At 64.3% G+C, this 110,192-nt stretch carries 112 protein-coding genes, 1 tRNA gene and 1 other RNA gene (2 of these 114 running past the window's edge); 50 read left to right on the top strand and 64 right to left on the bottom strand.

Translation table 11 applies throughout. The features are described from left to right. Positions 1–412, top strand: partial view of a DUF1134 domain-containing protein gene (locus KLP42_RS05970; protein ID WP_215565259.1) — the 3' portion only. The gene continues 179 nt to the left of window position 1, outside the view; only the last 412 of its 591 coding nucleotides appear in the window; its start codon lies beyond the left edge, outside the window; the stop codon is at positions 410–412. Positions 413–542: 130 nt separating this feature from the next. Further along, the gene (locus tag KLP42_RS05965; protein ID WP_215565258.1) at positions 543–1,787 is read left to right on the top strand and encodes a coiled-coil domain-containing protein; all 1,245 of its coding nucleotides are present in this window, start codon (positions 543–545) and stop codon (positions 1,785–1,787) included. Positions 1,788–1,903: 116 nt separating this feature from the next. On the opposite strand, the gene KLP42_RS05960 is transcribed toward KLP42_RS05965, so the two are convergent. Together KLP42_RS05960 and KLP42_RS05955 are read right to left on the bottom strand one after the other, a co-directional pair. After that, entirely contained in the window at positions 1,904–2,737 is an 834-nt protein-coding gene (locus KLP42_RS05960; RefSeq protein ID WP_215565257.1) for a TrmH family RNA methyltransferase, read from the bottom strand. Position 2,738: 1 nt separating this feature from the next. Beyond that, on the bottom strand, positions 2,739–3,128 hold the full coding sequence (locus KLP42_RS05955; protein ID WP_215565256.1) for a hypothetical protein: 390 nt from the start codon (positions 3,126–3,128) through the stop codon (positions 2,739–2,741). Positions 3,129–3,170: 42 nt separating this feature from the next. Here KLP42_RS05955 and KLP42_RS05950 point away from each other — a divergent pair, with 42 nt between their 5' ends. The 3 genes from KLP42_RS05950 (at position 3,171) to rpoH (ending at position 6,382) form a co-directional block, all read left to right on the top strand. Further along, on the top strand, positions 3,171–4,196 hold the full coding sequence (locus KLP42_RS05950; protein WP_215565255.1) for an RluA family pseudouridine synthase: 1,026 nt from the start codon (positions 3,171–3,173) through the stop codon (positions 4,194–4,196). Positions 4,197–4,493: 297 nt separating this feature from the next. Beyond that, the gene (locus KLP42_RS05945) at positions 4,494–5,279 is read left to right on the top strand and encodes a class I SAM-dependent methyltransferase (RefSeq protein ID WP_215565254.1); all 786 of its coding nucleotides are present in this window, start codon (positions 4,494–4,496) and stop codon (positions 5,277–5,279) included. A gap of 200 nt (positions 5,280–5,479) precedes the next feature. Next, positions 5,480–6,382: an RNA polymerase sigma factor RpoH gene (gene rpoH / locus KLP42_RS05940; RefSeq protein ID WP_215565253.1), complete on the top strand. Its 903-nt coding sequence runs from the start codon at positions 5,480–5,482 to the stop codon at positions 6,380–6,382. An 80-nt stretch (positions 6,383–6,462) separates the two neighbouring features. Here the strand turns inward: rpoH and KLP42_RS05935 are convergent, their stop codons facing one another. The 4 genes from KLP42_RS05935 to KLP42_RS05920 all read right to left on the bottom strand — a co-directional run bounded on the left by KLP42_RS05935 (position 6,463) and on the right by KLP42_RS05920 (position 12,452). Next, a complete protein-coding gene (locus tag KLP42_RS05935) occupies positions 6,463–7,257 on the bottom strand; it encodes a hypothetical protein (protein WP_215565252.1) in 795 nt (264 codons plus the stop codon). Next, entirely contained in the window at positions 7,254–8,189 is a 936-nt protein-coding gene (locus KLP42_RS27100) for an ABC transporter ATP-binding protein (RefSeq protein ID WP_353844819.1), read from the bottom strand. Before KLP42_RS27100 ends, KLP42_RS05935 begins: the two co-directional genes overlap by 4 nt. 186 nt (positions 8,190–8,375) lie before the next feature. After that, on the bottom strand, positions 8,376–11,093 hold the full coding sequence (locus KLP42_RS05925) for a hypothetical protein (RefSeq protein WP_215565251.1): 2,718 nt from the start codon (positions 11,091–11,093) through the stop codon (positions 8,376–8,378). Between the two features lie 60 nt (positions 11,094–11,153). Next, complete coding sequence (locus KLP42_RS05920; protein ID WP_215565250.1) at positions 11,154–12,452, bottom strand: adenylosuccinate synthase; 1,299 nt, start codon at positions 12,450–12,452, stop codon at positions 11,154–11,156. Positions 12,453–12,634: 182 nt separating this feature from the next. Between KLP42_RS05920 and KLP42_RS05915 the strand changes: the two genes are divergently transcribed. Beyond that, a complete protein-coding gene (locus KLP42_RS05915) occupies positions 12,635–13,534 on the top strand; it encodes a DMT family transporter (RefSeq protein ID WP_502941271.1) in 900 nt (299 codons plus the stop codon). A 27-nt stretch (positions 13,535–13,561) separates the two neighbouring features. Here KLP42_RS05915 and KLP42_RS05910 read toward each other — a convergent pair whose 3' ends face one another. Continuing rightward, positions 13,562–14,002 carry a transglutaminase-like cysteine peptidase gene (locus KLP42_RS05910; RefSeq protein WP_215565248.1) on the bottom strand — a complete coding sequence of 147 codons (441 nt, stop codon included), beginning with the start codon at positions 14,000–14,002 and terminating at the stop codon, positions 13,562–13,564. A gap of 239 nt (positions 14,003–14,241) precedes the next feature. Between KLP42_RS05910 and KLP42_RS05905 the strand changes: the two genes are divergently transcribed. Further along, positions 14,242–15,114, top strand: coding sequence for a creatininase family protein (locus KLP42_RS05905; protein ID WP_502941270.1), 873 nt, complete (start codon positions 14,242–14,244; stop codon positions 15,112–15,114). A 40-nt stretch (positions 15,115–15,154) separates the two neighbouring features. Here KLP42_RS05905 and KLP42_RS05900 read toward each other — a convergent pair whose 3' ends face one another. Continuing rightward, the gene (locus KLP42_RS05900) at positions 15,155–16,120 is read right to left on the bottom strand and encodes a LysR family transcriptional regulator (RefSeq protein ID WP_215565246.1); all 966 of its coding nucleotides are present in this window, start codon (positions 16,118–16,120) and stop codon (positions 15,155–15,157) included. A gap of 181 nt (positions 16,121–16,301) precedes the next feature. Here KLP42_RS05900 and KLP42_RS05895 point away from each other — a divergent pair, with 181 nt between their 5' ends. The 8 genes from KLP42_RS05895 (at position 16,302) to KLP42_RS05860 (ending at position 25,224) form a co-directional block, all read left to right on the top strand. Then, on the top strand, positions 16,302–17,318 hold the full coding sequence (locus KLP42_RS05895) for an ABC transporter substrate-binding protein (RefSeq protein ID WP_215565245.1): 1,017 nt from the start codon (positions 16,302–16,304) through the stop codon (positions 17,316–17,318). A gap of 278 nt (positions 17,319–17,596) precedes the next feature. After that, on the top strand, positions 17,597–18,418 hold the full coding sequence (locus tag KLP42_RS05890) for an ABC transporter ATP-binding protein (protein WP_215565244.1): 822 nt from the start codon (positions 17,597–17,599) through the stop codon (positions 18,416–18,418). Continuing rightward, on the top strand, positions 18,418–19,248 hold the full coding sequence (locus tag KLP42_RS05885) for an ABC transporter permease (RefSeq protein ID WP_215565243.1): 831 nt from the start codon (positions 18,418–18,420) through the stop codon (positions 19,246–19,248). Before KLP42_RS05890 ends, KLP42_RS05885 begins: the two co-directional genes overlap by 1 nt. Continuing rightward, positions 19,248–20,555 carry a cytosine deaminase gene (locus KLP42_RS05880; RefSeq protein WP_215565242.1) on the top strand — a complete coding sequence of 436 codons (1,308 nt, stop codon included), beginning with the start codon at positions 19,248–19,250 and terminating at the stop codon, positions 20,553–20,555. Before KLP42_RS05885 ends, KLP42_RS05880 begins: the two co-directional genes overlap by 1 nt. A gap of 4 nt (positions 20,556–20,559) precedes the next feature. After that, positions 20,560–21,975, top strand: coding sequence for an FAD-binding oxidoreductase (locus KLP42_RS05875; protein ID WP_215565241.1), 1,416 nt, complete (start codon positions 20,560–20,562; stop codon positions 21,973–21,975). A gap of 393 nt (positions 21,976–22,368) precedes the next feature. Further along, positions 22,369–22,950, top strand: a complete 582-nt coding sequence (locus KLP42_RS05870; RefSeq protein WP_215565240.1) for an NAD(P)H-dependent oxidoreductase — start codon at positions 22,369–22,371, stop codon at positions 22,948–22,950. A gap of 69 nt (positions 22,951–23,019) precedes the next feature. Then, complete coding sequence (locus KLP42_RS05865) at positions 23,020–23,589, top strand: transglycosylase SLT domain-containing protein (RefSeq protein WP_215565239.1); 570 nt, start codon at positions 23,020–23,022, stop codon at positions 23,587–23,589. Positions 23,590–23,694: 105 nt separating this feature from the next. Next, entirely contained in the window at positions 23,695–25,224 is a 1,530-nt protein-coding gene (locus tag KLP42_RS05860) for a pyruvate kinase (RefSeq protein ID WP_215565238.1), read from the top strand. A gap of 169 nt (positions 25,225–25,393) precedes the next feature. Here KLP42_RS05860 and KLP42_RS05855 read toward each other — a convergent pair whose 3' ends face one another. The 5 genes from KLP42_RS05855 to galE form a co-directional block, all read right to left on the bottom strand. Continuing rightward, entirely contained in the window at positions 25,394–25,795 is a 402-nt protein-coding gene (locus KLP42_RS05855) for a RidA family protein (RefSeq protein WP_215565237.1), read from the bottom strand. 367 nt (positions 25,796–26,162) lie between these two features. Further along, positions 26,163–26,771, bottom strand: a complete 609-nt coding sequence (locus KLP42_RS05850; protein WP_215565236.1) for an alpha/beta hydrolase — start codon at positions 26,769–26,771, stop codon at positions 26,163–26,165. 9 nt (positions 26,772–26,780) lie between these two features. After that, complete coding sequence (locus KLP42_RS05845) at positions 26,781–27,713, bottom strand: VOC family protein (RefSeq protein WP_215565235.1); 933 nt, start codon at positions 27,711–27,713, stop codon at positions 26,781–26,783. A 136-nt stretch (positions 27,714–27,849) separates the two neighbouring features. Continuing rightward, a complete protein-coding gene (gene ung / locus KLP42_RS05840; protein WP_215565234.1) occupies positions 27,850–28,554 on the bottom strand; it encodes a uracil-DNA glycosylase in 705 nt (234 codons plus the stop codon). A gap of 17 nt (positions 28,555–28,571) precedes the next feature. Next, positions 28,572–29,561: a UDP-glucose 4-epimerase GalE gene (gene galE / locus KLP42_RS05835; RefSeq protein ID WP_215565233.1), complete on the bottom strand. Its 990-nt coding sequence runs from the start codon at positions 29,559–29,561 to the stop codon at positions 28,572–28,574. Between the two features lie 153 nt (positions 29,562–29,714). On the opposite strand from galE, the gene KLP42_RS05830 reads away from it, so the two are divergent. After that, positions 29,715–30,074, top strand: coding sequence for a YbaN family protein (locus tag KLP42_RS05830; protein ID WP_215565232.1), 360 nt, complete (start codon positions 29,715–29,717; stop codon positions 30,072–30,074). Between the two features lie 6 nt (positions 30,075–30,080). Here KLP42_RS05830 and KLP42_RS05825 read toward each other — a convergent pair whose 3' ends face one another. The 3 genes from KLP42_RS05825 to KLP42_RS05815 are packed head-to-tail and all read right to left on the bottom strand — an operon-like array spanning position 30,081 to position 32,845. Next, entirely contained in the window at positions 30,081–30,872 is a 792-nt protein-coding gene (locus KLP42_RS05825; protein ID WP_215565231.1) for a heme ABC transporter ATP-binding protein, read from the bottom strand. Beyond that, positions 30,869–31,960, bottom strand: a complete 1,092-nt coding sequence (locus KLP42_RS05820) for a FecCD family ABC transporter permease (protein ID WP_215565230.1) — start codon at positions 31,958–31,960, stop codon at positions 30,869–30,871. The genes KLP42_RS05825 and KLP42_RS05820 overlap by 4 nt, the downstream gene beginning before the upstream one ends. Positions 31,961–31,963: 3 nt before the next feature. Next, positions 31,964–32,845 carry a heme/hemin ABC transporter substrate-binding protein gene (locus tag KLP42_RS05815; RefSeq protein WP_215565229.1) on the bottom strand — a complete coding sequence of 294 codons (882 nt, stop codon included), beginning with the start codon at positions 32,843–32,845 and terminating at the stop codon, positions 31,964–31,966. Positions 32,846–33,001: 156 nt separating this feature from the next. Between KLP42_RS05815 and hmuQ the strand changes: the two genes are divergently transcribed. Next, entirely contained in the window at positions 33,002–33,346 is a 345-nt protein-coding gene (gene hmuQ / locus KLP42_RS05810) for a heme-degrading protein HmuQ (protein WP_215565228.1), read from the top strand. Beyond that, entirely contained in the window at positions 33,343–33,876 is a 534-nt protein-coding gene (hutX, locus tag KLP42_RS05805; protein WP_502941269.1) for a heme utilization cystosolic carrier protein HutX, read from the top strand. Before hmuQ ends, hutX begins: the two co-directional genes overlap by 4 nt. Before the next feature lie 66 nt (positions 33,877–33,942). Here the strand turns inward: hutX and KLP42_RS05800 are convergent, their stop codons facing one another. Together KLP42_RS05800 and KLP42_RS05795 are read right to left on the bottom strand one after the other, a co-directional pair. Next, on the bottom strand, positions 33,943–34,254 hold the full coding sequence (locus KLP42_RS05800) for a hypothetical protein (protein WP_215565227.1): 312 nt from the start codon (positions 34,252–34,254) through the stop codon (positions 33,943–33,945). A 195-nt stretch (positions 34,255–34,449) separates the two neighbouring features. Next, a complete protein-coding gene (locus KLP42_RS05795) occupies positions 34,450–34,638 on the bottom strand; it encodes a DUF3008 family protein (protein ID WP_215565226.1) in 189 nt (62 codons plus the stop codon). 155 nt (positions 34,639–34,793) lie between these two features. On the opposite strand from KLP42_RS05795, the gene KLP42_RS05790 reads away from it, so the two are divergent. The 5 genes from KLP42_RS05790 to KLP42_RS05770 all read left to right on the top strand — a co-directional run bounded on the left by KLP42_RS05790 (position 34,794) and on the right by KLP42_RS05770 (position 39,966). Next, positions 34,794–35,066 (top strand): hypothetical protein, encoded by a 273-nt coding sequence (locus KLP42_RS05790; protein ID WP_215565225.1) that lies wholly within the window; start codon positions 34,794–34,796, stop codon positions 35,064–35,066. A 107-nt stretch (positions 35,067–35,173) separates the two neighbouring features. After that, entirely contained in the window at positions 35,174–37,846 is a 2,673-nt protein-coding gene (treY, locus tag KLP42_RS05785; protein ID WP_215565224.1) for a malto-oligosyltrehalose synthase, read from the top strand. Positions 37,847–37,994: 148 nt separating this feature from the next. Then, positions 37,995–38,333, top strand: a complete 339-nt coding sequence (locus KLP42_RS05780; RefSeq protein WP_215565223.1) for a hypothetical protein — start codon at positions 37,995–37,997, stop codon at positions 38,331–38,333. Continuing rightward, a complete protein-coding gene (locus KLP42_RS05775) occupies positions 38,330–39,685 on the top strand; it encodes an NAD(P)/FAD-dependent oxidoreductase (protein WP_215565222.1) in 1,356 nt (451 codons plus the stop codon). The genes KLP42_RS05780 and KLP42_RS05775 overlap by 4 nt, the downstream gene beginning before the upstream one ends. Then, entirely contained in the window at positions 39,682–39,966 is a 285-nt protein-coding gene (locus KLP42_RS05770) for a hypothetical protein (protein WP_215565221.1), read from the top strand. Before KLP42_RS05775 ends, KLP42_RS05770 begins: the two co-directional genes overlap by 4 nt. A 278-nt stretch (positions 39,967–40,244) precedes the next feature. On the opposite strand, the gene KLP42_RS05765 is transcribed toward KLP42_RS05770, so the two are convergent. Together KLP42_RS05765 and KLP42_RS05760 are read right to left on the bottom strand one after the other, a co-directional pair. After that, positions 40,245–41,057, bottom strand: coding sequence for an SDR family oxidoreductase (locus KLP42_RS05765; protein WP_215565442.1), 813 nt, complete (start codon positions 41,055–41,057; stop codon positions 40,245–40,247). A 161-nt stretch (positions 41,058–41,218) separates the two neighbouring features. Next, positions 41,219–42,118: an alpha/beta hydrolase gene (locus KLP42_RS05760; protein WP_215565220.1), complete on the bottom strand. Its 900-nt coding sequence runs from the start codon at positions 42,116–42,118 to the stop codon at positions 41,219–41,221. A gap of 217 nt (positions 42,119–42,335) precedes the next feature. On the opposite strand from KLP42_RS05760, the gene KLP42_RS05755 reads away from it, so the two are divergent. The 5 genes from KLP42_RS05755 to KLP42_RS05735 all read left to right on the top strand — a co-directional run bounded on the left by KLP42_RS05755 (position 42,336) and on the right by KLP42_RS05735 (position 46,923). Continuing rightward, positions 42,336–43,262, top strand: coding sequence for a siderophore ABC transporter substrate-binding protein (locus KLP42_RS05755; RefSeq protein WP_502941268.1), 927 nt, complete (start codon positions 42,336–42,338; stop codon positions 43,260–43,262). A gap of 95 nt (positions 43,263–43,357) precedes the next feature. After that, positions 43,358–44,326: an ABC transporter permease gene (locus tag KLP42_RS05750; RefSeq protein WP_215565219.1), complete on the top strand. Its 969-nt coding sequence runs from the start codon at positions 43,358–43,360 to the stop codon at positions 44,324–44,326. Next, entirely contained in the window at positions 44,316–45,287 is a 972-nt protein-coding gene (locus KLP42_RS05745; protein WP_502941267.1) for an iron chelate uptake ABC transporter family permease subunit, read from the top strand. Before KLP42_RS05750 ends, KLP42_RS05745 begins: the two co-directional genes overlap by 11 nt. After that, complete coding sequence (locus KLP42_RS05740; protein ID WP_215565218.1) at positions 45,284–46,042, top strand: iron ABC transporter ATP-binding protein; 759 nt, start codon at positions 45,284–45,286, stop codon at positions 46,040–46,042. Before KLP42_RS05745 ends, KLP42_RS05740 begins: the two co-directional genes overlap by 4 nt. A 17-nt stretch (positions 46,043–46,059) precedes the next feature. After that, on the top strand, positions 46,060–46,923 hold the full coding sequence (locus KLP42_RS05735; RefSeq protein WP_215565217.1) for a glycerophosphodiester phosphodiesterase: 864 nt from the start codon (positions 46,060–46,062) through the stop codon (positions 46,921–46,923). Here KLP42_RS05735 and KLP42_RS05730 read toward each other — a convergent pair. Further along, positions 46,907–47,260 carry a DMT family protein gene (locus KLP42_RS05730; RefSeq protein ID WP_215565216.1) on the bottom strand — a complete coding sequence of 118 codons (354 nt, stop codon included), beginning with the start codon at positions 47,258–47,260 and terminating at the stop codon, positions 46,907–46,909. The two genes, KLP42_RS05735 and KLP42_RS05730, sit on opposite strands and share 17 nt — an antisense overlap. A 314-nt stretch (positions 47,261–47,574) precedes the next feature. On the opposite strand from KLP42_RS05730, the gene KLP42_RS05725 reads away from it, so the two are divergent. After that, complete coding sequence (locus KLP42_RS05725; protein ID WP_286675436.1) at positions 47,575–49,383, top strand: methyl-accepting chemotaxis protein; 1,809 nt, start codon at positions 47,575–47,577, stop codon at positions 49,381–49,383. Between the two features lie 158 nt (positions 49,384–49,541). On the opposite strand, the gene KLP42_RS05720 is transcribed toward KLP42_RS05725, so the two are convergent. The 3 genes from KLP42_RS05720 to KLP42_RS05710 form a co-directional block, all read right to left on the bottom strand. Continuing rightward, positions 49,542–50,372 carry a universal stress protein gene (locus KLP42_RS05720; protein ID WP_215565214.1) on the bottom strand — a complete coding sequence of 277 codons (831 nt, stop codon included), beginning with the start codon at positions 50,370–50,372 and terminating at the stop codon, positions 49,542–49,544. Between the two features lie 125 nt (positions 50,373–50,497). Then, the gene (locus tag KLP42_RS05715) at positions 50,498–51,478 is read right to left on the bottom strand and encodes a 1-phosphofructokinase family hexose kinase (RefSeq protein ID WP_252192773.1); all 981 of its coding nucleotides are present in this window, start codon (positions 51,476–51,478) and stop codon (positions 50,498–50,500) included. 224 nt (positions 51,479–51,702) lie between these two features. Continuing rightward, positions 51,703–51,894 (bottom strand): hypothetical protein, encoded by a 192-nt coding sequence (locus KLP42_RS05710; RefSeq protein ID WP_215565213.1) that lies wholly within the window; start codon positions 51,892–51,894, stop codon positions 51,703–51,705. A gap of 390 nt (positions 51,895–52,284) precedes the next feature. On the opposite strand from KLP42_RS05710, the gene KLP42_RS05705 reads away from it, so the two are divergent. Continuing rightward, complete coding sequence (locus KLP42_RS05705) at positions 52,285–52,506, top strand: helix-turn-helix domain-containing protein (protein ID WP_215565212.1); 222 nt, start codon at positions 52,285–52,287, stop codon at positions 52,504–52,506. 117 nt (positions 52,507–52,623) lie between these two features. Here KLP42_RS05705 and KLP42_RS05700 read toward each other — a convergent pair. The 3 genes from KLP42_RS05700 to KLP42_RS05690 form a co-directional block, all read right to left on the bottom strand. Next, positions 52,624–52,700: transfer RNA gene (locus tag KLP42_RS05700), tRNA-Met, on the bottom strand. A gap of 156 nt (positions 52,701–52,856) precedes the next feature. Further along, positions 52,857–54,053: a tRNA 2-thiouridine(34) synthase MnmA gene (gene mnmA / locus KLP42_RS05695; RefSeq protein WP_215565211.1), complete on the bottom strand. Its 1,197-nt coding sequence runs from the start codon at positions 54,051–54,053 to the stop codon at positions 52,857–52,859. Positions 54,054–54,206: 153 nt separating this feature from the next. Next, positions 54,207–55,334, bottom strand: a complete 1,128-nt coding sequence (locus KLP42_RS05690) for a mechanosensitive ion channel family protein (RefSeq protein ID WP_215565210.1) — start codon at positions 55,332–55,334, stop codon at positions 54,207–54,209. A gap of 122 nt (positions 55,335–55,456) precedes the next feature. Between KLP42_RS05690 and KLP42_RS05685 the strand changes: the two genes are divergently transcribed. Then, positions 55,457–55,879 (top strand): DUF1810 domain-containing protein, encoded by a 423-nt coding sequence (locus KLP42_RS05685; protein WP_215565209.1) that lies wholly within the window; start codon positions 55,457–55,459, stop codon positions 55,877–55,879. Positions 55,880–55,910: 31 nt separating this feature from the next. Here KLP42_RS05685 and KLP42_RS05680 read toward each other — a convergent pair whose 3' ends face one another. From KLP42_RS05680 to KLP42_RS05665, 4 genes are all read right to left on the bottom strand, one after another. Then, entirely contained in the window at positions 55,911–56,138 is a 228-nt protein-coding gene (locus KLP42_RS05680) for a hypothetical protein (protein WP_215565208.1), read from the bottom strand. 348 nt (positions 56,139–56,486) lie between these two features. Continuing rightward, positions 56,487–57,503, bottom strand: coding sequence for a Tim44 domain-containing protein (locus KLP42_RS05675; protein ID WP_215565207.1), 1,017 nt, complete (start codon positions 57,501–57,503; stop codon positions 56,487–56,489). 199 nt (positions 57,504–57,702) lie between these two features. Beyond that, on the bottom strand, positions 57,703–59,298 hold the full coding sequence (serA, locus tag KLP42_RS05670; protein WP_215565206.1) for a phosphoglycerate dehydrogenase: 1,596 nt from the start codon (positions 59,296–59,298) through the stop codon (positions 57,703–57,705). A 98-nt stretch (positions 59,299–59,396) separates the two neighbouring features. Then, positions 59,397–60,575, bottom strand: a complete 1,179-nt coding sequence (locus KLP42_RS05665) for a phosphoserine transaminase (RefSeq protein WP_215565205.1) — start codon at positions 60,573–60,575, stop codon at positions 59,397–59,399. 306 nt (positions 60,576–60,881) lie between these two features. Between KLP42_RS05665 and KLP42_RS05660 the strand changes: the two genes are divergently transcribed. Further along, a complete protein-coding gene (locus KLP42_RS05660) occupies positions 60,882–61,472 on the top strand; it encodes a DoxX family protein (RefSeq protein WP_215565204.1) in 591 nt (196 codons plus the stop codon). Between the two features lie 81 nt (positions 61,473–61,553). Here KLP42_RS05660 and KLP42_RS05655 read toward each other — a convergent pair whose 3' ends face one another. The 17 genes from KLP42_RS05655 to ruvC form a co-directional block, all read right to left on the bottom strand. Then, positions 61,554–62,411 carry an outer membrane protein gene (locus KLP42_RS05655; protein WP_215565203.1) on the bottom strand — a complete coding sequence of 286 codons (858 nt, stop codon included), beginning with the start codon at positions 62,409–62,411 and terminating at the stop codon, positions 61,554–61,556. A 232-nt stretch (positions 62,412–62,643) separates the two neighbouring features. Continuing rightward, positions 62,644–63,996: a phosphoglucosamine mutase gene (glmM, locus tag KLP42_RS05650; RefSeq protein ID WP_215565202.1), complete on the bottom strand. Its 1,353-nt coding sequence runs from the start codon at positions 63,994–63,996 to the stop codon at positions 62,644–62,646. A gap of 244 nt (positions 63,997–64,240) precedes the next feature. Continuing rightward, positions 64,241–66,178, bottom strand: a complete 1,938-nt coding sequence (gene ftsH, locus KLP42_RS05645; protein WP_215565201.1) for an ATP-dependent zinc metalloprotease FtsH — start codon at positions 66,176–66,178, stop codon at positions 64,241–64,243. Between the two features lie 103 nt (positions 66,179–66,281). After that, a complete protein-coding gene (tilS, locus tag KLP42_RS05640) occupies positions 66,282–67,640 on the bottom strand; it encodes a tRNA lysidine(34) synthetase TilS (protein ID WP_353844827.1) in 1,359 nt (452 codons plus the stop codon). 2 nt (positions 67,641–67,642) lie between these two features. After that, positions 67,643–68,629 carry a tol-pal system protein YbgF gene (ybgF, locus tag KLP42_RS05635; protein ID WP_215565199.1) on the bottom strand — a complete coding sequence of 329 codons (987 nt, stop codon included), beginning with the start codon at positions 68,627–68,629 and terminating at the stop codon, positions 67,643–67,645. A 179-nt stretch (positions 68,630–68,808) separates the two neighbouring features. Continuing rightward, entirely contained in the window at positions 68,809–69,348 is a 540-nt protein-coding gene (gene pal / locus KLP42_RS05630; RefSeq protein ID WP_215565198.1) for a peptidoglycan-associated lipoprotein Pal, read from the bottom strand. 166 nt (positions 69,349–69,514) lie between these two features. Beyond that, positions 69,515–70,822, bottom strand: coding sequence for a Tol-Pal system beta propeller repeat protein TolB (gene tolB / locus KLP42_RS05625; RefSeq protein WP_215565197.1), 1,308 nt, complete (start codon positions 70,820–70,822; stop codon positions 69,515–69,517). Positions 70,823–70,836: 14 nt separating this feature from the next. Continuing rightward, a complete protein-coding gene (gene tolA / locus KLP42_RS05620) occupies positions 70,837–71,964 on the bottom strand; it encodes a cell envelope integrity protein TolA (RefSeq protein ID WP_215565196.1) in 1,128 nt (375 codons plus the stop codon). 10 nt (positions 71,965–71,974) lie between these two features. Continuing rightward, entirely contained in the window at positions 71,975–72,436 is a 462-nt protein-coding gene (gene tolR, locus KLP42_RS05615; RefSeq protein ID WP_215565195.1) for a protein TolR, read from the bottom strand. Positions 72,437–72,461: 25 nt separating this feature from the next. After that, positions 72,462–73,181 carry a protein TolQ gene (gene tolQ / locus KLP42_RS05610; protein WP_215565194.1) on the bottom strand — a complete coding sequence of 240 codons (720 nt, stop codon included), beginning with the start codon at positions 73,179–73,181 and terminating at the stop codon, positions 72,462–72,464. Positions 73,182–73,410: 229 nt separating this feature from the next. Further along, on the bottom strand, positions 73,411–73,854 hold the full coding sequence (ybgC, locus tag KLP42_RS05605) for a tol-pal system-associated acyl-CoA thioesterase (protein WP_215565193.1): 444 nt from the start codon (positions 73,852–73,854) through the stop codon (positions 73,411–73,413). 46 nt (positions 73,855–73,900) lie between these two features. Continuing rightward, entirely contained in the window at positions 73,901–74,413 is a 513-nt protein-coding gene (locus KLP42_RS05600; RefSeq protein ID WP_215565192.1) for an NUDIX hydrolase, read from the bottom strand. Further along, entirely contained in the window at positions 74,406–75,446 is a 1,041-nt protein-coding gene (gene ruvB, locus KLP42_RS05595; RefSeq protein ID WP_215565191.1) for a Holliday junction branch migration DNA helicase RuvB, read from the bottom strand. Before ruvB ends, KLP42_RS05600 begins: the two co-directional genes overlap by 8 nt. Continuing rightward, entirely contained in the window at positions 75,443–75,841 is a 399-nt protein-coding gene (locus KLP42_RS05590) for a type II toxin-antitoxin system VapC family toxin (protein ID WP_215565190.1), read from the bottom strand. Before KLP42_RS05590 ends, ruvB begins: the two co-directional genes overlap by 4 nt. Further along, on the bottom strand, positions 75,838–76,098 hold the full coding sequence (locus KLP42_RS05585; RefSeq protein ID WP_215565189.1) for an AbrB/MazE/SpoVT family DNA-binding domain-containing protein: 261 nt from the start codon (positions 76,096–76,098) through the stop codon (positions 75,838–75,840). The genes KLP42_RS05590 and KLP42_RS05585 overlap by 4 nt, the downstream gene beginning before the upstream one ends. Positions 76,099–76,153: 55 nt before the next feature. After that, entirely contained in the window at positions 76,154–76,771 is a 618-nt protein-coding gene (ruvA, locus tag KLP42_RS05580; protein WP_215565188.1) for a Holliday junction branch migration protein RuvA, read from the bottom strand. Between the two features lie 191 nt (positions 76,772–76,962). Continuing rightward, a complete protein-coding gene (gene ruvC, locus KLP42_RS05575) occupies positions 76,963–77,475 on the bottom strand; it encodes a crossover junction endodeoxyribonuclease RuvC (RefSeq protein WP_215565187.1) in 513 nt (170 codons plus the stop codon). 192 nt (positions 77,476–77,667) lie between these two features. Between ruvC and KLP42_RS05570 the strand changes: the two genes are divergently transcribed. Beyond that, positions 77,668–78,966, top strand: coding sequence for a hypothetical protein (locus tag KLP42_RS05570; RefSeq protein WP_215565186.1), 1,299 nt, complete (start codon positions 77,668–77,670; stop codon positions 78,964–78,966). A gap of 115 nt (positions 78,967–79,081) precedes the next feature. Beyond that, positions 79,082–80,092, top strand: a complete 1,011-nt coding sequence (locus tag KLP42_RS05565; protein ID WP_215565185.1) for an LLM class flavin-dependent oxidoreductase — start codon at positions 79,082–79,084, stop codon at positions 80,090–80,092. A gap of 47 nt (positions 80,093–80,139) precedes the next feature. Here the strand turns inward: KLP42_RS05565 and KLP42_RS05560 are convergent, their stop codons facing one another. The 3 genes from KLP42_RS05560 to KLP42_RS05550 form a co-directional block, all read right to left on the bottom strand. Beyond that, on the bottom strand, positions 80,140–80,778 hold the full coding sequence (locus KLP42_RS05560) for a hypothetical protein (protein ID WP_215565184.1): 639 nt from the start codon (positions 80,776–80,778) through the stop codon (positions 80,140–80,142). Positions 80,779–80,912: 134 nt separating this feature from the next. After that, a complete protein-coding gene (locus tag KLP42_RS05555; protein ID WP_215565183.1) occupies positions 80,913–81,656 on the bottom strand; it encodes a sulfite exporter TauE/SafE family protein in 744 nt (247 codons plus the stop codon). A 151-nt stretch (positions 81,657–81,807) separates the two neighbouring features. After that, positions 81,808–82,554 (bottom strand): YebC/PmpR family DNA-binding transcriptional regulator, encoded by a 747-nt coding sequence (locus KLP42_RS05550; RefSeq protein WP_215565182.1) that lies wholly within the window; start codon positions 82,552–82,554, stop codon positions 81,808–81,810. 161 nt (positions 82,555–82,715) lie between these two features. On the opposite strand from KLP42_RS05550, the gene KLP42_RS05545 reads away from it, so the two are divergent. Continuing rightward, on the top strand, positions 82,716–83,219 hold the full coding sequence (locus KLP42_RS05545; RefSeq protein ID WP_215565181.1) for a pyridoxamine 5'-phosphate oxidase family protein: 504 nt from the start codon (positions 82,716–82,718) through the stop codon (positions 83,217–83,219). A gap of 61 nt (positions 83,220–83,280) precedes the next feature. Here KLP42_RS05545 and KLP42_RS05540 read toward each other — a convergent pair whose 3' ends face one another. Next, the gene (locus KLP42_RS05540) at positions 83,281–84,129 is read right to left on the bottom strand and encodes an MBL fold metallo-hydrolase (RefSeq protein WP_215565180.1); all 849 of its coding nucleotides are present in this window, start codon (positions 84,127–84,129) and stop codon (positions 83,281–83,283) included. A 245-nt stretch (positions 84,130–84,374) separates the two neighbouring features. After that, positions 84,375–85,631, bottom strand: a complete 1,257-nt coding sequence (locus tag KLP42_RS05535; protein WP_215565179.1) for an MFS transporter — start codon at positions 85,629–85,631, stop codon at positions 84,375–84,377. A gap of 249 nt (positions 85,632–85,880) precedes the next feature. Here KLP42_RS05535 and KLP42_RS05530 point away from each other — a divergent pair, with 249 nt between their 5' ends. After that, complete coding sequence (locus KLP42_RS05530; protein WP_215565178.1) at positions 85,881–86,042, top strand: hypothetical protein; 162 nt, start codon at positions 85,881–85,883, stop codon at positions 86,040–86,042. Positions 86,043–86,115: 73 nt separating this feature from the next. Beyond that, entirely contained in the window at positions 86,116–86,409 is a 294-nt protein-coding gene (locus KLP42_RS05525) for a hypothetical protein (protein ID WP_215565177.1), read from the top strand. 46 nt (positions 86,410–86,455) lie between these two features. Here the strand turns inward: KLP42_RS05525 and KLP42_RS05520 are convergent, their stop codons facing one another. From KLP42_RS05520 to KLP42_RS05505, 4 genes are all read right to left on the bottom strand, one after another. Continuing rightward, on the bottom strand, positions 86,456–87,376 hold the full coding sequence (locus KLP42_RS05520; RefSeq protein WP_215565176.1) for a PhzF family phenazine biosynthesis protein: 921 nt from the start codon (positions 87,374–87,376) through the stop codon (positions 86,456–86,458). A 183-nt stretch (positions 87,377–87,559) separates the two neighbouring features. After that, positions 87,560–88,459, bottom strand: coding sequence for a fructose bisphosphate aldolase (locus KLP42_RS05515; RefSeq protein ID WP_215565175.1), 900 nt, complete (start codon positions 88,457–88,459; stop codon positions 87,560–87,562). Positions 88,460–88,679: 220 nt separating this feature from the next. Next, complete coding sequence (locus KLP42_RS05510) at positions 88,680–89,882, bottom strand: phosphoglycerate kinase (protein WP_215565174.1); 1,203 nt, start codon at positions 89,880–89,882, stop codon at positions 88,680–88,682. 73 nt (positions 89,883–89,955) lie between these two features. Next, entirely contained in the window at positions 89,956–91,854 is a 1,899-nt protein-coding gene (locus KLP42_RS05505; RefSeq protein ID WP_215565173.1) for a potassium/proton antiporter, read from the bottom strand. A 218-nt stretch (positions 91,855–92,072) separates the two neighbouring features. Here KLP42_RS05505 and KLP42_RS05500 point away from each other — a divergent pair, with 218 nt between their 5' ends. Beyond that, a complete protein-coding gene (locus KLP42_RS05500) occupies positions 92,073–92,240 on the top strand; it encodes a hypothetical protein (protein WP_215565172.1) in 168 nt (55 codons plus the stop codon). Here the strand turns inward: KLP42_RS05500 and gap are convergent. Together gap and tkt are read right to left on the bottom strand one after the other, a co-directional pair. Further along, positions 92,233–93,243: a type I glyceraldehyde-3-phosphate dehydrogenase gene (gap, locus tag KLP42_RS05495; protein ID WP_215565171.1), complete on the bottom strand. Its 1,011-nt coding sequence runs from the start codon at positions 93,241–93,243 to the stop codon at positions 92,233–92,235. The genes KLP42_RS05500 and gap overlap by 8 nt on opposite strands. A gap of 71 nt (positions 93,244–93,314) precedes the next feature. Continuing rightward, positions 93,315–95,294 carry a transketolase gene (gene tkt, locus KLP42_RS05490; RefSeq protein ID WP_215565170.1) on the bottom strand — a complete coding sequence of 660 codons (1,980 nt, stop codon included), beginning with the start codon at positions 95,292–95,294 and terminating at the stop codon, positions 93,315–93,317. Between the two features lie 354 nt (positions 95,295–95,648). Between tkt and KLP42_RS05485 the strand changes: the two genes are divergently transcribed. The 11 genes from KLP42_RS05485 to rcdA all read left to right on the top strand — a co-directional run bounded on the left by KLP42_RS05485 (position 95,649) and on the right by rcdA (position 103,644). Further along, positions 95,649–95,921 carry a DUF4164 domain-containing protein gene (locus KLP42_RS05485; RefSeq protein ID WP_215565438.1) on the top strand — a complete coding sequence of 91 codons (273 nt, stop codon included), beginning with the start codon at positions 95,649–95,651 and terminating at the stop codon, positions 95,919–95,921. 24 nt (positions 95,922–95,945) lie between these two features. After that, entirely contained in the window at positions 95,946–96,323 is a 378-nt protein-coding gene (locus KLP42_RS05480; protein ID WP_215565169.1) for a cell division protein ZapA, read from the top strand. Positions 96,324–96,368: 45 nt separating this feature from the next. After that, positions 96,369–96,527, top strand: a non-coding RNA gene (gene ssrS, locus KLP42_RS05475) — 6S RNA. 123 nt (positions 96,528–96,650) lie between these two features. Next, positions 96,651–98,150, top strand: coding sequence for a sensor histidine kinase (locus KLP42_RS05470; protein ID WP_215565168.1), 1,500 nt, complete (start codon positions 96,651–96,653; stop codon positions 98,148–98,150). Beyond that, positions 98,147–98,584: a response regulator gene (locus KLP42_RS05465; RefSeq protein ID WP_215565167.1), complete on the top strand. Its 438-nt coding sequence runs from the start codon at positions 98,147–98,149 to the stop codon at positions 98,582–98,584. Before KLP42_RS05470 ends, KLP42_RS05465 begins: the two co-directional genes overlap by 4 nt. A 15-nt stretch (positions 98,585–98,599) precedes the next feature. Then, positions 98,600–99,643, top strand: a complete 1,044-nt coding sequence (locus KLP42_RS05460; protein ID WP_215565166.1) for a sensor histidine kinase — start codon at positions 98,600–98,602, stop codon at positions 99,641–99,643. Positions 99,644–99,842: 199 nt separating this feature from the next. Beyond that, on the top strand, positions 99,843–101,129 hold the full coding sequence (locus tag KLP42_RS05455) for a hemolysin family protein (RefSeq protein WP_252192772.1): 1,287 nt from the start codon (positions 99,843–99,845) through the stop codon (positions 101,127–101,129). Continuing rightward, complete coding sequence (locus KLP42_RS05450; protein WP_215565164.1) at positions 101,126–101,716, top strand: 5-formyltetrahydrofolate cyclo-ligase; 591 nt, start codon at positions 101,126–101,128, stop codon at positions 101,714–101,716. Before KLP42_RS05455 ends, KLP42_RS05450 begins: the two co-directional genes overlap by 4 nt. Positions 101,717–101,726: 10 nt before the next feature. After that, the gene (locus KLP42_RS05445; RefSeq protein WP_215565163.1) at positions 101,727–102,551 is read left to right on the top strand and encodes a TIGR00282 family metallophosphoesterase; all 825 of its coding nucleotides are present in this window, start codon (positions 101,727–101,729) and stop codon (positions 102,549–102,551) included. A 35-nt stretch (positions 102,552–102,586) separates the two neighbouring features. Beyond that, positions 102,587–102,778: a DUF1192 domain-containing protein gene (locus KLP42_RS05440; protein ID WP_215565162.1), complete on the top strand. Its 192-nt coding sequence runs from the start codon at positions 102,587–102,589 to the stop codon at positions 102,776–102,778. A gap of 353 nt (positions 102,779–103,131) precedes the next feature. Continuing rightward, the gene (gene rcdA / locus KLP42_RS05435) at positions 103,132–103,644 is read left to right on the top strand and encodes a protease adaptor protein RcdA (protein ID WP_215565161.1); all 513 of its coding nucleotides are present in this window, start codon (positions 103,132–103,134) and stop codon (positions 103,642–103,644) included. 228 nt (positions 103,645–103,872) lie between these two features. On the opposite strand, the gene KLP42_RS05430 is transcribed toward rcdA, so the two are convergent. From KLP42_RS05430 to rpmE, 4 genes are all read right to left on the bottom strand, one after another. After that, on the bottom strand, positions 103,873–105,471 hold the full coding sequence (locus KLP42_RS05430; RefSeq protein WP_215565160.1) for an SIR2 family protein: 1,599 nt from the start codon (positions 105,469–105,471) through the stop codon (positions 103,873–103,875). 310 nt (positions 105,472–105,781) lie between these two features. After that, a complete protein-coding gene (locus KLP42_RS05425) occupies positions 105,782–106,012 on the bottom strand; it encodes a hypothetical protein (protein ID WP_215565159.1) in 231 nt (76 codons plus the stop codon). Between the two features lie 145 nt (positions 106,013–106,157). Next, the gene (locus KLP42_RS05420) at positions 106,158–107,084 is read right to left on the bottom strand and encodes a D-alanyl-D-alanine carboxypeptidase family protein (protein ID WP_215565158.1); all 927 of its coding nucleotides are present in this window, start codon (positions 107,082–107,084) and stop codon (positions 106,158–106,160) included. 140 nt (positions 107,085–107,224) lie between these two features. Further along, positions 107,225–107,446, bottom strand: a complete 222-nt coding sequence (rpmE, locus tag KLP42_RS05415) for a 50S ribosomal protein L31 (protein ID WP_143126153.1) — start codon at positions 107,444–107,446, stop codon at positions 107,225–107,227. Positions 107,447–107,629: 183 nt separating this feature from the next. Between rpmE and KLP42_RS05410 the strand changes: the two genes are divergently transcribed. Next, the gene (locus KLP42_RS05410) at positions 107,630–109,429 is read left to right on the top strand and encodes an ABC transporter transmembrane domain-containing protein (RefSeq protein ID WP_215565157.1); all 1,800 of its coding nucleotides are present in this window, start codon (positions 107,630–107,632) and stop codon (positions 109,427–109,429) included. 9 nt (positions 109,430–109,438) lie between these two features. On the opposite strand, the gene KLP42_RS05405 is transcribed toward KLP42_RS05410, so the two are convergent. After that, on the bottom strand, positions 109,439–110,192 hold the end of the coding sequence (locus tag KLP42_RS05405; protein WP_215565156.1) for an FAD-binding dehydrogenase. Its footprint extends 887 nt past the window's final position; 754 of the gene's 1,641 nt are visible here — the last part of the coding sequence; its start codon lies beyond the right edge, outside the window; the stop codon is at positions 109,439–109,441.

The raw sequence follows: 110,192 nt of genomic DNA, 5'->3' as shown, positions 1-110,192 counted from the left end.
CAAGGTGGTGGAGAACGCCTTCCAGAAATACGGCCTGCCGAACGGCTACATTCTCGGTCAGGAAGGCTCCGGCGCGTTCATCGCCGGCCTGACCTATGGCGAGGGCCAGCTCTACACCAAGAATGCGGGCCAGCATCCGGCCTTCTGGCAGGGGCCTTCGCTCGGCATCGATTACGGCGGCCAGGGCACCCGCGCCATGATGCTGGTCTACAACCTGCCCTCCATCGATACGCTCTACCAGCGCTACGGCGGCGTCAGCGGCTCGGCCTTCGTGGTGGCCGGCGTCGGCATGACGGCGCTGCGCAACGACAATGTGCTGATCGTGCCCATCCGCACGGGCGTCGGCGCCCGTCTGGGCGTCAATGTCGGCTATCTGAAATTCACCCGGGCGCCCACCTGGAACCCTTTCTGAGACCGGTGCCCAGGCCCGCCGGCACGCGACCTTTGAGACACAGGTGACGCAGATTTCGCGCCACCGGTTGCCCTGCGGCCCGCGTTCCTCTAGCTCTATCTAATATTCTGCATTCCGGGATGCATCGCTCGTGATCCAATTCGCGCTTCTTTACGGCCTGGGCTTTCTGAGCGCGACCTTGCTGGTCATGGTGCTGGCCTCGCCGGTGCATCGGCGCATCGTGCGCTACACCGAGGACCGCCTGAAGGCGACGATGCCGATCAGCCCGGCGGAGGTGCGCGCCCAACGCGACATGGCGCGCGCCGTCTATGCGGCGGAGAATGCGCGCACCCGCCAGGAACTTGTCGAAGAGCGCGAAAAGAGCCTCGCCCTGCAGCTGGCCTTCGACAGGCTGAGCCAGGAGGCCGCCGATCTGAATGCCGGCCAGCACGAGCGGATGATGCAGATCGAGGAGATGAGCATCGAGGCCGCCGACCTGCGCTCGCGGCTGCGCCGGGAGGAGGCCTTCATTCAGCAATTGAAGGAGGCGTTGCGCCGGGTGGAAAGCAATGCCGCCGCCAAGGAGGCCGAGATCGAGACCCTGCGCGCCCGCGTGCAGAAACTGACGCTGGATCTCGACCACCTGAACATCAATCTCTCCACCAGCGAGACGGCCTCGGACCACCTCAAGCAACGCATGGCCACGCTGACTGGCGAACGCGACAGCCTGCGCACCGACCTGAAGCTGATGACGACGCGGGCCAAGCAGGCCGAGCAGCGCCTGGCACAGCAGGAGGCACGCGTGGCGCGGCTGGAGGAAAAGCTGAGCCGCGAGGCGGCGGAAAAGGCCGACACGCAGGAGGCGCTCGATCGCCGACTGCAGGAAATCGAGCGGCTGCGCGGCCGCGGCAGCGGCCTGGATGTGGAATGGCACGAGCCGATCACCGGCAGCTATCCCCTGCCCCGCAAGAAAACCATGCAGGCCGAGCGCAGGGCGCTCTCGGCCCGGCGGCGTGAACCCGGCAACGACCGGATGCCGCCTGTCGACACACCGATACCCGCAGACCCCGTTGAGGAGGCCCCGGCCATGGCGGACATGAAAGAGCAGGCCGAGGCGCTTCGCCTGAGAAGCGCGACGCTTGGCGAGGAACTGGCCGATGCCGCAACCGGCGAGCGGGACGAGACCCTGCGCCGCGAACTGGCGGAGATGGCGGCCGACATGGTGGCCCTGACGGCCGCGGCGGAAGGCCCCGCCTCGCCGATCCTTGCCATTCTGGAGCGCGAACCCGCCACCGGCACTGAGCCGCCCGCCGACGCACAGGCGGACAGGGCAAGCCTTGCCGCCCGCGCCCGCAAGTCGATGACGGCACTCAACGCGGCCGGCACCGAAGCCTGATCGAAAAGGCAGGGGATGATCGCCCTTGAACGGGTCGGGCAAGCCGCCAGCCCCTCCTCCGGCAACGACAGGCCGGCTGCAGTTCGAAAGGCCGCATGCCAGCGTGCGGCAAGGTCTCAGACGAGGCCCTGCAGCCTCGCGATCTCGTAGAGCGCGACGCCGGTGGCGGTGGCGGCATTGAGGCTGTCCAGCCCCGGCCGCTGCGGAATACGGGCGCTGCCGAAGCGTTCGAGCACCGCCGCCGGCAACCCCTCGCCTTCGGTGCCGGTGACGAGCGCCATGCGCGCAGACGCTTCGATGGCGCGGATATCGGTCTTGCCGCGCGGCGACAGGCCCCAGACCGAAAAGCCGCGCGCCTGCAAGATCTCCAGCAGCGCAGGCGGCGTTCCGCCCCGAGCATAGGGCACGCTCAGCACCGAACCGACCGATACGCGCAATGCCTTGCGATAGAGCGGATCGCAACAGCTGTCGTCCAGCAGCACCGCACCTGCCCCGAAGGCCGCGGCATTGCGGAAGATCGAGCCGATATTGTCGTGGTTGGAAATGCCGCAGGCCACCACCACCAATGCGGGCTGCGCCAAGCTGTCGAGCAGGCTTTCGACGGCGGGCGGCTTTTCGCGACGGCCGAGCGCCAGCACGCCGCGATGCAGGTGGAACCCCGCAATCGCATCCAGCACCGGGCCGGAGGCGACATAGACCGGCACGTCGGGCGGAAAGGCAGCCAGAATATCCGCAACGCCCTCCAGCCGGTTTTCGAGAAGCAGGATTCTGTCGGCCCGGATCGCCTCTCCCTTCGCATGGGCGGCGGCCAGCATGCGCAGCACCACCGTCCCCTCGGCAATGAAGGCGCCCTCGCGGCCGATCAGGTCCCGCTCGCGAATGTTGCAGAAGGGCGCGATGCGGGGATCCTCGGCGCTGTCGATGCGGATCGGCGCGGGGCGGCGGCTCATGTCAGCGTTCGGCAACCGTGAGATCGGCAATGACGCGGCCGACGGAAAGATCGAAGATCATCACCTTCCTCACGCCGTTGATGCTGCCATAGAACAGGATCTGGCTGCCGGACTGCGAGACCGACTGCACGGCAAAGCCCGGCGGCAGGTGCACGGTTGCCGAAAGCGGCTGGTCGGCCGGCACGGAAAAACCTGCCGATGCCGTTACCGCGGCCGGGACGGGCGCCGGCTGGCTGCGCACCTTGTAGACAACCGCGATCAACACGGCCATAAGGCTGATGAACATGATGCCGCCGGACACCAGTTGCAGGCGCACCATCTTGCGCCGGACGTTTTCCAGCACCGGATCGAGCGGCTCGTCTTCCTGTTGCTCGGGGTCGAGATGGGCCATCGGGCAGGCGTCCTTCGGTTTGACAGTCATCGGAATGAAGAAATGAACGAACCCTTTAACGAAGGCGCGACGCCAAGGAAAGTGCTCTGCGCCGGCGAGGATGCCGAAGGACGGCTGGATGCGTGGATCACCGCCGAGATGGGCGGCGATTTTTCCCGCAGCCGCATGAAGGCGCTGATCGAACAGGGCGCGGTGACGCTGAACGGCACCCCCTGCACCGAACCGAAGAAGAAGATCGCCGCGGGCGATGTGGTGGAACTCGTCCTGCCGGAACCGGAAGATCCGGAACCCAAGGGCGAGAACATCCCGATCGAGGTGCTCTACGAGGATGACGACCTGATCGTGGTGGTCAAGCCCGCCGGCCTGGTGGTGCATCCCGCCGCCGGCAACTGGACCGGCACGCTGGTCAATGCGCTGATCCATCATTGCGGCGACAGCCTGTCCGGCATCGGCGGCGTCAAGCGGCCGGGCATCGTGCACAGGCTCGACAAGGAAACCAGCGGCGTGATGGTGGTGGCCAAGAACGACGTGGCGCACCGGCATCTGGCCGCGCAGTTTGCCGACCACGGCCGCACCGGCGAGCTGGAACGCGCCTACATGGCCCTCGTCTGGGGCCGCCCGCGCCAGCTTCGCGGCACGATCGATGCACCGCTTGGCCGTTCCAGTACCGACCGTACCAAGCGCACCGTCAAGCGCGAGGAAGCCGGTGACGCACGCGAGGCGGTGACTCATTACGAAGTGGTCGAGCGTTTCCACGAGACGCCGGACGCGAACTGCCTCGCCTCGCTGGTGGAATGCCGGCTGGAAACCGGGCGCACGCACCAGATCCGCGTGCACATGGCCCATATCGGCCATCCTCTGCTCGGCGATCCCGATTACGGGGCAGCCTTCAAGACCAAGGCCAACCTTCTGCCGGACGACGCCCGCAAGGTTGTGAACCGCTTCCGCCGGCAGGCGCTGCACGCCTATCTTCTAGCCTTCGAACACCCCCGCAGCGGCGAGGTTATGGAATTCGAGGCGCCGGTTCCAGACGACATGGAAGAGCTGCTCGCGGCGCTGCGCGCCTGACCCCAGCCCGCGGCGCGCCCAAACATCAGAAAACGATCATGCACGGCGTGGACACATCCGCGCCGCACAGCCCTACAGTCACGCGCATTACGCCACCTTGGGTCGCATATTTCAGCAATCCCGGCAGTAATATACCCGGTCCGGCTGCGCCCCAATTTCGCTCCAATGCTCTTCCCTCCTTTTCCTCGGCCGGCAAGGCCTTGAAACCCAACATCGTTCAAACCTTGCCGGGACGTGGGGCGGACGATCCGTGTCTTTGTCGCGGCGCCCGAGGAACAACCAGAGAGGGAAGTGACGATGAACGGTGAGAGCCGTAAATTCATCTTCGACGCGCTGCAGGCGGTCGAGGGCTATATCGATCCGCCGGATGCCCTGGTCTTTTCCACCCTTCTCCATAAGCAGCAGCAGGATGGTGCGATCGGCGGCCTGGCGGAGATAGGGATCTATTACGGCCGCTCCTATTTCCTGCTGCGCCACCTCGCCGGGCCCGAGAGCAAGGTTCTGGCGATCGATCTCTTCGATCTGGAAGGAGACGAGCACGGCGCACCTGGCCAATATCGCCGCTTCCTCGAAAATGGCGCGCGCCTCGGTCTGCCGGTCGACCACCAGCTGGTGATCCGTGGCGACAGCACGGCGCTTCGCCCCTGCGACATTACCAGCCGCGTCGGCCCCGTTCGCTTCTTCAGCATCGATGGTGGTCACCATCTGCACCATGTCGCTGCCGACAGCGCGCTTGCCATGGCCTGTCTTGCCGATCACGGCGTCATCGTCTTCGACGACACCTTCAATCCCGCCTGGCCGGAGGTGACGGTGGGGGTCGCGGATTTCCTGCGCACGCATCAGGACCGTTTCGCCGCCTTCTGCATGACCAAGTACAAGACCTATGTCTGCCGCCGCACCTTTCATGCCACCTATGCCGAAACGATCCGCCAGGCGCCCGGCCTCTCTGCCTTCGAGCGGACGGACACCACCTTTCTCGGCTCTCCTGTCGTGCGGCTGCACGACCCGATCCGCAGGCGCATGCTCTACGAGCTGATGCGCCGCTCCGGCATGCGGGGACTTTCCGAGCGGGCCTACCGCTGACATGATCCAGATGCCGCCCTGCACGTAATGCCATAACGAGGACGTGAGTGCGGGCGCGCGCTTGAATCGCCCTTCTGCCGCACTTATCTGTTAGCTGGACAGGTGCGGGGTCGAGGGAAGACCCGCGCCAGCTGGCTCGCCTCCGGGACCGCCGAGAAGTCGCCCATGGGAGCCGCACGAAGATCAGAAGGGGGTGCTTTATGGCCCGCAATACTCTGCCATCGATTACTGCCGGCGAAGCCGGCCTCAACCGCTATCTGGACGAAATCCGCAAGTTTCCGATGCTGGAGCCGCAGCAGGAATACATGCTTGCCAAGCGCTATGCCGAGCATGGGGATCGCGATGCGGCCCATCAGCTGGTCACGAGCCATCTGCGCCTGGTGGCCAAGATCGCCATGGGTTATCGCGGCTATGGCCTGCCGATCGGCGAAGTCGTCTCCGAAGGCAATGTCGGCCTGATGCAGGCGGTGAAGAAGTTCGATCCGGAACGCGGCTTCCGCCTCGCCACCTATGCCATGTGGTGGATCAAGGCCTCGATCCAGGAATATATCCTGCGCTCGTGGTCGCTGGTGAAGATGGGCACGACCGCAAACCAGAAGCGGCTTTTCTTCAACCTGCGCCGCCTCAAGGGCCGGATCCAGGCCATCGACGAGGGCGATCTGAAGCCGGATCAGGTGAAGGAGATCGCCACCAAGCTGAACGTGTCGGAGGAAGAGGTGGTCTCGATGAACCGCCGCCTCTCCGGCGATGCCTCGCTGAATGCGCCGATCCGGGCGACGGAAGGCGAATCCGGCCAGTGGCAGGACTGGCTGGTGGACGAGCATGAAAGCCAGGAAGACGTGCTGATCGAGCAGGACGAGCTGGAAACCCGCCGCCGCCTGCTGGAAAAGGCGCTCGGCGTGCTGAACGACCGCGAACGCCGTATCTTCGAGGCCCGCCGCCTTGCCGAGGATCCGGTGACGCTGGAGGAACTTTCGGCCGAATTCGACATCAGCCGCGAGCGTGTGCGCCAGATCGAGGTGCGTGCCTTCGAGAAGGTGCAGGAGGCCGTGCAGAAGGAAGCTCTCGCACAGGCCAAGGCGCTGCGCGTCGTCGACGCCTGACCCCGCCATCACCGCCGATCGCACACCGAGCCGCCCCTGCACCGGGCGGCTTTTTTTTGTGGTTCGACCGGCCGGGACGGCTATTCGCTGGAGAGCTGCTGGCGGGCAAAGACGGCAAGCGCGAGCGCAGCGAGCCCGGCGAACCAGCCGGAGAGAATCGCAAGGCCGGCCAGACCCGCATGCGCGGGCCCGACAGAAAACAGCCAGTCGCGCAGCGCCTGCGCGCCATAGGCCGGCAGCGCAATGCCGTCGCTGTCGGCGCCGAGATAGACCTGTATCAGCGTGCTGCCAATGGCAAGCAGGAAGACCGGAAGGACCGCCCCCATCAGCGAGCGGGTAAGGATTACCAGCAGGAAGGCGAGCGCCACCAGAACGCCAAGCTCCAGAAGCGCGATGGCGAAGGCGGTGACGAGGAGCGGCAGCGAGGAAACCCGCAGCACGAGGCCGGCAGCTCCGGTACCGTTGAGGACCGCCATCATGCCGTTCAACAGCATATCGCCGAAGACGGCGACAATCAGCCCGGCCGCCAGCGCCGTCAGGCAGAGGCCGAACTTGGCGAGAAGAAGCCGGCTGCGGCCGTGCCGCGGCACCAGCAGGCGCCAGGTGGCGAAACGATATTCCGAATACAGCACGGAGGCCGCACCAAACCCGTAGAGCAGATGCCCCATCGAATTGCCGGACAGGCCGAGACCATGGGCGGCGGAAAGAAGAACATCGACGGGCGCATCGTCATGACGGCCGGTGCGCACGAAGACCAGCCCCTCCATCAGAAGCTTGAACAGCAGGGAGAGAATCGGCACGGACAGGAAGCCCCAGAACAGCAGCGCCGGCTGGCGCAGCAGTTTCAGCCATTCGCCGCAAAGAAGGGCTCTCATGGTGCGGCCTCCCGCGTCTGCGACAGGAAGACGGTTTCAAGATCCGGCTTCACCCATTTGGCTTCATGGATACGGATGCCGGCAATGGCGAGCGTCTGGATCAGGTCCGGCACCTCGGCCGGCTCCAGCCGCACGAAGAGGCCGCCCTCGCCCGCCTCGCCGCGCCCCTTCAGCGCCGCCAGAACACGATCCGGCTCGTCCACCTTCAGCCAGAAGCGGCCCTGCCGGTCGAGGAGTTCCGCCACCGCCCCTTCCGCCGCCAGCCGTCCGTGGCGCAGGATGGCAACCCGGTCGCAGACCCGCTCCACCTCATCCAGCAGATGGCTGGAGAGAAGCACGGTGATGCCCTCGCGCCTGGCCAGATCGGAGAGAAGCGCCCGCATTTCCAGAATGCCGTCCGGATCGAGCCCGTTGGTCGGCTCGTCGAGGATCACCGCCTCCGGCTGCCCGACAAGCGCCGCGCCGATGCCGAGCCGCTGCTTCATGCCGAGCGAAAAGCCGGAGACCTTCTTGTCCGCCGCCCGGGCGAGATCGACGCGTGCCAGAACAGGATCAACCAGGCCGGGCGTGCCGGCCTGCCAGGCAAACATCTCCAGATGTTCGCGGGCGGTCAGAAAGGGATAGAAGGAGGGCGATTCGATCAGCATGCCGATCCGGCGGCGGTTGCGCGGCCCTGCCGGCTCCCCGAACAGGGAAACCTCGCCGCGATCCGGACGCACGAGGCCGGCGATGATGCGCAGCAGCGTGCTCTTGCCCGCCCCGTTCGGCCCGAGCAGGCCATAGACGCAGCCCCGCGGAATGGAAAGGGTCAGGCCATCGAGCGCCCGCACCGCCGCAGCACCCCAGCCATAGGTCTTGCCGACCGCGGAGAGGCCGATGGCCGCCTCCTGCGCCGGTGCCTGCCGCGCCGTTTCGCTTTCTGCCAGGACCACGCCTTGCCCTCCCCACGGTTCACGCCGCAGTGATCGGGATCAAGCAAGGCTTTTGTGTGGTCACCGGGCAGGGCCCGATCGCCTGCGGCAGGCCGCCGCCGTCCTTGCCGGCAAACATGAAAAAGCCGCCGGAACGGTTGCCGGCGGCCGTTTCGAAGTCACAGCGGACTGGATTTCCGCTGCCTGTCACTGCCCCTGCGGCGGTGAAAGCGCAGCCCATTCCTTGATCGCCTCATCGAAGGCCTTGATGCCTTCCGGCCCCTTCTGCAGCGTCAGCAGCGCCCGGCGCCCGGTGCCGTAGATGATCGGCACGTCCATCCAGTTGCGGGACTTCAGCAGTTCCATGTTGCGGGCACGTGCGTCCGGGAAATCATTGAGCGCGATCATGTGGAAATCCGGCGTGATCTTGGCCGGCACGGCGACCAGCGGATCGCCGCGATCCTGCTCGCTCTGCTTCATCGAAATGCGCTGCACGCTTTCGATGGAGCCGCCCTCGAAATTGGGCGGCAGCGAGAAGACGAATTCCACCAGATGGCTGGCAGGAAGCGAGGCATCCGTGTTGCGCTTGAAGGTGATGAGCGCGGTCATGCCACGCTCCGGCACGGTGATGCGTCCCTGCACAACGGGCTGCGGCTTGCCGTCATCGCCCGCCTCGCTCTGCAGCGACCAGGTGACGGTACCGGCAATCGAGGTCAGCGAGGACTGGCCGATCTTCTCCTCATAGAGGAAAATCTTTTCGCCGGAGGCCGCTGCCGGTGCGGCAGGCTGCGCGGCGGCGCCGGCCGAAGGTGCCGGTGCCGGCGCCGGCGGCGCCGCGGCCGTGGTGGCGGCATCGCCGGCGGCAGGCGCCGTCGCCTCGGCAATCGACTGGCCGGGAGCCCCGACGGAGGGACCGCCCGGCCCCTCATCCACTTCCGTACCATTGGCCAGCAGGCGCTGGGTAAACTTGGTGGGGCCTGCATTGTCCGGTGCCGGGCTTCCGGCGGCAGGTGCCTGCGCCGCGCCATTGGTCGCGGCGGGCGCGGCCGGAGCCGCCGTCCCTTCGCCGGCAGCCGGCGCCTTGGCGGTTTCGACCGGCGGCTGCAGCGCATCGCCCGCCACATTGTCGATCACTTCGTCAAGCGCCGCACGGTTCTTCCAGACGGCAAAGCCGCCGCCAGCCAGCAGTGCAAGGCCGACAACGGCAAGCAGGATCTTGCCATAGCTGCGCTTCGGCTTCGCCTGCACGCGGTAGGGACGGGCCGGCATGGTCATGCGGGCCAGTTCTTCCTCGTCCGGCGGTGTATCGGCGCCGCGGCCGGCCTTGGCCGCGCCGTTCCGATCGTAACCGATCAACTGTTCCAGGTCGTTCCACGGATCGCCCGCCGCAGCGGCACCGGCAGCCTGGGCCGGCTGGCTCTCGGTCTTTGCCGGCTTGGCGACCGGCTGCAGATAGGTGGCCAGCGGATCATGCTCTTCGGCGGACGGTGCGGCCGTCTCCGCATCCCGGTAATCGGGAAGGTCGGAAACTGCCGGCATCTCGGCCTTCGCCTCAACCCGCGCCGGTTCGTCGAAATGGGCATCGAACAGGTCGGCAGCCTCGCGGTCATCGAAACGTGCCTGATGCGCGTCCTGTTCGGTGGATGCGGCGGTGTCCGGCGCTTGTGCCTGCGGCCAGCGGTCATCGCCGGTCGTCCAGCCCTGCGCCTGCGGCCATGCCGCCTCGTGCGCGGAGGGGTACGAATCGGCAGCGGCGCGCTCATCGTCAGCGGCAGCGACCGGCTGGGCATCCCAGGACGCGCCGGAACCGGCCTGATCGCCCCGCAGATCGTCGTGACGCTCCGGCGCCTGCTCCACCTCGAACGGATCGGCGGCAATGCTCGGGGCGGTGGAGGGCGCATCGGGCCAGACGGGCGTTGCCAGCGAGCGCGGACGCGCCGGTGCATCATAAGCCGGATAAGGAGGCTCCGGGCGTTCGGGAACCGTCAGCGCCGGATCAAAGGCCGCGTCATCGCGATCCTGCTGCCGATGGGCAGGCTCGTCATCGGCAAAGGGATCGCCGGACACGGTCGCCGGCGGCTGGCCGAACGGCGTATCGCGGCCATCCGGACCGGCAAAATGCGCTGCCGCGCCAAACGGAGCGGTCAGATGATCATCGGGCTGATGCTGCCCGGCGGACACTGCGGGGCCGGCATCGTGCCAATCATGGTCGACAGAATCGTAAGCCGGCTCAACAACCGGACGATCGCGGTCTTCCACCCGTTCCGAAGCGGTCGGATCGGGCTCGGCCCAGACCGGCGCGTCGTGGCGCACTTCGTCCTGATAGGCCGATGCCGGGAACGAGGATGCGGCCGGCGCCTCATCGGCAGGCTCCGGATAGGCAGGCTCGCCGTGAGCCGGGTCGACATCGGTCGATTCGGCATAGGCAGGCTCGGCATAGACCGGCTCTGCATAGGCGGGGTCAGCATAGACCGGCTCCGCAGGAGCCGGTTCGACAGACCGCGACATGTGCTCTTCCGGCTCCACGAAGGACGGTGCAACCTCCTCCTCGGCATGGGCAGGCTGCGTGACGGGCTGATCGGCTTCCGGCTCGGGCTCGACATAGGCCGGCTCCGGCGCGGCATAAGGCTGCGCCGGAACAACGGGGGCCATGGCAGGCTGCGGCACGAATGCTGCGGCTGCAACGGGTGCAGGCTCCTCCAGCGGCGGCAGGGCCTCGGCATGGTCGGCCTCGACCTCCCGGATTGCCGCCTCCAGCTTTTCCATCTGGCGGCGCAGCATGTCATCCGTCGGGCGCGGCTTCATGTTCTCCAGCTGCCGCTGCACGGCGCCGCGAGCCTTTTCGTAAACCCGGATGCGCATCTCGGGAGTATTGTTCGCCAGCCCGTCCACGGCCCGGCGAATAACCGCTACAAAATCAGCCATTGATACTTTCTCTTGATCACCGGCTCGACCGCCGAGTGAAAAGGTAGATAGCGCTGAACCTTAGTCTTCAAACGGGTCGGTCACAAGTATGGTGTCGTCCCGCTCGGGGCTGGTGGAAAGCAGCGCAACCGGCGCACCGATCAGCTCTTCCACCTGACGCACATACTTGATCGCCTGCGCCGGCAGATCCGCCCACTTGCGGGCGCCGACGGTCGATTCCTTCCAGCCTTCCAGCGTGATGTAGATCGGCTCGACGCGGGCCTGCGCCGCCTGGGCCGCCGGGAGATAATCGATCTCCTGGCCATCCAGCTTGTAGCCGACGCAGATCTTCAGCTCGTCGAGACCATCCAGCACGTCGAGCTTTGTCAGCGCGATGCCGGTGATGCCGTTGGTGGCGACCGACTGGCGCACCAGCGCCGCATCGAACCAGCCGCACCGGCGCTTGCGGCCCGTCACCGTGCCGAATTCATGGCCCTTTTCGCCGAGGAACTGGCCGATCTCGTCGGTCAGCTCGGTCGGGAACGGGCCTTCGCCGACACGCGTCGTATAGGCCTTGGTGATGCCGAGAATATAGCCCAGCGCGCCCGGCCCCATGCCGGAACCAGCCGCAGCCTGGCCGGCAACGGTATTGGACGAGGTGACGAAGGGATAGGTGCCGTGGTCGATGTCGAGCAGCGAGCCCTGCGCCCCTTCGAACAGGATGCGCGCACCCTTGCGGCGCTCCTTGTCCAGCATGTTCCACACCGAATCCATGAAGGGCAGCACGCGCTCGGCGATGGAGGTGAGTTCCTCCATGATCGTCTTGTGCTCCACTTCGGCCGCACCGAAGCCGCGGCGCAGGGCGTTGTGGTGGGTGAGGATGCGCTCGACCTTGCCTTCCAGCGCATCGAGATCGGCAAGATCCATGACGCGGATGGCGCGGCGGCCGACCTTGTCCTCATAGGCCGGGCCGATGCCGCGACGGGTGGTGCCGATCTTGGTGCCGCTGTTGGTGGCGGCGTCTTCACGCATGCCGTCCAGCTCGCGGTGCAGCGACAGAATCAGCGTGGCATTTTCGGCAATGCGCAGGTTGGCCGGCGTCACCTCGACACCCTGATCCTTCAGGCGGCCGATTTCGGCGATCAGCGCATGCGGATCGACGACCACGCCATTGCCGATCACGGCCATCTTGCCGGGGCGCACGACGCCCGACGGCAGAAGCGAGAGCTTGTAGCTCACGCCATCGATGACCAGGGTGTGGCCGGCATTGTGGCCGCCCTGGAAACGCACCACGATATCGGCGCGCTCGGAGAGCCAGTCGACAATCTTGCCCTTGCCCTCGTCACCCCATTGCGAACCGACTACCACGACATTCGTCATATCTTAGCTTTCCTGCTCCGTCGCGAGGCCTCTGGCACCCGCCCAAACCGGCGCATCTATACTGTGTCATTTGCGGGAATGCGACCCGTTTGTGACCTTTTCGGCCATTTTTGCGTGACAGGCCCGCACATCAGCGTTTATTGCGGCAACAAAACGACCGGAGGCCAACGGACTTCCGCGTCATGTCCGGGAGGGACGCCTTGCACGTCAAAGCCTATTTCTACCTGATCGTCGCCACGCTCTGCTGGGGTGGAAACGCCGTGGTGGGCAAGCTTGCCGTCGGCCACGTGAGCCCGATGATGCTGACGCTGTGGCGCTGGATCTTCGCCTGCGCCATCATCTTCGCCATTTCCCTGCCGCAGCTGAAGCGCGACTGGCCGGTGGCCAAGACGCACCTGCCGGTGCTGATCTTCCTCGGCGCGGTGGGCTACACCACCTTCAACGTGCTGCTCTACAGCGCCGTGCACTACACCACCGCAATCAACGTGACGATCGAGCAGGCCGGCATTCCCTTCCTGATTTTCCTTGCCAATTTCATCCTGTTTCGCATTCGCGTCTCGCTAGCGCAGGTTCTTGGCTTTTCTCTGACACTGATCGGCGTGGCGCTGACGGCCTCGCATGGCGACCTTGGGACGCTTCTCGCGCTATCGGTGAATTTCGGCGACGGGCTGATGCTGATCGCGGTCGCCGCCTATGCCGCCTATACGATCGCGCTGCGCTGGCGCCCGCCGGTGGACTGGCGCACGCTGATGGCGATCCCGGCGCTCGCCGCAATGATCTGCACCCTGCCGCTGGTGGGCTGGGAATACAGTCGCGGCACGATGATGTGGCCGGATGCGCCGGGCTGGATCGCCGTTCTCTACACGGCCATCTTCGCCTCGCTGGTGGCGCAGATCTTCTACGTGCAGGGCATCATCCACATTGGCGCGAATCGGGCCGGACTGTTCATCAACCTCGTGCCGGTCTTCGGCACGCTGCTCTCGGTGCTGATCATCGGGGAAGACCTGCGTCTTTTCCACATCGTCGCACTGGTGCTGGCGCTCGGCGGCATCGCGATTGCCGAACGCTGGAAGCCGACCTGACAGGCGGGGCGCCCGTTCGGCGCCTGCTCACATATGCGGCGCCCGATTGTCCAGCACCAGGGTTCCGCCTTCGGTCTCGAGAATAAGAACCCGCTCAAACAGGCCTTCGGTGTCCGTCAGATAGCCGATCCGCATGCTGTCGCGGGCGGCGCCGCGCCGCAGCATCTCGTCCTGCTTGATGCGGGCACAGTCGCTGCAGCGGCCGCTATCGTCCCCGCTGCCGGAAAAACCGTCGAAATAGGTGTCCAGCGCGCCAAAACTTTCGTTGACAGCGATATTGAGCGCCTGGACCGCCTGATAATCCGTCTCGTAGGGCTTCTGTTCGGGCATCACGGAGGCGATGGCCGTCTGCGGCATGACGGCGTGGAAGGCCGAGCGGGCAAGGCCTCCGGGGCCGGCGGCCTCGGCCGTGCCCGTGGCGGAAACGGCCAGCACCAGGATCGCGGCAGTCAGGAGAGAGGTCTTCATCGTCTTCGCCCTGTCGTCTCGAACGGCGTTTTCGCCGTTTCGTTTCGGTTCAACGGCCCGTTGGTGCAAGCCGCCCGGAGCCTCTGCTCCAGTCATGACTGAGCTATAACCCCCTTCTTTTTGAAGCGGATTTAAGCGGATGGCGGCAATTTTAGCGAAACACGATTTTTTCCCGTTTCGAGAAAGACACACGCAAAACCGGGAAAGTGCGCGCAAAAAGGCAGCAAGCCGCGCGGAATTTGCTGCTTTTCGTCATCATTGCGATTGGCTTATCGAGGAGTGATCGCAGAAGGAGAACCACCATGGTTGAGGCACCGCGCAAGCCGTTTTACTGGAACGAACTCAACACGCATGATTTCGCCGCGCTGTCGCCCGACCGCACGATCGCGGTTCTGCCGATCGCCTCAACCGAGCAGCACGGACCCCATCTGCCGATCGCCACCGACGTTGCCATCGCCAACGGCATGCTCACGGAACTGCAGCGGCAATTGCCGGACGATCTCGACATCCTGGTGCTGCCCACCCAGGAGATCGGCAAGGCGAACGAACACATCTATGGCCCCGGCACGCTTTCGCTCGGCGCCGACATCCTGATCCCGGCCTGGACGGCGATTGGCAGCAAGGTGGCGGAAGCGGGCCTTCGCAAGATGGTGATCGTCAATTCGCACGGCGGCAATCTCGACATCATGAACATCGTGGCGCGCGAGATCCGCGTGCGGTTCGGCATGGCCGTGGTCGCCACCCAATGGGCGCGCTTCGGGCACCCGGAGGGCATGATCAGCGCGCATGAGCAGGCCTTCGGCATCCATGGCGGCGAGGTGGAAACCTCGCTGATGCTGCATTTCCGCCCCGAGCTGGTGCGGATGGACAAGGCCGAGGATTTCCGCTCGCGGGCAGAGGAGATGAAGGCGCAATCCCGATTCCTGCAGCCGCTGCCGCCGCATGCGCTCGCCTGGATCGCCCACGATCTCAACCCGCATGGGGTGGTGGGCAATGCCAGCGCCGGCACCTCCGAAAAGGGCGAGGCCATCTGCCGCCATCAGGTGGCCGGCTTCATCGAACTGCTGCGCGATCTGGAACGCTATCCGCTCTCCAACCTCTACAGCCGCTGAAGCCGGCCATGGCCCGACGACATGCGGCAGCCATCGGTCACTATTCGCGGCCGATGGCTGCCGTGCCCGTCTGGCGAGGCACATGCCCTTTCGCCTCCAGTTCCGCCACCAGCTGGCCGAGTTCGGTCAGCAGGAATTCGACGAACAGGCTGGCCGCCGCGTCGAGCGTGGCGCGCGCCCGGGTAAAGATCTTCATCGGCTGGTGGCGGCGATAGGGTTCCGACAGAGGCCGGAAGACGAGTTCGCCGCGACGGCATTCCCCCAGCACGTCGAGCGGATTGAGAAAGGTGAGGCCCGTGCCGCGCTTGACCAGATGGCGCAGCGTTTCCGGCGCGCCGGTTTCCACCACCGGCTCCACCGGCACCGGCAGCGGCGCCAGAATGAGGTTGATCATGGTGCGCAGGCTCATGCCGGGCTGGGCGAGCACCAGCGGCTCCTGCACCACCTTGGCAAGATCGACAGGCCCGCCTTCCGCTGCCAGCCGGTGATCGGGCGGCAGCACGACGCCGATCGGAATGTCGAAGCTCGCCAGCGTCCTGAGGCCGGGAGTTGCCGGGATGTTGAAGCCGATGCCGATCTCCACCTCGCCCGACAGCACCGGATTGGCCGTGGTGGTGGCGCCATCGATGGCGAGCTGGATGCGGATGCGCGGATGCCGCTCCACGAAACGCGCCACGATTTCCGGCATCGGCCCGGCGGCAAGACCGACCGTGGACACCATCGAGACGCGGCCGGCCTGCGGCATCTTCAGCCCCCGGACCCGGGTTTCCAGCTTGTCATAGGCCTTCAGCACCTCGCGGATATGCTCGATGCACAGTTCACCCGCCGCAGTCAGGCGCAGGCCGCGTGGCATGCGCTCGAAGATCGGCACGCCGAGCTCCTCCTCGAGCGCGAGAATCTGGCGGTTGATCGCGGAGGAGGCCACGTTCAGCCGCGCCGCCGCCTTGCGGATGGAGCCGCAGCGGGCAATTTCGTCGATATACTGAAGCTTGCGGGAATGGAGCATCGGAAGACCATTGCTTAAATTTTGTTCATGGCGCACACTTTATGCAAGTTTGCGGCCAGCGCTGCCTGAAAGGCATCAATCCGTGCGAATTTTGATGCTTTTCAAAGCGCAAAAGCAATGGCTGAAATGGAAAAAAGGCATGGCGCGGGAAAGCGCCACACCACAACAAGGGAACGGTCGGATGGAACAGCTGCGAAAGACACACGCATATCTGGCAGGCCTGGCGCTTGCCATCGGCCTTGCCGCCGCCGGTTCGGCAGAGGCGCTCGATGAGGTTTCCTACGGCACCAACTGGCTGGCCCAGGCGGAGCATGGCGGCTTCTACCAGGCCGTGGCCGACGGCACCTATGAGAAATACGGGCTGAAGGTTACGATCGTTCAGGGCGGCCCGAACGCCGCCAACCGGTCGCTGCTGATCGCCGGCAAGGTGGATTTCTACATGGGCGGCCCGCTGGGCGACATGGATGCCGTCAAGCAAGGCATTCCGATCCTGTCCGTCGCCTCTATCTTCCAGAAGGACCCGCAGGTTCTGCTGGCGCATCCGGATGTCGGCGTCGACAGCTTCGGCGATCTCGCCAAGCTCGACACCATCTTCATGGGCAAGGAAGGCTACGTCACCTACTTCGAATGGATGAAGAAGAACTTCAAGGGCTTCAAGGAAGAGCAATACAAGCCCTATACCTTCAACCCGGCCCCCTTCATCGCCGACAAGAAGTCCGCGCAGCAGGGCTACCTCACCTCCGAGCCCTACGAGATCGAGAAGCAGGCCGGCTGGGCGCCGAAGGTCTTCCTGCTGGCCGATGCCGGCTACAGCCCCTACTCCACCATGATCACCACTACGCAGAAGATGGTGGATAGCAAGCCGGATGTCGTCCAGCGCTTCGTCGATGCCTCGATCGAGGGCTGGTACAACTATCTCTACGGCGACAATGCCAAGGCCAACGCGCTGATCAAGAAGGACAATCCGGAGATGACGGATGGCCAGATCGCCTATTCCATCGCCAAGATGAAGGAATACGGCATCGTGGAGTCCGGCGATGCGCTGGCAAAGGGCATCGGCTGCATCACCGACGCGCGCTACAAGCAGTTCTTCGAGGAAATGGTGTCCATCGGCGTGGAGCCGAAGGATCTCGACTACAAGAAGGCCTACACCACCCAGTTCGTCTGCAAGGGCGTGGGCATGGCGCTGAAGAAATAGGGATGAAGTCCCCTCCCCACAAGGGGGAGGGGTTTCACTGCCACGCTCTCGCTTCGAGCGGAGATTGACGGTGCGACAGGCCAGAGGCGGTGTTCTGCTGAAGCCCCGGGGGAGTACCCCATATCCTTCAGGGACCTCATGTCTTCCAACTTCGCTTCAGCGTGCCAATGATGTCCCCTCCCCCCGTCCTACGGGGAGAGGCTTAGGGTGAGGGGCAAACCGCGGCGTGGCCGTAACTGCCGCACCGGCCCCTGTGACTGAAAACCGTAAGGCCTTTGATGAACACGACAGACACTCCACCCTCCCCATCCCCCAGGCGCCCGCTGGTGGTGATGTCCAACGTGTCGAAAAGCTTTTCCAGCGGCACGCTGGCACTGTCCGACATGTCGCTGACCGTCGAGGGCGGCGAATTCGTCAGCCTGCTCGGCCCCTCCGGCTGCGGCAAGTCCACGGCGCTGAGGATCATCGCGGGCCTTGGCGATGTCACCGCCGGCACCATCGACTGGCCGGCCTCGCGCATCAACGCCAGGGGCCTGCCGGAGGGCGACATCTCCTTCGTGTTCCAGGAGCCGACGCTGATGCCCTGGCAGACGGTGTTCGGCAATGTCTACCTGCCGCTGCGCCTGAAGGGCATCTCCAAGACGGCGGCGCGCGACACCATCATGACCTGTCTGGACACCGTGGGACTGAAGGATTTTGCGGAGGCCTATCCGCGCGAACTGTCCGGCGGCATGAAGATGCGCGTCTCGATTGCCCGTGCGCTGGTGACGAAGCCGAAGCTGCTATTGATGGACGAGCCCTTTGCGGCGCTCGACGAGATCACCCGCCAGAAGCTGAACGACGACGTTTTGCGCCTGTGGCGGGAGACGGGCATCACCGTGATCTTCGTCACCCATTCGGTGTTCGAGAGCGCCTATCTCTCCAACCGCATCGTGGTGATGAAGGCAAGGCCCGGCCGCGTGCATGCGGATTTTCCGTTGGAGACGAGCCTCGAACGGGGGCCTCTGTACCGCGCCTCGGAAGACTATCGCGCCGCCTGCGAAAAGGTCTCGGCCGCCCTTCTCGACGCCATGGGCGGCGAAGCCATGGAGATGCACTGATGAGCACGGCCTCTCCCCTCCCGACCGCCGCTTCCGCCGCGAAAAACCGCGAAACGCTGCTGCGCATCCTGATCCCGATCCTCGTCGTCGTGGCGCTGGTGCTGATCTGGCAGGGGCTGGTCACGGCCACCGGCGTGCCGCAATATATCCTGCCCGGCCCGGCCGCCGTCGCGCGATCGCTGGTGACCGACTGGGGCACGCTTGCACCGGCGCTGTGGGTGACCACGCAGATCACCATGGCCGCCCTCGGCCTTGCGCTCCTCGGCGGCGTCGGCATCGCCATCTTCCTCGTCCAGTCGAAATGGATCGAGACGGCCTTTTATCCGATCGCCGTCATCCTGCAGGTCACGCCGATCGTGGCGATCGCACCGCTGATCCTCATCTATGCGCCGACCACCCAGGTGGCGCTGCTGATCTGCGCCTTCCTCGTCGCTTTCTTCCCCATTCTTTCCAACATGGTGCAGGGGTTGAAGAGCGTCGACCACAACCTGCTGAACCTGTTCGATCTCTATGGCGCCTCACGCTGGCAGACGCTGATCTACCTGAAGCTTCCGGCCTCCCTGCCCTATTTCATGACGGGGCTCAGGATCGGCGGCGGACTGTCGCTGATTGCCGCCGTGGTGGCGGAATTTGCGGCCGGCTCCGCCGGCGCCGGGTCCGGCCTCGCCTTCCGCCTGCTCGAAGCACAGTACCGGCTGAACATCCCGCGCCTGTTTGCCGCCCTCGTGCTGCTCTCGGCGCTTGGCGTGGTGATCTTCGGCATCACCTCCTTCATTGCCTGGCTTGGACTGCACCGCTGGCACGAAAGCAGCGTCCGGAGAGAAAACTGATGGAATTCGCCGATCTTCCGAAGGCCCCGCACTTCGTTCTTGCCAATGCCACCCTGCCCGCCATTGCCGTGGAAGGCTTTGTGGCACCGGCGAAGGAAGGCCTCGTTGCCGCCGATCTGGTGATTGCCAACGGCCGCATCGATGCCATTCTGGCGCCCGGCACGGCGCCCGCCGCCCTGCCGCGCACCGATCTGCGCGACGGCATGGTCTGGCCCTGTTTCGTCGACATGCACACCCATCTCGACAAGGGCCATATCTGGGAGCGTCGCCGCAATCCGGACGGCACCTTCATGGGCGCGCTGGAAAATGTCAGTGCGGATCGCACCGCCCGATGGTCGGCGGACGACGTGCGGGCGCGCATGGAATTCTCGCTGAAGACCGCCTATGCCCACGGCACCAGCCTGATCCGCACGCATCTTGACAGCATTCCGCCGCAGCACCGCATTTCCTTCGAGGTGTTTTCCGAAATCCGCGACGAGTGGAAGGACAGGATCGCCCTTCAGGCGGTCGCGCTGCTGCCGCTCGACGCGGTGCTGGACGACGCCGTGTTCGGTGACATCGTTGCGGTGACGAAACGCCATGGCGGCCTGCTGGGCGGGGCCACGCGCATCCTGCCGGATTTCGAAAACATCCTCGAAACGCTGTTTCGGGCAGCCTCCGATAATGGACTCGACATCGACCTGCATGTGGACGAGACCGAGGACAAGCAGGTCCTGACCCTGAAGACCATTGCCGAAATCAAGCTGAAGACCGGCTTCGAGGGTGCGGTCACCGTCGGCCATTGCTGCTCGCTGGCGAGACAGGACGACGATCTCGCCAAACGCACCATCGATCTGGTGGCGGAGGCCGGGCTGTCGGTCGTCTCGCTGCCGATGTGCAACATGTATCTGCAGGACCGCCATGCCGGGCGCACGCCGCGCTGGCGGGGTGTGACGCTCTTCCACGAACTGGCAGCCGCCGGCGTGAAGACCGCCGTCTCCTCCGACAACACGCGCGATCCCTTCTATGCCTATGGCGATCTCGACGCGGTGGAAGTGTTCCGCGAGGCGGTGCGCATCCTGCACCTCGACCACCCGCTGGACGAGGCCGCGCGCGTCGTCACCACCACGCCGGCCGACATTCTGGCTAGTCCGGATCTCGGCCGCATCCGCGCCGGGACACCGGCCGATCTCGTGCTGTTTTCGGCGCGCCGCTGGAGCGAATTCCTTTCCCGTCCGCAGGCGGACCGCATCGTGATGCGGAATGGCATGGGCATCGACCGCCGCCTGCCGGATTACCGTGACCTTGACCCGATCATGAGCGAGTGACGACATGGCCGATTACGCGAAAATCAAGCAGGAACTCGATGGCATCGCGGTGGAGGACAATCCGGCTCTGGTGCGCCAGAAGAGCCGGGATTTCTACTGGTATTCGCCGGTCCTGAAGGCCGAGCTGGACAATGTCACCGCCGATCTCGTCGTCTCGCCGAAATCGGAGGAAGAGGTCATCCGCACGCTGAAGGTGGCCTTTGCGCATGGCGTGCCGGTGACCCCGCGCGGCGCCGGCACCGGCAATTACGGCCAGGCCATGCCGCTTTCCGGCGGTATCGTTCTGAACCTCATCAACATGAACAGGGTCAAGGAAATCCATCCCGGCCGCGTCATCTGCGAGCCCGGCATCGTGATTTCCGAACTGGACCGGCAGACGAAGGCGCATTCCGGCCAGGAACTGCGTTTCCACCCGTCCACCGCCCAGACGGCCACCATCGGCGGCTTCATCGCCGGCGGTTCCGGCGGTGTCGGCTCGATCCACTGGGGAGGCCTGCGCGATCTCGGCAATATCCTGCGCCTGCGGGTCGTCACCATGGAGGCGGAACCGCGCGTGCTGGAACTTCAGGCCTGGGACCTGCAGAAGGTCAGCCACGCCTATGGCACCAACGGCATCATCACCGAGGTGGAAATGCCGCTCGCCCCCGCCTATGACTGGGTAGACGTGCTGGTCGGCTATGACGACTTCATGGACGCCGTGCGCCTGTCGGATGCGCTCGCCCACAAGAACGGCCTGCTGCTGAAGGAGGTGGCGCCCATTGCCGCGCCGATCCCCTACGACTATTTCCCGCGCCACAAGCCGTTCATCCGCCATCGCGGCCAGTCGATCGTGGTGCTGATGGTCGCGCCGCATTCCATCGAGCCGCTGCTGGCGCTGACCGAGCGCATGAAGGGCGAAATCCTCTTCCGCTCCGACAAGGTGGAGAGCATGAAGGGCATTCCGCATGCCTATGAACTCTGCTGGAACCATACGACGCTGCGGGCGCTGAAGGTCGATCCCAGCTTCACCTATCTGCAGGTGCAGTATCCGAGCCCGGACCATGTCGCCAAGGTCGGCAAGATGGTGGAGATCTTTGGCGACGAGGTGCCCGGCCATCTGGAGTTCATCAAGTTCGACGGCCGCATGCAATGCTCCGGCCTGCCGCTGGTGCGCTACACGACGAAGGAGCGGCTGGAGGAGATCATCCGCATTCACGAGGACAATGGCTGCCCGATCTTCAACCCGCACCGCTACACGCTGGAGGAAGGCGGCATGAAACAGACCGACGAGGTTCAGCTTGCCTTCAAGAAGGAAACCGATCCGATGGGTCTGCTGAACCCCGGCAAGATGATTGCCTGGGACAATCCGGACTTCGATTTCAAGGCCGGCAAGAACTACCTCTTCCCCGGTTTGCAGGCGTTTGCGGAAGCGGGGAAGTGAGATCGCTTGAATTTGCGGCTGGGGGGCTCCCCCTCACCCGGCCTCCGCTTCGCTCGGCCCCCCCTCTCCCCAAGGGGAGAGGAGAACCGTAAACGGTGTGGCCCATCCCTTCCCCCTCGGGGAGAAGGTGCCCGAAGGGCGAATGAGGGGGCCACGCCGAGCAATCATTGCAGTTCAGGAAGGACATCGCTGACAATCACCGCCAACCCATCCATTCCGAAGGTACTCCCGGCCGGCTCCGCCGGCCCATGCGTTAACGCACATGGCATCGTGTCTCTCTCGGCTGGGCGGCGAGGGAATGCGGTGCTGGGACAAACGGCGCGGAAGTTTTGACTTGAACCCCGATCGGCCCGGGAAGCGGCACCCGGCGGGCAACAGCTTGGAGCTTTTCACATGCGCGTACTCGTTCTGCATTCCCATCCCGTCGAGGAAAGCTACGGCAAGGCCCTGTTCCGCAAGACCTGCGAGAGCCTGGCGCGAGCCGGCCATCAGGTGGATGCCTGCGATCTTTATGCGGAAGGCTTCGATCCGGTACTGTCCGCCCATGGGCGGCGCATCTATCACGATTATCCGGAGAACATGGCGGGGCTGGAGCCCTATGTGGAACGGCTGAAGGCCGCGCAGGGCCTCGTCATCTGCACGCCGGTGTGGAATTTCGGCTTCCCCGCCATGCTGAAGGGCTATTTCGACCGGGTCTGGCTGCCGGGCGTCTCCTTCGCGCTTGAGGACGGCAAGCTGACGCCGACGCTGCGCCATATCGAGAAACTCGCCGCCGTGCTCACCTATGGCGGCACGCCGATGCGGGCCTTCCTGGTCGGCAACCCACCAAAGAAGGTCGTCACCCGCGTCATCCGCGCCCAGATCAAGATCGGCGCGCCGGTGAAGTTTCTCGCGCATTACGACATGAACAACTGCACGCCGGAAACCCGCGCCGCCTTCCTGTCGAAGGTGGAACGGGAAATGGAGCGTTTCTGACACCCTCTCATTTAAACGTTTAATTAAATTTTCCGCGCTAGATCCGATGAAGGAACAAGAGGTCTAGCGATGCGCATTGCCATCTTCATCGCCCTTCTGGTTCTTGCCGGCTGCGGAACTGCACCGAGCAGGATCGACAATATCTGCGCCATCTTCGCGCAGAAGGACGGGCTCTTCAACAACTGGGCGCGCGAGGCCAACAAGGCATCGCAGCGTTATGGCGTGCCCGTGCCCGTGCTGATGGCGACCATCTACACCGAATCCGGTTTCCGGGCCCATGCGCGCCCGCCGCGCACCATGCTGCTGGGCTTCATTCCCTGGACGCGCCCTTCTTCCGCCTATGGCTATGCGCAGGCACTGGACGGCACCTGGGAAACCTACAAGAACGAAACCGGCCGCTGGGGCGCCAGCCGCTCGGATTTCGGCGATGCCGTCGATTTTGTCGGCTGGTATCACCGCAAGAGCCACGACCGAAACGGCATCGCGCTGACGGATGGCTATCGTCTCTACCTCGCCTATTATTCCGGCCACAGCGGCTATGAGCGCGGCCAGTTCTCCTCCGGCACCCGCGCGGCGGCAGAACGCTCCGCAGGTATTGCCAGCCGGTATGAAAACCAGTTGCGCGCCTGCGGCTACTGAACACAATCCTGCCAGCTTTTGCGCTGGCGCAAAGACAGCACGGCATCCGTCACACCATCGTCACCTCCGCATCGCAGCGTCTCACCAGCGATGCGGAGACCGATCATGCCGAACACAGCCACAGACCTGAACCACCTTGCCTCCCCGGAAACCGCAGAGGATGCCGAGCTCGGCTCCCTCTTCGCCGACATGCTGTTCCTGCGCCAGTCCATCGCGCAGGAAACCGCAACGCTCGTCGAGCAGCTGGCGGGCAGCGCGGACCTGCCGCCGGCCGAGGAAGCGCGGCTTGCCAATCTCGCCGATTACCTGACGCTACGCCGCCGCGACATCCGCCCGCTGCAGCGCCGCCTGATGCGCCTTGGCTTTTCCTCGCTCGGCCGGCTGGAAAGCCGCGTGCTGCCGACCTTCGATGCGACGCTGGCAAGCCTTGCCGCCGCCGCCGGCCGCCCCGCCCCCTTTGCCCGGCCGACTGAGGAAACCTTCTTTCGCGGCGAAGCGGATCTCGTGACCGCCACCGACGCCCTGTTCGGCGATGCGCCTGCCCAGCGCCGCGGCCGCATCATGGTGACACTGCCGAGCGAAGCGGCGGGCGATCCGGACCTCATCCTCGACCTGGTACGCCGCGGCATGAACATTGCCCGCATCAACTGCGCCCATGACGACCGCGCTGCCTGGCTGGCCATGACCGCGCATGTGCGCGCGGCCGGCGAGAGGCTCGGCGTCTGCGTGCGCGTGCTGATGGACATTGCCGGGCCGAAGATCCGTACCGAACAGGTCATGCCGGAGAAGAAGGGCAAGCTGCAGGTGAACGACCTGTTCCGCCTGGTGGCGGCGGGCGAACCGGCGCTCATCGACGGTGTCACCGCCTGCGCCTCCGTCTCGCTGCCCGAAATCGTCACCCGCCTCTCCGTCGGCGATCGCGTACGCTATGATGACGGCAAGCTGGAAGGCGTGGTGGAGGCCCGCACGCTGACAGACGCGATCATCCGCGTCACCCATTGCAAGACCGGCGGCACCAAGATGAAGCCGGAAAAGGGGCTGAACCTGCCCGACACGGCGCTTGGCCTTTCGCCGCTCACCACCAAGGACGAGGCCGACCTTTCGACCGTCGTCGAATGCGCGGACATGCTGGGCTATTCCTTTGTCAGCCGGCCGGAGGACATCGACCTTCTGGAGGCAGCCCTTGCCCGCAGTCTCCCGCGTGAAACACCGCTCGGGCTCGTCGCCAAGATCGAGCAGCCGGAGGCGGTACGCAACCTGCCTTCGCTGATCGCCGCGGCATTCCGCCACCAGCGGCCGTTCGGCGTGATGATCGCCCGCGGCGATCTCGCCGCCGAAATCGGCTTTGATCGCGTCGCGGAAATGCAGGAGGAAATCCTGTGGATCTGCGAAGCCGCTTCCGTGCCGACCATCTGGGCGACCCAGGTGCTGGAGGATCTGGTGAAGACCGGCCTTCCCTCGCGCGGCGAAATGACCGACGCCGCCATGGCCGCCCGCGCCGAATGCGTGATGCTGAACAAGGGCCCCGCCGTGGCAGAAGCCGTCTCGCTGCTCGATCACCTGCTCTCGCGCATGGACGGCCACATCTTCAAGAAGACGCCGATGCTGCGGGCGCTGAAAAGCTGGCAGGAGTGATATGGTCCGGCTGGCGTGAGCGTCGTTGCGCCCCCTCATCCGGCCTGTCGGCCACCTTCTCCCCGCGGGGGAGAAGGGAGGGACGAGGCGCATGGCTCGGTCGGGTGCCCGGAGGGCGAATGAAGGGGCTCCCTTGGGAGAACCGGGCGGCGGAGGAAACCTTCGCCCTTCACACCACCTTCGCCGCCGTCACCTCCACCTCGACCAGGAATTCGGGCCGGGTGAACCCGCCGACCACGATCAGCGTGGAGACCGGCTTAGGCTCCAGCGTGTAGCGGTCGCGCACCGCCATGTAGGCGGCGAAATCCTCGCGCTTCGTGACGAAACCGGAGATGCGGATGACGTCCGCAAAGCTCATGCCGGCCTCCGCCAGAATGGCCCTGATCGCCTCGAAGCAGAGCTCCGCCTGACCCGTCACATCCGACGGGATCGTGTCGTCCGGGGCAATGCCGAGCTGACCGGAGGTGACCAGCAACTGAGCCCCCGGCGGCACCAGAAGTCCGTGATTGTAATGGCCGAAGGGTTTGCGGACGGAGGGCGGGTTGAAGACCTGTTTTTCCGATGACGCCATGCCGACCTCTCCTGATTCTGTGGGTATCGAGGAAAGTATAGCGGCGGCGGGACGGGCCGGAAGGGAAAATGCCGCAGCCTAACGAGACGGCGTTTCCGCAATGGGAAGCGAGCCCCCTGATGACAATACCAATACCTTTTCTGGCTGATGGCAGCTCGCAACGGGAGGACACGGACCTCTCCTCGCTCGTCATCCTCGGGCTTGACCCGAGGATCCATCGCCGCAGTCCGTTGCCTGCCTGACTTTGTCCCGATAGCCGCTGACGCCGACCTGGATCCTCGGGTCAAGCCCGAGGATGACGACGAATTAGGTCGCTCAGGTCAACAGGCCTGTAACCGGGGATGAAAGAGCCCATAACAGCAAGGCTTCAAGCCCCGTAAGGCGCCAGAAACCGCTTTACCGCCTCGATCTCGTTGCTGCGGATCTCGTGGCTGCCGGGATGCCAGTCGAGGCTCACCTCCTCGCCCTGGGCTGCGAAATAATCCGCGAGCGACTGCGTCAGCGGCACCGGGCAGATCGGGTCGCGCTCGCCGGCGGTGATCAGCACCCGGCCGGATCCCGCTCGCGGCGTCGGCTGGAAGGGGATCAGCGGATGCATCAGTATCGAGGCGGCAAACAGGCCGGGATGCTCGATGACCACATTGGCAAGGATGTTGGCGCCATTGGAGAAGCCGAGACCGATCACCGGGCCTGCAGAGGCCGCATCCCGATGGGCGGCAACGAAGGCCGCCATCTTTTGCGTGGCGCGCGCCAGATCCTCCAGATCATAGAGACCTTCGGCCCGGCGGCGGAAGAAGCGGGCGGCGCCATGTTCGGAGACATCACCGCGCGGCGAGATCACCGTGGCCTCCGGCAGCAGGCGGCTGCCGAAGTCGAAGAACTGGTTCTCGTCGCCGCCGGTGCCATGGAAGACGAAGAGAATGGGCGCGCCCGCTTTCCCGGGGCGCGCGTGGTGAACATAGGCATTCGTGCTCATGATCGGTCCTCAGCCTTCCAGCTTTTCCAGGTGCTCTTCCAAATAGGAGCGCAGATGGGCATGCTGGGTCGGCAGCTTCAGGGCTTCGCCGAGATGGGCGGTGTCCTCGTCGCGGTCGAAGCCCGGTTCGTTGGTGGCGATTTCAAACAGCACGCCGCCCGGCGTGCGGAAATAGATCGCCCAGAAGTAATCACGGTCGATGACCGGGGTGACCTGATAACCGGTCTCCATCAGGGCCTTGCGGACCTCCAGCTGCTTTTCGCGGTTTTCGACCGCAAAGGCGATGTGGTGCACCGAACCGGCGCCGAGATTGGCGCGGGCAATGTTCGGCATCGTTTCGATGTCGATGGTGTCGGCACCGTTGCCGCCGGGAATGGCCAGACGCGTGACGCCGTCCTTGTGATCGACCTGCTCATAGCCCATGAACTTCAGAAGTTCGACGGTGGCGCCCTCATCGCGCAGGCGCATGGAGGCTGAGTGGAAACCTCGGATCGCGTGATCGGCATCCACACCATTGCCGGTCCAGGGGGCACGGGCATCATCCTTCACCTCGACCAGCGCAAAACCGTCGCCATCGGGGCCGAAGAAGTTGAGGCGCTTCTCGCCGAAGGCTTCATCGACCTTCAACTCCAGGCTGCCCTTGGCGGCAAGACGCTCACCCCAGTAGCCGATCGAGCCCTGCGGCACGGAAAACACCGTGGCGCCCACCTCGCCGGTGCCGGGACGGCCCTTGGCAATGTGCGGGAACGGGAAGTAGGTCATCACCGAACCCGGCGTTCCCACTTCGTCGCCATAATAGAGATGGTAGACATCCGGCGCATCGAAGTTGACGGTCTTCTTCACGCGGCGAAGGCCGAGCGTATCGGTGAAGAACCGGTTGTTGGTGCGGGCGCTCGCGGCCATCGACGTGACGTGATGCAGCCCCTTGATCTGGTTCAGCATGGCTTACCCCTTTGTCTTCGAAATCTGCGGGCCGGTGATCGGTCCGCTTGTCTGGGGTGAAGATGGTCGCTTTTGATCGCGACGCATAGAGTGAACAATCAGAACGCATTGTTCACAAAGAGTCCCTTGAACCCGTTCAGGCGTCCTGCACCGGCGCAACCGGAAGCTGCCAGTCGATCGGCTCCCGGCCGTTCGACACCAGATAGGCATTGGCCTTGGAGAAATGGCCGGAGCCGAAGAAGCCGTTATGCGCAGAGAGCGGCGAGGGATGCGGCGCCTTCAGCACGAGATGCCGGCGCTGGTCGACGAAGGCCGCCTTCTTCTGGGCATAGGAGCCCCAGAGCATGAAGACGACATGGCTGCACTCCTCGTTGACGGCGCGGATCACCGCATCGGTGAAACGCTCCCAGCCCTTGCCCTGATGGGCGGCGGCGCGCCCCTCCTCCACGGTCAGAACGCTGTTCAAGAGCAGCACGCCCTGCCGCGCCCAGTGTTCGAGAAAGCCGTGTTGCGCCGGTGGAATGCCGAGATCGGCCTGCATTTCCTTGTAGATGTTGACGAGCGAGGGCGGGATGCGCACGCCCGGCCGCACACTGAAGCAGAGCCCATGCGCCTGGCCGGCGCCGTGATACGGGTCCTGCCCTAGGATCACCACCTTCACCTGAGGCAGCGGCGTGAGATCGAGGGCGCGGAAGTATTCGCTGCCCTTCGGGAAGATGCGCTTGCCCGCCTCCTTCTCCGCCGTCAGGAAACGGCGGAGGTCGGCCATGTAGGGGTCGGCGAACTGCGGCGCGAGCACCTGTTTCCAGCTGTCTTCAAGCTTGACGCCACCCTCTGCCATGCTTTTGCGATCCCTTGTTATTGCAGGTGGAAATTGGCCTTGGAATGCCAGTCCCAGGCCGAGCGGATGATGTCGTGCAGGGTATATTGCGGCTCCCATCCCAGCACGGCCTTCGCCTTCTCGTTATTGGCCACCAGCGTGGTGGAATCGCCATCGCGACGGCCGACATATTCGACCGGGAACGGCTTGCCGGACACATCCGAAATGGCGGCCAACAGTTCCTTCACCGTGGTGCCGGTGCCGGTGCCGAGGTTCAGTTCCACCGTCTCGCCACCGGAAAGCAGATAGTCGACGGCGCGCACATGGGCATCGGCGAGGTCGAGCACATGGATATAGTCACGCACGCAGGTTCCGTCGCGCGTTTCATAATCCGAGCCGAACACCTTGAAGCCCTGCCGGCGGCCGAGCGCCGCCTCGATGGCGAGCGGAATGGCATGGGTTTCCGGCGTGTGCCATTCGCCGATGCGACCTTCGAAATCCGCACCCGCCGCGTTGAAGTAGCGCAGCATCACCGAGCGCAGACCCTTGTAGGTGCCGTAATCCTTGAGCGCCTGTTCGATGATGAACTTGGTGCGGCCGTAGGGGTTGATCGGCGCCTGGCGGTGCGTCTCGTCCATCGGCACCTGTTCCGGCAGGCCGTAGGTGGCGCAGGTGGAGGAGAAGACGAAGGCCTCGACGCCGGCATCCATGGCTGCCGAGAGAAGCGTCAGCGCGCCGATGACATTGTTGTCGTAGAAGGCAACCGGGTTCTTCACCGATTCCCCCACCTCGATGAGGGCCGCGAAATGCAGCACGGCATCCGGCTTGTGCCTGGCGAAGACCTCGTCAAGACGGGCGCGGTCGCGGATATCGCCCTCTTCCAGCGGTCCCCATTTGACGAATTCCGCATGCCCGTTGGACAGGTTGTCGAATACGATGGGCTGATAGCCGCGCTCGGCAAGCAGCAGGCAATTGTGCGATCCGATATAACCGGCGCCACCGACAACCAGAACCTTCTTCTGAGACATGAAAGACGACACTCCGTTCAACATTGCGGCGCACTATAGTGGGCGCGGCACGGATTGCCAGCGGCAAGAACGGTGGAACGATTGCCGTGCAGCAAGGATTACATCGCCTGTGGCATGCGCTATGCTCATGACGCACAGAGAAAGGCATGGGTGATGCGACTGGTATTGATGGGCCTCGGCTGGCTGTTCGTGGCGCTCGGCATTCTTGGGGCCTTCCTGCCGCTCTTGCCCACCACGCCCTTCCTGCTGCTGGCGGTTGCCTGCTTCACCCGCTCCTCTCCGCGGCTGGAGGCCTGGCTGCTGAACCATCCGCGTTTAGGCCCGCCGCTGAAGGACTGGCGCGAGCACGGGGCGATATCCCGCCGTGCCAAGGTGGCCGCCCTCGGCCTGATGGCCGCAAGCTACGCGGTCTTCCTCTTCGGCACCTCCCCGCCGCTCTGGCGCGCAGTGCTGGTGCTGGCAATCCTGCTCTGCTCGTCGCTGTTCATCGTCACCCGGCCGGACGCCAGCTGAGAACCGTCAGGCGGAGGCGCCGTGGCGTGCCTGCGGCAGGATGAAGGGAACATGGGCAGCCGGCACACGCCCGACAGCACCGGCAATGCCATAGACTTCGGCGATGGTGGCATCGCTCAGCGTCTCTGCGGCGGGGCCCTGCGTCACGATGCGCCCCCTGTGCAGCACAACCACCCGATCGGCGAACTCCGCCGCCAGATTGAGGTCGTGCAGGATGGCCAGCACCATGCCGCCCTGACTGGCGAAGGCGCGTGCCGTCTCCAGCACCGCAATCTGGTGGCCAAGATCGAGGCTGGCGGTCGGTTCATCGAGAAAGAGGGCACGGGCAAGCCCCGCCTCCACCGGCCGCGGCACCTGGGCAAGCGCCCGGGCGAACTGCACACGCTGCTGCTCGCCGCCGGAAAGGGATGGATAGGCGCGCCCCTCGAAACCGGAAAGGCCGACGCGGGCAAGCGCCGCGCGTGCCGCCGCCGAGGGATCGAGCGCGCCCTGCGCCACCGCCCCCATGCGCACGATCTCCAGTGCCGTGAAGGGAAAGGCCAGTTCGCTTGCCTGCGGCAGCACCGCGCGGCGGGCGGCAAGCTCCCGCGGATTGTAGCGGGAAACCTCGGTTGCATCATAGGTGACATGGCCGGACGACACCGGCAGTTCGCCGGACAGCGCCTTCATGAGCGTGGACTTGCCGGCACCGTTCGGCCCGATGATGACGGCCATCTGGCCGGGCTGCAGCACCATGGACACGCCATCGAGAAGACGACGCCCGGACCGTTCGACGCAAACCGATTCGGCGCGGATCATGGTTGATCTCCTCCGCGATGGGCTCCCTTGCGCCCGAGCAGCAGGAGCAAAAAGACAGGCGCGCCAAACAGCGCGGTGATGATACCGATCGGCAGTTCGGCGGGGGAGACCACGGTGCGCGCCACGCTGTCGGCGATCAGCAGCAGGGCGCCGCCGCCGATTGCCGAGGCCGGCAGCAGGAAACGGTGCGCCGGGCCGATGACAAGCCTCAGCAGGTGCGGCACCACGATGCCGACGAATCCGATGGAGCCGGAGACAGCCACCGTCGCGCCGCAGGCCGCCGCGACCGCCAGGATGACGAGACGCTTCAGCCGCTGCACCGGCACGCCCATGTGGAAGGCCGCCGCATCGCCAAGGATCAGGGCATCGAGACCGCGCGCCACGAAGGGAATGATCGCCGTCACCAGCACGACGAAGGGCAGCACCGAAAGAACGCGGGCAAAGGTGGCACCGCCCAGCGAACCGAGGCTCCAGAAGGTGATGTCGCGCAACTGCCGGTCATCGGCCATGAAGATCAGAAGACCGGTCAGGGCGGCACTCAGCGCACCGACGGCAATGCCGGACAGCACCAGCGTCGTGGTGTGCGTCTGGCCGCCGCGCGTGGCGATGCAATAGAGCAGCCAGGTGTTCAGAAGCCCGCCGAAAAACGCCATCAGCGGCAGGAACTGGCTGCCGAGCACAAGAGACAGCGGTGCGAGCACGCCATTGCCGAACACGATACCGGCCACCGCAAACAGCGCGGCACCGGAGGTGACGCCGACGACGCCGGGATCGGCAAGCGGATTGCGGAACAGGCCCTGCAGCATGGCGCCAGAGACACCGAGACCGGCCCCGACCAGGATGCCGAGCGCCGTGCGCGGCAGGCGCACCGCCTCCAGCACCACCCGTTCCTGCACGGCAAGCTCGCTGCCGCGCCCGGTCAGGTAGAGCCACAGATGGGCGAGATTGACGCCTGTCGGACCGCTTCCGAGCGAAATCAGGCAGGCGAGCGCCAAAAGCAGCAGCAGCAGGACGAGGCACAGAACGCCCTGCCCCGACCGGTCGCCGTCATCGCGCTTCCACCGCGCCGGCAGCGTCAGCGCCCGCATGGCTCAGAGGCTCCCGGGATAGAGATGGGCGGCCAGGCTACGGGCAGCCTCCGGCGTGCGCGGGCCAAAGCCCAGAAGCAGCAGGCCATCCATGCGCACCAGTGCCTTTTCGGCCGCGGCCGGCGTGGACTGGAAGGCAGGCAGGGCAAACACCGCTTCCGGCGTCACCCCGTGATTGCCGGACTGCATCACCAGGATGACATCCGGCCGCGCGGCAATCACCGCTTCATCGGTCAGGGGCTTGTAGCCGGAAATGGCATCGGCAGCATTGACGCCACCGGCGAGACCGATGATCGCGGCGGCTTCCGTATCCTTGCCGCCGGCCATGATGCGGCCATTGGCGAGCGACAGAACGAAGAGCACGCGCTTGCGCGGCTGCGGCAGCTTCGCGACATCGGCCGCCAGCGCCTTGAGATCCGCATCCGTCTTTTCCGCCAGCGCCTCGGCCTTGTCCGACAGGCCGACGGCTGCGCCGACATCGCGGATCTTGGTGGCAATGGCGTCCGCACGCGGCGGCGTGCGGAGCGTTGAAACGGGAATGGCGCTTGCCTTGAGAATGGCGATGGCATCCGGCGGACCGGCGCCCTCTTCGGCGAGGATCAGATCGGGCGACTGGCCGAGAATGCCCTCCGGCGAGAGCGCCCGCATGTAGCCGATATCCGGCTTCTTCATGGCTTCCGGCGGATAGCTGCTCGTCGTGTCGCGCGCGATCACCCGGTCGCCGGCGCCGAGCGCATAGAGGATCTCGGTCGCCGTACCGCCGATCGAGACGATACGACGCGCGTTGGGATTGGTGGCATCCGAAGCGGATGCAGGGCCTGCGGCAAGGCCTGCCGCCAGCAGCATGGAAACAAAACCGGCCTTGAGAACGGCGCGCATCGTCATATCATTCAACCTTAAGACCTGCCGGGCGACGGGCGCGCATGCGGCGTCCATACACCCGAATAAACTTGAGTGCATTATGCCGGTTTATGTCTTTTCAATAGACAGGGCAACAGATATCTTGAGTTCACAACACCAGTTAGGAAGGATGCCTGATCCATGTATATCGCCATGAACCGCTTCCGCGTCGTCCCCGGCTTCGAGGAGGCCTTCGAGGAGATCTGGCGCAGCCGCGAACGCCATCTCTCCACCGTTCCGGGCTATCTGGAATTCCATATGCTGAAGGGTCCCAAGCACGAGGACCACACGCTCTATGCCTCGCACACCCTGTGGGAAAGCCATGAGCATTTCACGGCCTGGACAAAGTCGGAGCAGTTTCGCGCCGCCCATGCACGCGCAGGCGAAAACCGCGGCAAGGTCGAATACCTTTCCGGCCCGCATTTCGAAGGCTTCGAAGTTATCATCCACGAGGACCGCAACGGCAAGACGGCGGAGGCCGCATGAGCCTCTCGCTGTCCATGGCCGCACCGATGGCGGACGCAGAGCGCAGGCAGCGGGCACAGGCAGCCCTTGCCGAAAAGCCGGACGGCGTGGTGGAGGCCATTGCCGCCAAGGCCGAGGTGACGCCGGCGGAAATCCTGGAGATCCTGCCGGCAGGAGCGGCCACCGGAGCCCCGGCCGGCGACTTCGAGGTGATTTGGTCCGAGATGTCGTCCTGGGGCGAGGTGCTGTTCATCGTCCACACCGATGACATCGTGCTGGAGGCCAGCGGTTCGCTGCCCGCCGGCAGCGAGGGGCATGGCTGGTTCAACATCCACGGCGACAGCCCGATCGGCGGCCATATCCGCAAGGACAATTGCGCCGGCATCACCTTTGTCGACCGTGCCTTCCACGGCCGCCGCTCCTGTTCCGTCTGGTTCATGAACCAGAAGGGCACGGCCATGTTCAAGGTCTTCGTGCGCCGGGATGCGGCCCGCGAACTGGTGGCCGAACAGCTTGCGAAGTTCGAGGCGCTCAGGGATCGCTACGCCTGAGCGGAAAGGATCTCCGGGCGGCGGCAGGTCTGCCCCGCCCGGAACTCGATCGGCCGGATGCCGCCGTCAGGCGGACGGCGGGTCGGCAGCAGGGCTGTCCAGCAGGCGGATGATCGCGGCACAGTTCGGGTCGGTCCGATCGAGAAGCGCCACGGGCGAGGTCCAGCCGACGGACACGCGGATGGCAGTGCTGACGGCCCAGGCCGGCTCGCCGGCGGCACGCTCGATCAGGCGCGGCCCCTGAGAGGCCACGCACTGCTGAACCTGCTGCACCATCTGCACGGAGGCGTTGGCCTGTTCCAGTTCCTGGCGAAGCTCGGCCTGAACCGGGGTGAGAACGAAGGCGGTGATCAGCCATGCGGCAAGATCGGAGAACATGATCTGGCTCCCTGTCGGCGTCGATGTCGAAGAATAAGAGGTCCGACATCGTGGAAGCGCCGATCTTCCACCAGAGGGGCCCGGACCACCGGGTCCAGGCTGATATGGGGGATGACCAGGCCGCATTCAAGACGCAGGCGACCATCCCGCCACAGGGATCCGGACACCACGGCCGTCGGCTGCGACGCATGCGGCTCAGTGCTTCGCCGCGTGCTCGGGCTTGCCCTTGCGGCTGGTGGAGGCCATGTCGTGCAGCTCCTTTTCCGACATGGATTTCTCCATGCTTCTGGAAGCGCCCTGCAGGTCGCTTTTCTTGACCTCGCCGCGCTTGGCGGCCAGGGCGGCACCGGCCGCCTTCTGCTGTGCCTTGGATTTCGCCGGCATCTGTCTTCTCCCGTTTGAAGGTTGACAGCCTTTCCAACCGGCCGCCCCCGGCTGCGGTTCCCCATGCGCCTGTCTTTCGGCGGAACCGCATGGGCCTTCCATCGGTTTCCCGAACGAGCCGCCTGTCGCGGCCGATATCGGAAGGATCAGCAAGAATGGACGACAAGGACAATCTCGACGCACGGGCAAAGATGACGGGCGACGATTCCCGCCGCTTCGCCGAGGACAGTCGCGAGCGGGCGGAAGATGCGCTGCACGCCCGCGAGGACATGACGAACCACAAGGCCATGCAGGAGGCGGCCCGGCTGGGCGGCGGCGACACCTACATCGTCGACAGCGATCTGGACGATCTCGACGAGCGCATCGACAGCGACCAGCCGGACGGGCGTCCGAGCCCGATGGCCAATGGCGACAATCCGGAGCGCTGACCGTTCCGGCGATTTCCGCCGCACCGGTCCCGTCCGTACGGAACCGGTGCGGGCCTTCCACGTTTGGCAGGCTCGAATCCCACATCCGCGTCGGAGGCGCATCGAGCTTGACCATCCCCACCTCGACCTACCGCATCCAGTTCCGCAACGGCATGACCTTCGACCGGGCGGCGGCGCTTGTGCCCTATCTGAAGCGGCTCGGCATCAGCCATCTCTATGCCTCTCCCATCTTCACCGCCGCCGCCGATTCCACCCATGGCTATGACGTGGCCGATGCCGGCGAGATCGACCCGGTGATCGGCGGGCGCGAGGGGTTCGAACGGTTGAGCGATATGCTGCGGCAGGAGGGGATCGGGCTGATCCTCGACATCGTGCCGAACCACATGGCCGCCTCGCTGGAAAACCGCTGGTGGCGCAGTCTGGTGGAATGGGGCGAGCAGAGCCGTTTCAGCCATTTCTTCGATGCCGACTGGAGCCGCCGCCTCACCCTGCCCTTCCTGGGCGAGGATCTCGACACGGTCGTGGCCAAGGGAGACCTCTCCCTTTGCCTCGACCGCGAGGCGGGCTGCCTTGCCTTCCGCTATTTCGACAGCCGTTATCCGCTGGCGCCCGCGACCTATCCTCAGGCGCTGGAAGGCATCGATCTGCCGCTGGCTGAATCCGTCCGGCAGGCGGCCGCGCTGGCAACGCCGGAGGACGAGGATGAGTTTCACGCCGGAATGAAGCGGCTGGCCTCCGACACGCAGACCGACGCGCTCGACGAGGCTCTGGCCGCCCTTGCCGGGGATGCCTCACGGCTGGGCGCCCTGCACGATGCACAGCCCTACCGGCTGATGTCGTGGCGCGACGCGCCGAACGATCTCAGCTATCGCCGCTTCTTCGAGATTACCGGGCTTGCGGGGCTTCGGGTCGAGACGGAAGAGGTGTTCGAGCAAAGCCACCGGCTGATCATCGATCTCGTCCTGTCCGGCAAGGTGGATGGCCTGCGCATCGACCATGTGGACGGCCTTGCCGATCCGCGACGCTATCTCGCCCGCCTGCGCGCGGCGGTGGGGCCGGACGGCTACCTGATCGTCGAAAAGATCCTGGCCCCGCAGGAAAGGCTTCCTGCGGACTGGCCGGTCTCCGGCACCACCGGCTACGAATTCATCGCCGCCCTGTCCGAGGCGCTGGTCGATGGCGAGGCACTGCCCCGCATGAATGCTCTCTATGCCGGCGTGGCCGGCAGAGCGCTCGACCCGCAGGCGGAACTGCGCAAGGCCAAGCAGCGCATGGTGGAGGTGAATTTCGCCGGCGAAGTGGCAAGGCTGTGCGCTCTTGCCGAGGACATTGCGGCCGCGCATGACGATGCCGGGCGCATGGACGAGGATACGCTGAACCTTGCGCTCAGCGAACTGCTGATCGCCTTTCCGGTCTACCGCACCTATGGCACCGAGATCGGTCTGGAGCCGGCCGACCGGCAGCGGCTGACGGACGTGCTGGACAGCGTGCGTGCACTGCCCTCTCCGCCCCAGCCGCAGGCGCTGACCTTTCTTGCCCGCATCCTGATCGGCGACGTCAACGAGACGCAGGATGGCCGCGCCGCCGAATTTCGCACGCGTTTCCAGCAGCTGACCGGACCGCTGATGGCAAAATCGCTGGAAGACACGCTGTTCTTCCGGCTGAACCCGCTGATCGGCCTCAACGAAGTGGGCGGCGAGCCGATGCCCGAGATCGGCGGCCTTGCGGAGTTCCACAAGCGGATGGCGGCGCGCCATGAGCAGCAGCCGGCAGGGCTTTCGGCCACTTCCACCCATGACACCAAGCGCGGCGAGGATGCCCGTGCACGGCTTTACGCGCTCAGCGAAGCCCCTGAGCGATGGGGAGAGGCCTTCGAGCGCTGGCGCCAGATGAACCGCATGGCACTCAAGAGCCTGCCGGACGGCCCGGCACCGGAGCCGGAGGTGGAATGGCTGATCTATCAGTCTCTCGCAGGCGTCTGGCCGCAGGATCTTGCCGCAGACAATGAGGACGGGCTGGAGAGACTGGCGCAGCGCTTCCTGCCCTCTCTGGAAAAGGCAATGCGCGAAGCCAAGCTGCGCACCGGCTGGGACGCGCCGAACGAGGACTACGAAGCCGCCGTGCTCGGCTATGCGCGCCATCTTCTCGGGCCGGATGCCCAGGATTTCCGCCGCGACTTTGTCGAGCGGATGGCGCCCGTCTTCCTGGCCGGGGCCATCAACAGCGTGACGCAGACCCTCGTCAAGCTCTGCGCGCCCGGCATTCCCGACATCTATCAGGGCAGCGAGGGGCTCGACCTCAGCCTGGTCGATCCGGACAACCGCCGCCCGCCGGATTTCGAGGCGCTGATTGCCGGTCTCGACTGTACCTGCGATCCCGCCGATGCACAGGCCTGGCGCGACGGGCGGCTGAAGCAGCGCCTGATCCAGCGACTGCTTGCCCATCGCTGCAGGCGCCCGGAGCTTTTCACGGAGGGAGACTATACCGCCCTGTCGGCAACCGGCGAGAGGGAGAAGCAGGTTCTCGCCTTTGCCCGCCGCACCGCCGACCATGCCCTGGTGGTGGTTGCACCGCGGCTGATGCTGGAAGCGCTGGACGGTGCCGGCGACCGGCTGCCGGAGGCGGGCTTCTGGAAGGACACGGCCGTGGTGCTGGCCGAGCGCTTCGGCGGGCGTGGCTACCGGGACCTCTTTTCGGACGACATCGTCCAGCCCGGCGCGCAGCTGGCCTTGCAGGACCTGTTTGCGACCCGCCCCTTCGCGGTGCTGCTGACAACCTGAGCCTGCGGCCCAATAAAGGATGCGGGCGCCGTCTCGGACAGCGCCCGCAGGCTTGCCAGGGTTTTCCCGGACCGTGCACGAAAAAGGCGCTCCTCCGCAAGGAGAAGCGCCTTTTTGCGACATGTCGCGACGAAGAGGCTATCAGCCGATGCCGACGAAGGACAGGACGGCAAGCACGATGACGACGGCGCCGACGAGCCAGACAATGCTGTTCATGATGATCTCCCTTGCTTGGGGTGAGGGTCCGCGGAGCGCGTGCCGCGCCTTATGCGAAGCCGACGAGGTTGAGGACGGCGATGACGATGACGACGGCTCCCACGAGCCAGACGATGCTGTTCATTTTCAAGCTCCCTGGTTGTTTCGCTCCATCAACGGCGCCGCCTGCGAAAGGTTCCGCCTGCCGGCGCTGGAACCATTGATGGATCAAGCAGTTGGGCCCGAGGTCAGGCTTGTTTCTGACCCGCGACAAGGCAGGGAATGCAGATGAGTTTTCACCTCGACACGAGCAGCTTGCTGCGCCAGCCGAACAGGCATCGCAGCGCCGATCCCGCCGCCCCGCAAAGGCCGCAGAAGGTGGTGATCGTCGGCGCCGGCTTCGGTGGCCTGGCCGTTGCCCGGGCGCTCGGCAATTCGGTGATCGATGTCACGGTCATCGACCGGCGCAACCACAACCTCTTCCAGCCGCTGCTCTACCAGGTTGCCACCGCCGCCCTGTCGCCGGCCGACATTTCCGAGCCGATCCGCCGCAGTCTCGGCCGCTATCGCAACATCAAGGTGGTGCTGGCAGAGGTCACCGGCGTCGATACGGCGGCGCGCACGGTGCTGGTCGATCACGGCGTCCCCATCCCCTATGACCGGCTGGTGATCGCCACCGGCTCCGAATACAACTATTTCGGCCATGACGAGTGGCGCGCCATCGCCCCCGGCCTGAAGACCATCCACGAGGCCCGGCAGATCCGTCACCGGCTGCTGCTTGCCTTCGAGAGGGCGGAGCTTTCGCAGGACCCGGAGGAAAAGAAGGCGCTTCTGACCAGCGTCATCATCGGCGGAGGCCCGACCGGCGTGGAGATGGCGGGAGCCATCGCCGAACTCGGCCGCTTCATGATCACCCGCGATTTTCGCCGGCTGTCACCCGAGCATTTCCGCGTCCTGCTGCTGGAGGCCGGACCGCGCATCCTTGCCGCCTTTCCCGAGGACCTCACCGACTACGCCACCCGCTCGCTCGCCGGGCTGGGCGTGGAGGTGATGACCGGGCGGCGCGTGGAGAGCATCACGGCCGGCAGCGTCATCGTCGGTGGAGAAACGATCCGCACCGCCAATGTGATCTGGGGTGCTGGCGTGAAGGCGTCGCCGGCCGCCCGCTGGTTCGGCATCGAAGGCAAGGCAGGCGGGCGCATCCCGATCGATCCGGACCTGCGCATCACTGGCCTGCCGGACGTGTTTGCCCTCGGCGACACCGCGCTCGGGCTTGGCGAGGACGGCAAGCCGCTTCCCGCCCTGGCGCAGGTGGCCAAGCAGCAGGGCCAATATCTCGGCCATGCGCTGCGGCAGGAGCTTCTGGAGGGGAAAAAGCCCGCCCCCTTCCGCTTTCACAATCGCGGCAATACGGCGGTCATCGGCCGCAATGCAGCGATCTTCGATTTCGGCCGCTGGCGGCTGAAGGGTTACGTGGCCTGGCTGCTCTGGGCGCTGGTGCATGTCTACCTGCTGGTGAACTTCGAAAAGCGCATCCTGGTGACGGTGCAGTGGATCTGGCGCTACCTCACCCGCCAGCGCGGCGCGCGTCTCATCGACGAAAACGCCACGGCCTACCGAGCCACAAGGGAGGAAGGGGCATGAACACCGCCAATCCGCAACTCGAAGGGCTCTATCTCGCCGTTGCCGCCATCAACCGGCTGCTGGTGGAAAAGCAGTTGCTGACGCATGAGGAAATCCGCGACATGCTTCTGGAGACCGAACGGGCGGTGTTGCGCGACCCGCAGCCGGCAACGATGTCCGATTCGCACCGCAAGGCGGTGGCCTTTCCCATCCGCCTTCTCCTGGCCGCCAATGAAGCGGCGGAAAAGGGGGCCGAGGTTTCCTTCGAGGACCTCGCCCGCCATGTGGGGCGCCATAGCTGAGGGGATGGGCGGGGCCAGGCCTTTCTCGAAGGCAGATCCGGCGGAGTTGCCTTCCGGGACCAATTCCCCCTCTGGCTGCCGCCATCTCTCATACGGGGAGGAAACGCCCGCGCGGGGCAGGCTTCTTGTCCGCGCACGACACGGACTGAGGCGGCACCCATTTTCATTTCATTGCGATCAGACAGGATTTCCAGAGGGTGCGCGCGACGCGACTTTCGCGCGCCAAAGCCCCTCCCCCGTATGGGGAGGGGCCGGGAAGGGTCTTTTGAAGCGGGCGATCAGATGATCGGCTTGCCGCCGGTCACCGCGATCGTCGCACCCGAGACATAGCTCGACAGCGGATCGGCCAGCATCACATAGGCGGTGGCCAGTTCCGCCGGCTGGCCCGGCCGCTTCATCGGCACCTGCTTGCCGAAGTTTTCGACCGATTCCTGCGGCAGCGTGGAGGGGATCAGCGGCGTCCAGATCGGGCCCGGCGCCACCGCATTGGCGCGGATGCCCTTTTCCGCCAGAAGCTGGGCGAGGCCGGCGGTGAAGTTCTGGATCGCCCCCTTCGTCGTCGCATAGGCAAGCAGCGAAGGGTTGGGGCTGTCGGAATTGATCGAGGCGGTGTTGATGATGGCGCTGCCGGGCTTCATGTGCGCGACTGCCGCCTTGGTGAGGTAGAACATCGCATGGATGTTCACCTTGAAGGTCAGCTCCCACTCCGCATCGCTGATCTCCTCGATCGAGGGGAAGGACGCCTGATGGGCGGCATTGTTGACCAGAATGTCGATGCCGCCCAGTTCGCGCACCGCGGTGTCGATCACCTGACGGCAATGGTCGGGAGATTGCAGGTCGCCGCGCACCAGAACGGCCTTGCGACCCGCCTCCTCGACAAGGCGCTTGGTATCCTGAGCATCCTCGTCCTCTTCCAGATAGGCGATCACCAGATCGGCGCCCTCACGGGCAAAAGCGATGGCGACGGCACGGCCGATGCCACTGTCACCGCCGGTAATCACCGCCTTCTTGCCGGCAAGCCTGTCTGAGCCGCGATAGGATTGCTCGCCGTGGTCGGGCGTGGGGCTCATCTGGCCGGTCGTGCCGGGCATCGGGATCTTGTCCTGCTGGAACGGCGGCGTCGGGTGTTGCTGTGCCATGGGTCAGCCTTTCTTTGTGGAAATACCGCCCCAGAACTGTCGCCCCGGCCCCTTGTTCCCCCCGGCGGCGGCAAATCGACTGCCGGCACGAGGCAAGGCGCCGACGAAGCCCCTCAGGACGCGGAGGCCCAGCCGAGCATCAGCGGCAGTGCCCCGGCCAGCGTCGCCCCGTGCACGTGATCCTTCAGCACTTCCGAGCTGACGGTGAATTGCGGGCGCCGGGAAAGACGCTCGATGAGCGCCATCGTCTCGGGCGCCGGCCCGGTCGGTGGCGGTCCCTTGTCGTTCGATCGCTGCTCCTTGTCGCCGAGCGCAACGAAGAGCTTCAGGGGATGACCGGCAGGCAGCACGGCCCTGTCCTCAAGGCGTGCCATCGTCTCCGGCGCCCACCAGAGCGAGGGGCTGATTGGTGCATAGCCGGCGAAGGATTGCGGTCTGCGGAACAGCGCGTAGAGCGCAAAGAGGCCGCCGAAGGAATGGCCGCCCAGGTGACGGCGTTGCGGATCGACGGCAAGGCCCGCCTCGCTCTGCGTTCGCAACGGGCCGAGCAGCATCTCGAGAAACAGCTCCGCGCCGCCATACATGCGTCCCTGACGGGCGGGATCGGCATAGGGGCCAGCCGCCGGGTCCTTCGGCGGCGTATAGTCGAGCGAGCGCTCCGCCTGCGCGAACTTGCGCGGCGTATCGTAACCGAGACCGATCACGACAAGGTTCGGGGCGAGCGCCAGCAGTTCCGGCGTCAGGTCGTCGAACACCGCATTGCCGTCAAGGAGCGTGAGAACAGGATATCCCGCAGGCGGCGCATCCGCCTTCGGAATGGCACGGAAGATCCGGAAGCTGCGCCCTTTGTCCAGCCTCACCACCCGGTCGTCCAGGCGATGGGTCGGCGGATCGGCGGCCAGAATGTCCAGCGTGGTATCGGCAACGCGCATCTGCGCAAAGGTCAGCGTCGGCATCATCAGGAACGGCAATCCGGTGAGCAGGCTTCGGCGGCGGAGAAAGGAAACGGTCATGCTTTCCTCGTTCTGGCCCGGTTTTCCCGTCGGAAGCGGGAGGACGGGCGGTTCAGAATGGACAGTGCATGGTCGCTCCCCCGGTTGTGATCGGTCGCGGAAGTTCTTCCTTGACGGCATCGGCCAGCTTTAACTAAGTGAACTTCACTTCTCAACTTATTAACGTCCGCTGGCGGCACGGCCCGCAGCGCGGCGCGACCGGACAAGGGATATCGCGATGACGATGAGAATCTCCGCACGGCCACTCACCCTGCTGGCCGCCGCCATGACATTGGCGCTCTCCGCCCTGCCCGGCCTCGCCGACCCCATCACCATCAAACATGCGCAGGGTGAAACCACGCTGAAGGCAGCGCCGAAAAAGGTCGTGACCTTCGACCTCGCCACGCTCGACACGCTGGATGCGCTCGGCATCCCGGTTGCCGGCGTTCCCAAGGCGCCCATGCCGGACTACCTGAAGAAATACCAGGCCGACAGTGTCGAGAAGGTCGGCACCCTGTTCGAACCGGATTACGAGGCGATTGCCGCGCTTCAGCCGGATCTCATCATCGTCTCCGCCCGCTCCGCCGCCAAGCTGAAGGAATTGTCGAAGCTCGCGCCCACCATCGACATGTCCGTCGACGGCGCGAAGTTCCTCGCCCAATCCGAGGAAAACGTCCGTACGCTTGCCGGACTGTTCGGCAAGGAGAAGGAGGCCGATGCGGCGCTGGCGAAACTCAACACCTCCGAAGAGGCGCTCCGCCAGAAGGCAAAGGGCGCCGGCACGGGTCTCTTGATCCTCACCACCGGCGGCAAGATCAGCACCTACGGTCCCGGCTCGCGTTTCGGTGCGCTGTTTACCGATTACGGCATGACGCCCGCCGACAGCACCATCCAGGCCGATACGCACGGCCAGCAGATTTCCTTCGAATACATCCTGGAAAAGAACCCGGACTGGCTGTTCGTCATCGACCGCGATGCCGCCGTCGGCCGTGAGGGACAGGCGGCGAGCGCGCTTCTCGACAACGAGATCGTGCGCCAGACCAAGGCCTGGAAGAACGGCCATGTCGTCTACATGGACGGGGTCGCGATGTATATCGTCGGCGGTGGTCTGACCGCCATGCAGAAGACCATCGACCAGCTCGCCGCAGCACTCGCCAAGAACTGAGGCCAGGAACTGAGGAAAGCACCGGGGCAAACCGTGCGCCAATGCGCCCTTCTTGAAGGGTGCTGGCAGCCGCAAGCGGTCCATCGCCCGGTCGAATGAACGTCATGCGTCTTGTCCTTGCCCTGATCGCCCTTGCGGCCCTTGCCCTGGCCAGCCTGTTTCTGGGCGTCAGCGAGGTGTCTCCGCTCGCCGTCTTGAGCGGCACGGCGGATGAGAAGGCCATGCTCGTCATCTGGGCAAGCCGGGTGCCGCGCACCATCGCCCTGATGCTGGCAGGTGCCGGTCTTGCCGTTTCGGGCACGCTGATGCAGATGCTGGCGCGCAACCGTTTTGTCGAACCCTCCACCGCCGGCACGGTCGAGTCGGCGGGGCTTGGCATGCTGATCGCACTGATCGTCTCGCCCACCATACCGGTGATCGGCAAGATGCTGTTTGCCTCCGCCTTCGCGCTTGCCGGCACGGCACTTTTCCTCGCCATCCTGCGGCGGATCCCGCTCCGCTCCATTGTCATGGTGCCGCTGGTCGGCCTGATGCTGGGCGGGGTGATCTATTCGATCTCCGCCTTCATCGCCTATCGGCTGGACATGATGCAGTCGCTCGCCGCCTTCGACAACGGCGATTTCTCCGCCGTGCTGCGCGGCCGCTACGAGATCCTGTGGCTGGCTTTCGCGTTGACGGTGGCCGCCTATGTCGCGGCGGACCGCTTCACGCTGGCGGGCCTCGGCGAGGAGTTCTCCACCAATCTCGGCCTCAACTATCGCCGCATCATGACCTTCGGCCTCGTGATCGTCTCCATGGTCACCGCCTCGGTGGTCGTGACGGCGGGCGTCATTCCGTTTCTCGGCCTGATCGTGCCGAACGTCGTCAGCATGCCGATGGGTGACAGCCTGCGCCGCACTCTGCCGTGGATCGCCATTCTCGGCGCCGGCCTGGTGCTCGTCTGCGACATGGTCGGACGGATCGTGATCGCGCCTTTCGAGATCCCGGTCGGCGCCGTGCTCGGCGTCATCGGCAGTGCCTTCTTCCTCTACCTCATCCTGAGGAGGAAAACCCGTGCCGCCTAGAGGGAAAAGCCGCCGCTCCCCTGCCCTCGTGCTGTCGTTGCTTGCGGTGCTGGCGATGGTGAGCGCCGTCGCCTTCATGACGCTCGGCGCCCGCGGCAGCTGGTCCTTCATCCTCTCCTTCCGCGGCACGAAGCTTCTGTCGATGGCAACGGTCGCTTATGCCATCGCGATCTCGACCGTGCTCTTCCAGACGGTGACGAACAACCGCATCCTCACCCCCTCGATCATGGGTTTCGATAGTCTCTACGGACTGCTGCAGACGGGTCTCGTTCTGGTGCTCGGCGCCACGGCGATCTCGGCCATCGACGGGCGCCTGCTCTTCGTCATCGAAGTGGGCGTGATGATGGTGTTTTCGGCGGCCCTCTACCAACTGCTGTTTTCCGGCGCGCTGAAAAGCATCCATCTGCTGCTGCTGGCCGGCGTCATCTTCGGCGTGTTGTTCCGCAGCCTCTCCGGTTTTCTGCAGCGGATCATCGATCCGAACGATTTCGTCGTGCTGCAGGACCGGCTGTTTGCCAATTTCAACACTATCGACAGCCATCTGCTCGGCGTGTCGCTGAGCCTGATCGGCTTGGTCTCGCTTGCCGCCTGGCGGATCTTCCACACCCTCGACGTGCTGTCACTCGGGCGCGACGCGGCGATCTCGCTGGGCGTCGATCACCGGCGCATCAGCATGCTGATCCTGATACTGGTCGCCGTCCTCGTCTCGGTCTCCACCGCGCTCGTCGGACCCGCCACCTTCTTCGGCCTGCTGGTCGCCAACCTCGCCTATCTGGTGATGCCGTCCAACAAGCACCGGCACATCCTGCCGGCGGCGGTGCTGATCGCCATCATCACGCTGGTCGGCGGCCAGACGGTGCTGGAACGCGTCTTCGCCTTCGACACGGCGCTGCCGATCATCGTCGAGTTCGCCGGCGGCATTTTCTTCATTCTCGTCCTCCTGAAGGGATCCATCCGATGATCGAGATCCGCGATGTCTCCAAGGCCTATGACGGCACGCTGGTGGTCGATGGCGTCAGCCTGACCCTGCCGAAGGGTGGGCTGACCTCGATCATCGGGCCGAACGGGGCGGGCAAGTCGACGCTTCTGTCGATGGTCGCGCGCCTGCTGCCGATGGACAAAGGTGAGATTCTGGTCGACGGCCTGGATGTCGCCAAAACGCCCGGCGATGCACTGGCCCGCCGGCTTGCTGTCCTCAGGCAGGACAACCAGATCGTGGCACGGCTGACGGTGCGCGATCTCGTCACCTTCGGGCGTTATCCCTACAGCAAGGGCCGCCCGACGCTGGACGACAAGGCGCATGTGGAAAGGGCACTCGCCTATCTCGGTCTGAAGACGCTCGGCGAACGCTATCTCGACGAACTGTCCGGCGGCCAGCGCCAGCGCGCCTTCGTCGCCATGGTGCTCTGTCAGGACACTGATTACATGCTGTTCGACGAGCCGCTCAACAATCTCGACATACGCCACGCCGTCGGCATGATGAAGATCCTGAAGGATGCCGCGCGCGACTTCGGCAAAACCGTCGTCGTGGTTCTCCACGACATCAATTTCGCCTCCTGTTACTCCGATCACATCGTTGTCATGCGCGACGGGCAATTGTTCCTGCAGGGAAGCCCCGACGAGATCGTGCGTCCGGAGATCTTATCCTCTATCTATGGAACGGAATTTGCGGTTCACCAATTGGGGCCGAACCGTATCGCAACCTATTACACGTAACGGACAATCGAACAGCCATGAGCGACACTGCACCCGGACTTGATCTTTTCCACGCCGGGCATCGCACCCGGCTGAAATGGCATCGCCTGCGCCTCAGCCTCGATGCACCGCTGTTTTCGGCAGACACCATGGCGCTCGGCTTTTCCGTCGGAGCCTCGATGGAGCTGGATTTGCGCGTGCGCGGCGATGGCGGTTTCGTGGTTCTGCATGACGCGACGCTGGAAGGCGAAACCACCGGGCATGGCCGGGTCTGCGACAGCGGGGCAGACACCATCCGCAGCCTCGGCATGAAGGCGGGCGGCACCCCGCCGATCCTCAGCGAAGACCTGGCCTCGCTGCTGACCAGGGCGCATCCGGAGGCCCTTCTGCAATTCGACATGAAGGACCGGTTGACGACGATCGGCGAGCGCGGGCTCGGTCATCTGGCCGAGCATTTTTCGCAGGCCGGCGGCTCGATCATTGTTTCGGGGGGAGATCTCGACCTGATCGTCGCGATCAAAAAGCGCCTGCCGGAGATTCCCCGCGGCATCGACCCGACCGACAAGCTGGTGGAAATGCTCGCTGCACAGGGCGCCGCCACCGTGGAGGCGGAGCTGAAGACCGACCTTCAGGGACCGACCGAACCGGACATGGTGTATCTCTCCTGGCCGCTGATCCTGGCTGCACACGAAAAGGGCCTCGACCTCATCGGCTTGTGCCACGATGCCGGCCGGCGGGTGGATGCCTGGACTTATAACCTGAAGAGCCCGGACACAGGCTTCAGCGAGGCGGAATGGCAGCAGTTTGCCACGCTGATGTCGCTGAAGCCCGACCAGATCACCACCGACGAGGCGCCGGCCACCGAACGGGCCTGGATGGCGCGCGTCAGCCCCGGAAGATGAACGAGGCGCCGACCGCGATCAGCGCAAAGCCGATGGCGTGGTTCCAGGTGAGGTTCTCTCCCAGCCAGAACACCGAAAAGCCGGAGAAGACCAGGAGCGTGATGACCTCCTGGATGGTCTTCAGTTGCGCCGTCGAATAGACCTCGGAGCCGATGCGGTTGGCCGGCACCGCCAGGCAATATTCGAAGAAGGCAATGCCCCAGCTGGTGATGATGGCAATCCATATGGCGCTGCCCTTGTGCTTCAGATGCCCGTACCAGGCAAATGTCATGAACACGTTGGAGGCAAGCAGCATCAGGATCGGGTAGACGGCGGCAGACGAAAAGGCAAAGGGCATGGGCGGGGCTCGACATCAGAGGGAGCCGGGACAATGCCGGAACGATGGCGATTGCTCAAGCACGGAAAATGCGCGCAAAGGCTGCTTGCGCCGCACCGCCCGTGACCTGCAGCCGGCCCGAAGGGCAAGCGGAATGCTAAATAAGTTCAGTTGTTTCTACACAGACACTTAACCAATTTGAGAGAGTGTCGGAACCGGCAGAATGAAACATTGGCTTGCAAAGCAATTCTCTGCCGCCCGCCCCTGCAGGAGGAGACAGGAGGTCGCCTCGCTTCAGCATCCCGCCATCCCATGGTTTGACGATGTTACGACACATGTCGATTCGGACAAAAATCCTGTCCGTCATCATTTTTCTTGGTCTCTTCTCCCTCGCCGGCGTCTTCTATATCAGCCTGCGCTTCGACACCGTGAACAGCCGCTATGCGGACTTCATCGCCAATGAATCCGCCGCAGCGGTTCTCGGCGCCCGCTCCTCGGCCGGCATGTGGACGGCGATCAATGCCATCACGCGCGTGGCACTGAACGATGTGGACAGCCCCGCCTATGACGAAGGCAAGGCCGCCTTCCTGCGCAATCTCGACGGCGCCAAGTCCAAGCTGGTCGACATTGCGCAGAAAGTGCCGCAGACCAAGGCCAATTCGACCGAGCTTCTGTCCCTGATGGACCAGTTCAAGACCGTGTTCGACAAGATCGTCGCCGCCAAGGAAGCCGGCCGCAACGACGAGGCCATCACGCTGGTGCGCTCGCTGGACCAGCTGTCTCCCCTCTTCTCCACCAAGTCAGGCGCCAACAATCAGATGCTGACCGAACTGGTGGCGAATGGCGGCAAGACCATTTCCGCCGAAACCGACAGCGTGATCACCAACAGCATCATCGCACTGGTCATCGGCATCGTCGCCACGATCGCGCTTGCCTTCTATGTGGCGCGCGCCGGCATCACCGCGCCGATGGAAAAGCTGCGGGCCCGCATGGTCTCGCTGGCATCGGGCGAAACGGAAGCCGCCATTGACGGCATCGACCGCCAGGACGAGATCGGCGCCATGGCGAAGACCGTGGAAGTGTTCCGCAACAATGCGCTGGAACGCGCCCGCCTCGCCCGCTCCAACGAAGCCGAACGGCAGAAGACGGAAGCCGAGCGCGCCGCAAACGAGGCAATCCGCTCGGAAGAAGCCGGCGCCTTGGCCGATGTGGTTCAGGCACTGGCAGCGGGCCTGCGGGCACTGGCCGATGGCGACCTCTCGCACCGGATCACGCGCCCCTTCACCGACAAGCTCGACCAGTTGCGCACCGACTTCAACCATTCCATGGAGAAACTCGGCCAGGCCATGCGCCTCGTCGGCACCAATGCCGAGGCCATCCATGCCGGCGCCAACGAGATCCGCTCCTCCAGCGACGATCTTTCGCGCCGCACCGAGCAGCAGGCGGCCTCCGTCGAGGAAACGGCTGCCGCGCTGGAGGAAATCACCACCACCGTGCGGGACGGCGCCAAGCGCGCCGAGGAAGCCCGCCGCCTGGTGGTGGCGACCGGCGAGGATGCCCGCAATTCCGGCAGCGTCGTCCGCTCGGCAGTGGATGCCATGCATGCCATCGAAAAGTCGTCCGGAGAGATTTCCAACATCATCGGCGTGATCGACGAGATCGCCTTCCAGACCAACCTTCTGGCGCTGAATGCCGGCGTGGAGGCAGCGCGTGCCGGGGAAGCCGGCAAGGGCTTTGCCGTCGTGGCGCAGGAAGTGCGGGAGCTTGCCCAGCGCTCGGCCCAGGCCGCCAAGGAGATCAAGGGCCTGATCAACACCTCGAGCGAGCAGGTCGCCAATGGCGTCACCCTCGTCGGCAATACCGGCAAGGCGCTGGAGGGCATCGTGACCCAGGTGCAGCAGATCACCGCCCATGTGCAGGCGATCGCCGATGCCTATCGCGAACAGGCGCTGGGCCTGCAGGAGATCAACACCGCCGTCAACACGATGGACCAGGGCACGCAGCAGAACGCCGCCATGGTCGAACAGGCGACGGCGACCGCGCACCATCTGTCCACCGAGGCGGAAGCGCTGACACGTCTTCTCGCCCAGTTCCGCCTGGCAGAAGCGGCCCAGCATGCCGGCCGCCTTGGCCGAGCGGCCTGAGGCCCCGTCCCTCCTTCCACAAATGCCAAGGCCCCGGATGTCGCCATCCGGGGCCTTTTCAATACGGCCGAAGGGAAACGGCATTGCCGCCGCATGCCGTCCCTGTCCTCGTCATCCGGCCGTAGAGAGGACGGAGAGGCCCGCAGGGGCCGCAGCCTTCAGCGAGCGATCAGCACCGGCACCGGCGCCTCTTCCAGCATGCTCTGCGTCACGCCGCCGAACACCCGCTCGCGCAGGCGCGAATGGCCATAGGCGCCCATGACGATCAGGTCGGCGCCAATCTCGCGCACATGGTTCTTCAAAACCTCTTCCACCGGACGTCCGCCGCTCGGCAGCTGGTCCACCACCACATTCACCCCGTGACGGGTGAGGAAGGCCGCCACATCGCCGCCAGGCTCGCCGCCATTGGCATGGTAGGAGGCATCCGGATCAACGAGCGTGACATGCACGCTCTCGGCATTGACCAGGAAATCGATCGCCTCGCGCGCCGCACGACCGGCTTCCGTGCCGGAATTCCAGGCGAGCATCACGGTCTTCATCCGCGCGCTTGCTGCCGCGGCAGCCGGCAGCAGCAGCATCGGGCGCTGCGCATCAAACACCGCGCCATCCACCACCGCATTCAGCAGCGCGGCATTGGCCCTGAGCTTCTCGCCCACCACCACCAGATCCGCATAGAGGGCGCGCTGGAAGACGATGTCGGCCAGGAAGGCCCGTTCGGTATAATAGCGATCCACGTCGAAGGGGATGCCGGCGGTTTCACAGGCATGCGTCACCCGGTCGGCGGCCGCGTGCACCTGCTTCATGTCCTCCACCCGTTCGTCGAGCCAGATCGTGCCGACCGGATAGTCTCCCACCGTCGGCGGCACCGAAACCTCCACCACCAGCACGGACAGATGCGCGCCGAGCTGCGTGGCAAGCTCGATGGCGCGGTTGAGTTCGGCGGCCTCGTCACGGCAGCCGACGACGGCTAGAACGGTCTTGAACAGCATGATGATGCTCCCTTTACTTCCCCGCGCCCCTGTTCGGGCCGGGCATGCAGTCAGGCTAGGCCGCTTGGCGCCCCTCGCCCTTGATCTTCCTCAAAACCGCCGCTGAATCTGCCGGCCCGATCGGTTCAGGCACGGGCGAGCCAGGCGGTGGCTGTCTCCTCATGACTGGCGGCGCAGGTTTCGCCATAGAGCCGGAGGATGTCGGCGCGGCGGCACAGCTCGGTTCCGGGCGTCATGACGGCGGCAGCGCCGGCGGCCAGGCCGAAACGGAAGGCCTCGCGCATTGTCTGGCCCTTCGACAGCGCCCAGACCATGGCACCGACGAAACTGTCACCGGCGCCCACGGCGGAACGGACCGGAACGGTGATCGCCGGCATGCGGAACATCCCGTCCGGCCCGACGAGAAGGGCGCCGTCCGAACCGAGTGTCAGCGCGACGTGACGCGCAGCGCCACGCCGCACGAGATCGGCGGCAAAGGCGCCTGCTGCCTCGATGTCGAGACTGTGGCCGACGAGCTTCTCCAGTTCGCTGAGGCTCGGCTTGAACAGGAAGATACCGCCTTCGGCAATGGCGGCCGCCAGCGGCTCGCCGGATGCATCCAGCACGAAGCGGCCATTGCCGGCCGCGGTCATGCGGGCCATCCGCGCATAGCTGTCCACCGGAACGCCGCGCGGCAGGCTGCCGCTCGCCACCACGTAATCAGCCCTCTCCCTCTCGATCAGGTCGAAGACGGGCTCGATCTCCAGCGGCGCCACGACCGGGCCATCCGGAACGAAGCGGTATTCGAGATTGGTCTCCTCCTCATAGACCATGAAGGCGATGCGCACGGCCCCCTTCATGGCAAAGGTATGGAGGTGCAGCGGCAGGGCGCGCAGGGCCTCTTCCATGATGACGCCGCTTGCGCCGCCCGACAGCACGGCCACCTCCGCCTCGCCCCCCAGTTCGGCGATGACGCGGGCCACATTGATGCCGCCGCCGCCCACGTCCTGGCGCTGGTTGCGCACCCGCACCTTGTGGGTGGGAACGACCCTCAGAGCATCGTTCGAGAGATCGAGCGTCGGATTGAGCGTGATGCAGATGATCCTGGACATGCTGATCGTGGACATGCGCGCCTTCCTGATCCTGTCTGACGGCTGACGGCCCATTCCGCCCGCCCATGGCAAGCCATCGGCCCTCTTGGCCGTGGTCCATCATGGCTAACACGCAAGCCGCCGTTTCGTTTGATCCAGCGCATCCGGAAACGGCATTTTCACGCATCGGCCGCAGGCGGGCGGCCGCGAAACCTCAGCGGCGGTGGGGGCATCGCCAGTCGATGAATCGTGTCGAGCGCTCAGTAGATCGGATACATGCCCCAGAAGAAGGCCTCCGAAGGCTCCTGCTGCCGGCGCTGCCTGTCATCATCGGCGTCCTGCTGCCTGGGCTCCGGCAAAGCCGGCGCCGGCTGCCGTGCCTCTTCCAGACCTGCCACGCGCTTGCCGAGGCCGAACAGGTCGAAACCAAACTGGGTAAAGCCACCAATCATCGTTGAAGCCTCCATTTGGATGGGCATCATGCCCGCACGAAGTTCACCGCAAGGCCGCCCTGCCGTCAAGGTCCATGGGTGCAGCGCAGCAGGAAGGCCCGCGGCCGCGGGATTGGTACGCGAAAGCCGCATACATCAGGATAATTGCATATAATAAGGAAGTCAGGCGGTAACCTGGACCTGATATGACAAAGGTCAATGCAACCTGTCATGCGCAGCCCCGGAAAAATCTGCGTGATCGGCCGGTCCGCATCCTGCAAATGCTTGGACTTTCCGCTGGAACGGCCTATCTATGTTGCGCTGCAGCAAGTGGATTGCGTATCGCGGCAGCGTCCTTTGAGCTGATGCCCAAATTTTCCGACCATGGTCGGCACTACCAAAGGAGTTACCATGACATTGTCACAGACAAATTTCGACAAGAACAAGCCGGTTTCCCCGTCCGAAACGATTGCCGAAAGCCGTCGCGCTTCGGGCTATAGCCTGGAAGATCTGGCGGTGACCTGCGGCCTCACGGTCGCTGAACTGCAGGCCATCGAAGCCGGCCGGGATACCGACCCGAACCATCTGCGTCGCGTCGCCGCGGCGCTGAAGATTCCTTCGCTGATGATCTGATACCTTGAAGCGGAGCGGGTGGCGGGCCCGCTCTAACAAGGCAGCCGCCAGACAGAAACCACGCGCTCGCTGCGACTGTCGCTCGCGTTCTGTTCTACTGATTTTCAAGGATTTTCTTGGTAGCGGGGGGCGGAATTGAACCGCCGACCTCAGGGTTATGAATCCTGCGCTCTCACCAACTGAGCTACCCCGCCAGACCGTCGCCGTCATGTCAGTTGTGTGAACCGTCCGGCGCGATGGGGGGCTTATAAAGGGATGCTCCGACCAAAGTCAAGCGCGCCGCATGCAAAAATCAGAGGCTTTTCCAAAGCGCGCCGGCAGGCCGGCAGAACCGCCTTTCGCGGCCGCGATCAGGCCGCAACCGGTGCAGACAGGAGCGCCTTCAGCGAGGCTTCCGCCGCTGCCGCACGTTCGGAACGCTCGATGAAGCCGCCGCCCCAGACGCGCGCATCCGGCCCTTCCGCCGAATAGAGCACACAGGCCTGGCCCGGAGCGACGCCCGCCTCGCCGATCGCGAGATCGACATAGATGCCCTTTTCATCGGCAAACAGCGTCGCCGGGGTCGGCGGGCGGGTGGAGCGCACCTTGGCAAAGCAGGCAAACCCGTTGCCGGCATCCAGATCCAGCGCCCGATCGCCGATCCAGTTCATGTCGCGCAGGTAGACGCGATGCGTATCGAGCGCCTCCTTCGGCCCGACGATGACGCGGCGCGAGCGGGCATCGAGATAGACCACGTAGAGCGGTTCGCCGGTGGCAACCCCCAGCCCCTTGCGCTGGCCGATGGTGTAATGCACGATGCCTTCGTGGCGGCCGAGCACACGGCCATCCAGATGCACGATATCGCCGGCAAGCGCCGCATTCGGCTTCACCTTGCTGATGATGTCGGAATACTTGCCCTGCGGCACGAAACAGATGTCCTGACTGTCGGCCTTCCTGGCAACGACGAGCCCCATCTCCTCGGCAAGCGCCCTGACCTCCGCCTTCGACATGCCGCCGAGCGGAAAGCGCAGGTAATCGATCTGCTCCTGCGTGGTGGCAAACAGGAACCAGCTCTGGTCGCGATCGGCGTCGATCGGGCGATAGAGCGCGCGGCGGTTCGGATTGTCGGCGGTCGGATTGGGACGCGAGCGGATATAGTGACCGGTCGCCAGTGCATCCGCGCCAAGTTCGCGGGCGGTCGCCAGAAGATCGGCGAACTTGACCGTCTGGTTGCAGGCAACGCAGGGCACCGGCGTCTCGCCCATGGCATAGGCTTCGGCAAACGGATTGATCACCGTTTCGCGGAACCGCTTTTCGTAATCGAGCACATAGTGGGGAATGCCGAGCGTTTCGGATACGCGGCGCGCATCCTCGATATCCTGGCCGGCACAACAGGAGCCGGCACGATGCACGGCCGCACCATGATCGTAAAGCTGCAGGGTGATGCCGAGCACGTCATAGCCCTGGCGTTTCAGAAGCCCCGCCACGACGGAGGAATCCACGCCGCCCGACATGGCGACGACAACGCGCGTATCTTCCGGCTTCTTGTCAAAATCCAGCGTATTCACAGGAACTCTCTCGCTCGAACGTGCCCAGCGATCGGTTACGCCGGCCCAAGCATGTCTTCATCGGACGGGTTCGGCCGTCCCCAGCACTTCTGGCGGATATAGAAAGGACGCGGCCAAAACGCAAGGTTCTCGGCGCAATGGCAGGGTTGCAGCTTACGAAGACATCATCCGCCCAGCCCCTTCATGGACTACGGACGAGTGGGGATCGACGCCAGAAAATGCCTCGGCGCGCAGCTTCGGCAGGGCAGCCGGGTAATCCTGCTGGATGAAGGCAATCAGCTTTTCGCGCATCTCGCAGCGCAGGTCGAAGGCCTTGCCGCCATCGGCGGCCGAGACGAGGATGCGGATTTCCATGACCGTCTCGCGAAAATCGGTGACCGCGACGTTCACCACCTGGCCGTCCCACAGCGGCGATTTGCGGGCGATCTCCTCTACCTTGCGGCGGATTTCGGCGACCGGAACGGTGTAATCGAGATAGATCATCACCGTGCCGATCAGGGCCGCTCCCTCGCGCGTCCAGTTCTGGAAGGGTTTTTCGATGAAATAGCCGAGCGGCAGGATCAGCCGTCGCCAGTCCCACAGCTTGACGACCACATAGGTGGAGGTGATCTCCTCCACCTTGCCCCATTCCCCCTCGACGATCAGCGCGTCATCGATGCGGATCGGCTGGGTGATGGCAAGCTGGATGCCGGCAAACAGGTTCTTCAGCACCGGCTGCAGCGCAAGACCGAGCACGATACCGGCCACGCCGGCCGATGCCATCAGCGAGACGCCGTACTGGCGCACCGCCGGGAAGGTCATCAGCGCCGCCGAAAGCGTCAGCGCGATGATCAGCGTGGCGGCCACCCGCTCCATGATGCGCGACTGGGTGACATGCTTGCGCGCCAGAAGATTGTCTTCCGCATCCAGCTTGAAGCGGCGCAGATAGACCGTGGTCCAGATATGCAGCGTGGTGCGGGCCATCCAGCCGATCAGCACGATGAAGCACACCAGCAGGATATGGCGCAGGATGCCCGTCTCACGGTCGCTGAGCGGCGCCATGCTGACCGCCGGCGCCAGCACCCAGGTGACGATGGCAAGCCGCAGCGGTCGCTCGGTCCGCGAGACCAGCGAACGCCAGAACAGATCGCGATTGGCGACGATGCGGGTAAGAAGGCGAAAGACGAAGCGGTGGATCAGCCAGCCGACAAGCACGGCCAGGACCAGGATCGCCATGCTGATGAGCCAGTCCGGCAGCCAGCGGACGATCGTATCGAGATATAGTTCAAGACGCTGTTCCATGCCCCGGCAGTTAGGGTGCACTGCGGCAAGGAAAAGAGAGGCCTTCTGACAAATTATTGACCGGAGCGCCGAATACGGCAACCTGACGGCCCAGGACGCGTTCTGCCCCGGGAGGCTCTGCCATGACCGACGACCCGTTTGACCTTGCCCGCTTCAGCGACGCTCAGGCGCCTGTCTACCAGAGGGTGCTGGCCGAATTGCGGGCGGGCGAAAAGCGGTCCCACTGGATGTGGTTCATCTTCCCGCAGATCGCCGGGCTCGGACATTCGCCGATGGCCGGGCGCTATGCAATCAGCGGCAGAGCAGAGGCGCTTGCCTATCTGGCCCATCCCTTGCTCGGGACCCGGCTCGACGAATGCACGGCCGCCATGCTGACGCACCGGCACCGGTCCGCTCATGCCATTCTCGGCTCGCCGGACGACCTCAAGTTCCGCTCCTGCATGACGCTGTTTGCCGCCGTCAGCGAGCAGCGCTCGGGCTTCGAGCAGGCGCTGCGGCAGTTCTGCGGCGGAAAGCCGGACGAAGCGACGCTTGCAAGGCTGTGACCCGCGAAAGGCCACTCACAGTCTGCCCGGCTCAGCGCCTGTCGACGCTGACCGAGGAGGCCTGATGATAGTAGGTCATCGTGCCCGTCCAGCGATCCAGGACATAGGCATGCGGCTGATCGCCGGCCGCCGCCACCTGCATGTCGTAGCGATTCCAGAAGGCCACCGAACCCGCCACCATCAGAACGACGACGGCCCAGAGGATCGTCCGGGCCAGCGGCCTGTCCCCATCCACCGGCCCCTGCTCATCCCACAGCATCGACTGCGAACCCTCCCCGCCTCCGGCTGCAACGCAACGCCCCTCCTCCCGTTCCCGCTGAACAGGGCGGAGAATGCCAGCGGCCAAGCTTCCGCCGACCGCCGTACAAATACAGGGCGAATATCAGCCTGACTTTTGCATCCATCATGCAGTTTTGCGGGAGGGAGCGCAAGTTCAACTTCGTGAGGATGATGTATTGCACGGCGCGTGGAACCGTCAATACAGGCGCATGCACGACAAAACCCGGCCGCGACACATCAGCACAGGAAAAAGGCCCGCCACATGGCGAGCCTTCTGCATGTCACCGAACCATCATCGGCTGGCCGATGGCCAGCCAGCAGGCCCGCCTCAATTGGTACCCTGAATGGCCGCAAGCCTCCACTCTTCGCCCGGCTTGCGCACGAAGGTCCAGATTTCCGTGGCTTCGGTCGGCGTGGCGGGATCGCCCTCGACCACGGCGCCGGTCTTGCGGTTGCGCATCACGTCAATGCTCTGGTAGCGCATGGCGACCGTTGCATAATCCTGGCCATTCTCACGCCAGGATTCGGCCAGATCGCCCTGCAGCAGGCGAACATCCGTCACCTCGTTGCGCAGGCCCTGCGTTGCGTTCTCGCCCAGCTCTTCGGCCAGATAGGACATGGCCTCGGGGGTGGCGATGGCGCGAAGGCGGGCATAATCCTCGGCACCATAAGCGCCCTGCACGTCGGTCAGCAGGCGCTCGAACGCATCAAGGTCGGCATTCGTGATGCCGATCTCATCGGTCGCCTTGGACGCAACGCGCGGACGGGATGCTGCGGCAGATCCTGCGGCAGCAGCGCCGGCAGACCCCATCTGCGGAATCTTGAAGCCTGTGCCCTGTGCCGGCGGCACATCACGGGAATAACGGCCGGCGGCGCCGGTTGCCGGCTGCGTGCGGCGCGCGAACATGCGCATCAGCAGGAAGATCAGGCCGCCGATCAGAAGGATCTGGAACAGCATGCCGAACATGCCGGCCAGACCGCCGAAACCGTTGCCCATCATCATGCCGAACAGACCGCCGAGGAACAGGCCACCCAGGATACCGCCGCCAAAACCGCCGAACAGGCCGCGACGGGCCTGCTGGCCGGCAGCCTGCTGACCGGCCGCCATACCCGGATTGGTCGCGTTGGTCTGGCTGTTGGGCGTCATCGAACGCTGGATCGGGGCGGCCGTCTCAGGCGCCGTACGGGTTGCCGGCGGAGCCGAATAGGTGCGCGTGCCACGACTGCCAAAACCGCTCGAACCGGCGCGGCGCGCCTCGGCGAAATCGACGGCGGCAAGAGACACGACCATGCCGATGGCCATCACCGACAGAACGTGTTTGAAGCGCCGAAGCCTGGAAAACATTTCTCTCTCCTCACAGAACCGCTTTTCGCGGGTTATGCCACCCATATAGCCATCAACGGTTGACGGTTTTAGAGGTTCGATCCGATTTTTCGGATTTGTGAAGAGATTTGACCAGCGTATTGGGGAAATCGCGCTGACCCGACACGAAAAAGCCCGGCGCGCGCTCACGCACCGGGCTCTTTTGTCGTGGGGACGTCGATCAATCGACGTTGAAGGTCAGGGGCTTGGCCTGCTTGATCGCCGGGTTGGCGGTCAGCTGGTCGAGAACGGCCTTGTCCACGGTGCCATCGACGTAGAGAAGCGCGATGGCATCGCCGCCTTCCTTTTCGCGACCCAGCTGGAAGTTGGCGATGTTGACGCCCGCATTGCCGAGCGTGGTGCCCATGAAGCCGATCATGCCCGGAACGTCGGTGTTGGAAATGTAGATCATGTCCGCACCCACATCGGCATCCATGTTGATGCCCTTGATCTGGATGAAGCGCGGCTTGCCGTCGGAGAACACCGTGCCGGCCACCGAGCGCGTCTGCTTTTCGGTCGTCACCGTCAGCTTGATGTAGCCGTCATAGACGCCGGTCTTGTCGCGCTTGACCTCGGAAAGCACAATGCCCTTTTCCTTGATCATGATCGGCGCAGAAACCATGTTCACATCGGCCACCTGATTGCGGATCAGGCCGGCGAGCAGCGCCGAGGTGAGCGCCTTGGTGTTCATGGTGGCGGTGACGCCATCATAGAGGATCTCGATCGCCTTGATCGGGTTTTCCGTCACCTGGCCGGCGAAGGAACCGAGAACATCGGCCAGGCGGATGAACGGCTTCAGGATCGGCGCTTCTTCGGCGGTGATCGACGGCATGTTGATGGCGTTGGAAACGGCACCCTTGACGAGATAGTCCGCCATCTGCTCGGCCACCTGCAGGGCCACGTTTTCCTGCGCTTCCGTCGTGGAGGCGCCGAGATGCGGCGTGCAGACCACGTTCGGCAGGCCGAACAGCGGGCTTTCGGTGGCGGGCTCCACTTCGAACACGTCGAAGCCGGCGCCGGCGACATGGCCGGACTTGATGGCTTCGGCAAGCGCTGCCTCATCGACCAGACCGCCGCGGGCGCAGTTGATGATGCGCACACCCGGCTTCGTCTTGGCAAGCGCTTCCTTGCTGAGGATGCCGCGCGTCTTGTCGGTCATGGGCACGTGCAGCGTGATGAAGTCGGCCTTCGCCAGCAGCTCGTCGAGTTCGACCTTCGTGACGCCCATCTCCTGGGCGCGTTCGGCCGAAAGGAAGGGGTCATAGGCCAGAACGTGCATCTTAAGCCCGATGGCGCGCGAGCAGACGATGGAGCCGATATTGCCGGCGCCGATGACGCCGAGCGTCTTGCCGGTGATTTCGACACCCATGAACTTCGACTTTTCCCACTTGCCGGCCTGGGTCGAGGCATCGGCTGCCGGGATCTGGCGGGCAACGGCAAACATCAGCGCGATGGCATGTTCGGCGGTCGTGATGGAATTGCCGAAGGGCGTGTTCATCACGATGATACCGCGCTTCGACGCAGCCGGGATATCGACGTTGTCGACACCGATACCGGCGCGGCCGACAACCTTCAGGTTGGTGGCGGCTGCGATCAGCTTTTCGGTAACCTTGGTCGCCGAGCGGATGGCAAGACCATCATAGTTGCCGATGATTTCGGCCAGCTTGTCCTTGTCCTTGCCGAGCTTCGGCTGGAAATCGACTTCAACGCCGCGGTCGCGGAAGATCTGGACGGCGGTTTCCGACAGTTCGTCGGACACGAGAACGCGAGGTGCCACGAGAGGCCTCCTTCAGAAGAGTTCAAGCAAAAAGGGTTCAGTCTGTATCGGGAAAGCGGCTTCGCCTATCGGGGCGAAGCCGGACGCATCGGCGCTGCTTACGCTGCGGCCTTGGCGAGCGCTGCCTTCTGGGTCTGATAAGCCCAGGTCAGCCACGGCATGACGGCCTGCATGTCGGCGGTCTCGATCGTTGCACCGGCCCAGATGCGAAGGCCGGACGGCGCATCGCGATAGGCGCCGATGTCGAGCGCGACATTTTCCTTTTCCAGAAGGGCAACGACGCCCTTGGCAAAGGCTGCCTGCGCATCCGCATCCAGAGCCGTCACCTCGGGATCGACGATCTTCAGGCACACGGAGGTGTTGGAGCGGGTTGCCGGATCGACGGCAAGATTGGCAATCCAGTCATTGGCATCGACGAAATCGAAAATGACCTTGGCATTGGCGTCGGCTCGGGCGATCAGGGCTTCAAGACCACCGATCGACTTTGCCCAGTTCAGCGCATCGATATAGTCCTCGACGCAGAGCATCGAGGGCGTGTTGATGGTCTCGCCGACGAAGATGCCTTCGATCAGCTTGCCGCCGGAGGTCATACGGAAAATCTTCGGCAGCGGCCAGGCCGGAACATAGGTCGTCAGGCGCTCGACGGCACGCGGGGACAGGATGATCACGCCGTGACCGCCCTCGCCGCCCAGAACCTTCTGCCAGGAGAACGTGACGACGTCGAGCTTGGAGAAATCCATGTCCTGCGCGAAGGCGGCCGAGGTGGCGTCGCAGATCGTCAGGCCCTTGCGGTCGGCGGGGATGAAATCGGCGTTCGGCACGCGCACGCCCGAGGTGGTGCCGTTCCAGGTGAAGACGACGTCGCGGTCGAAATCGACCTGGGCGAGATCCGGCAGCAGGCCGTAATCGGCATTGAACTTGCGGACATCGGCAAGCTTCAGCTGCTTCACCACATCGGTGACCCAGCCGGCGCCGAAGCTTTCCCAGGAAAGCATGTCCACGCCACGTTCGCCAAGCAGCGACCACATGGCCATTTCAACGGCGCCCGTATCGGAGGCCGGCACGATGCCGATGCGGTAGTCCGCCGGCACGTTCAGAATTTCGCGGGTAAGATCGATGGCCTGCTTCAGCTTCGTCTTGCCGACCTTGGCGCGGTGCGAGCGACCGAGCGGGGCATCAGCAAGGGCTTCAAGCGTCCAACCGGGGCGCTTCGAGCAAGGGCCAGAAGAAAAATGGGTATTGTTCGGACGTACGTCCGGCTTCGCGATGGTCGCCATCTTGGCTATCCTTCCAGATAGAAAGCCCTTCGTTGGGGAAGGGTGTCCCGCCGCTGGTGTTATTGGATGGGCGGGTTACGGTCAAGTCGCAAATCAAACGATCTCTGTCTTTTTTGCGTTGGCAAACGCGCGCGCCCTAAAACTTGACCTGGATCAACATGAATTGTCGGGCGCGATTTATGATCAGTTATCGGTTGTGAATACGGCGGCGATGATTGCCGCGCCTGCCTGCCCCATCCGCTGGACCGTTGTGCCGCTGCGGCGGTCCGATGCCCCGATTCATTTTGAACAACAAGGACCTACGTCATGGCCATGCAAAGCGTATATACCCCTGCGCAACCGCAGGAAAAAAGCCATTTCTACCTGCCGTTTCTCGCCGGCTTCTACGAGCATTTCGCCCAGCCCTTCGCCTGGACCGCCTTCCGTGTCGCCATCGGCGGCATGCTGATGATCGAGGGGTATCCGAAGATTATGGCGCCGATGGCACAGGTCGGCTTCGTTGAGAATCTCGGCTTCCATCCCGGCTGGCTGTGGTCGCCGACACTTGCCGCCATGCAGTTCTTCGGCGGGATGATGATCGCGCTCGGCCTCTTCACCCGCCCGGTCGCGCTGGCCAACGGCGTGATGCTGGCGATCACCCTCTGGTTCCACTTCGCTTTCCCCTATGGCCACGCCTTCCTGACCGATACCGGCATTGCGGCGTTGAAGAGCGGCAGCGATTTCTTCACGCCGGCCGGCATCAAGCGGCTGGCCGATGGCGGCGCCGTCTTCCTGGAACAGGTGCAGACCAAGGCCGAACTCGCCTCGCTGTTCTGGACGGGTGGCGCCTTCTTCTTCGCAGCCTTCGGCGGCGGCTACTGGTCGGTGGACCGCGTCATCCTGAAACGCGAATTCTGATCCTTCCCGTTCGAACTCCGCGACGACAAAAGGCCGCCCGGCGCAAACCGGGCGGCCTTTTCCTGTCCGAAGAAGGCGATCCTACTTGTAGACCAGCGGCTGCGGCGGCTCGTCGTCGGCGATTGAGGTCTGCGGGCAGCCACCGAACAGATAGCGGGCGCCGATGCGGGCCTCGTGCACGTCGAAGCCCTTGTCATAGCCCGGCCCGCCATTCGAGGCATAGCCGAACATGTCGCCGCCCTGCACATGGCGATAGCGGTAGCCGATGTCGGCCTTGAGATTGCAGGTCACGTCCACCGTCGCGCCGGCCATCAGCGCATAGGTGAAGCGCCAGCTGCCCTTGCCGTCGTGCTCGACCGTTGCGTCGCAATTGGAGGAATTGCCGGTCTCGCAGGAGGTGTTGCTGAGCTTGCTCCAGTTGACATAGGTGCCGCCGATGCCGCCGCCGACATAAGGCGTCACGGAGCCATAGGTGCCGAGATCCACATAGGCATTGGCCAGCAGGCTGTAGGCCTTCAGGTGGGCGATGTCCTGCGAGGTGCAGTTGGTGACGCAGGCACCGGAAGAGGCGCCGCCGCCACTGGTGGAGCCATCGAACCGGCTGCGGAAGCTGTAGTCGAAGGTGAGATCGGCGCGCAGGAAATTGTTGACCTGATAGCCGATACCGGCCCCCAGCAGGAAGCTGTCCTTCAGGTCGGCGCGGGTGAAATCGGCCTTGCCGGCGGAGGAACCGCCCTGGAAAAAGTCGGCCCCCTTCAGATCCTTGAAGCCGTAGGCCGCGTCGCCGCGCAGATACCATCCGCTCGCCGCCTCCTGCACCGTGACCTCCGGCGCGTTCAGCAGCATCGGATCGATGGCCGGCTGTCGGGAAAGGTCAGCCGCATGGGCGGCGCCCGCGGCCAGCAGGACGGCCAGCGCGCCGAACAGGGTCTTCCTCATGGGGGTTACTCCAAGGTCTCTTTACCGACGCGAGGCGCGCCGTGAATCATTCCGGTTTGCCTCGATCATCCCGTAGAAAGGTAAAGGAGCAATTAACCCTAACATACGGTGAAATCAGGCCTATCTCCTTCGGGCAAATTAACCGCATGCTAACGTCCCACCCCGCTTCGCACGCAAGAGGGCCCGCCGGCGGATGCCGACGGGCCCAAAAACAGGCAGGCGGGAAAAACGGTCAGGCCGCGGTGCGCACGTTGCCGATGACGCTGACCAGATCGTTGACGATGCGTTCCACCTGGCCGCGATCGTCCCCCTCCGCCATGACGCGGATCAACGGCTCTGTGCCGGAGGGGCGAATCACCAGGCGGCCCCTGCCCCCCAGCTCCGCCTCGGCGCTTTCGATCGCCTGACGCACGATGATGTCCTCCAGCGGCTTGCCACCGCTGAAGCGGACATTGCGCAAGAGTTGCGGCACGGGCTCGAAGCGGCGGCAGACCTCGCTGACGGTCTTGCCGGTGCGCTTCACCGCCGCCAGGATCTGCAGGCCGGCCACCAGACCGTCGCCGGTGGTGCCGAAGTCGGACAGCACGATGTGACCGGACTGCTCGCCGCCCACGTTGAAATCGTGATGGCGCATGTGCTCCACCACATAGCGGTCCCCCACCTTGGTGCGGGCAAGCGTCAGCCCCTTGCCGCCGAGGAAACGCTCGAGGCCGAGATTGGACATGACGGTCGCGACAATACCACCGCCGCGCAGCTTCTCGTCCTCGGCCCAGCTTTCGGCGATGACGGCCATCAGCTGGTCGCCATCGATGATCTCGCCGCGCTCGTCGACGATGATCACCCGGTCGGCATCGCCATCGAGCGCGATGCCGATATCGGCGCGCACTTCATGCACCTTGCGCTGCAGCGCTTCCGGGCTGGTGGAACCGCAGTCGAGGTTGATGTTCGTGCCGTTCGGCGTATTGCCGATCGTCACCACGTCGGCGCCCAGTTCCCAGAGCGCCGCGGGTGCCACCTTGTAGGCGGCGCCATTGGCGCAGTCGATGGCGATACGGAGGCCATGCAGCGTCACATCCTTCGGCAGGGTGCGCTTGACGAATTCGATGTAGCGATAGATGTCGCCATCGACGCGCTTGGCGCGGCCGATCTCGGCGGGCTTGGCCAGCTGCGAATAGAGATCCTTGTCGAGAAGCGCCTCGATCTCCTGCTCCAGTTCGTCGGACAGCTTGTAGCCATCCGGACCGAACAGCTTGATGCCGTTGTCGGCAAAGGGGTTGTGCGAGGCCGAAATCATCACGCCGATATCGGCGCGCAGCGAGCGGGTCAGCATGGCCACCGCCGGCGTCGGAATGGGACCGAGCAGGTAAACGTCGAGGCCGGCTGCGGTAAAGCCTGCCACCAGCGCATTTTCCAGCATGTAGCCCGACAGGCGTGTGTCCTTGCCGATCACCACCCGATGGCGATGGTTGCCGCGCCGGAAGATCGTGCCGACCGCGATACCGACCCGCATGGCGAGGTCAGGCGTCATCGGGAAAACGTTCGACTGCCCGCGAATGCCGTCAGTGCCAAAATAGCGGCGTGTCATGAATGCTCCTTGCTGCTCGCGCGCTCTCAGTGGCGCGTCTTCTGTCCCGAGCTGCAGCCGGCGGATCGCGGCCGCGTGGGGCTGGCATGCTCGCTCATGCCACAGTTTGCGCCTCTGGGCACATAAATTACCGTCAAAATCGATTATATCCCGTTACCAAAGCGTCAATCTTCCTGTGCCTTTCACGCAAAAAGAGCCGCCCTTGGGCCGGGCGGCTCTTGCAACAGGACCTGAAATTCTGGCCTCAGTGTGGCTGGGGTTCCAGCCCGCCCTCCGGCTCGCCATTCCCCTTCGGCTCGTCCTTCTTCGCACCGGCCTTCGGCACGGCGGAACCACGGGCGGTCGGGCTGTCGTCGCCGGCATCGCGGGAGGGCTTCTGGCCCTTGATCAGCGCCTTGATCTCCTCGCCGGACAGCGTCTCGTATTCCAGCAGCCCTTCGGCAAGCGCGACGAAATCGTCGTGACGTTCCGTCAGGATGCGGCGAGCCTCGGTATAGGCCTCGTCGATCAGGCGACGCACTTCGTTGTCGATCTTCTGGGCCGTCGCCTCGGAAACATTGCGCGACTGCGACACGGAATGGCCGAGGAAGACTTCCTGCTGATTCTCGCCATAGGCAACCTGGCCGAGGATATCGGAGAAGCCCCACTGGGTGACCATCGCCCGTGCCAGCTTGGTGGCCTGTTCGATGTCGGAGGAGGCGCCGGAAGTGATGTTCTCCTTGCCGAAGGTCAGCTCTTCCGCCACGCGGCCGCCCATCATGATGACGAGGCGCGACACCATCCACTTGTAGCTCATGGAATAGCGGTCGCCTTCCGGCAGCTGCATGACCATGCCAAGCGCACGGCCGCGCGGAATGATGGTCGCCTTGTGCAGCGGGTCCGCCACCGGCACGTTGAGCGCGGTGATGGCGTGTCCTGCCTCATGGTAGGCGGTCAGCTTCTTCTCGGCCTCGGTCATGGCGGACGAACGACGTTCGGCGCCCATCATGATCTTGTCCTTGGCGTCCTCGAATTCCTGCATGGTGACGAGACGCTTGTTGCGGCGCGCCGCCATCAGGGCAGCCTCGTTGACGAGGTTCATGAGGTCGGCACCCGAGAAGCCGGGCGTACCACGGGCCAGAACCTTGAGATCGACATTCGGTGCCAGCGGCACGTTGCGCACATGCACCTTCAGGATGCGCTCGCGTCCGACGATATCCGGGTTCGGAACGACGACCTGACGGTCAAAACGGCCGGGACGCAGCAGTGCCGGGTCGAGAACGTCCGGACGGTTCGTCGCGGCAATCAGGATGATTCCCTCATTGGCCTCGAAACCGTCCATCTCGACGAGAAGCTGGTTCAGCGTCTGCTCGCGCTCGTCATTGCCGCCGCCGAGACCGGCACCGCGGTGACGACCGACGGCATCGATTTCGTCGATGAAGATGATGCAGGGCGCGTTCTTCTTGGCCTGCTCGAACATGTCGCGCACGCGGCTCGCACCGACGCCGACGAACATTTCCACGAAGTCCGAACCGGAGATGGTGAAGAAGGGAACATTGGCTTCGCCGGCAACCGAGCGGGCCAGCAGCGTCTTGCCGGTACCCGGAGGGCCGACAAGCAGCACACCGCGCGGAATGCGGCCGCCAAGGCGCTGGAACTTCTGCGGATCACGCAGGAATTCAACGATTTCCTCGAGATCCTGCTTGGCCTCGTCAACGCCGGCGACATCGTCAAAGGTCACGCGGCCATGCGCTTCGGTCAGAAGCTTGGCCTTGGACTTGCCAAAGCCCATCGCGCCGCGCGAGCCGCCCTGCATCTGCCGCATGAAGAACAGCCAGACGCCCAGGATCAGCAGCATCGGCAGAAGCGTGCCGAGATAGCTCAAAAAACCGGAGGATCCGTCGGATTCCGGACGGGCCACGATCGTCACGTTCTTCGATTGAAGGCGCTCGATCAGGCTGTCGTCGATGACGGGTGAGTAGGTCTGAAAGCCCGTTCCGTTCTCGGCATAGGTGCCGAGAACGCGGTTGCCGGTCACGACAACGTCACGCACGCGACCAGCATCGACGTCGCGCAGAAACTGCGAGTACGGGACTTCCCGTGAACTCGTCTGCGTCGGCGCCGTCTGGAACATGCTGAACAGGGCGATCAGCAAGAGGGCTATGATCGCCCAGAGGGCGAAATTGCGAAAGTTTGGGTTCATCGAACTCCCCGGACAATGACGGCCGCTTCGATGAGCTTCCGCCTTACTTGTCGCATAACATAGGATTGCGGCGAGCCCTTGCCAAGGCAACACCACCCGCCGATCATGTTTTACGATCGAAAACGTTAAACGGTAATGGCGGAAATGCCTGCAAGCCCAGCCGAACGGCAAAAGAATTTGCCAGATCGAGCTCGAAGGCGGGAAGAAACGACCGGTAAGGCTGCAGAATCGGCAGGCAGCGCAGATCCGCCTGCCGGCCTTGCGCTACGCCATGCAGACCGGGCAACGCCCGAAGCGCGGTGAGCGCCAGGCTGGCCGGAACGCCTGGAAAGCGCGACACGGCCAGGGCGCGATCGGCCGGGCACGGCCCAACCGTCAACGGCACGGCACCGTCATTGTGCAGCAGGAAGCGGCCATCCCATTCCGCCGATTCGCCGGGAGACAGACCAAGGATCGGCAGATCGCGGCTTTCGCGCAGGATGAAAAGACCCGCCCGGCGGCGGTCGAAGAGCACGCGCCCGGCGGTGAGGCGCCCCGGCCTGTCCGAGCGCAGGAATGCGACGATCCGTCCCAGGCTGTCGCGTGCGGGCGGATGCACCCGCCCGCCGAAGACGGCGGCCAGCGCCGCGCAGGCCGCCGTCAGCACCGGCGCGTCGGCATCGGCAAGGACCGCAGGATCCAGCCTGGCCAGAACGCCGCCCGAAACCGCAAGGCCCTGGCCGAGCCTGGCCGCGACCGCGCGGCCGAGCGCCAGACGCTGCAATGCCAGCCGGTCCAGTTCTTCCGGAGATGGCAGGGAGGCGGCCTCGGCCAGCCGCAGGCGCGTGCGGGCGCGTTCGAAGCGCAGATCGCTGTTGGACGGATCATCGATCCAGCCGAGGCCTGACGCGACAAGAAACCGGCGGATCGTCTGACGGCGCAGCCGCAGGAAGGGGCGCAGCAGCCAGTGGCGGCCACACAGCAGCACGGCAGGCGCCATGCCGACGGCGCCGGCGCCCCCTTCTCCGCCGGGGCGGCTGGCGCGCATGGCAAGCGTCTCCCACTGGTCGTCCAGCGTGTGTCCGCTGAGAATCGCATCGACATGCAGGTCATCGGCAATGGCGCAGAGAAGATCGTAGCGCGCGGCGCGCGCCGCGGCGGAAATGCCGGTCGGCGGCTTTTCGCCCTGCCAGACACGGGTCACATGGAAAATGCCGAGACGCGCGCACAGGGCGGCAACGGCCCGGGCCTCGTCGGCCGATCCGCGACGCAGGCCATGATCGATGGTGGCGGCGAAAATCGCGACATCGCTGCGACCACATTCAATGAGGCCGCGATGGAAGGCATGGAGCAATCCGGTCGAATCACTGCCGCCGGACACGGCGATCAGCAGCCGGGCGGAGCCCGGAAGACGGGTGAGGACATCGCAGGCCGCAGCCAGCGCGGATGCGCCGGACGGATCTTGCCCGCCCTCGGGCGGCACGATCAGCAACCCAGCCGCTTCACTTCGCTGGCCACCTTTGCCTGCACCGGCTTGCCGGCATTCGGATAGCGGCGGTTCACCTCGCGCAACGTGGCGCAGGCGGTTTCGCGGTTATCAAGGGCGGCCAGCGACATGCCGAGCTTCAGCAGCATTTCCGGCGCCTTGGGCGAATTGGCATAGGTCTGATGGGCGTTCAGGAAGGTCTTGGCGGATTCGTTGTACTTGCCCTGCGAATACTGTGCCTCTCCCAGCCAGAAATTGGCATCGGCGGCACGGCTGCTCTTCGGGAAGGCATTGATGTAGTTGCTGAATTCCGTCTCCGCCATGGCATAGTCGCCAGACAGGATATGGTTGTAGGCGGCACGGTAGGCATCGCTCTCATTGCCGAGGGACGCGGTCCTGGTCGGGTCGCTCGCCGCCGGCGCGCTTCCGGCATCCACGCCCGGCAGGCCGGCGGAATTGCGCGCAGCCTGATTAAGCGTTGCCCCGACGGGAGCACCGCTCTTGTCCACTTCCAGCGAGCCGAGCGTCGTCTCTGCGGGCGCCGTCGTGCGGCGGGTGGTGCCGCCGGTCGACGGCGCCGCAGTGGGCGGCGCGTCTATGATGGCCGAAATTTCATCGTTTTTTTTTGAGCCGGCTGCCGGCGCGGCAGCGACAGAAGGCGCAGCGGCGTCGCCTGTCTGGCTTTTTTCCAGCTGCTGGAAACGGAATTCGTTGTCTTCCTGCGTCTTGCGCATCTGCTCCTGCATCTGCAGCATCTGGAAGCTCATTTCCTCGACGCGACCGTTCAACTGGCGGATTTCCTCCTCCAGTTGCTGGATCCGCACGGCGTCGGTGCTGCTTTGCACCAGCACGACCGGCGCCTGCGCCTCGCGCGCCGGCTGCACGGCCCGGTGTCCGCCGGAGAGGAGGTTGGAAAGCGAAAATGCGCTCGCCTGCCCGCTCGTCGCCGCAAGCCCCAGCATTGCTGCCAAGACAAGTTTCTTCATGTCGTCCGTCCCGCTTTACCTGTTGGCGGCGCCAGAATGGCGCACGCAGTTTCTGTTACCAGCAAAAGATCGTGGCGTTAACCATCAAAAGAGAACCGAACTTCGGCCAAACTATGGACAAGGCAAAAGGGCGGCCACGAGGACCGCCCTTTCCGCAATGTCGCACAGCAGGCTGCCGATCAGGAACCGGCGCCGCCCAGCACGGTGACGGCACGGCGGTTCTGCGACCAGCAGGAGATGTCGTCGCAGACAGCAACCGGACGTTCCTTGCCGTAGGAAATCGTCTTCATGCGGTTGGCCGGAACGCCGCGCGATGCGAGGTAATCGCGGGTGGCGGCTGCACGGCGGGCGCCGAGCGCCAGGTTGTATTCGCGCGTGCCGCGCTCGTCGGCATGGCCTTCGATGGTGATGGCGTAACGCGGATACCGCATCAGCCACTGAGCCTGGCGGTCGAGCGTCTGCTGGGCATCGGCGCGGATGGACGAAGAATCGGTATCGAAGAAGATGCGGTCGCCGACATTGACGGTGAAGTCCTGGCTGGAGCCCGGCGTTGCCGCACCGGCGCCGCCTGCACCGAGGCCGAGTTCACCGGCGCTGTTCGGCATGTTCTTCTTGTTGGCGCAACCGGCAAGCGCCAGCGCAAGCGTCAGCGCGATAACGGCGGGATTGCGTGCGAGGCTCTGCATGCGGCTCATCGCCGGGGTATGGGTACGGCTCATGGCCGATCTCTCCTTGATCACATTCTGGCGTTGCCAGACCGTAACTGCATTTGGTTAACGGCCAGTCAATGCCTATGGTTAATAATCTGCTATCAACGGCTGTTTCAGCGCAAATTCAGGCAATTGCCTCCGTGCGGACGCGAACCGCCCGCACGCAGAAGCCAAACTATTCGAGAAGCGGCGACCAGGCCGGGTCGGATGCGAAAGCCGGCGTCTTGACCATCTGCTCGTTGTAACCCGTCAGATCGATGGAATAGAGCTGCGGACCGCCCGCGCCGGCCGCCTGGCGGAAGAACATGATCACGCGGCCGTTCGGCGCCCAGGTCGGGCCCTCATTGTGGAAGCCGGTGGTGAGGATGCGCTCGCCCGAGCCATCGGGCTTCATCACGCCGATCGAGAACTTGCCGGCCGACTGCTTGGTGAAGGCGATCAGGTCACCGCGCGGCGACCAGACGGGCGTGGAATAGGAACCGTCACCGAAGGATATGCGCGTCTGGCCGGTGCCGTCGGCATTCATCACGTAGAGCTGCTGGCGCCCGCCGCGGTCGCTTTCGAAGACGATGCGCGAACCATCCGGCGAATAGGACGGCGAGGTGTCGATGGCAGCGGTATTGGTCAGCCGCGTCGTGGTGCGCGAGCGCAGGTCCATGGTGTAGATGTTGGAATTTCCGTCCTGCTGCAGGCTCATGATGACCTTCTGGCCATCCGGCGAGAAGCGCGGCGCAAAGGTCATGCCCGGGAAGTTGCCCACCACCTCGCGCTGTCCGGTCTCAAGCTGCAGCAGATAGACGCGCGGCTGCTGGCCCTCGAAGGACATGTAGGTGATTTCCTGACGGTTCGGCGAAAAGCGCGGCGTCAGCACGATATCGTTGCTGTTGGTGAGCATACGGACGTTGAAGCCGTCCTGGTCCATGATCGCCAGCTGGCGCTTGCGGTCGGTCTTGGGGCCGCTTTCGGACACGAAGACCACGCGGGTATCGAAGTAGCCGTTTTCACCGGTGATCTGCTTGTAAATGGCATCGGCGATGATATGGGCCACGCGGCGCCAGTTCTCCGGCTGGGTGAAGAACTGCTGGCCGGTCATCTGCTGGCCGACGAAGGTATCCCAGAGGCGGAACTCGGCGCGAAGGCGGCCATCGCCCTCGCGCGTCACGCGGCCGGTGACCAGCGCCTGCGCGTTGATCGCCTTCCAGTCCTCGAAGCGCGGCATCTGGTTCGGGTCGCTGATCTTCTGGATGAAGGCCGCCTTGTTGACCGGAGCAAACAGGCCCGAGCGCTGCAGGTCGGCCGCGATGACAGCAGAGATCTGCGCGCCGATGTCGTTGGCGGACTGGAAATCGGTGACGGCGATCGGCAACGGCTCGACATTGCCGCGGTTGATGTTGATTTCCACGCGCGCCTCGGCCGGTGCCGCGAACATCACGGCCATCCCGGCAAGTGCAAGCAGCACGCGGATGAAAGAACGTTTCATCATGATAACTGGGCCTTTCAAAGCAGTTCGCTTGGATCAAAGTTGACGACGACTTCGCTCCAGGCGTCGTATTTGTCGGCGGGGAGGTTCTTGAAGGGTGACGAGCGCAGCACGGCGCGCAGCGCGCTGGATTCCAGCGTGCGGCGCGCATTGTCGGAACCGCCGGTCGCCTTGACTTCCGGCCGGCCGATGATCGCGCCGGTCTCGTCCAGCTTCATCGTCACGGTAATGATCACACCCTGGGCGCCCTCGATGCCGGAGATGACCGACCAGTTGTTCTGGATCTGGCCGCGCAGGGCATCGATTTCGCTCTGGCTGAGCTTGGAGCCGCCGGTGTCGTGCTTGCCGCCAAGGGCAGCCGGCGCGGCGGAACGCTTGGCGCCGCCGCCGGCCGCCTCCTGCTTGTTGAGCAGGGCGGCAATCTCGTCGGCGTTGAAGTCGCTCTCCTTGGACGAGGTGGACTTGGCGGTTTCCTGCTTCTTGTCGGCGATCTTGCGGTCCGGCGTCTTTTCGGCAGGCTTCGGCGTTTCGGTCTTCTTCGGCTCCGGCTTCTCGACGGGCTTGGCCTCCTGCGGCTTCGGCACATCGGGTGTCGGGCGCGCGGCCGGCACCGGCACGGCATCGGGCATGGGAATTTCTTCGGCCTGCTGCTCCGCAGGCTTCGGTTCGGGCTGCGGCTCCGGCTTGGGCGTCGGCGGGGTGGGCTCCGGACGCGGCTGCGGCAGGGCTGCCACCTCCTGCGGCTTCGGCGCGGTTTCCTCCGGCGCAACCTCCTTGACCTTGTTGTCCTCGGTCGTCGGATTCGGCAGCGGTTTTTCCGTCTTCTGCGGCGCTGCGGCAGCCTCGGTCTGCAGCGGCTTCTTCACCGGCGTCGGCGGCGTCTTCAGGTCGACATCGTTGTCGCCGGCGTTTTCGGCATTCTCGACCACCTTCGGCTTCTGCGTCGGCTTCGGCGCCGATTTCTCCGCCATCGGCGCCTTCTTGTCGCCCTGCTGGATCTGCGTGATCGATTCCACCGGCACGATATCGACCGGCAGAGCCTCCACGTCACCCACCTCGAACTTCGCCGGCGCGCTCAACGAAAAGAGCGCCCAGGTCAGAACCAGGAAGTGCAGGACCAGCGATGTGCCAAGGCTACCCTTCATCGCGACAGGATCACTTTTGCTGTTCTTGCTGCGTCACGAGACCGATGTTCTTGAAGCCGGCGGCGGAAATTCGCGCCATCACCTTCATCACCACGCCATAGGCGGCAGCGGTATCGCCACGCACATAGATGCGCTCGTTATAGCCGGTCGTGGCAATCGCCTCGAGCTTCGGCACCACCTCGTCGATGGCGATCGGGGTTTCCTGCAGATAGACCTCGCCCTGCGGATTGACCGAAATCGTGATCGGCTGTGTATCGGAATTCATCGCCTTCGCCTGGGTTTCCGGCAGATCGATCGGCACGCCGACGGTCAGCATCGGCGCCGCCACCATGAAGATGATGAGCAGCACCAGCATGACGTCGACCAGCGGCGTCACGTTGATTTCGCTGATCGCACCGCCGCGACCGCGGCCGCCACGACGCCCCCGGCGCCCTCCGCGAGCCGCATTACCTCCACCTGCCGACATACCCATTGCAAATACTCCTCAGCGTCGCGCGTTACTGCGCGGCCTGACGCGGCTGCAGCTTTTCATCGATCTGGCGCGACAGGATGGCGGAAAACTCATCCGCGAAGCCTTCCATCCGCGCGCCGAGCTTGCCGGCATCGGCCATGAACTTGTTGTAGGCCATGACGGCGGGGATGGCCGCGACGAGACCGATGGCGGTGGCCAGCAGCGCCTCGGCGATACCCGGCGCCACGACCGCAAGATTGGTGGACTTCGAACCGGCGATGGCCTGGAAAGAGGTCATGATGCCGACGACCGTGCCGAACAGGCCGATGAAGGGGCCGGCCGAGCCGATGGTGGCCAGCGAGCCGAGGCGCGCCTCGTAGGTTTCGCTTTCACGCGAAATCGTCACGTCCATGGCGCGATCGATGCGCATCTGCAGGCCGATCGGCGAGCGTGCTCCCCGTTCGAAGCTCTTCTTCCACTCGCGCATGGCGGCCACGAAGATCGCGGCAAGGCCACTGTTCTGGCGCTCTGCAAGGGTGCGATAAAGCTCTTCCAGCGACTGGCCCGACCAGAAGACCTGCTCGAACTGATCGAACTGGCGCTTGGCCTTCGTGAACGACATGTACTTGTCGATCACGATCGCCCAGGTCCAGACCGAGGCACCGATCAGGCCGATCATGACCAGCTTCACGATCAGACCCGCCTGCATGAAAAGCGACAAGAGGCTTACCGAGCTTGCAGCCGCCGCCAAATCCGCGTGTTCCATATGTTCACTATCCCCGAATCCCAACGCCCGGCACGCATAATACGGACCGGGTCGCAAGCGCAGTATGTCATGTGCGCGCGTACGCTGAAGTGCCCGTATGCCTGAGGTTTCAGGAGGCCTTCTCGCCTTCAAATTTGGTCAAACGAAGGCGTGCACCGCACAATTTTCCTGGGCGCCATTAAGACAATATTATCGTTAAGAATGCGTTACAGTCGTCGACAAAGGCATCTCACGCGCCAGTGAAGGATCGCGCGATGCTGTCCGGCAGGCGCCGCGGGCGGCCGTTGCGGTTGATCACCGCGATGATCACCTTCGCCGCCACCAGCAGCGCATCGCCCCGGCGGATCTCCTGCTGCAGCACCATCTTGGCGCCACCGGCCTTCTCCGTCCGCGTCAGGATGGTGAGCACGTCGTCCATCCGGGCCGGCGCCTTGAAGTCGATCTCCATGCGATGCACGACGAAGACAAGCCCCTCCTCATCGACGGCCAGCAGCGCGCTCTGCTCGCAGCCAAGGCAGCGCAGGTAATCGGTGCGGCCGCGCTCGAGGAAATGCAGATAGCGCGCATGGTAGACGAGGCCGGAAAAATCCGTGTCCTCGTAATAGACCCGCTGCACGAGGCTGTGACCGGCATCGGTGAGTGAGCCGGCGAGAGAAACGGTGATTTCTTCCATCACGCTTGGTCCGGTTTGTCCTGGCTATAGGTTTCGCAGCAGACGCTTAACCGCGATCCAGGTTCTTGTCATCCCATACCAGATGCCGCGGCGCCTCCGGCAGGTTCTCGATCTCGGCGGCAATGAAATAAGGCGGGATATCGAGTGCCGTCAGCGCCGCCGTGGTTGCCGGCACCCACTTGAACTCCAGATCGTTGTCGCCGTCCTGAACGCGATGGATGATGCCTTCCGGCGCGAAGGGAAAGGTCTGCGGGATCTCCATGCGGTAGTAGATGCCGAGTTCGTGCCAGTCACGCCCCTCGTAGTGGAAGAAGTTCTCCACGATCCACAGCACGCGGCCAACCTCGACCTCGACACCGAGTTCTTCCATCATCTCGCGCCTGAGGGTCTCCTCGGAGGTCTCGCCGATTTCCGCGCCGCCGCCCGGGAAGGTCCAGAAGAGTTCGTGCGTGGCGCGATGCACCAGCACATGGCCGTTTCGGAAGCCGAGGCCGGCAATGCGCATCTGGAAGGTGCGCTTCGGCTTCGCCTTGATGCGGATGCGGGTTCCCTCACTCATCGTCGAGACTCAGGCGAAACTGCGCCGCCTCCAGATCCTTCGGCGGCTGCAGGCCGAGATGCTTCCACGCGGTGGCGGTCAGCACGCGGCCGCGTGGCGTGCGCTGGATGAAACCCTGCTGGATCATGTAGGGCTCGATGATGTCCTCGATTGCATCGCGCGGTTCGGAAAGGCCGGCCGCGATGGTCTCGATCCCCACCGGCCCGCCGGCAAAGTTCACGGCGATCATCGAAAGATAGCGGTTGTCGAGCTGGTCGAGGCCCATGTTGTCGACATTGAGGCGGGTGAGTGCCTCGTCGGCGATCTGCCGCGTCACCGCCTCGGCGCGGGCAACCTCGGCAAAATCACGCACGCGCCGCAGCAGGCGGCCGGCAATGCGCGGCGTGCCGCGGGCGCGCCGGGCAATCTCGCGCGCGCCCTCATCCGTCATGCCGAGCCCCATCAGGCGTGCGCCGCGCCGCACGATCAGCTCCAGTTCCTCCACCGTGTAGAAGCTGAGGCGGACCGGAATACCGAAGCGGTCGCGCAGCGGCGTCGTCAACAGGCCAAGGCGCGTGGTGGCCGCAACCAGGGTGAATTTCGACAAGTCGATCTTCACCGAGCGCGCCGCCGGGCCCTCGCCGATGATGAGATCCAGCTGGAAATCCTCCATGGCCGGATAGAGGATTTCCTCCACCGCCGGATTGAGGCGATGGATCTCGTCGATGAACAGGACGTCGCGCTCCTCGAGATTGGTCAGCAGGGCCGCGAGATCGCCGGCCTTGGCAATCACCGGACCGGAGGTCGAGCGGAAGTTGACGCCGAGTTCCTTCGCCATGATCTGCGCCAGCGTCGTCTTGCCGAGCCCCGGGGGACCGACGAACAGCACGTGATCCAGCGCCTCGCCACGGTTCTTCGCCGCCTCGATGAACACCTTCAGATTGGCGCGCGCCTCCGCCTGGCCGGTGAACTCGTCCAGCGACTGCGGCCGAAGCGCGGTATCGAGATCCTCACCCTTCTTGTCGGGCGAGAGGATGGGGTTGGGCAGCGTCATGCGAGGAGTTCCATATGGGGTATGGCCCTTGCCGCATTCCTGTCGAACGTCATCGTCGTGCGACATCCCTGCTCCCTGTTCTTGAGAGCAATGAAGATGTCGGCAAACTCCTCGCCGCTGCGGTCCATCTCGTCCAGTGTCATTTCTATGATACTCTCATCTTCCAGCACGAGATTGTCGGAATCGAGAAATCCGCAGAGAATGATCTTCAGTTCCTCGCGGGTCATTTTCGCATATCGCCGCGCAGTCCAGATGAATTCCAGCAGTACTGCACTGTTGACGAAACCCGGCTTTTCCGAAGATAGACTGTCAACCAGAACAAGCGCCCGGTTGGATTGACTGTCATCGTCCTGCAGGATCAGACGCAGCAGGATATTGGTGTCGAGCCCGATCATTCGCGCCCCATGACATGATCGACAACGGCGTCCGCGATAATCTCGTTCATATTCTCGATTGTCATCGTCGGCATCCCCGGACGATGCAGGATGCCGGCAAGATCAACCAACCGCTTGTTCTTGGCCTTGAGCGTAACCTCCCCGTTCCTGACGACATAGCGAATGCGATCGCCGGGCTTGAGCCTCAGGAGCTCCCGGATTTCCGCGGGCACCGTGGTTTGCCCCTTCGAGGTCATGGTACCGTAAAACACGTTCATGATCGACCTCCTTACATTCTCACAATAGTAAGGAAAAGCGCCGCAAGCAAGGCGCTCATCGCGACAATTCCTTGAGGCCGAGGCGGATCAGTTTCGCGCTGTCGGCCCCTTCCCCGCCGGTCTTCAGGGCGGCGGCCACGGCATTGGCTGCCTGCTCGCGCGAATAGCCGAGATTGGTGAGGGCCGACACGGCATCGGCCACGGGGGCGGCAGCGACGCCCTCGCCCAGCTCCTGCTTGAAGCCGATGCCGGCGCTGGCCTCGCCGGCAAAGGCGGGCGCCTTGTTCTTCAGCTCGGTGACGATGCGCAACGCAACCTTCGGACCGACGCCCGGCGCCCGCGCGATCGAGGTGCGGTCCTGCAGCGCAATGGCATTGGCCAGTTCGGAGGGCGTCAGCGTCGACAGCACGCCGAGCGCAACCCGGGACCCCACCCCCTGCACGCTTTGCAGCAGGTTGAACCAATCCCGCTCAAGCACGCTGAGAAAACCGAACAGCTTCAGCTGATCCTCGCGCACATAGGTTTCGATGAAAAGCACCACGGCCTCGCCGACGGCGCCGATGCGCGACAGCGTGCGCGAGGAGCAATGGGCGACGTAGCAGACCCCGTGCACATCGACGAGCACATGGTCGTCGCCGATTTCGTCAATGGTGCCCTTGAGCTTGCCGATCATGATGGAGATCCGTCCGGGATGAAGTCGCAGGAAGAGAAACATGTCCGGGTCGGAGGCCAGCACGGGCCGGGCCGGAAGACGGCATCCGGCTCCACGGCCGGAACCGCCCGCTCCGCTCCGAGCCGCAGCTCGTCATCCTCATCCCCTGACGAGCTGCGTAGAACGCAATCCGGAACAAGTCAAGAACAAACTCAGGCGCGCGCCAGCACCTGGCGCATGCGTTCGCCGCCGCGGTGATGGGCGTGGCAGATGGCGATGGCCAGCGCATCGGCCGCATCGTTGCCGGTAAATTCCACCTTTGGCATCAGGATCTTCAGCATCATGTGGATCTGCTGCTTCTCCCCGTGGCCGACGCCGATGACGGCCTTCTTCACCGCGTTCGGCGCATATTCGGAAACCGGCAGACCGGCGCGGGCCGGCACCAGCATCACCACGCCGCGCGCCTGGCCGAGCTTGAGCGTGGCAACCGCATCCTTGTTGACGAAGGTCTGCTCCACCGCCGCCTCGTCGGGCCGGTAGGCATGCACCACCTCCGCCAGCCCGTCATGCAACTGACAGAGGCGCGAGGCGAGATCCATGTCGCCGTCGGACATCACCGTGCCGGAGGCAACGAACTTCAGGCTGTTCCCCAGCGTGTCTATGATGCCCCAGCCAGTGCGGCGCAGGCCCGGATCGATGCCGATAATGCGAATCGTCTGTGTCATGTGTGCCATCCTACCGCGACGCTGCCTGTATCGACCAGACGCAACGCGAACAAAAACGAAACATGTGCCCGCAGGACGTTAACTCTCCGTTAAGGCTGGCACGTCAATCCGAAGACAGACGCCTCAACTTCAGCAACTCTACGCGCCGAATCACATTAGGTGATATGCGTAGATCAAGACTGGAGGTCCATCATGATGATGTTCACCCGCTTGAAGAACCAGTCGATCGAGACGATCCTGCTGCTTGCCACCTTCAATCTGGTGGCCGTGGCGCTGATCGCCATCAAGGCGGCGCGTGTCTCGCCCGAGATTCTGGGCTTCAGCATTGCAGCAGCGATTGCAGCGGGGGCGGCAATCGTCATGCTCGCGTTCAAACTCGGCGATCCGCTGGCACGGCTTGCCCGGCAGGCAAGCGAATGGACCACACCGGAGACGGAGGCGGACCGCGCCGACCAGCGCCGGCACGACACCATCGGACGGCTGGCGCGTGGCATTGCCGGCCTCAAGGGCGCCATCCGCGAAAACGAAACCGACTGTTCGCCTGCCCGCGCCCAGCTGGACGAAGCCATGCGCCGGCTTTCCAACGGCGATGCGACGGCACTGCTCCAGCAGCCCTTTCCGCAGCCGCTGGAAGGTCTGCGCGTCCGCTTCAACCGCCTGACCTCGATGCTGAACCTCAACCTTTCGGTGGTCCGGCGCGCGGTGCTGGCGGTGCGCGAACAGGCGCGTTCCAGCCAGGGCGATCTTGCCGTGATCGGCGAGCGGCTGGTCAATGCACGGCCGACCATGCAGAAGGCGCTGAGTTCCATCGAGGTTATGCAGCGGGCCACGCGGATGCGCGGCGAGGATGCACGTCTGGTCAGCCGCAGCGCGGAAGATGGGCGACAGGCAAGCCAGCGGCTCGGTCGTGCCGCCAGCGAGGCGCATGAGGCGGCGGAAGCCGCCACCGCATCCTTCGAGGCCCTTGCCGCACTGGTGGCGCGGATCGGCGACCTTGCCATTCGCGCGGAAAGCATCGCGAGTTCCGTCGAGCATCGACAGAAGGGCGCGGCACCCGCCCCGCACCTCACCACCGATGCCGTGCGGCTGCTTGCCGCCGATTGCACCGAGGCAGCGCGCGGGCTGATGCTGCAGTGCCGCCAGACGGACAATCACATGAGCGAGACGCGGCACGCGCTCACCCGCATCCTGCGCGAGGCGGATGGCGTCGGCGAGGCGCTGACGGAAATGGCCGAGCCTGCCGAACGGCTGTCGCACAACGTGGATCTCGAGGGGCAGCGCCTGTCGCAGGCCCATGCGGCGGTCAGCGAGACCGAGGTGGTACTGCAACGCAGCCACGAGATCGTCGAGGCGACGGAGGCGTCGCTGGTGCGGATGATGGGCGAGGCCGCCATCGTGGAAACGCGGCTGTCGCTGTTCGTGCTCAGCGCCCCCGATGAGCCTGCCCGCCGCAGCACCGGCCTGAAGCCAAGCCTGCGCTGCGTGACGTGAAGGCGGCCGGCAGGCTCTGCCGGCGTCGCATCGGAAAAATCCGATGCCCCCTTAGAATGCGCGCACCACTTCCCTAAATGGAGGACAAGTGATCCTCCAGCGGGAGTGGCAATACATGATCCCCTTCTCCATCCTCGACCTTTCGCCGGTAGCGGAAGGCTCCAGCGTCAGTGACGCGCTCGACCAGTCGCGGCGCCTGGCGCAGAAGGCCGAAGCCTGCGGCTATCAGCGGCTCTGGCTGGCAGAACATCACGGCATGCCGGGCATTGCCAGCGCGGCCACGGCCGTCGTCATCGGCCATGTGGCCGCCGCCACGCGGCATATCCGCGTCGGCTCCGGCGGCGTGATGCTGCCCAACCACGCGCCGCTGGTGATTGCCGAGCAGTTCGGCACGCTGGAAGCCCTGTTTCCCGGCCGCATCGACCTCGGCCTTGGCCGCGCGCCGGGTACGGACATGCGCACCGCCCGCGCGTTGCGCCGCAATCTCGATGCCGGTGCCGACAGCTTTCCGCATGACGTCGTCGAGCTGCAGCGGCTGCTCGGCTCGCCACGCGAAGATCAGGCGATCCTCGCCGTGCCTGGCATGGATGCCCAGGTGCCGATCTGGCTGCTCGGCTCCAGCCTCTACAGCGCGCATCTTGCGGCAGCCCTCGGCCTGCCTTACGCCTTTGCATCGCATTTTGCGCCGGACATGCTCATCGATGCGCTGGCGATCTACCGCGAACGTTTCCAGCCTTCGGCCCAGCTCGATAAGCCCTATGCCATGGTGGGCGTAATGGGTGTCTGCGCCCCGACCGATGCCGAAGCCGAACACCTGTTCACCTCGGCCCAGCAGCAGTTCATCAACCTGCGCCGCAATGTGCGCACCAGGTTTCCGCGCCCGGTCGAGAGCATGGACGGCGTGTGGAACGAGATGGAGCGGATGAGCGTCGAGCACACGCTGCGCTATGCGGCCGTCGGCGCGCCGGCAACGGTGGAAGCGAAGCTGCGGAGCTTCCTCAAGGAAACGCAAGCCGACGAACTGATCATCTCCATGCCGGTGCATGACATCGACAAGCGTCTGCGCTCGGTCGAACTGTTCGCCAGCCTGCCGCTGATGCGCCAGGCCGATGCCAGGGCAGCCTGACGCCGCACCACCGCGCGGCGCCCGCGACGGTATCGCGGGCGCAAGGGTCAGGCGGAGGCCGCAGCCGTATCCGTGGCGGAAGCGGTCCAGCTGAGATAATAGTATTTGTCGCCGATCATGCCGAAAAAGGCACTGTCGCCCGTCGTCTTGTCGATATAGCTGCCATCCTCGTTGCGCACATACTTGCCGCTGCCATCGCGCTGGAGATGCTGCTTGAGAAAGCCGCTCCACTCGGCCTGCGTCGTGGCAGACGGCGTGTTCTGCGTCGCGTCCTTCTTCGTCGCATCCCAGGCGGTCACCGCCTCTGCCCCCTCGGCATCGGTCACCGTCAGACGGCCCTCGTCGAGCGCCGTCAGCATGGCCTCGGCCTGCGCCCGGGTGGCCGGTGCCTGCTTCAGCTCCTCCAGCCGCTCCTTGAGACCGGTCATGAAGGACTGGCTGCCGATATCGGTCGAGATCGTTTGCTGCGAGGCTTCATCGGTGTCGTCGGCGGAAGTGTCCGTCGCGAGGAAGTCCGCAAGGCTGTAGGTGGTCGAGCTATCCTCGTCGCTGTCGATCCCATAGCCGGAAAGGATCGTGCTGGCGAGGCTCTGCTGGCCCGTTTCCTGCTGCTGGTCGGTCTCCTTGAAGACGCGGATTGCCGTCTGTGTCGACCACAGGCGAACGGTATCGATGGAAGAAACCATGGCTGTCTCCTGTTCGATGGCGCCCTGAGCGCGCCGCAAGCCCCCCGCACGGCACAGACTCAGAGAACGTCCGGCGGTCACGACGAAACCCTTGCAGCCGAAGCCTGCCTCTGGCTGGAGAATCGGAGCATGACTTACAAAAGACGGATGGCAGCGGTCACGACGATGATCAGCGACACCGCGATCATCAGGGGTTTCACCGGCAGGCGGCGCACGATCAATGCACCGAAGGGAGCGGCCAGCACGCCGCCGACGATGAGGCCGGCCGCCGAACTGAGCTCGCTCCAGCCGAGCGTCAGGATGAAGGTCATCGAGATGACGAAGGTGACGGAAAACTCCGTGAAATTGGTCGAGCCGATCACCTTCTTTGCCTCATGCCCGCGCCCGAGTAGTGTGCTGGTAACCACAGGACCCCAGCCGCCGCCGCCGATCGAATCCATCAGGCCGCCGAAGCCGCCGACAAAGGGTACCAGCCAGTCGCGCACATCGCGCGGCCAGGTGGGGCGAAAGGCCTTGTAGAGGATATAGAGACCGATGGCGATCAGGTAGAGCGAGATGAACGGCGAGATCACCGCGCCGTCGATATTGGCCAGCAGATAGGCACCCGCGGCACCGCCGACCATGCCGGCCGGGGCCAGCCGCGCCACGAGCCGCCAGTCGACATTGCGGTGATAGGCATGCGACAGTCCCGAGGCCGCCGTGGTGAAGCACTCCGTCACATGCGTCATCGCGCTGGCAACCGCCGGCGGCACGCCGACCGAAAGCAGCGCCGTGGTGCACAGGACGCCGAAGGCCATGCCAAGAGCGCCGTCGACGATCTGCGCCAGAAAGCCGATGAGGACGAAGATCAGGAAGTCTGAACCGAGAAAGTCGGGCATGCGGTCTGCTCCGGTTGACGAGGGCCCAACAGCTAGCCGAAACAGAAAAGCGCAGAAAGAAACCGAAATCCATTCGCAAGCGGCAGAACGAAAAACGCCGACCCCTTTTGGGGCCGGCGCCGGAACAAAATCCGCAGGAGCGGAACGGGTCTCAGGCGGAAAGCTTCGCCATGATTTCGTCGGAGACCTCGAAGTTCGAATAGACGTTCTGAACGTCGTCATCGTCTTCCAGGCTGTCGATCAGCTTCATCAGCGACTGGGCCTTTTCCTCGTCCACCGGAACGGTGTTCTGCGGCTTCCAGATGGCCTTGACGGTTTCGGCTTCGCCGAGCGTGGCTTCCAGCGCCTTCGATACTTCGCCGATGCTTTCGAAGCCGCAGATGATCGTGTGGCTCTCCTCGTCGGAGATCACGTCATCGGCACCAGCCTCGATGGCGGCTTCCATCACGGCATCCGGCGTGCCGGCCGAGGCCTTGTAGACGATTTCGCCGACGTGATCGAAGGAGAAGGACACCGAGCCGGTTTCGCCCAGTGCACCGCCGGCCTTGGTAAAGATCGAGCGGACATTGGAAGCGGTACGGTTGCGGTTATCGCTCAACGCCTCGACGATGACGGCCACGCCGCCCGGGCCGTAGCCCTCGTAGCGGACTTCGTCATAGTTCTCCGCATCGCCGCCGGCAGCCTTCTTGATGGCGCGGTCGATGTTGTCCTTCGGCATGGACTGGGCCTTGGCGTTCTGGATCGCCAGACGCAGGCGCGGGTTCATGGTCGGGTCGGGCATGCCGGTCTTGGCGGCAACGGTGATTTCGCGCGCGAGCTTGGAGAACATCTTGGAGCGGACCGCATCCTGGCGGCCCTTGCGGTGCATGATGTTCTTGAACTGTGAATGGCCAGCCATGGCACCCCTTCATCGCAGAAAATGTCCGGAATGGCGGGCTTATAGGCACGAAAGCGGGTCCGTTCAAGAAAAAAGCGGATCATCGCGGCATTGCCCGTTTCGGAACAAAGCCTGCCGGGGCGGCGTTCCTTTCCCGACCCCTCATCAGGAAAGGATTGCCAATGGTAAGTCTGACGGAAGCACGCGAAGCGCCGGCACGCCAGCTTTGGGACGAGATCAACACGGTTCACGCCGGCATGCTGGGGATCGAAGGATCCTCAATGCACATGCAGCCCATGGCGCCCAATGCGGACCCGAAAACCAACACCATCTGGTTCTTCACCCGCACCGATACGGATCTGGCGCAGGCCATCCGGCCCGGAACCCGCGCGCATTTCTGCGTGATCGGCAAGAACCACGACTATCATGCCTGCCTGGCCGGCGTGATCGAGGCCCGCAAGGACCAGGCGAAGATCGACGAATACTGGAGTTCCGTCACCGCTGCCTGGTACGAGCACGGCAAGGAGGACCCGCGGCTGACGCTGCTGGCGCTGCATGTGGATGATGCGGAAATCTGGGCCTCGACCGACAGCAGCCTGAAATTCGGCTGGGAGGTGGCCAAGGCGAACCTCAACGAGGAAAAGACGCCGGATATCGGCATCCGCCAGCATCTGAGCTTTGCCTGAGATCGGCAGGGAGCCCGGTCAGCCGGGCTTCTTCCGGGCGGTTGCCCCTCGGTGTTCCGCCTCAGAGGCCGGGCGGTACGATGATCTGCGGCTTGCGCGGCAGGCTGCGCATCGACACCGTGATTGCGTCGTTGCTGCCATAGATCACTTCGTAGCGGCCGTCGAACATGGCGATGAAGCGCTCGAGCGGCTGACCGCCCCGGTGCATGGGCAGGATCAGCGAGGAGCGCAACCGCTGCACCACGCGGCTCATGCTGTCGGCTCCCATGGTCAACCCGCCATCGGTCGGCACCATCAGGATGTCGAGACGACCGATCTCGGTATAATGCGCATCCGTCAACTCGTGATGCAGGTGGCCGAGATGGCCGATGCACAAGCCGGCAATCTCGAAGATGAAGATGGAATTGCCGTTCTCCTCGAAACCGCCATAGGAGCGGATGTCGGTCGCGACATTGCGCACATAGGCGTCACCCACCAGAATGTTGTGCACCGCCTTCTCGCCGGGCACGTCGCTCCAGCCATGCAGCACATGTTCGATGCCGGGCTCCGGCTGCAGCGTGTAATGGGTGGAATGCGCCTTGTTCATCGTCACGATGTCGGGCGTCAGCGAGGGCCTGTGCACCCCGGAATAATCGGTGGCGATCACCGCGCCGCCAGGGCTTTCGATCTGATAGGTGGAGTGACCGACAAAGGTGATGCGCACCTCCTCGCGCGCCGAAAGCTGCCCGGTCCAGATGGGCCCGGTGCTGGCGAAGATGGCTCCTGGAACGGCCTCGGCAATGGCCTGGCACTGGCTGACGGGCATCTGCGCGCGCTGGGTTCCCGGCTTGGCGGGCAGGCCCTGGGCAAGGGCTATCACCGGAGCGAACAGGCATGCAACAACGGCGAATGCGACAGTGCGCAGCATCATGTGCCACTCCCCCTCGTCTTTCCTGCGCGAAAAGGATGGGGCAGGCCTGCCGACACGTCCAGCACGAAGTTGCGCCGGATGCTCACAATCCTGTCATTGCATCGGATCTGGCATCGGATCTGGAACGGCGTCGGGCCTGGCAGGCTCTTGCCCCTGCCAATCCCTGGGATGCGAGGGCATCCGGCCCGGCGCGCGGCAGGCCCGACGCAGCCGTGCGGCCGGCGATGCGGCCGGTCAGCCCCGGCTCAGCGTCCCTCGCCGTCGGCCGGGGCACGCGGATCGAGCGTCAGGCTTTCCGGTGTGGCCAGGGAAGCGATTGCCGCCGGCGCCGCGGTGTAATTGTCCTTCTCCGCCGTGGAAAGCGCCGCCCGCATGCGGCTGCGCAGGATGGCATAGACCACCACCGCCACATGCGCGACGGCGGTGACGGCAAACAGCGCATGCGGCCCGAAATGCGTCATCACCGGGCCGCCGAGCGTCGGGCCGATGATCGTGCCGATGCCGAACAGCAGCAGCAGGCCGCCGGAGACCTTCACGAAATCCTCGGACGCCGCGAAGTCGTTGGCATGGGCAACCGCGATGGGGTAGAGCGCGTTGGCGGTGGAACCGTAGATCGCCACCAGCACCATGATCACATAGACATTCATCGGCTGCAGCAGCACGAGAAGGATGCCGGCAACGGCCGCAATGCCGGACAGCGCGGCCAGCACGTAACGCCGGTCCATCCGGTCGGACAGGCGACCGGCGGGAAACTGGATGATCGCGCCGGCAAAGATGGTGATAGACACCATGACAGCGATCGCGGCCTGATTGAGCCCCGCCTGCGCGGCGAAGACGGCAACGAGCGTGCCGTAGGCACCGTTGGCAATGCCGATCATCAGGATGCCGACGAAGGAGACCGGCGAATTGCGGAACAGGCTCGGCAGGTCGAGGCTCACCCGCTTCAGCGGCTGCGGCGAGGCCGCCGTCGACAGCGTGGTCGGCAGGATGGCGACGCAATAGAGAATGCCGCAGACCATGAACAGAATGGGCGTCGAGACATCGACCACGCCAACCAGCAGCTGGCCGCCGACGACGCCCAGCAGTGTGATGGCGATGTAGAGGGAAAAGATCGCGCCCCGGCTTTCGTTGGTCGCCCGCTCGTTCAGCCAGCTTTCGATGATCATCGAGGTGCCGGCCGTGCAGAAGCCGGTGACGGCGCGCAGCGTCAGCCAGGCGACGTCATCCACCACGATGCCGGTGACCAGCACGTTGAGGCAGATGATCGCCCCGAAGCCGGAAAAGGCCCGCACATGGCCGATGCGGCGCACCAGAAGCGGTGCGACGAAGCAGCCGGCAACGAAGCCGCCCGCCCAGCTTGTGCCCAGCAGGCCCAGAACCTCGTTCGAATAGCCCTCCAGCGTGCCGCGCACGGGCAAAAGCAGGCCCTGCAGGCCATTGCCGAGAAACAGGAAGAGAGTGCCGAGCAGAAGACTGAGAACGGGCAGGAGATTACGAGGCATTGGCGGGACCGCAGATGTTCCGGTTCGGTTTCGGCGAACAGTAATGCACGCCAATCGTTAAACTTGATCCGCCAGTCACGTCGAAAGGCATGAACAACCATGCATCCGAACAGCAACCAACGAAGCGGGAGGCATAGCCCCGGCCTGACCAGCAAAACAATGGTTCCGAATCTCGCCCCCGACAGCTATCTGTGGTGCCGGCAAAAAATGTCCAGCCTGTGGCTGACGTGATCATGCGACAGGAAAAACATGACGAAACTTATCGGTCTGCTGCTGCTTCTTGCCATGCTGGTGCAGATCATCAAGCCGCTCGGCCTGCCGGGCCTGCGGCGGCGTGCGGATTTCTGGAAACTGGCCGTGGTTGCCTTCGCCGCCTGGGCCGTCACGCTTCTGCTGCGCGACCTGACCTGACCCCGCCGGATGGCGTGCTCTCATGCGAAGGCGGAAAGATAACGACGGCTCGACGCAGAATGAAAATCGGCCTATGCTGGCACCTCACTCCGGCAAGGTCTGGTGCACCATGGCGACCATGCTCAAAATCCTCTTCTGCTTCGCAGCCCTCGCGATCAGCTTTCCATTGTGGTTTCCGGCCATGATGTGGCTGTTCGGCATGATGGCTGGTCTTTTCGGCGTCGCGATCGGCCTGTTCAGCGCCCTGTTCGCGCTGGCGATCGTCGGAGGTGTTCTGGCGAGCATCTTTGCGCTGCCGGCACTGCTGCTGGTCGTCCTGCTGGTCTGGCTGGCCTTTTTCCGCCAACGCCGCCTGCCGGCCGACTGACGGCCGGCCTCATGCCGGGTCCCCGCTGTCTGCAGGGACTTGGCCGTCACGGCTGCGACAAGGCACCCTCGAGCACGGGCACGCATGCACCGGCAATGGTAACGGATTGCGCCATGCCGCCGTCTTTCTCGACGCGCACCTCGATAAGGCTCGCGCGGCCCATCTCGACACCCTGTTCGATGGTGAAGTCGAACACGCCATGCGGCGCTGCATCCAGCCTGGCAAGGAAGGCGCACAGCGCGCCCGACGCGCTGCCTGTGGCCGGATCCTCCGCGACATTGTCGAGCGGGGCAAACATCCGCGCCCGCAGCCGGAACCGGTCGACCGGGTCGCGCACATAGAGAAATAGCGGAAAATCTCCCTCGGGCGTCGGCTGGACGGCCACGGCCTGCCGCACGGCGGCAAGATCGGCGCGGGCGCGACCAAGCGCGTCGAGGTCCGTCAGTTCCGCCACCACGAAAGCGAGCCCGACGGAGACGATGCGCGGCGGATGAACCCGGCTGCACACGTCCCCCGGCTGCAGCGAGGCGCAGGCCGCCACCGTCTCCGGCGCAACCGTGTCGAGAACCTGCAACGCCCGCGGCGCGCGGATCGCGGCGCCCGTCACCTGCCCGTTCCGCCGCCGAAGCTCAACCGCGACAAGCCCCGCCTTCTCCTCGAACAGCAGCCGGTCGCCGACCGGCTTGCCGAACAGCTGCGCCTGCTGACCGAGCACATAGGCGGTGCCGACATTCGGATGGCCGGCAAAGGGCACTTCCGTCACCGGCGTGAAAATGCGCACCCGCGCATCATGCCCCTGATCTTCCGGCGGCAGGACGAAGGTGATTTCCGAATAGCCGAACTCGGCGGCAATCTGCTGCATGGTCTGATCGTCGAGACCGCGCGCATCGGGAAACACGGCAAGCGGATTGCCGGTAAAGCGCTGCTGCGTAAACACGTCGACAGTCACGAAAGCGGCTCTGGTCATCGCATCCCCTCCCCCCCCGGCCTCAGCCGAACGTCTTTTCCTCTTGCCTACACAGGTCATCTGGGTAGCGCGCCGGCGGACTTGCATCCAGCCAAAGTTCCTGACGCAACCGATCAGAAAATGTGAAGGGCCGCCCCTTGCCGGAGCGACCCTTCTCCTCCCCTCCGTAAAGGCGGACTGGCCTCAGCCGACCTTGTTGACGCTCGCGCCGTAGATCTGGTCGATCGTCGCGGCAAGGCTGTCATTGAATTCGGCGTCAGTCATGGAAACGCGCAGGCCTTCGGTGAGGCCGCGCGAGAAGCTGGCGATCATGCCGTGATTGTGGCTGAGCTTCTCGCAGGCATCCACGGTGCTGTAGCCGCCGGAAAGGGCAACGACGCGCACGACGGACGTGTGGGCAACCAGCGGCGCGTAGAAATCGGCAACCGTCGGGATCGTCAGCTTCAGCATGACGGTTTCACCCGCCTGAAGCGTGTCGAGATGTTCGCCGATCACGTCACGCAGAATGGCTTCTGCCTCGACCTTGGTCGGGCTCTTGATCGAGACTTCCGGCTCGATGATCGGCATCAGGCCCTGGCCGATGATCTGGCGCGCCACCTCGAACTGCTGGGCAACGACGGCTTGGATGCCGGCCTTGTCGGCATGGGCAATCACCGAGCGCATCTTGGTGCCGAAGATCCCCTTCTCGCGGGCGCGGATCAGGAGCGCATCGAGATCGGGCATCGGCTTCATGGTCTGGACGCCGTTCTCCTCGGCATTCAGGCCCTTGTCCACCTTGAGGAAGGGCACGACGCCGCGTTTTTCCCACAGATAGGAGGGCACTTCCTGGCCATCGACGTCGCCGTCCATCGTCCGCTCGAACAGGATGGCGCCGATCACCTTGTCACCGGTGAAGGCCGGCGCCGTCATGATGCGGACGCGCATGGCGTGCATCAGGCGGAACATTTCCTCTTCGGTCTGATAGTCGGTGTCGGACACGCCGTAAAGACGCAGCGCTCCAGGTGTTGAACCCCCGCTCTGATCCAGCGCCGCGATAAATCCGGGCGCAGAACTCATCTTGTCCAACATCTTGGCGTACCCCATGCTTATACTCCTGTCCCTAAAGTCGGCGCCCAATGCGTCCATATCCGGATGGATACTATTCGCCGATAACAGAAGTTTTTTAACAGGGAAATCCTAGGCTTAACGCTTGAAACGATTGAATTTCTTTCAATCGTTTAAAATTTAAAAAAAGAGTTTAAACCGATTTACGCCGGAGCGCAGCCTTCCATATAGGTGCGCTCCGGTTTTCAGGAAGGACGGATCAGGCGCCCTTGGACAGAACGGCGACGCCCGGCAGTTCCTTGCCTTCCATCCATTCGAGGAAGGCGCCGCCGGCGGTCGAGACGTAGGAGAAGTCGTCGGCCACGCCGGCATGGTTCAGGGCCGACACGGTGTCACCGCCGCCGGCAACCGAGACGAGCTTGCCGGCCGCCGTCTGGGCCGCGGCAAATTTCGCGGCAGCAACGGTGGCCGCATCGAAGGGCGCGATCTCGAAGGCGCCGAGCGGGCCGTTCCAGACCAGCGTCTGAGCCCGTTCGATCCAGCCATTGATCGCCTCAATCGACTTCGGGCCGACGTCGAGCACCATGGCATCGGCCGGAATGGCCTCGATATCGACCACTTCGTTGTCGGCACCGGCCTTGAACTCGCGGGCAACGACGCCGTCGACCGGCAGGATGATGGCGCACTGGGCGCTCGCCGCCTCGATCATGATCTGCTTGGCGGTTTCGGCCAGGTCATGTTCGCAAAGCGACTTGCCGACATTCGTGCCGCGCGCCGCGATGAAGGTATTGGCCATGCCGCCGCCGATGACCAGCGCATCGACCTTCTTCACCAGATTCATCAGAAGATCGATCTTGGTGGACACCTTGGCGCCGCCGACAATGGCGACGACCGGACGGTTCGGCTTGCCGAGGCCCTTTTCCAGAGCCTCCAGCTCGGCCTGCATGGTGCGGCCGGCATAGGCGGGCATGTGATGGGCAAGCCCTTCGGTGGAGGCATGGGCGCGGTGGGCGGCAGAGAAGGCGTCGTTGACGTAGAGGTCGCCATTGGCGGCCAGCGCCCGGGTGAACTCGGCGTCGTTCTTTTCCTCGCCCTTGTGGAAGCGGGTGTTTTCCAGAAGCAGGATGTCGCCGTCCTGCATGCCGGCCACGGCATCTGCCGCGGCGGGACCGATGCAGTCATCGGCAAAGAGCACCGCGTGATCGAGCACCTGCTCGACGGCCGGCGCGATCAGCTTCAGCGACATCTCGGCCACCGGCTCGCCCTTCGGACGGCCGAAATGGGCCAGCAGGATCACCTTCGCGCCCTTGCCCGACAGCTCCAGGATCGTCGGCGCCACGCGTTCGATACGGGTGGTGTCGGTCACCTTGCCATCGGAAACAGGCACGTTGAGATCGACGCGCACGAGGATGCGCTTGCCCGCGATGTCTGAGAGGTCGTCAAGGGTCTTGAAGGCCGCCATGGTCTGGATCCGTTGTTCTGGGTTGGAATTTCGAAGCGGACCATACCCCACCTGACCGGTGACGCAAGGCGGTTCAGACGGGATTTTCATCCCGGGGCGGCGCTGATGCCGGCGGCGTTTCCGCAGCCGGTGGCTTGGCCTGGCCGGTCCCCTTGGGGCCTGCCGCAACCGTCTTGCCGCGATAGCGCCGCAGCGTGTCACGCACCCGGTGGGCGATTTCCTGCATGTTGATGAAGATCGGCAGCCTCGTCGCCGGCTCCACCGCCTCCAGCGAAATACCGACGGAATCGATGTGTCCGTGCTCGTCGATATCGCGCACGATCAGGATGATCGAACCGAGGCGCACCCGATCCGCATATTCGGCGCGCCCGCCAAGCCTGTAGGTCATCAGGTCGCCGATCGTCATGGCCTGCTCGGCAACGCTGAGGAGGCCCGGACCATAGGCCGCATCCAGTTCCTTGGCCGGGCGCGAGGGCGAGATGGCGAAGGCGCCGAAGAAATCCGCATCGTCCTCGTCCACCGGCGCCCGGCTGGCAAACAGCCGGTCGAGCAGGCGCGAGTAGCCGGGCGCGATGAAGAGATAGACATAATCGTTCTCGCGCAGCCGGCCGGCATACTGGTAGCGCATGCTGCGCCCGTCGCGGATGACGAGCGAAGGCATGGCCCAGCGCGGAATGCGCTCGCCGCGCAAGACCGGACTGTCCTTGATGACGCGGTAGGAAATCAGCTCGTGCGTCGCCCGGCCCGGCAGGTCGAGTTCCACCTTGTCCACCTCGCCCATGCGCGGCGGAATGATGAGGCCGAGCCGCTCGGCGACCGGCTTGATCGTCCAGCCCTGCACCATCAGCGAGACCAGCACGATGATGAAGGCGATGTTGAAATAAAGGTGGTTGGTATCGACGCCGCCCAGCATGGGCATGATGCCGAGCAGGATCGAGACGGCGCCGCGCAGGCCGACCCAGGCGACGAAGCCGATTTCCTGCTGGGTATAATCGAATGGCAGCAGGCTCAGCCACACGGCAATGGGACGGGCAACGAAGATGAGGAACAGCGCGAGACCGACCGCCGGCAGCAGGATGGACGGGAACTGCGAGGGCGTCGCCAGCAGCCCGAGCACCAGGAACATGACGATCTGCGCCAGCCAGGTCAGCCCATCCTGGAAGCGGGTGATCGCCTCCTTGGCGAAGATCTTGCGATTGCCGGCAAAGATGCCGGCCACATAGACGGCCAAGAAGCCGCTGCCGCCGACCGCGCCGGTGAAGGCGAAGACCAGAAGCGACAGCGTCAGCACGAAGATCGGCGCCAGACCGCGATCGACCGGCAGCCTGTTCAGCACCGCAACGATCATGATGCCGCCGAGCAGGCCGAGCGAGACGCCAAGCCCCATCTGCTTGACGAACATCGCCAGCAGATCGAGATTGAAGCCGCCCGCGCCATGGCCGGAGCCGATCAGTTCCACCAGCGCCACGGTGAGGAACACGGCCATCGGATCATTGGTGCCCGATTCCACCTCGAGGCTGGAGCGCACCTTGTCGCGGATGTGGATGCCGCCGATGCGCAGCAGGAAGAAGACGGCCGCCGCATCGGTCGAGGCAACGATCGACCCCAGCAGCAGGCCCTCCAGCCAGCTCAGCCCCAGCATCAGCGAGGCGGCGAAGGCGAAGATGGAGGCCGTCAGCACCACGCCGAGCGAGGCAAGCGTGATGGCCGGAACCGCGGCGATCTTGAAGGCATGCAGCGATGTGCCGAAGCCGGAATCGAACAGGATGACCGCCAGCGCCAGAGAACCGATCATGTAGGCAGCGGGATAATTGCTGAAATCGATGCCGATTCCGTCGACCCCGGCAACCAGGCCGATCATCAGGAACACGAGAAGCAGCGGTGCGCCGAAGCGGAAAGCGAGAAGGCTGGAGAAGGCCGCCGCCAGAACCAGCACGGTCCCAACCAGCAGAATGATGTAAAATGCCTCCAAAGCCCGCGCCCTCCTTCGTTGTCCTTCATCGACGGCTCAGCGCCGTCCTGCACGATCCGCCGTCGCGGATCCTCATAGCCTGCCTGCAGCCCGGACGATGCCGCGGACCCGCATGGACGACAACGGCGGCAGACGCCGCAGACGGCTGTCGCGCCGCCATCGGCGCATCATGCGCCGGGCGTGACCGCTTCAGGGTAAAGCGGGAGCCGGAAAAGTCCATGCAGATCCGGCTCATGCCGGAGAATCAGGCGATGCTTTCATTAGACGGCATCAAATCCGGCAGGAGAAGGGCGAAGCGGAAAAAAGCCGGTTGCGACGCAACAAAAAAGCGGCCGGGCTACTGCCCGACCGCCTGCAAGGCGATGATCCCGGTTCGGATCAGATGAACTTGGCCAACGCAACCGCCGTGTCGGACATGCGGTTGGAGAAGCCCCACTCGTTGTCGTACCAGGTCAGGATGCGCACGAAATTGCCTTCCAGCACCTTGGTCTGGTCGAGCGCGAAGATCGACGAATGGCTGTCGTGGTTGAAGTCGCGGGAGACGAGCGGCTCGTCGGTGTAACCGAGAATGCCCTTCAGCGCGCCGTTCGAAGCGGCGATGATGGCCTCGTTGACCTCTTCCTTCGTGGTGTTCTTCTTGGCGACGAACTTGAAGTCGACGACCGACACATTCGGGGTCGGCACGCGGATCGAGGTACCGTCCAGCTTGCCCTTCAGTTCCGGCAGAACCAGGCCGACGGCCTTGGCGGCACCGGTCGAGGTCGGGATCATCGAGAGCGCTGCCGCGCGGGCGCGGTAGAGATCCTTGTGCATGGTGTCGAGCGTCGGCTGGTCACCGGTGTAGGAGTGGATCGTGGTCATGAAGCCATGGTCGATGCCGATGGCGTCGTTCAGCACCTTGACGACCGGAACCAGGCAGTTGGTCGTGCAGGAGGCGTTGGAGATGACCAGATGGTCCTTGGTCAGCTTGTCGTCGTTGACGCCGAACACCACGGTCAGGTCGGCGCCGTCGGAGGGAGCCGATACGATGACGCGCTTGGCGCCGGCCGTCAGGTGGGCGGCAGCCTTGTCACGGGCGGTGAAGATGCCGGTGCATTCCATGGCGATGTCGACGCCGAGTTCGGCATGCGGAAGCGTTGCCGGGTCCTTGATCGCCGTCACCTTGATCGGCTTGCCGCCGCCGACGATGATGGTGTCGCCTTCGACCTTCACATCGGCCGGGAACTTGCCGTGGATCGAATCGTAGCGCAGCAGGTGGGCGTTGGTTTCGACCGGGCCGAGATCGTTGATCGCGACGACCTCGATGTCGGTGCGGCCGGATTCGACGATGGCGCGCAGAACGTTGCGGCCGATACGGCCGAAGCCGTTAATGGCAACCTTGACAGTCATGTGCATTCACTCCCTTGAAAATGCGCTTTTAAGGTAATGGACGGGGCGCCGTGCAGGCGCCCCTTGCTGGCTCAGAGCTTGGCTTCCGCGGCGGCCACGACGGCCTCCGCCGTGATGCCGAAATGCTTGTAGAGTTCCTTGGCCGGGCCGGAGGCGCCGAAGGACTTCATGCCGATGAAGGCGCCATCGCTGCCGATGAAGGCATCCCAGCCCTCGCGCACAGCCGCTTCCACCGCGATCTTCACCGGCGAATGACCGATGATCGCCTCGCGATAGTCTTCGGACTGCTCGAAGAACAGCTCGACGCAGGGAACGGATACGACGCGGGTGGCAATGCCCTTGGCTTCCAGCATCTCGGCCGCCTTGACGGCGATTTCCACTTCAGAGCCGGAGGCGAAGATCGACACCTTCGCATCGCTCACCGACACGAGTTCGTAGGCACCAGAGGCGCAGAGATTGCGCTCCTCGTATTCCTTGCGCATCGGCGCGAGATTCTGGCGGGTAAGCGCCAGGCCGGAGGGGCGCTTCTTCTCCTTCAGCGCCAGCTGCCAGCACTCGGCCGTCTCGACCTCGTCGCACGGGCGGAACACCAGCAGGTTCGGAATGGCGCGCAGCGCCGCAACATGCTCGACCGGCTGGTGGGTCGGGCCGTCCTCGCCGACGCCGATGGAATCATGCGTCCAGACATGCACGACGCGGATGCCCATGAGCGCCGCGAGGCGCACGGACGGACGGCAGTAATCCGAGAAGATCAGGAAGCCGCCCGAATAGGGGATCAGGCCGCCATGCAGCGCAATGCCGTTCATCGCGGCAGCGGTCGCATGCTCGCGGATGCCCCAGTGCATGTAGCGACCGGAAAAGTCCGTCGGCGTGATCGCCTTCATCTGGCTGGTCTTGGTGTTGTTGGACGGCGTCAGGTCGGCCGAGCCGCCGAGCGTTTCCGGCAGCAGGCCGTTGATGACTTCCAGCACGTCCTCGGAGGCCTTGCGGGTGGCAACCGTCGGCGGATTGGCGGCGATCTTCTGCTTGAAGGCGTCGATGGCGCTGTCGAAGCCGCCCGGCAGGTCGCCGGCGAAGCGGCGCACGAATTCGGCGCGCGTCTCGGCTGCCGTTGCGGCCAGACGCTCTTCCCATTCCTTGCGCGCCTTGGTGGAGCGCAGGCCGGCCAGACGCCAGGCGTCCAGCACGTCGGCCGGAACGACGAAAGCTTCCGATTCCCAGTTCAGCGCCTTGCGGGCGGCAGCGATCTCATCGGCGCCGAGCGGCGAGCCATGCACCTTGTGCGTGCCCTGCTTGTTCGGCGCGCCGAAGCCGATGATCGTCTTGGCGGCGATCAGCGTCGGGCGGTCGGAGGACTGGGCCTTCTCGATGGCGGCTGCGATCGCATCCGGATCATGGCCGTCAATCTCGATCGTGTTCCAGTGCACGGCCTTGAAGCGGGCGATCTGGTCGGTGGAGTCCGACAGGGAGACCGCACCGTCGATGGTGATGTTGTTGTTGTCCCAGAAGACGATCAGCTTGTTGAGCTTCAGGTGGCCGGCAAGCGCGATGGCTTCCTGGCTGATGCCCTCCATCAGGCAGCCGTCGCCGACCAGCGCATAGGTGAAGTGGCTCTGCAGGTCGGAGCCGAATTCCTGGGCGAGCTTGCGCTCGGCGATCGCCATGCCGACGGCATTGGCAATGCCCTGACCAAGCGGACCCGTGGTGGTTTCGATGCCGGAGGCATGGCCGTATTCCGGATGGCCGGCGGTCTTGGAGCCGAGCTGGCGGAACTGCTTGATGTCCTCGATCGTCATGTCCTCGTACCCGGTGAGGTAGAGGAGCGCATAAAGCAGCATCGAGCCGTGGCCGGCCGACAGCACGAAGCGGTCGCGGTCCGGCCAGAGCGGATTCTTCGGATCGAATTTCAGGTAACGGCTGAACAGGACCGTGGCGATATCCGCAGCGCCCATCGGCAGGCCGGGATGGCCGGAATTGGCCTTCTCGACGGCGTCCATGGCAAGGAAACGGATCGCGTTCGCCATCCGGTTATGTTTTTCGGGAGAGGTCATGGCTAGTCCGCTGGTTCGCAGTGTCAATCACGGTCCTTGAAAAGGACCAAATGAGGCGCGGTCGATCCTTATCAGGTGCAACGGCCAAGTCAACAAACCGGACGGGCCGGAGTGGGTTCCAATACGATTTGCCGCGCCGGCCGGGATCAGCCACCCCGCCCCCGCCACGCAACCCCTTTCCCGCAGCCTCAGGTGGCGGCGGCAGGGACCCTGTCGGCGTGATCCACAGGCATCGACGCCTGCCGCCCGCCGCTTTGTTGACCCTGTTGCCCGCCATGCTCTAGTGTAAAAGCCCTGATCATGAGCGGATGCACGCGATTCGTGCGTGAGCCGCTGAGGCCGAGTACCAGCAGGATGCCGGTGGACAAAACCTTGGACGCAGCTCTTTCCCAGCTCCGGGACGCCGTGAACGGCCTGGAAAATGCCATAGACATGCGCATTGAACGCCAGCGCGAAGCCGCCGACGTGGAGAACGAGGTGCGCCGGGTGCATGCGGATCGCGCGCGCCTTGCCCAGGAACTGGACCAGGCGGAATTTCGCGCAAACCGCCTCGAAGAGGTGAATCGCGAAGTGTCGCGACGGCTGGTGACGGCGATGGAGACGATCCGCGCCGTCCTCGACCGCTAGCGTCAGAGGCATGAAGGAACACGCATGGCGCAAGTCACGGTGACGATCGACGGCAAGGCCTATCGCATGGCCTGCGAGGAAGGCCAGCAGGCCCATCTGGAAAATCTTGCGCTGCGCTTCGACCGCTATGTCAGCCACCTGAAGAGCCAGTTCGGCGAGATCGGCGACCTGCGCCTCACCGTGATGGCCGGCATCATGGTGATGGACGAGCTTTCCGAGGTCGGCCGCAGGCTTGCCGCCGTCGAGGGCGAGCTTGCCGTGCTGCGCCAGAGCCATGACGGCGTGGAACTGCAGCAGCAGCGCAACGACGAGGCGGTAGCCGCGGCACTGAGCGATCTCGCCAGCCGTCTCAACGGCATCACCGCCAAGCTGAACGCCCGCCCGCCGGCCGCAACGAATTGATGCATTGCCTCTGGCGCAATGGCGCATCCTGACCTATATTGAAGTTGCGGTCTGCGCTTCCCGACAGGAACCACAATCCCTGGGGCCATACTCGATCCAAAGGGAGCTGTCCCTGACCAGGCCCGTGGGCCTGGACACACGGTGCCCACCTACTTTTGTAGGCGCCCAGGATCGTAAATCTCCATCGGTCGTCGTGGATCGTACTTCATTTTCCGGACGAGGCTGCGGCAAGGCGCCTGCGCGACCTGCCACAAAGTCCGCCTCTGTCCTTGACATCCTGATCCGCCGCTCCATTTGCCGCCGCCTGGGGACAGGTTTTCGCGTACCATGCCATTTTCACACACCAAGTTTGCCCGCTCGTCGGTGCTGATGCTGCTTGTCGGCGCGGGCGTTCTCGCCGCCATCGTCATTGCCTCCGTCATCCTGTCGCGCATGACGCAGAGCTATTTCGACGATGTGGTGAAGCTGCGCGACCTGCGTTCGGCCTCCTCCGACATGATGCTCTATCTGCGCGCCGCCGAGGCCGGCCAGCGAGGCTATCTGCTGACCCGCGACGACGAGTTCCTCGCCCCCTATACGGCGGCGACGCAGGGCATGGCCCGCCAGCGCGAGCGCCTGCATCGCAGCTATTCCAACCAGTCCGCCGTGGCCTTCCCGATGGCTCAGTTCGAGTCCCTGCTCGACCGCAAGCTGGAAGAGATGAAATCCACCGTCGAACTTGCCCGGGAAGGACGCTTCGACGAGGCGAACGACATCGTGCGCAACGAAAGCGGCCGGGAGATCATGGATGCGATGAGCGCGCAGCTGGTTACGCTGGTGCGCGACCTCGACGAACGGCTGAATACCGGCGTCGCGGACCTGCGCGATACCGCAAGCGCCCTGCAATGGTTCACCATCGGCGGCGGTCTCGTCATCATGGTGGTTGTCGGCGGGGCAATCCTGGTGGTGGCGCAGCATGTGCGGGAGCTGTCGCGCGCCCATCACGAGGTCGAGGAACTGAATGCCGGGCTGGAGGAGCGCGTCAACGAGCGCACCGAGGACCTGATCCAGGCCAATCGCGAGATCCAGCGCTATGCCTATATCGTCTCGCACGACCTGCGCGCGCCGCTGGTCAACATCATGGGCTTCACCAGCGAACTGGACCAGACGCTGAAATCGATCCGCGCCTATGTGCTGGCGGATGAACGCTCGCCGAGCGAGGACGACATCCGCCAGGCGCGGCTGGCCGTGGAAGAGGACCTGCCGGAAGCGATCTCCTTCATCCGTTCCTCGACCAGGAAGATGGATGGCCTGATCAACGCCATCCTGAAGATCTCGCGCGACGGTCGCCGCGAGCTGAAGCCGGAGCCGATCGACCTCAAGGACCTGTTGGAGGCCACCGCCAACAGCATCAACCACCAGGTGACGGAAGGCGGCGGCGAGGTGACGATTGCCGTCGGCAACGCCCGGCGGCTGGTGACCGACCGCTTCTCGCTGGAGCAGGTCTTCGGCAACCTGTTCGACAATGCGGTCAAGTACAAGCATCCCGACCGGGCACTCAGCCTCAGCGTCCGGGCACAGCCGGCCGGCCGCAATTTCCTGCGCATCGAAGTGGCCGACAATGGCCGCGGCATTGCGCCCGAAGACCATGAGCGCATCTTCGAACTGTTCCGGCGGTCCGGCCTGCAGGACAGCCCGGGCGAAGGAATCGGGCTTGCCCATGTGCGCTCGCTGGTGCGTAATCTCGGCGGCGAGATCACCGTCCAATCCACCCTCGGCAGCGGCTCCACCTTCATCATCCGCCTGCCGACCGATCTTTCCCAGTATGTCAGGAGTAACGGGTCATGAAGGCAGCAGGTCGTGAAGTCACCATCGTGATGGTCGAGGATGATGAGGGCCATGCGCGCCTCATCGAGAAGAATGTGCGCCGGGCCGGCGTCAACAACGAGATCGTGCCCTTCACCAACGGCAATGCAGCGCTCGACTACATCCTCGGGCCGGATCGCACCGGCGACAACATCCAGGGCCGCTATATCCTGATCCTGCTCGACCTCAACCTGCCGGACATGTCCGGCATCGACATTCTGGAGAAGGTCAAGTCCAACCAGCACGCCAAACGGCTGCCGGTGGTGATCCTGACCACGACGGATGACGAGCGCGAAATCCAGCGCTGCTACGATCTCGGCGCCAATGTGTACATTACCAAGCCGGTGGACTATGACAGCTTTGCCAACGCCATCCGGCAGCTCGGCCTGTTCTTCTCCGTCATGCAGATCCCCTGAGGTTCCGTTCCGCCGATGCCTGAGACCATTCTCTATGTCGATGACGATGTCGCGCTCGGTCGCCTTGCCCAGCGTTCGCTCGGTCGGCTCGGCTATGCGGTGGAACATGTGACGGATGGCGCGGCCTGCATGGCCGCACTCGAGGCACGCCGGTTCGATGCGGTGGTCCTCGATCATTACCTGAAGGCGGAGACGGGCCTCGACATCCTGCGCCGCTTTCGCGAGCGGGGCTACAGCGTGCCGGCGATCTATGTCACCGGCTCCAGCGAGGCAACGATCGCGGTCGATGCGCTGAAGAACGGCGCCTCCGACTATGTGATCAAGACGGTCGGCGAGGAATTCTGGTCGCTGATGGAAAGCGCGCTGCGCCAGGCTATCGCCACCGCCGAACTCCGGCGGGAAAAGGAACGTGCCGACCAGGAGATCCGGCTCGGCAAGGAGCGCGCCGAGGTTCTGCTGGCGGAGGTGAACCATCGCGTCGCCAACAGCCTGGCCCTGGTGGCCGCCCTGATCCGCCTGCAGGCGACCAACAGCCGCGACGAGACGGTGCGCGCGGCACTGAGCGAAACACAGGCGCGCATTTCCGCCATCGCCGGCATGCACCGCAGCCTCTACACCTCCGAGGACGTGCGGCAGGTGGAAATGGACAAATATCTGAGCACGCTGGTCAAGGAGGTGCAGGGTTCCGTCAATGTCGGAAGCCAGGGCCCCTCCATCCGCCTCGATGCCGATCCGGTGGTGCTTGCCTCCGATCGCGCCGTTTCCGTCGGCATGATCGTCACCGAGCTTCTGACCAATGCGATCAAATATGCCTATCCGCCCGGCAGCGAGGGCGAGGTTCGGGTTCTGCTGACGCGCGGCCCCGATGGCCGCGCCCTGCTCGCGGTCGAGGACGATGGCATCGGCATGGAGGAGGGATCGGTTCCGAAGGGCACCGGCCTTGGCAGCCGCATCATCCGCTCCATGGCCACGACCCTTGGCTCGGCCATCCGCTACGTGCCGTCGCGGCCCGGAACACGGGCGGAACTCTGCCTCGATCTTGCCCCCGAGCCGGCATAAGGACGCGCAATCGCGGCATCCGCGCGTTGCAATGCGGCCCCCGCACCGCTACATTGCCCTCATTGTCAGCCGCTGCCCGCCGGAAACCCTGTTTTTGTTCCGGCGCCGGCGCGGCAGGATTGGCCGGCTGATCGTGCCGATCCGGGAGACGTCGCGATTTTGCGGCCCGTCGTCCCTGACGTTAACCCATGAGCGTCTCTTGATAACCGAAATTGTAATTGTCGTATTGCTGACCCTGCTGAATGGCGTACTCGCCATGTCGGAACTGGCGGTGGTTTCATCTCGCCCCGTGCGCCTCAAGGTGATGGCGGACCAGGGCAACAAGGGGGCATCGCTGGCATTGCGGCTGGCCGAAAACCCCGGCCGCTTCCTCTCCACCGTGCAGATCGGCATCACGCTGGTCGGCGTGCTGTCGGGTGCCTTTTCCGGTGCAACCCTTGGTGCCCGCCTTGCCGGCTGGCTGGAGGCCCAGGGCCTGTCCGCCGGTCTTGCCGATGGGCTCGGCGTCGGCTCCGTGGTGGTGGCCATCACCTATCTCTCGCTGATCCTCGGCGAACTGGTGCCGAAGCAGATTGCGCTGCGGGCGCCGGAATCGGTCGCGGCGCGCGTGGCACCGGCCATGCTGATCCTGTCGCGTTTCGCGCTGCCGCTGGTCTGGCTGCTCGATGCGTCCGGCAAGGCGGTGCTCGGCCTTCTCGGCCAGCGCGGCCAGTCGGAGGAGCGGATGACGGACGAGGAAATCCGCAGCGTGCTGGCCGAGGCGCAAAGCGCCGGCGTGATCGAGACGGAGGAATCCGCAATGATCTCCGGCGTCATGCGGCTCGCCGACCGCACCGCGCGCGGCCTGATGACGCCGCGCCGCGATGTCGAGGTGATCGACATCGAGGACGACATGGCCGAGATCCGCGCGCAGCTGCGCGCCACCCAGCGCACCCGCCTTCCCGTGCGCAACGGCTCTTCCGACGAGATCCTCGGCGTTCTCTTCCTCAGGGATTTCTACGAGGCGATCGGCCAGGGCCAGGATCCGGACATCCTGAACAATATGCGCGAAGCGCCCGTCGTCTCCGACCTCACCGGTGCGCTCGACGTGATCCAGGCGCTGCGCAAGGCGCCGGCGCAGATGGTGCTGGTCTATGACGAATACGGCCACTTCGAAGGCATCATCACCTCCGGCGACATTCTGGAAGCCATTACCGGCGTGTTCCAGGAGGACGAGGTGGAAGAACCGGCCCTCATCCAGCGCGAGGACGGCTCCTATCTGGTGGCCGGCTGGATGCCGATCGATGAATTCTCCCACCAGATGGGCTTTTCGGTGAAGGACGATCCCGATTACGAAACGGTGGCGGGCTTCGTTCTGGACGAGTTGAAGCGCCTGCCGGAACTCGGCGAGGGCTTCAGCCGCAATGGCTGGAGCTTCGAGGTGGTGGACCTCGACGGCCGGCGGATCGACAAGCTGCTGGTGCGCCGACTGGCCGATGCCGCATGAGCGACGGGACCGATCCGACGGCCGCCAAGGCGAGACTGCGCGGCGAACGGCTTGCCGCGCGCAACGCACTGCCGGCTGACGCGCGCATCGAGAAAAGCCTGCTGATTGCCGAGCATGGCCGGGCGAGCATCACGGTCGAGCCCGGCGCCGTGGTTTCCGGCTTCCTGCCGATCCGCTCCGAGGCGGATATCCGCCCCCTCCTTTCTGCGCTGCGCAGCGCCGGCGCCCGCATCGCGGTGCCTGTCATCCTCGACAAGGAAACCATCGTGTTTCGCGAGCTGGTGGCGGGCGCGGAACTGGTGCCGATGGGCTTCGGCACTTGTGGGCCGGGACCGGAAGCCGCCGTGCTCGATCCGGACGTGATGCTGATTCCGCTCTCCGTTTTCGACGCGCATGGCCAGCGCATCGGCTATGGCGGCGGCTATTATGACCGCGCCATTGCCCGTTTGCACAGGAAAGGCAGGCATCCCGCGCTGATCGGCATTGCCTTTGATTGTCAGGAGGTGGCATCTGTTCCGGCAGAACCTCATGACGTGCGGCTGGACGCGATCCTGACGGAAAGCGGGTTCCGGCCTTTCAACAGTTGATCGGACAGGCATGCGACTTCTCTTTCTCGGCGACATGGTAGGCAAGACGGGCCGGACGGCCGTCTGGGATCGCCTGCCCGGTCTCGTCTCCGACCTGAAGCTGGATTTCGTGATCGTGAATGGCGAGAACGCGGCGGGGGGCTTCGGCATCACCGAGGACATCTTCCTCGAAACCATCAATGCCGGCGCCGACGTGGTCACCACCGGCAACCATGTGTGGGACCAGAAGGAGGCGGTCGTGTTTGCCGGCCGTCACGAACAGTTCCTGCGGCCTGCCAACTATCCGGCCGGCACGCCCGGCCGCGGCTCCGGCCTTTATTATGCCCGCAATGGCGCGCGGGTGCTGGTGGCCAACATCATGGGCCGCGTCTTCATGCATCCGGAACTGGACGATCCCTTCAAGGCCGCCGAGGCAATCCTGGCCGCCTGCCCGCTGAAGGAACAGGCCGATGCCATCGTCTTCGATTTCCATGCGGAGGCGACCAGCGAAAAGCAGTGTTTCGGCCATTTCGTCGATGGCCGCGCGAGCTTCGTCGTCGGCACCCACACCCATGTGCCGACCGCCGACCACCAGATCCTGACCGGCGGCACAGCCTACATGTCGGATGCCGGCATGTGCGGCGATTACGATTCCTCGCTCGGCATGGACAAGGAAGAGCCGCTCAACCGCTTCATTTCCAAGATGCCGAAGGGGCGTTTCGAGGCGGCCTCCGGCCCGGCGACCATCTGCGGCGTCGGCGTCGAAATCTCCGATTCCACGGGTCTTGCCGAAAAGATCGCGCCGCTGCGCATCGGCCCGCGCCTGACGGAGGCCCTTCCCGATTTCTGGCGGTAAGGCCGGGGAGGCCCGGCACAAAGGAGGAGACGGCCATGAGCATCTTCGATGACGACAAGCCCGCAAAGCGCCCCGCCCACGAGATCGGTTGCGATCTCTCGCTGCTCTCGGTCGAGGATCTGGAGCAGCGGATCGCCCTTCTGCAGGCGGAAATCATCCGGCTGCAGGGCGAGCGCCAGCGCAAGGATGCCGGGCGAAAGGCCGCCGAAAGCCTCTTCAAGATCTGAGGCGATAATCCGAAGCCCTATCGGCATCCGGAAAATCCGGTGGTATTTTAAACGCATGTTAAGCAATCCCGACGATGATCGGGACTGTCCGGTTCTGCCGGGCTCAGACGGTTTCTGCTCGGGATTTCCTTGTGGTGAAGAGGTCTGATTCTCCCTGTTTTACCTTGAGAGCCGCTCCTGCGGCTCTTTTTTTTGCCGCCCTGTGTAAACTGTGGGAATTAACCCTTCCTTAAGAATTGCCTTGCGGATTTCCGCTACTGGTAGCATCTTCTGGGCCACGAACTGCGGTGCACGGAACTTTCGTCCGTCTCCGCCATTGCTCAACAAGTTGATGCGTTAGCAGGAATATCTCGATGTCAGAACAGGTATTGAATACCGTCAGTTTCGCCGGCCGCGCCGCTAACTCGTCGCAATTCAAGGCGCTCTACAGCGAGGGCATGGCACTGGTGGAAGAAACCGCCGCCTATCTCGATGGCCCGGGCCGCGCCGCATCGAAGGTGCTTCCGCGTCTGGCAACGGTGCTCTATGCCGCCGAATCCATGCGTCTCACCACCCGCCTGATGCAGATGGCCTCCTGGCTTCTGCTGCAGCGCGCCGTCAACAACGGCGAAATGAGCCATGACCAGGTGGTGGCCGAAAAGAGCAAGGTGCGCCTCGACGGTTTTAACGTCGACCGCATGGCGCCCGGCTGGGGCGACCTGCCGGAAGCCTTCCGCGACCTCGTGGAGCGGTCGCTGCGCCTGCAGAACCGCGTTGCCCTGCTCGACCGCGAAATCTACCGCCCGAATGAAACCATCGTGCCGGACAACGAAAACAGCGTGCGCGCCCAGCTCGACCTGCTGCGCACCGCCTTCAGCGCCAGCTGAACGCGGGCTGGAAGTTTTCGAATGCCGAAAGCGGGCCGCGTGCCCGCTTTTTTGTGTTTGGTGGGGATAGGCTTGCGCCTTCATCTCCGCCATTTAGCCTGCTTATTATCCCTTAAAAAGCTGCCAGTCGCCGTACTAAGCCAGATGCTCATCCTGGGTGGAAAGTGGACGATCCGATATAACTTCACGCAAGCCAAGCAAACATAGAGACGCTAATCGGAGCTTGTGTTAAAAACCGTACATTAACCGATCAACCAAGCATACAGCCTTGCGATACGCCGTCCGGTACGGATCCACCTCAAAGTTGCCTAGATTATCGCGGAGGAAATGGCGCAATTCATGCGGATCTATATCAGCAACAGGCTGGAACGCCACCATAAGCAAGGCCTCGGAAGGATCTGAGGCTTTTTGGATAATAGACTTGGTCGAAAGACCTACGAAGGACGATTTGTATCGCCCTGCGTATGAGGGCAGCGTGTAATCTGCCTTCCGCAGCTTCTCAACAACCTTCTTCGCGCCTTCGTAGTTCGATTTAGCCAGATCCTCATCCGATTTTATTCCTACGGCGTTCAGATATCTGAAGATGGGAATGAATGTTCGATTTGATCTAGCGTAGGCCGGGAAAGCTGAGCTTAGCAGATCGGATGCGTGGAACTTTGATGTGTCTTCGAGACAATCTATAAACACCTCGTCAGGTGAAATTCCTGAGTAGCCTTTTTTCGCAAAGGCACTTTCAACCGCTTTTTCGACCTTGGCCCCAAAATCCTGCTGACGCTGGGCAACGCCGACTCCGACTACGAACTCGACAGATTCTGCGGAACCGATCTCGTCGTAGTTAACGACCGCGATCTTTTTTTCGCTTTCAATTGGTGCATGCACCAGTTCGTAAAGCTGCTCTTTGAAAAAGCGTAGCACCCTTGCAGGCATCTTGCGCTTCGACTCCGACAAGGCTGCGTAAACCTCACCAAAGTCCGCAAACTTTGCCACCATCATCGTTACACTGAATTCGCCGGATTGGATCGTTGTCTTCTCAATAACGGGTTCCTCATTGCCTGCGGTACGCTGGATGAAGATGAGATTCTGCTGGAAAACGTCAATCTTGTCCTGAGGCAAGCATTTGGCAATCGACGAGATTAGTGCACGGATGTGAGGGTCGGTGATCGAATATCCGAAGAAAATGATCGGATGCTCAACAAAAATAGTCACTAGCTTAGCCGCCAGATATGGGTTTCGGTCGTTAAACTCAGCGTAATCGTCGGCCGTCAGGACGAGACTTTGTGGATCGCTCGCAGAGCCGTGGATTTTGTAGATTTCGCCGATCGACTGCGGATTGGAGAATAGTAATTCTTCCTGCCCTACAAAAACCTTGTAGTCTGGGAAGAGTTCATCAAGGAAAAAATCCCAGTTCGTAGTAATGATCCCATCCACGGCAACTTTGGATAACGCGGCGATTTCACCACCAAATTCTGACTTTCGCGCATCCTCCAAAGAGTATTGGCCTAGATAGTTGGCAATCTCGACTTTCAAAGCATCGGCGCTTCCTTTGACGACGCCGGAGAACCGACGCCGATTGTCTGCCATCTCAGGCGCAGACCACCACCACTCGTTATAGTCACGTGCCATGTAAGACGCGGCAGCAGGCAGGTCGCCATCCGCCTTCGAGCTATAATAGCCAAAATCTTTGATTGGTTCGCAGAAATGCTGCAGTAGCCCAGCCCAATCAGCTAGGCCTAGGTATCGACGGGAGAAACCAGAGCCCACAAACAGGAATGGCGCTGCGGGATGCTTCTGCAGGATCGCTTTAAGTTCGTCGCCAGGCGCGGCCATATCGACTCTCCATCGTATTGGAGAATGTCCTGCCATGAAATCTGTTTATCGCCAACACCACTGGCGAAGAAGTGTAAACGCTGGTCAGACCATCACGCCATTAACGTCACTAGCGACACAAGGAGTGCTCTTGGGTCGAAAATGGCCTTCAATGTCCGTCTTCGTTACATGTAAATAATTTCATCTGCGAACACTGGAACCGAACCGACAGCTTCCGGCCCAGTTACTCCCGTCACCGCGAACGTGATAACACCTAGTCCAGCGCAAGGTCGCCCCCTCACACCATCCAGCACGCCGCGTGCCTCCCCCTCTACCCCTTAAACACCACGGCCACGCCGCGCTGGCGAAAATAGGCCTGCATGAACTTGCGGCCTGCGCGGTTGTTCTGCACGAGGCGCGCCGGGTCGAACACGGCCTCTTTCTGGCCAGCCCTGGCAAGGGCCGCCTTCAGCGTGGCAATATGCAGGTCGATGTCCATATTGTCGTTCTGCAGCGACTGGTAGATGCGGTCTGTCGCCTCGGCCACGGTCGGTTCACTCATCGGTTGCTCCTGTCGGTCGTCATTTGAAATCGGGATGGGCTCGGGCTGTAGCAGATGGTCCGCAGGAAGCAAACGGCAGTCCCGTGGCGCGAATCCGGTACCGGAAGCCACGGGATCGGCAGACCTGACGGTCCCGGTCCCGCCGTTACGGCTTGGCCGCCGCCGCTTCCTGGATGGAGGCCGGACGGGATACCGGCTCGGCCACCGCCTTCTGCGCCGGACGCGCAACAGGCTCGGCCACGGTGCTGGCCGCCGGCCGGCGCGCCACGTCGACGGGTGGCAGGTGACGGTCCATCATCGCCTTCATCTCGGCATCGCGCGCCTGGGCGGTCTTGCCGCCCAGCACCACGCCGACCAGACGCTGGCCGCCGCGCGCGACCGAGGTGACGAGATTGTAGCCGGAGGCCTCCGTATAGCCGGTCTTGATGCCGTCGGCCCCCGCATAGGTGTTCAGCACGCCGTTATGACCGCGCAGCTTCATGCCGCGAAACACCATGCCCTTCTGGGCAAACAGCTTGTATTCCTCCGGAAAATCGCGGATCAGCGCGAGGCCGAGCTTGGCCATGTCATCGGCCGTCGTCACCTGGTCCGGGTCGGGCAGGCCGGCGGGGTTGCGGAACACGGTGCGGCTCATGCCGAGCGCATGCGCCTTGGCCGTCATCATCTCGCCGAACTTCGCCTCCGAACCGCCCAGCGTCTCGCCCATCGCAACCGCCGCGTCATTGGCCGACAGCACGATCATGCCCGTCACCGCCTCGCGCACGCTGACGCTGCGCCCTGCCCCGATGGCGAACTTGAACGGCTCCTTGCCATTGGCGTTTTCCGACATGGTGATGCGCGTATCCCAGGTGAGGCGCCCGTCATGCAGGGCCTCGAAGGTGAGGTAGAGCGTCATCATCTTGGTGAGCGAAGCCGGATAGTTCAGCGCATCGCCGTTCTCCCGCTCGATGACGCGCCCCGTTGCCGCATCGACCAGAACACGGGCCTCACCGCTCCAGGCCGGCAGGGCGGCGACGGACAGAAGCAGGCCGGACAGCATCAGACGGGGCAGGAAACGGGAAAAGACGCACATGAAAACCTCTTGATCGCAAACGCCGCCCGCCATCGCCGCCGACCGGCCGGGCGCAAAAAAGCAGAAAACCGCCCGAAGCAGAGCCTCGGACGGTTTGAATACGCTTGTCAACATCGCCGGGACACCGCCCGGCGCTGGCATCAGAGACCGAGGCCTGCGAAACGCTTGTTGAACTTGGAAACGCGGCCGCCGCGGTCCAGCAGCTGCTGGCTGCCGCCGGTCCAGGCCGGGTGCGACTTGGAATCGATTTCCAGGTTCATCACGGCGCCTTCCGACCCCCAGGTCGAAAAGGTTTCGTATTCGGTGCCGTCGGTCATGACGACCTTGATCTTGTGGTAGTCCGGATGGATGTTGGCCTTCATGACACTCTTCCTGCTGTGCGGGGTCCATTTGTCGCAATTGCAGCGAGAGACCCTATTCCATAAATGAAGCCGTAGACCGGTCCGGCCACGGCTTCCCAATTCGATGCGGAGCCTATACAGGAAGGACTTTGAAAGCACAAGTACCCGCGCCGGAGAGTTGACGGGCCAGATCACGGGGGCATCGTGACCGATACCGCACCAACCACCGACAAGAAGCGCCGCTCGCCGCAACCCCTGTTCCGGCTGATGCCCTATGTGCTGCGCTACAAGTCCATGGTAACCGCCGCCGCGCTGTTCCTGCTTCTGGCCGCCGCAACGACACTGGCGCTGCCGACGGCGGTGCGGCGCATGATCGATCACGGCTTTGCCGCTGCCGACGGACGGTTCATCAACAGCTATTTCGCCATGCTGCTGGGGCTTGCGGCCCTGCTCGCCGTCTCAAGCGCCATGCGCTACTACTATGTGATCACCATCGGCGAACGGGTGGTGGCCGATCTGCGGCGCGAGGTGTTTTCCCGCGTCACGGCACTTTCCCCCGCCTTCTTCGATGTCAACCAGTCCGGCGAGATCGTCTCGCGGCTGACGGCGGATACCACGCAGATCAAGTCCGCCTTCGGTTCCTCGGCCTCGCAGGCGCTGCGCAACCTCATCCTCTGTCTGGGCGCGATGGGGATGATGATTCTCACCAGCCCGAAACTCTCGGCGCTGGTGCTGGGAGCCATCCCGCTGATCGTCTTTCCGCTGGTCGGCTTCGGCCGATCGGTGCGCGGCCGCTCGCGCACCGCGCAGGATACGCTTGCCGCCACCTCCGCCTTCGCCTCGGAAACCATTGCCGCCAGCCGCACCGTGCAGGCCTTCGGCGCGGAGGCCAGTGCGACGGCGCGTTATGGCGAAGCGGTGGAGGAAGCCTATCGCGCCGCCCGCGCGGCCATCCGTTCGCGCGCCTTCCTGACCGGCTTTGCCATCCTGCTGGTGTTCGGCAGCATTGTCGGCGTGCTGTGGTATGGCGCGCAAAGCGTGCTTGCCGGCACCATGACGGCCGGCACGCTCAGCCAGTTCGTGCTCTATTCGGTGCTGGCCGCAAGCTCGCTCGGACAGCTGTCGGAAGTGTGGGGCGATCTCTCGCAGGCCGGCGGCGCTGCCGAGCGGCTGACCGAACTTTTGCGCGAAGTGCCGGCGATCCGCGATCCGGAACAGCCGGTGGCCCTGCCCGTGCCGGCCCGCGGCGAAGTATCCTTCGACGATGTCTCCTTCTCCTATCCGTCGCGCGTCAGCGCGATTACCGTCAACGGCCTGTCCTTCTCGGTGCGTGCCGGCGAAACGGTGGCGATCGTCGGTCCGTCCGGCGCCGGCAAGAGCACGGTACTGTCGCTGCTGATGCGCTTCTACGATCCGACGCGCGGCGCCGTGCGTCTCGACGGGATCGATCTGAGGCAGGCCCGGCTTGCGGATCTGCGCGCGCGGCTTGCCATCGTGCCGCAGGACGTGACGATCTTTGCCGCCTCGATCCACGACAACATCGCCTTCGGCCTGCCGGATGCCAGCCGCGAGGCGGTGCGGCAGGCGGCCATCGCCGCCCAGGCCGATGAATTCATCTCCAGGCTGGACCATGGCTATGACACCATGGCCGGCGAACGCGGCATCACCCTGTCCGGTGGCCAGCGCCAGCGCATCGCGATTGCCCGCGCCATCCTGAAGGATGCGCCGGTGCTGCTGCTCGACGAGGCCACCTCGGCGCTCGATGCGGAAAGTGAAACGCTGGTACAGAAGGCGCTCGACGGCCTGATGAAGGACCGCACCACCATCGTGATCGCCCACCGGCTCGCCACCGTGCTGAAGGCCGACCGCATTCTGGTGATGGAGGACGGGCAGGTGGTCGAGGAAGGCACGCATGCGGAACTGGTTGCCCGCAACGGCCTTTATGCCAGCCTCGCGCGCCTGCAGTTCGAAACCGGCGCGCAGGGCTTTCTCGCCGCGCAATAGTGCCGCAGTTCACACCTGGCGTCCGGCAATGCGGCCGGAAAACAGGCAGCCGCCGAGAAAGGTACCTTCCAGCGCGCTGTAGCCATGCAGGCCGCCGCCGCCGAAACCTGCCGCCTCGCCAGCCGCGTAAAGACCCGGCACCGGCGCGCCATCGGCGCCAAGCACCCGCGCCTCGAGATCGGTGTGGATGCCGCCCAGGGTCTTGCGGGTCAGCACATGCAGGCGCACGGCGATCAGCGGACCCGCGGCGGGATCGAGCAGACGATGCGGCCGTGCGGTGCGCATCAGCCTGTCACCGAGATAGGCGCGAGCGCCGCGCATGGCGGTCACCTGCGCATCCTTGGCGAAGGGATTGCGGATCTGCCGGTCGCGGGCCTCGATCTGGCTGCGCAGATGCGCAGCATCCAGGCGGTCCTCGCCGGTGATCGCATTCATGCCGGCCACCAGATCCTCCAGCCGCTCGCGCACCACGAAATCCGCGCCCTTGTCCATGAAGGCCTGCACCGGGGCGGGCGGGTTCCTGCCGAGCCGCCGCAGCAGCAGGCCTATGTTCTTCCCGGTCAGGTCCGGGTTCTGCTCGGAGCCGGACAGCGCGAATTCCTTGCGGATGATCGCCCTCGTCAGGATGAACCAGCTGTAGGGAGAGCGGCGCGTGCCGAGAATGCGCAGCGTCTCCATCGTGTCGAAGCCCGGCATGGCCGGGGCCGGCAGGCGATTGCCATCCGCATCGCACCAGAAGGAGGATGGCCCCGGCAGGATGCGG

This window comes from Rhizobium sp. CSW-27 (assembly GCF_018760785.1).
Taxonomy (GTDB): Bacteria; Pseudomonadota; Alphaproteobacteria; order Rhizobiales; family Rhizobiaceae; genus Neorhizobium.
Note: the sequence above shows the minus strand (reverse complement) of the source record. Positions and strands in the feature narration are given on the sequence as shown.

Excerpts from the sequence above, each read along its gene's own strand:
- ruvB (WP_215565191.1), bottom strand. The coding sequence starts at position 75,446 with ATGACGCTGCCCAACCCCATCCTCTCGCCCGACAAGAAGGGTGAGGAT.
- KLP42_RS05945 (WP_215565254.1), top strand. The coding sequence starts at position 4,494 with ATGAACGGTGAGAGCCGTAAATTCATCTTCGACGCGCTGCAGGCGGTC.
- KLP42_RS05845 (WP_215565235.1), bottom strand. The coding sequence starts at position 27,713 with ATGCTGAACCAGATCAAGGGGCTGCATCACGTCACGTCGATGGCCGCG.
- KLP42_RS05655 (WP_215565203.1), bottom strand. The coding sequence starts at position 62,411 with ATGAGGAAGACCCTGTTCGGCGCGCTGGCCGTCCTGCTGGCCGCGGGC.
- KLP42_RS05950 (WP_215565255.1), top strand. The coding sequence starts at position 3,171 with ATGAACGAACCCTTTAACGAAGGCGCGACGCCAAGGAAAGTGCTCTGC.
- KLP42_RS05470 (WP_215565168.1), top strand. The coding sequence starts at position 96,651 with ATGCCATTTTCACACACCAAGTTTGCCCGCTCGTCGGTGCTGATGCTG.
- ybgF (WP_215565199.1), bottom strand. The coding sequence starts at position 68,629 with ATGAAGAAACTTGTCTTGGCAGCAATGCTGGGGCTTGCGGCGACGAGC.
- KLP42_RS05760 (WP_215565220.1), bottom strand. The coding sequence starts at position 42,118 with ATGACCGTTTCCTTTCTCCGCCGCCGAAGCCTGCTCACCGGATTGCCG.
- ybgC (WP_215565193.1), bottom strand. The coding sequence starts at position 73,854 with ATGGAAGAAATCACCGTTTCTCTCGCCGGCTCACTCACCGATGCCGGT.
- KLP42_RS05955 (WP_215565256.1), bottom strand. The coding sequence starts at position 3,128 with ATGGCCCATCTCGACCCCGAGCAACAGGAAGACGAGCCGCTCGATCCG.
- KLP42_RS05445 (WP_215565163.1), top strand. The coding sequence starts at position 101,727 with ATGCGACTTCTCTTTCTCGGCGACATGGTAGGCAAGACGGGCCGGACG.
- hmuQ (WP_215565228.1), top strand. The coding sequence starts at position 33,002 with ATGTATATCGCCATGAACCGCTTCCGCGTCGTCCCCGGCTTCGAGGAG.
- KLP42_RS05515 (WP_215565175.1), bottom strand. The coding sequence starts at position 88,459 with ATGGGGTACGCCAAGATGTTGGACAAGATGAGTTCTGCGCCCGGATTT.
- KLP42_RS05920 (WP_215565250.1), bottom strand. The coding sequence starts at position 12,452 with ATGACGAATGTCGTGGTAGTCGGTTCGCAATGGGGTGACGAGGGCAAG.
- rpmE (WP_143126153.1), bottom strand. The coding sequence starts at position 107,446 with ATGAAGGCCAACATCCATCCGGACTACCACAAGATCAAGGTCGTCATG.
- KLP42_RS05820 (WP_215565230.1), bottom strand. The coding sequence starts at position 31,960 with ATGCGGGCGCTGACGCTGCCGGCGCGGTGGAAGCGCGATGACGGCGAC.
- KLP42_RS05890 (WP_215565244.1), top strand. The coding sequence starts at position 17,597 with ATGAACACGACAGACACTCCACCCTCCCCATCCCCCAGGCGCCCGCTG.
- gap (WP_215565171.1), bottom strand. The coding sequence starts at position 93,243 with ATGACTGTCAAGGTTGCCATTAACGGCTTCGGCCGTATCGGCCGCAAC.
- KLP42_RS05800 (WP_215565227.1), bottom strand. The coding sequence starts at position 34,254 with ATGTTCTCCGATCTTGCCGCATGGCTGATCACCGCCTTCGTTCTCACC.
- KLP42_RS05525 (WP_215565177.1), top strand. The coding sequence starts at position 86,116 with ATGCTGGCACCTCACTCCGGCAAGGTCTGGTGCACCATGGCGACCATG.
- KLP42_RS05710 (WP_215565213.1), bottom strand. The coding sequence starts at position 51,894 with ATGATTGGTGGCTTTACCCAGTTTGGTTTCGACCTGTTCGGCCTCGGC.
- KLP42_RS05540 (WP_215565180.1), bottom strand. The coding sequence starts at position 84,129 with ATGATGCTGCGCACTGTCGCATTCGCCGTTGTTGCATGCCTGTTCGCT.
- KLP42_RS05775 (WP_215565222.1), top strand. The coding sequence starts at position 38,330 with ATGAGTTTTCACCTCGACACGAGCAGCTTGCTGCGCCAGCCGAACAGG.
- KLP42_RS05875 (WP_215565241.1), top strand. The coding sequence starts at position 20,560 with ATGGCCGATTACGCGAAAATCAAGCAGGAACTCGATGGCATCGCGGTG.
- KLP42_RS05480 (WP_215565169.1), top strand. The coding sequence starts at position 95,946 with ATGGCGCAAGTCACGGTGACGATCGACGGCAAGGCCTATCGCATGGCC.
- KLP42_RS05865 (WP_215565239.1), top strand. The coding sequence starts at position 23,020 with ATGCGCATTGCCATCTTCATCGCCCTTCTGGTTCTTGCCGGCTGCGGA.
- tolB (WP_215565197.1), bottom strand. The coding sequence starts at position 70,822 with ATGATGAAACGTTCTTTCATCCGCGTGCTGCTTGCACTTGCCGGGATG.
- KLP42_RS05565 (WP_215565185.1), top strand. The coding sequence starts at position 79,082 with ATGATCCCCTTCTCCATCCTCGACCTTTCGCCGGTAGCGGAAGGCTCC.
- KLP42_RS05590 (WP_215565190.1), bottom strand. The coding sequence starts at position 75,841 with ATGATCGGGCTCGACACCAATATCCTGCTGCGTCTGATCCTGCAGGAC.
- KLP42_RS05715 (WP_252192773.1), bottom strand. The coding sequence starts at position 51,478 with ATGTCCACGATCAGCATGTCCAGGATCATCTGCATCACGCTCAATCCG.
- KLP42_RS05570 (WP_215565186.1), top strand. The coding sequence starts at position 77,668 with ATGATGATGTTCACCCGCTTGAAGAACCAGTCGATCGAGACGATCCTG.
- ftsH (WP_215565201.1), bottom strand. The coding sequence starts at position 66,178 with ATGAACCCAAACTTTCGCAATTTCGCCCTCTGGGCGATCATAGCCCTC.
- KLP42_RS05485 (WP_215565438.1), top strand. The coding sequence starts at position 95,649 with ATGCCGGTGGACAAAACCTTGGACGCAGCTCTTTCCCAGCTCCGGGAC.
- KLP42_RS05960 (WP_215565257.1), bottom strand. The coding sequence starts at position 2,737 with ATGAGCCGCCGCCCCGCGCCGATCCGCATCGACAGCGCCGAGGATCCC.
- KLP42_RS05460 (WP_215565166.1), top strand. The coding sequence starts at position 98,600 with ATGCCTGAGACCATTCTCTATGTCGATGACGATGTCGCGCTCGGTCGC.
- KLP42_RS05690 (WP_215565210.1), bottom strand. The coding sequence starts at position 55,334 with ATGGAACAGCGTCTTGAACTATATCTCGATACGATCGTCCGCTGGCTG.
- KLP42_RS05430 (WP_215565160.1), bottom strand. The coding sequence starts at position 105,471 with ATGGCCGCGCCTGGCGACGAACTTAAAGCGATCCTGCAGAAGCATCCC.
- KLP42_RS05675 (WP_215565207.1), bottom strand. The coding sequence starts at position 57,503 with ATGTTTTCCAGGCTTCGGCGCTTCAAACACGTTCTGTCGGTGATGGCC.
- KLP42_RS05585 (WP_215565189.1), bottom strand. The coding sequence starts at position 76,098 with ATGAACGTGTTTTACGGTACCATGACCTCGAAGGGGCAAACCACGGTG.
- KLP42_RS05680 (WP_215565208.1), bottom strand. The coding sequence starts at position 56,138 with ATGCTGTGGGATGAGCAGGGGCCGGTGGATGGGGACAGGCCGCTGGCC.
- KLP42_RS05665 (WP_215565205.1), bottom strand. The coding sequence starts at position 60,575 with ATGGCGACCATCGCGAAGCCGGACGTACGTCCGAACAATACCCATTTT.
- KLP42_RS05900 (WP_215565246.1), bottom strand. The coding sequence starts at position 16,120 with ATGCTCCATTCCCGCAAGCTTCAGTATATCGACGAAATTGCCCGCTGC.
- KLP42_RS05735 (WP_215565217.1), top strand. The coding sequence starts at position 46,060 with ATGAGCGACACTGCACCCGGACTTGATCTTTTCCACGCCGGGCATCGC.
- KLP42_RS05725 (WP_286675436.1), top strand. The coding sequence starts at position 47,575 with ATGTCGATTCGGACAAAAATCCTGTCCGTCATCATTTTTCTTGGTCTC.
- KLP42_RS05500 (WP_215565172.1), top strand. The coding sequence starts at position 92,073 with ATGCAGATCCGGCTCATGCCGGAGAATCAGGCGATGCTTTCATTAGAC.
- tolQ (WP_215565194.1), bottom strand. The coding sequence starts at position 73,181 with ATGGAACACGCGGATTTGGCGGCGGCTGCAAGCTCGGTAAGCCTCTTG.
- KLP42_RS05730 (WP_215565216.1), bottom strand. The coding sequence starts at position 47,260 with ATGCCCTTTGCCTTTTCGTCTGCCGCCGTCTACCCGATCCTGATGCTG.
- ruvA (WP_215565188.1), bottom strand. The coding sequence starts at position 76,771 with ATGATCGGCAAGCTCAAGGGCACCATTGACGAAATCGGCGACGACCAT.
- KLP42_RS05555 (WP_215565183.1), bottom strand. The coding sequence starts at position 81,656 with ATGCCCGACTTTCTCGGTTCAGACTTCCTGATCTTCGTCCTCATCGGC.
- tkt (WP_215565170.1), bottom strand. The coding sequence starts at position 95,294 with ATGACCTCTCCCGAAAAACATAACCGGATGGCGAACGCGATCCGTTTC.
- KLP42_RS05440 (WP_215565162.1), top strand. The coding sequence starts at position 102,587 with ATGAGCATCTTCGATGACGACAAGCCCGCAAAGCGCCCCGCCCACGAG.
- KLP42_RS05770 (WP_215565221.1), top strand. The coding sequence starts at position 39,682 with ATGAACACCGCCAATCCGCAACTCGAAGGGCTCTATCTCGCCGTTGCC.
- galE (WP_215565233.1), bottom strand. The coding sequence starts at position 29,561 with ATGTCTCAGAAGAAGGTTCTGGTTGTCGGTGGCGCCGGTTATATCGGA.
- KLP42_RS05910 (WP_215565248.1), bottom strand. The coding sequence starts at position 14,002 with ATGAAGACCTCTCTCCTGACTGCCGCGATCCTGGTGCTGGCCGTTTCC.
- rpoH (WP_215565253.1), top strand. The coding sequence starts at position 5,480 with ATGGCCCGCAATACTCTGCCATCGATTACTGCCGGCGAAGCCGGCCTC.
- KLP42_RS05720 (WP_215565214.1), bottom strand. The coding sequence starts at position 50,372 with ATGCTGTTCAAGACCGTTCTAGCCGTCGTCGGCTGCCGTGACGAGGCC.
- KLP42_RS05420 (WP_215565158.1), bottom strand. The coding sequence starts at position 107,084 with ATGTGCGTCTTTTCCCGTTTCCTGCCCCGTCTGATGCTGTCCGGCCTG.
- KLP42_RS05600 (WP_215565192.1), bottom strand. The coding sequence starts at position 74,413 with ATGAGTGAGGGAACCCGCATCCGCATCAAGGCGAAGCCGAAGCGCACC.
- KLP42_RS05855 (WP_215565237.1), bottom strand. The coding sequence starts at position 25,795 with ATGGCGTCATCGGAAAAACAGGTCTTCAACCCGCCCTCCGTCCGCAAA.
- pal (WP_215565198.1), bottom strand. The coding sequence starts at position 69,348 with ATGAGCCGTACCCATACCCCGGCGATGAGCCGCATGCAGAGCCTCGCA.
- KLP42_RS05685 (WP_215565209.1), top strand. The coding sequence starts at position 55,457 with ATGACCGACGACCCGTTTGACCTTGCCCGCTTCAGCGACGCTCAGGCG.
- KLP42_RS05925 (WP_215565251.1), bottom strand. The coding sequence starts at position 11,093 with ATGGCTGATTTTGTAGCGGTTATTCGCCGGGCCGTGGACGGGCTGGCG.
- tolA (WP_215565196.1), bottom strand. The coding sequence starts at position 71,964 with ATGAAGGGTAGCCTTGGCACATCGCTGGTCCTGCACTTCCTGGTTCTG.
- KLP42_RS05885 (WP_215565243.1), top strand. The coding sequence starts at position 18,418 with ATGAGCACGGCCTCTCCCCTCCCGACCGCCGCTTCCGCCGCGAAAAAC.
- KLP42_RS05465 (WP_215565167.1), top strand. The coding sequence starts at position 98,147 with ATGAAGGCAGCAGGTCGTGAAGTCACCATCGTGATGGTCGAGGATGAT.
- KLP42_RS05790 (WP_215565225.1), top strand. The coding sequence starts at position 34,794 with ATGGACGACAAGGACAATCTCGACGCACGGGCAAAGATGACGGGCGAC.
- KLP42_RS05755 (WP_502941268.1), top strand. The coding sequence starts at position 42,336 with ATGACGATGAGAATCTCCGCACGGCCACTCACCCTGCTGGCCGCCGCC.
- ruvC (WP_215565187.1), bottom strand. The coding sequence starts at position 77,475 with ATGACACAGACGATTCGCATTATCGGCATCGATCCGGGCCTGCGCCGC.
- KLP42_RS05765 (WP_215565442.1), bottom strand. The coding sequence starts at position 41,057 with ATGCCCGGCACGACCGGCCAGATGAGCCCCACGCCCGACCACGGCGAG.
- KLP42_RS05830 (WP_215565232.1), top strand. The coding sequence starts at position 29,715 with ATGCGACTGGTATTGATGGGCCTCGGCTGGCTGTTCGTGGCGCTCGGC.
- KLP42_RS05825 (WP_215565231.1), bottom strand. The coding sequence starts at position 30,872 with ATGATCCGCGCCGAATCGGTTTGCGTCGAACGGTCCGGGCGTCGTCTT.
- tolR (WP_215565195.1), bottom strand. The coding sequence starts at position 72,436 with ATGGGTATGTCGGCAGGTGGAGGTAATGCGGCTCGCGGAGGGCGCCGG.
- KLP42_RS05850 (WP_215565236.1), bottom strand. The coding sequence starts at position 26,771 with ATGAGCACGAATGCCTATGTTCACCACGCGCGCCCCGGGAAAGCGGGC.
- KLP42_RS05705 (WP_215565212.1), top strand. The coding sequence starts at position 52,285 with ATGACATTGTCACAGACAAATTTCGACAAGAACAAGCCGGTTTCCCCG.
- KLP42_RS05935 (WP_215565252.1), bottom strand. The coding sequence starts at position 7,257 with ATGAGAGCCCTTCTTTGCGGCGAATGGCTGAAACTGCTGCGCCAGCCG.
- KLP42_RS05450 (WP_215565164.1), top strand. The coding sequence starts at position 101,126 with ATGAGCGACGGGACCGATCCGACGGCCGCCAAGGCGAGACTGCGCGGC.
- KLP42_RS05815 (WP_215565229.1), bottom strand. The coding sequence starts at position 32,845 with ATGACGATGCGCGCCGTTCTCAAGGCCGGTTTTGTTTCCATGCTGCTG.
- KLP42_RS05795 (WP_215565226.1), bottom strand. The coding sequence starts at position 34,638 with ATGCCGGCGAAATCCAAGGCACAGCAGAAGGCGGCCGGTGCCGCCCTG.
- KLP42_RS05860 (WP_215565238.1), top strand. The coding sequence starts at position 23,695 with ATGCCGAACACAGCCACAGACCTGAACCACCTTGCCTCCCCGGAAACC.
- KLP42_RS05530 (WP_215565178.1), top strand. The coding sequence starts at position 85,881 with ATGACGAAACTTATCGGTCTGCTGCTGCTTCTTGCCATGCTGGTGCAG.
- KLP42_RS05550 (WP_215565182.1), bottom strand. The coding sequence starts at position 82,554 with ATGGCTGGCCATTCACAGTTCAAGAACATCATGCACCGCAAGGGCCGC.
- KLP42_RS05750 (WP_215565219.1), top strand. The coding sequence starts at position 43,358 with ATGAACGTCATGCGTCTTGTCCTTGCCCTGATCGCCCTTGCGGCCCTT.
- KLP42_RS05520 (WP_215565176.1), bottom strand. The coding sequence starts at position 87,376 with ATGACCAGAGCCGCTTTCGTGACTGTCGACGTGTTTACGCAGCAGCGC.
- rcdA (WP_215565161.1), top strand. The coding sequence starts at position 103,132 with ATGTCAGAACAGGTATTGAATACCGTCAGTTTCGCCGGCCGCGCCGCT.
- KLP42_RS05895 (WP_215565245.1), top strand. The coding sequence starts at position 16,302 with ATGGAACAGCTGCGAAAGACACACGCATATCTGGCAGGCCTGGCGCTT.
- hutX (WP_502941269.1), top strand. The coding sequence starts at position 33,343 with ATGAGCCTCTCGCTGTCCATGGCCGCACCGATGGCGGACGCAGAGCGC.
- glmM (WP_215565202.1), bottom strand. The coding sequence starts at position 63,996 with ATGACACGCCGCTATTTTGGCACTGACGGCATTCGCGGGCAGTCGAAC.
- KLP42_RS05780 (WP_215565223.1), top strand. The coding sequence starts at position 37,995 with ATGCCGACGAAGGACAGGACGGCAAGCACGATGACGACGGCGCCGACG.
- ung (WP_215565234.1), bottom strand. The coding sequence starts at position 28,554 with ATGGCAGAGGGTGGCGTCAAGCTTGAAGACAGCTGGAAACAGGTGCTC.
- KLP42_RS05660 (WP_215565204.1), top strand. The coding sequence starts at position 60,882 with ATGGCCATGCAAAGCGTATATACCCCTGCGCAACCGCAGGAAAAAAGC.
- KLP42_RS05535 (WP_215565179.1), bottom strand. The coding sequence starts at position 85,631 with ATGCCTCGTAATCTCCTGCCCGTTCTCAGTCTTCTGCTCGGCACTCTC.
- KLP42_RS05560 (WP_215565184.1), bottom strand. The coding sequence starts at position 80,778 with ATGGTTTCTTCCATCGATACCGTTCGCCTGTGGTCGACACAGACGGCA.
- KLP42_RS05880 (WP_215565242.1), top strand. The coding sequence starts at position 19,248 with ATGGAATTCGCCGATCTTCCGAAGGCCCCGCACTTCGTTCTTGCCAAT.
- KLP42_RS05740 (WP_215565218.1), top strand. The coding sequence starts at position 45,284 with ATGATCGAGATCCGCGATGTCTCCAAGGCCTATGACGGCACGCTGGTG.
- KLP42_RS05915 (WP_502941271.1), top strand. The coding sequence starts at position 12,635 with ATGTCCGGGAGGGACGCCTTGCACGTCAAAGCCTATTTCTACCTGATC.
- KLP42_RS05510 (WP_215565174.1), bottom strand. The coding sequence starts at position 89,882 with ATGGCGGCCTTCAAGACCCTTGACGACCTCTCAGACATCGCGGGCAAG.
- KLP42_RS05545 (WP_215565181.1), top strand. The coding sequence starts at position 82,716 with ATGGTAAGTCTGACGGAAGCACGCGAAGCGCCGGCACGCCAGCTTTGG.
- KLP42_RS05870 (WP_215565240.1), top strand. The coding sequence starts at position 22,369 with ATGCGCGTACTCGTTCTGCATTCCCATCCCGTCGAGGAAAGCTACGGC.
- KLP42_RS05425 (WP_215565159.1), bottom strand. The coding sequence starts at position 106,012 with ATGAGTGAACCGACCGTGGCCGAGGCGACAGACCGCATCTACCAGTCG.